This window comes from Mariniflexile jejuense (assembly GCF_042675665.1).
GTDB classification, from domain to species: Bacteria; Bacteroidota; Bacteroidia; order Flavobacteriales; family Flavobacteriaceae; genus Mariniflexile; species Mariniflexile jejuense.
This window is the reverse complement of sequence record NZ_JBHTJI010000022.1, coordinates 1-115,343: the sequence shown is the minus strand read 5'-3', so window position 1 is coordinate 115,343 and position 115,343 is coordinate 1. Positions and strand designations below refer to the sequence as shown.

At 31.7% G+C, this 115,343-nt stretch carries 100 protein-coding genes, 2 tRNA genes and 1 other RNA gene (1 of these 103 running past the window's edge); 57 read left to right on the top strand and 46 right to left on the bottom strand.

Annotated elements, in window-relative coordinates:
* The 6 genes from mnmA to ACFQ1R_RS12190 form a co-directional block, all read left to right on the top strand.
* Window positions 1-1,016 carry the 3' portion of a tRNA 2-thiouridine(34) synthase MnmA gene (mnmA, locus tag ACFQ1R_RS12215; protein WP_379926514.1) on the top strand. It extends 172 nt beyond the left edge of the window, so 1,016 of the gene's 1,188 nt are visible here — the last part of the coding sequence; its start codon lies off the left edge, out of view; the stop codon is at window positions 1,014-1,016.
* Between the two features lie 25 nt (window positions 1,017-1,041).
* A complete protein-coding gene (locus ACFQ1R_RS12210) occupies window positions 1,042-2,655 on the top strand; it encodes a S8 family serine peptidase (protein WP_379926513.1) in 1,614 nt (537 codons plus the stop codon).
* Window positions 2,656-3,597 carry an NAD(P)H-dependent flavin oxidoreductase gene (locus ACFQ1R_RS12205; protein WP_379926512.1) on the top strand — a complete coding sequence of 314 codons (942 nt, stop codon included), beginning with the start codon at window positions 2,656-2,658 and terminating at the stop codon, window positions 3,595-3,597.
* 187 nt (window positions 3,598-3,784) lie between these two features.
* The gene (locus ACFQ1R_RS12200) at window positions 3,785-5,161 is read left to right on the top strand and encodes an MATE family efflux transporter (protein WP_379926511.1); all 1,377 of its coding nucleotides are present in this window, start codon (window positions 3,785-3,787) and stop codon (window positions 5,159-5,161) included.
* 66 nt (window positions 5,162-5,227) lie between these two features.
* Window positions 5,228-5,455, top strand: a complete 228-nt coding sequence (locus ACFQ1R_RS12195; protein WP_379926510.1) for a hypothetical protein — start codon at window positions 5,228-5,230, stop codon at window positions 5,453-5,455.
* Between the two features lie 14 nt (window positions 5,456-5,469).
* A complete protein-coding gene (locus ACFQ1R_RS12190) occupies window positions 5,470-6,039 on the top strand; it encodes a phosphatase PAP2 family protein (RefSeq protein ID WP_379926509.1) in 570 nt (189 codons plus the stop codon).
* Between the two features lie 3 nt (window positions 6,040-6,042).
* On the opposite strand, the gene ACFQ1R_RS12185 is transcribed toward ACFQ1R_RS12190, so the two are convergent.
* Both ACFQ1R_RS12185 and ACFQ1R_RS12180 read right to left on the bottom strand, forming a co-directional pair.
* Window positions 6,043-6,924, bottom strand: coding sequence for a diacylglycerol/lipid kinase family protein (locus ACFQ1R_RS12185; RefSeq protein ID WP_379926508.1), 882 nt, complete (start codon window positions 6,922-6,924; stop codon window positions 6,043-6,045).
* 195 nt (window positions 6,925-7,119) lie between these two features.
* On the bottom strand, window positions 7,120-7,674 hold the full coding sequence (locus ACFQ1R_RS12180; protein ID WP_379926507.1) for a DUF2911 domain-containing protein: 555 nt from the start codon (window positions 7,672-7,674) through the stop codon (window positions 7,120-7,122).
* Between the two features lie 174 nt (window positions 7,675-7,848).
* On the opposite strand from ACFQ1R_RS12180, the gene ACFQ1R_RS12175 reads away from it, so the two are divergent.
* Genes ACFQ1R_RS12175 through ACFQ1R_RS12165 form a run of 3 tightly spaced genes read left to right on the top strand, consistent with a single transcriptional unit; the run spans window position 7,849 to window position 10,368 of the window.
* On the top strand, window positions 7,849-8,403 hold the full coding sequence (locus tag ACFQ1R_RS12175; protein ID WP_379926506.1) for an RNA polymerase sigma factor: 555 nt from the start codon (window positions 7,849-7,851) through the stop codon (window positions 8,401-8,403).
* A complete protein-coding gene (locus ACFQ1R_RS12170; protein WP_379926504.1) occupies window positions 8,387-8,947 on the top strand; it encodes a hypothetical protein in 561 nt (186 codons plus the stop codon). The genes ACFQ1R_RS12175 and ACFQ1R_RS12170 overlap by 17 nt, the downstream gene beginning before the upstream one ends.
* A 20-nt stretch (window positions 8,948-8,967) precedes the next feature.
* Window positions 8,968-10,368 carry a hypothetical protein gene (locus tag ACFQ1R_RS12165; protein ID WP_379926503.1) on the top strand — a complete coding sequence of 467 codons (1,401 nt, stop codon included), beginning with the start codon at window positions 8,968-8,970 and terminating at the stop codon, window positions 10,366-10,368.
* On the opposite strand, the gene ACFQ1R_RS12160 is transcribed toward ACFQ1R_RS12165, so the two are convergent.
* From ACFQ1R_RS12160 to ACFQ1R_RS12125, 8 genes are all read right to left on the bottom strand, one after another.
* The gene (locus ACFQ1R_RS12160) at window positions 10,369-11,163 is read right to left on the bottom strand and encodes a cation transporter (RefSeq protein ID WP_379926502.1); all 795 of its coding nucleotides are present in this window, start codon (window positions 11,161-11,163) and stop codon (window positions 10,369-10,371) included.
* A gap of 8 nt (window positions 11,164-11,171) precedes the next feature.
* Window positions 11,172-12,086, bottom strand: coding sequence for a tRNA (adenosine(37)-N6)-dimethylallyltransferase MiaA (gene miaA / locus ACFQ1R_RS12155; protein ID WP_379926500.1), 915 nt, complete (start codon window positions 12,084-12,086; stop codon window positions 11,172-11,174).
* A complete protein-coding gene (locus ACFQ1R_RS12150) occupies window positions 12,079-12,930 on the bottom strand; it encodes an ion transporter (protein ID WP_379926499.1) in 852 nt (283 codons plus the stop codon). Before ACFQ1R_RS12150 ends, miaA begins: the two co-directional genes overlap by 8 nt.
* A 23-nt stretch (window positions 12,931-12,953) precedes the next feature.
* Window positions 12,954-14,921, bottom strand: coding sequence for a transglutaminase domain-containing protein (locus ACFQ1R_RS12145; protein ID WP_379926498.1), 1,968 nt, complete (start codon window positions 14,919-14,921; stop codon window positions 12,954-12,956).
* A gap of 53 nt (window positions 14,922-14,974) precedes the next feature.
* Complete coding sequence (locus ACFQ1R_RS12140; RefSeq protein WP_379926660.1) at window positions 14,975-16,339, bottom strand: 3'-5' exonuclease family protein; 1,365 nt, start codon at window positions 16,337-16,339, stop codon at window positions 14,975-14,977.
* Between the two features lie 112 nt (window positions 16,340-16,451).
* Entirely contained in the window at window positions 16,452-17,114 is a 663-nt protein-coding gene (locus tag ACFQ1R_RS12135) for a YggS family pyridoxal phosphate-dependent enzyme (protein WP_379926497.1), read from the bottom strand.
* Between the two features lie 85 nt (window positions 17,115-17,199).
* Window positions 17,200-18,090, bottom strand: a complete 891-nt coding sequence (locus ACFQ1R_RS12130) for a 3-hydroxyacyl-CoA dehydrogenase family protein (RefSeq protein ID WP_379926496.1) — start codon at window positions 18,088-18,090, stop codon at window positions 17,200-17,202.
* A 53-nt stretch (window positions 18,091-18,143) separates the two neighbouring features.
* Entirely contained in the window at window positions 18,144-19,103 is a 960-nt protein-coding gene (locus ACFQ1R_RS12125; protein WP_379926494.1) for a Gfo/Idh/MocA family oxidoreductase, read from the bottom strand.
* Window positions 19,104-19,246: 143 nt separating this feature from the next.
* On the opposite strand from ACFQ1R_RS12125, the gene ACFQ1R_RS12120 reads away from it, so the two are divergent.
* The gene (locus tag ACFQ1R_RS12120; protein ID WP_379926493.1) at window positions 19,247-19,888 is read left to right on the top strand and encodes a protein-L-isoaspartate(D-aspartate) O-methyltransferase; all 642 of its coding nucleotides are present in this window, start codon (window positions 19,247-19,249) and stop codon (window positions 19,886-19,888) included.
* A gap of 74 nt (window positions 19,889-19,962) precedes the next feature.
* On the opposite strand, the gene ACFQ1R_RS12115 is transcribed toward ACFQ1R_RS12120, so the two are convergent.
* Together ACFQ1R_RS12115 and smpB are read right to left on the bottom strand one after the other, a co-directional pair.
* Window positions 19,963-20,505: a hypothetical protein gene (locus ACFQ1R_RS12115; RefSeq protein WP_379926492.1), complete on the bottom strand. Its 543-nt coding sequence runs from the start codon at window positions 20,503-20,505 to the stop codon at window positions 19,963-19,965.
* A 10-nt stretch (window positions 20,506-20,515) separates the two neighbouring features.
* Window positions 20,516-20,974, bottom strand: a complete 459-nt coding sequence (gene smpB, locus ACFQ1R_RS12110) for an SsrA-binding protein SmpB (protein WP_379926491.1) — start codon at window positions 20,972-20,974, stop codon at window positions 20,516-20,518.
* A gap of 135 nt (window positions 20,975-21,109) precedes the next feature.
* Between smpB and ACFQ1R_RS12105 the strand changes: the two genes are divergently transcribed.
* The 3 genes from ACFQ1R_RS12105 to ACFQ1R_RS12095 all read left to right on the top strand — a co-directional run bounded on the left by ACFQ1R_RS12105 (window position 21,110) and on the right by ACFQ1R_RS12095 (window position 25,116).
* On the top strand, window positions 21,110-22,696 hold the full coding sequence (locus ACFQ1R_RS12105; RefSeq protein WP_379926490.1) for a S41 family peptidase: 1,587 nt from the start codon (window positions 21,110-21,112) through the stop codon (window positions 22,694-22,696).
* A gap of 180 nt (window positions 22,697-22,876) precedes the next feature.
* Entirely contained in the window at window positions 22,877-24,277 is a 1,401-nt protein-coding gene (gene lpdA, locus ACFQ1R_RS12100) for a dihydrolipoyl dehydrogenase (RefSeq protein ID WP_379926489.1), read from the top strand.
* Between the two features lie 191 nt (window positions 24,278-24,468).
* Window positions 24,469-25,116 (top strand): outer membrane beta-barrel protein, encoded by a 648-nt coding sequence (locus ACFQ1R_RS12095; RefSeq protein WP_379926488.1) that lies wholly within the window; start codon window positions 24,469-24,471, stop codon window positions 25,114-25,116.
* A 74-nt stretch (window positions 25,117-25,190) separates the two neighbouring features.
* On the opposite strand, the gene ACFQ1R_RS12090 is transcribed toward ACFQ1R_RS12095, so the two are convergent.
* From ACFQ1R_RS12090 to ACFQ1R_RS12080, 3 genes are all read right to left on the bottom strand, one after another.
* Window positions 25,191-25,865: a PrsW family intramembrane metalloprotease gene (locus tag ACFQ1R_RS12090; RefSeq protein ID WP_379926487.1), complete on the bottom strand. Its 675-nt coding sequence runs from the start codon at window positions 25,863-25,865 to the stop codon at window positions 25,191-25,193.
* An 18-nt stretch (window positions 25,866-25,883) separates the two neighbouring features.
* Window positions 25,884-26,435 carry an NUDIX hydrolase gene (locus ACFQ1R_RS12085; protein WP_379926486.1) on the bottom strand — a complete coding sequence of 184 codons (552 nt, stop codon included), beginning with the start codon at window positions 26,433-26,435 and terminating at the stop codon, window positions 25,884-25,886.
* 121 nt (window positions 26,436-26,556) lie between these two features.
* Window positions 26,557-27,639, bottom strand: coding sequence for a M42 family metallopeptidase (locus ACFQ1R_RS12080; protein ID WP_379926485.1), 1,083 nt, complete (start codon window positions 27,637-27,639; stop codon window positions 26,557-26,559).
* A gap of 106 nt (window positions 27,640-27,745) precedes the next feature.
* On the opposite strand from ACFQ1R_RS12080, the gene ACFQ1R_RS12075 reads away from it, so the two are divergent.
* The 3 genes from ACFQ1R_RS12075 to ACFQ1R_RS12065 are packed head-to-tail and all read left to right on the top strand — an operon-like array spanning window position 27,746 to window position 29,553.
* Complete coding sequence (locus ACFQ1R_RS12075) at window positions 27,746-28,426, top strand: DUF4294 domain-containing protein (protein ID WP_379926484.1); 681 nt, start codon at window positions 27,746-27,748, stop codon at window positions 28,424-28,426.
* Between the two features lies 1 nt (window position 28,427).
* Window positions 28,428-29,060, top strand: a complete 633-nt coding sequence (gene trhA / locus ACFQ1R_RS12070) for a PAQR family membrane homeostasis protein TrhA (protein ID WP_379926483.1) — start codon at window positions 28,428-28,430, stop codon at window positions 29,058-29,060.
* Window position 29,061: 1 nt separating this feature from the next.
* A complete protein-coding gene (locus ACFQ1R_RS12065; RefSeq protein WP_379926482.1) occupies window positions 29,062-29,553 on the top strand; it encodes a GNAT family N-acetyltransferase in 492 nt (163 codons plus the stop codon).
* A gap of 123 nt (window positions 29,554-29,676) precedes the next feature.
* Here ACFQ1R_RS12065 and ACFQ1R_RS12060 read toward each other — a convergent pair whose 3' ends face one another.
* The 3 genes from ACFQ1R_RS12060 to ACFQ1R_RS12050 all read right to left on the bottom strand — a co-directional run bounded on the left by ACFQ1R_RS12060 (window position 29,677) and on the right by ACFQ1R_RS12050 (window position 31,607).
* Window positions 29,677-30,105, bottom strand: a complete 429-nt coding sequence (locus tag ACFQ1R_RS12060; protein WP_379926481.1) for a DUF4268 domain-containing protein — start codon at window positions 30,103-30,105, stop codon at window positions 29,677-29,679.
* 61 nt (window positions 30,106-30,166) lie between these two features.
* Window positions 30,167-30,841 (bottom strand): ZIP family metal transporter, encoded by a 675-nt coding sequence (locus tag ACFQ1R_RS12055; RefSeq protein ID WP_379926480.1) that lies wholly within the window; start codon window positions 30,839-30,841, stop codon window positions 30,167-30,169.
* A gap of 34 nt (window positions 30,842-30,875) precedes the next feature.
* Window positions 30,876-31,607: a class I SAM-dependent methyltransferase gene (locus ACFQ1R_RS12050; protein WP_379926659.1), complete on the bottom strand. Its 732-nt coding sequence runs from the start codon at window positions 31,605-31,607 to the stop codon at window positions 30,876-30,878.
* A gap of 248 nt (window positions 31,608-31,855) precedes the next feature.
* Between ACFQ1R_RS12050 and ACFQ1R_RS12045 the strand changes: the two genes are divergently transcribed.
* Window positions 31,856-33,013 (top strand): THUMP domain-containing class I SAM-dependent RNA methyltransferase, encoded by a 1,158-nt coding sequence (locus ACFQ1R_RS12045; RefSeq protein ID WP_379926479.1) that lies wholly within the window; start codon window positions 31,856-31,858, stop codon window positions 33,011-33,013.
* 156 nt (window positions 33,014-33,169) lie between these two features.
* On the opposite strand, the gene ACFQ1R_RS12040 is transcribed toward ACFQ1R_RS12045, so the two are convergent.
* The 6 genes from ACFQ1R_RS12040 to rlmD form a co-directional block, all read right to left on the bottom strand.
* Window positions 33,170-36,856, bottom strand: a complete 3,687-nt coding sequence (locus ACFQ1R_RS12040) for a YobI family P-loop NTPase (protein ID WP_379926478.1) — start codon at window positions 36,854-36,856, stop codon at window positions 33,170-33,172.
* 380 nt (window positions 36,857-37,236) lie between these two features.
* Window positions 37,237-38,274 (bottom strand): agmatine deiminase family protein, encoded by a 1,038-nt coding sequence (locus tag ACFQ1R_RS12035; protein ID WP_379926477.1) that lies wholly within the window; start codon window positions 38,272-38,274, stop codon window positions 37,237-37,239.
* Between the two features lie 150 nt (window positions 38,275-38,424).
* Complete coding sequence (locus ACFQ1R_RS12030; protein ID WP_379926476.1) at window positions 38,425-39,315, bottom strand: carbon-nitrogen hydrolase; 891 nt, start codon at window positions 39,313-39,315, stop codon at window positions 38,425-38,427.
* A gap of 47 nt (window positions 39,316-39,362) precedes the next feature.
* Window positions 39,363-40,094 carry a DUF6048 family protein gene (locus ACFQ1R_RS12025; protein WP_379926474.1) on the bottom strand — a complete coding sequence of 244 codons (732 nt, stop codon included), beginning with the start codon at window positions 40,092-40,094 and terminating at the stop codon, window positions 39,363-39,365.
* Entirely contained in the window at window positions 40,060-40,602 is a 543-nt protein-coding gene (locus tag ACFQ1R_RS12020) for a DUF6452 family protein (RefSeq protein ID WP_379926473.1), read from the bottom strand. Before ACFQ1R_RS12020 ends, ACFQ1R_RS12025 begins: the two co-directional genes overlap by 35 nt.
* 70 nt (window positions 40,603-40,672) lie before the next feature.
* Window positions 40,673-42,082: a 23S rRNA (uracil(1939)-C(5))-methyltransferase RlmD gene (gene rlmD, locus ACFQ1R_RS12015; RefSeq protein ID WP_379926472.1), complete on the bottom strand. Its 1,410-nt coding sequence runs from the start codon at window positions 42,080-42,082 to the stop codon at window positions 40,673-40,675.
* A 368-nt stretch (window positions 42,083-42,450) separates the two neighbouring features.
* Here rlmD and rocD point away from each other — a divergent pair, with 368 nt between their 5' ends.
* A complete protein-coding gene (gene rocD, locus ACFQ1R_RS12010) occupies window positions 42,451-43,695 on the top strand; it encodes an ornithine--oxo-acid transaminase (protein ID WP_379926471.1) in 1,245 nt (414 codons plus the stop codon).
* 52 nt (window positions 43,696-43,747) lie between these two features.
* Here the strand turns inward: rocD and ACFQ1R_RS12005 are convergent, their stop codons facing one another.
* Both ACFQ1R_RS12005 and ACFQ1R_RS12000 read right to left on the bottom strand, forming a co-directional pair.
* The gene (locus tag ACFQ1R_RS12005) at window positions 43,748-44,080 is read right to left on the bottom strand and encodes a CCC motif membrane protein (protein WP_379926470.1); all 333 of its coding nucleotides are present in this window, start codon (window positions 44,078-44,080) and stop codon (window positions 43,748-43,750) included.
* A gap of 10 nt (window positions 44,081-44,090) precedes the next feature.
* Window positions 44,091-44,372 (bottom strand): DUF2752 domain-containing protein, encoded by a 282-nt coding sequence (locus ACFQ1R_RS12000; protein WP_379926469.1) that lies wholly within the window; start codon window positions 44,370-44,372, stop codon window positions 44,091-44,093.
* A gap of 160 nt (window positions 44,373-44,532) precedes the next feature.
* On the opposite strand from ACFQ1R_RS12000, the gene ACFQ1R_RS11995 reads away from it, so the two are divergent.
* Both ACFQ1R_RS11995 and ACFQ1R_RS11990 read left to right on the top strand, forming a co-directional pair.
* Window positions 44,533-44,724, top strand: coding sequence for an LPXTG cell wall anchor domain-containing protein (locus ACFQ1R_RS11995; RefSeq protein WP_379926468.1), 192 nt, complete (start codon window positions 44,533-44,535; stop codon window positions 44,722-44,724).
* Window positions 44,725-44,729: 5 nt separating this feature from the next.
* Window positions 44,730-45,293, top strand: a complete 564-nt coding sequence (locus ACFQ1R_RS11990) for a Smr/MutS family protein (protein WP_379926467.1) — start codon at window positions 44,730-44,732, stop codon at window positions 45,291-45,293.
* Here ACFQ1R_RS11990 and ACFQ1R_RS11985 read toward each other — a convergent pair.
* Window positions 45,290-46,201 carry a hypothetical protein gene (locus ACFQ1R_RS11985; RefSeq protein ID WP_379926466.1) on the bottom strand — a complete coding sequence of 304 codons (912 nt, stop codon included), beginning with the start codon at window positions 46,199-46,201 and terminating at the stop codon, window positions 45,290-45,292. The two genes, ACFQ1R_RS11990 and ACFQ1R_RS11985, sit on opposite strands and share 4 nt — an antisense overlap.
* Window positions 46,202-46,303: 102 nt before the next feature.
* Between ACFQ1R_RS11985 and ACFQ1R_RS11980 the strand changes: the two genes are divergently transcribed.
* Window positions 46,304-47,446: a cysteine desulfurase family protein gene (locus ACFQ1R_RS11980; protein WP_379926465.1), complete on the top strand. Its 1,143-nt coding sequence runs from the start codon at window positions 46,304-46,306 to the stop codon at window positions 47,444-47,446.
* Here the strand turns inward: ACFQ1R_RS11980 and ACFQ1R_RS11975 are convergent, their stop codons facing one another.
* On the bottom strand, window positions 47,447-49,969 hold the full coding sequence (locus ACFQ1R_RS11975) for a TonB-dependent receptor (protein WP_379926464.1): 2,523 nt from the start codon (window positions 49,967-49,969) through the stop codon (window positions 47,447-47,449).
* A complete protein-coding gene (locus ACFQ1R_RS11970) occupies window positions 49,923-51,608 on the bottom strand; it encodes a M23 family metallopeptidase (protein WP_379926463.1) in 1,686 nt (561 codons plus the stop codon). The genes ACFQ1R_RS11975 and ACFQ1R_RS11970 overlap by 47 nt, the downstream gene beginning before the upstream one ends.
* Before the next feature lie 184 nt (window positions 51,609-51,792).
* Here ACFQ1R_RS11970 and ACFQ1R_RS11965 point away from each other — a divergent pair, with 184 nt between their 5' ends.
* The 4 genes from ACFQ1R_RS11965 to rny all read left to right on the top strand — a co-directional run bounded on the left by ACFQ1R_RS11965 (window position 51,793) and on the right by rny (window position 54,208).
* The gene (locus ACFQ1R_RS11965) at window positions 51,793-52,083 is read left to right on the top strand and encodes a hypothetical protein (RefSeq protein WP_379926462.1); all 291 of its coding nucleotides are present in this window, start codon (window positions 51,793-51,795) and stop codon (window positions 52,081-52,083) included.
* A 13-nt stretch (window positions 52,084-52,096) separates the two neighbouring features.
* The gene (locus ACFQ1R_RS11960; protein WP_379926461.1) at window positions 52,097-52,390 is read left to right on the top strand and encodes a cell division protein ZapA; all 294 of its coding nucleotides are present in this window, start codon (window positions 52,097-52,099) and stop codon (window positions 52,388-52,390) included.
* 58 nt (window positions 52,391-52,448) lie between these two features.
* Window positions 52,449-52,576: non-coding RNA, 6S RNA (ssrS, locus tag ACFQ1R_RS11955), on the top strand.
* Between the two features lie 57 nt (window positions 52,577-52,633).
* A complete protein-coding gene (rny, locus tag ACFQ1R_RS11950; RefSeq protein WP_379926459.1) occupies window positions 52,634-54,208 on the top strand; it encodes a ribonuclease Y in 1,575 nt (524 codons plus the stop codon).
* An 88-nt stretch (window positions 54,209-54,296) separates the two neighbouring features.
* Here the strand turns inward: rny and ACFQ1R_RS11945 are convergent, their stop codons facing one another.
* Window positions 54,297-55,208, bottom strand: a complete 912-nt coding sequence (locus tag ACFQ1R_RS11945; protein WP_379926458.1) for a site-specific tyrosine recombinase — start codon at window positions 55,206-55,208, stop codon at window positions 54,297-54,299.
* 58 nt (window positions 55,209-55,266) lie between these two features.
* Between ACFQ1R_RS11945 and ACFQ1R_RS11940 the strand changes: the two genes are divergently transcribed.
* Window positions 55,267-55,692 (top strand): type II 3-dehydroquinate dehydratase, encoded by a 426-nt coding sequence (locus ACFQ1R_RS11940; protein ID WP_379926457.1) that lies wholly within the window; start codon window positions 55,267-55,269, stop codon window positions 55,690-55,692.
* A 143-nt stretch (window positions 55,693-55,835) separates the two neighbouring features.
* Here the strand turns inward: ACFQ1R_RS11940 and lpdA (ACFQ1R_RS11935) are convergent, their stop codons facing one another.
* A complete protein-coding gene (gene lpdA / locus ACFQ1R_RS11935) occupies window positions 55,836-57,212 on the bottom strand; it encodes a dihydrolipoyl dehydrogenase (protein ID WP_379926456.1) in 1,377 nt (458 codons plus the stop codon).
* A gap of 115 nt (window positions 57,213-57,327) precedes the next feature.
* Between lpdA (ACFQ1R_RS11935) and ACFQ1R_RS11930 the strand changes: the two genes are divergently transcribed.
* On the top strand, window positions 57,328-58,611 hold the full coding sequence (locus ACFQ1R_RS11930) for an NAD(P)/FAD-dependent oxidoreductase (protein WP_379926454.1): 1,284 nt from the start codon (window positions 57,328-57,330) through the stop codon (window positions 58,609-58,611).
* 26 nt (window positions 58,612-58,637) lie between these two features.
* On the opposite strand, the gene ACFQ1R_RS11925 is transcribed toward ACFQ1R_RS11930, so the two are convergent.
* Together ACFQ1R_RS11925 and msrB are read right to left on the bottom strand one after the other, a co-directional pair.
* Window positions 58,638-59,189: a DUF1572 family protein gene (locus ACFQ1R_RS11925; protein ID WP_379926453.1), complete on the bottom strand. Its 552-nt coding sequence runs from the start codon at window positions 59,187-59,189 to the stop codon at window positions 58,638-58,640.
* A gap of 107 nt (window positions 59,190-59,296) precedes the next feature.
* A complete protein-coding gene (gene msrB / locus ACFQ1R_RS11920; RefSeq protein WP_379926452.1) occupies window positions 59,297-59,767 on the bottom strand; it encodes a peptide-methionine (R)-S-oxide reductase MsrB in 471 nt (156 codons plus the stop codon).
* 163 nt (window positions 59,768-59,930) lie between these two features.
* On the opposite strand from msrB, the gene ACFQ1R_RS11915 reads away from it, so the two are divergent.
* The 3 genes from ACFQ1R_RS11915 to ACFQ1R_RS11905 all read left to right on the top strand — a co-directional run bounded on the left by ACFQ1R_RS11915 (window position 59,931) and on the right by ACFQ1R_RS11905 (window position 63,098).
* Entirely contained in the window at window positions 59,931-60,746 is an 816-nt protein-coding gene (locus tag ACFQ1R_RS11915) for a M48 family metallopeptidase (RefSeq protein ID WP_379926451.1), read from the top strand.
* 88 nt (window positions 60,747-60,834) lie between these two features.
* The gene (locus ACFQ1R_RS11910) at window positions 60,835-62,139 is read left to right on the top strand and encodes an MFS transporter (protein WP_379926450.1); all 1,305 of its coding nucleotides are present in this window, start codon (window positions 60,835-60,837) and stop codon (window positions 62,137-62,139) included.
* Between the two features lie 38 nt (window positions 62,140-62,177).
* Window positions 62,178-63,098: a DUF6252 family protein gene (locus ACFQ1R_RS11905; protein ID WP_379926449.1), complete on the top strand. Its 921-nt coding sequence runs from the start codon at window positions 62,178-62,180 to the stop codon at window positions 63,096-63,098.
* Window positions 63,099-63,166: 68 nt separating this feature from the next.
* On the opposite strand, the gene ACFQ1R_RS11900 is transcribed toward ACFQ1R_RS11905, so the two are convergent.
* Entirely contained in the window at window positions 63,167-65,716 is a 2,550-nt protein-coding gene (locus ACFQ1R_RS11900; RefSeq protein ID WP_379926448.1) for an ATP-dependent Clp protease ATP-binding subunit, read from the bottom strand.
* Window positions 65,717-66,068: 352 nt separating this feature from the next.
* Between ACFQ1R_RS11900 and gyrA the strand changes: the two genes are divergently transcribed.
* On the top strand, window positions 66,069-68,630 hold the full coding sequence (gene gyrA, locus ACFQ1R_RS11895; protein ID WP_379926447.1) for a DNA gyrase subunit A: 2,562 nt from the start codon (window positions 66,069-66,071) through the stop codon (window positions 68,628-68,630).
* A gap of 17 nt (window positions 68,631-68,647) precedes the next feature.
* On the top strand, window positions 68,648-69,901 hold the full coding sequence (locus ACFQ1R_RS11890; protein ID WP_379926446.1) for a tetratricopeptide repeat protein: 1,254 nt from the start codon (window positions 68,648-68,650) through the stop codon (window positions 69,899-69,901).
* Between the two features lie 46 nt (window positions 69,902-69,947).
* On the opposite strand, the gene ACFQ1R_RS11885 is transcribed toward ACFQ1R_RS11890, so the two are convergent.
* Window positions 69,948-70,697, bottom strand: a complete 750-nt coding sequence (locus ACFQ1R_RS11885; RefSeq protein ID WP_379926445.1) for a C40 family peptidase — start codon at window positions 70,695-70,697, stop codon at window positions 69,948-69,950.
* A 127-nt stretch (window positions 70,698-70,824) separates the two neighbouring features.
* Window positions 70,825-72,000, bottom strand: coding sequence for an acetyl-CoA C-acyltransferase (locus tag ACFQ1R_RS11880; protein ID WP_379926444.1), 1,176 nt, complete (start codon window positions 71,998-72,000; stop codon window positions 70,825-70,827).
* 129 nt (window positions 72,001-72,129) lie between these two features.
* Between ACFQ1R_RS11880 and ACFQ1R_RS11875 the strand changes: the two genes are divergently transcribed.
* The 12 genes from ACFQ1R_RS11875 (at window position 72,130) to ACFQ1R_RS11820 (ending at window position 88,092) form a co-directional block, all read left to right on the top strand.
* Entirely contained in the window at window positions 72,130-74,178 is a 2,049-nt protein-coding gene (locus tag ACFQ1R_RS11875; RefSeq protein WP_379926443.1) for an HD family phosphohydrolase, read from the top strand.
* Window positions 74,179-74,273: 95 nt separating this feature from the next.
* Window positions 74,274-74,357: transfer RNA gene (locus tag ACFQ1R_RS11870), tRNA-Ser, on the top strand.
* A gap of 20 nt (window positions 74,358-74,377) precedes the next feature.
* A tRNA-Pro gene (locus ACFQ1R_RS11865) sits at window positions 74,378-74,452 on the top strand.
* A gap of 314 nt (window positions 74,453-74,766) precedes the next feature.
* Window positions 74,767-75,297, top strand: a complete 531-nt coding sequence (locus tag ACFQ1R_RS11860) for a polysaccharide lyase family 7 protein (RefSeq protein WP_379926442.1) — start codon at window positions 74,767-74,769, stop codon at window positions 75,295-75,297.
* Window positions 75,216-75,737 carry a polysaccharide lyase family 7 protein gene (locus ACFQ1R_RS11855; RefSeq protein ID WP_379926658.1) on the top strand — a complete coding sequence of 174 codons (522 nt, stop codon included), beginning with the start codon at window positions 75,216-75,218 and terminating at the stop codon, window positions 75,735-75,737. Before ACFQ1R_RS11860 ends, ACFQ1R_RS11855 begins: the two co-directional genes overlap by 82 nt.
* A gap of 2 nt (window positions 75,738-75,739) precedes the next feature.
* A complete protein-coding gene (gnd, locus tag ACFQ1R_RS11850; protein WP_379926441.1) occupies window positions 75,740-77,629 on the top strand; it encodes a decarboxylating NADP(+)-dependent phosphogluconate dehydrogenase in 1,890 nt (629 codons plus the stop codon).
* A 43-nt stretch (window positions 77,630-77,672) separates the two neighbouring features.
* Entirely contained in the window at window positions 77,673-78,947 is a 1,275-nt protein-coding gene (locus ACFQ1R_RS11845) for an Nramp family divalent metal transporter (protein WP_379926440.1), read from the top strand.
* Between the two features lie 37 nt (window positions 78,948-78,984).
* Window positions 78,985-81,342, top strand: a complete 2,358-nt coding sequence (locus tag ACFQ1R_RS11840) for a polysaccharide lyase 6 family protein (RefSeq protein ID WP_379926439.1) — start codon at window positions 78,985-78,987, stop codon at window positions 81,340-81,342.
* 451 nt (window positions 81,343-81,793) lie between these two features.
* Window positions 81,794-84,976, top strand: a complete 3,183-nt coding sequence (locus tag ACFQ1R_RS11835; RefSeq protein WP_379926438.1) for a SusC/RagA family TonB-linked outer membrane protein — start codon at window positions 81,794-81,796, stop codon at window positions 84,974-84,976.
* Window positions 84,977-84,995: 19 nt separating this feature from the next.
* Window positions 84,996-86,345, top strand: a complete 1,350-nt coding sequence (locus ACFQ1R_RS11830; RefSeq protein WP_379926437.1) for a RagB/SusD family nutrient uptake outer membrane protein — start codon at window positions 84,996-84,998, stop codon at window positions 86,343-86,345.
* A gap of 179 nt (window positions 86,346-86,524) precedes the next feature.
* Window positions 86,525-87,244, top strand: coding sequence for a FadR/GntR family transcriptional regulator (locus tag ACFQ1R_RS11825; protein ID WP_379926436.1), 720 nt, complete (start codon window positions 86,525-86,527; stop codon window positions 87,242-87,244).
* 92 nt (window positions 87,245-87,336) lie between these two features.
* Window positions 87,337-88,092 carry an SDR family NAD(P)-dependent oxidoreductase gene (locus ACFQ1R_RS11820; RefSeq protein WP_379926435.1) on the top strand — a complete coding sequence of 252 codons (756 nt, stop codon included), beginning with the start codon at window positions 87,337-87,339 and terminating at the stop codon, window positions 88,090-88,092.
* Between the two features lie 65 nt (window positions 88,093-88,157).
* Here the strand turns inward: ACFQ1R_RS11820 and ACFQ1R_RS11815 are convergent, their stop codons facing one another.
* Window positions 88,158-90,746, bottom strand: a complete 2,589-nt coding sequence (locus tag ACFQ1R_RS11815) for a chondroitinase-B domain-containing protein (RefSeq protein WP_379926434.1) — start codon at window positions 90,744-90,746, stop codon at window positions 88,158-88,160.
* Window positions 90,747-90,917: 171 nt separating this feature from the next.
* Window positions 90,918-91,994 (bottom strand): T9SS type A sorting domain-containing protein, encoded by a 1,077-nt coding sequence (locus ACFQ1R_RS11810; RefSeq protein WP_379926433.1) that lies wholly within the window; start codon window positions 91,992-91,994, stop codon window positions 90,918-90,920.
* A 249-nt stretch (window positions 91,995-92,243) separates the two neighbouring features.
* On the opposite strand from ACFQ1R_RS11810, the gene ACFQ1R_RS11805 reads away from it, so the two are divergent.
* The 13 genes from ACFQ1R_RS11805 (at window position 92,244) to ACFQ1R_RS11745 (ending at window position 110,296) form a co-directional block, all read left to right on the top strand.
* Window positions 92,244-93,296: a T9SS type A sorting domain-containing protein gene (locus tag ACFQ1R_RS11805; RefSeq protein WP_379926432.1), complete on the top strand. Its 1,053-nt coding sequence runs from the start codon at window positions 92,244-92,246 to the stop codon at window positions 93,294-93,296.
* A 131-nt stretch (window positions 93,297-93,427) separates the two neighbouring features.
* On the top strand, window positions 93,428-94,369 hold the full coding sequence (locus ACFQ1R_RS11800) for a sugar phosphate isomerase/epimerase family protein (RefSeq protein ID WP_379926431.1): 942 nt from the start codon (window positions 93,428-93,430) through the stop codon (window positions 94,367-94,369).
* 46 nt (window positions 94,370-94,415) lie between these two features.
* Window positions 94,416-96,710 carry a chondroitinase-B domain-containing protein gene (locus ACFQ1R_RS11795; protein WP_379926430.1) on the top strand — a complete coding sequence of 765 codons (2,295 nt, stop codon included), beginning with the start codon at window positions 94,416-94,418 and terminating at the stop codon, window positions 96,708-96,710.
* A gap of 252 nt (window positions 96,711-96,962) precedes the next feature.
* Complete coding sequence (locus tag ACFQ1R_RS11790) at window positions 96,963-99,260, top strand: alginate lyase family protein (RefSeq protein ID WP_379926429.1); 2,298 nt, start codon at window positions 96,963-96,965, stop codon at window positions 99,258-99,260.
* Window positions 99,261-99,266: 6 nt separating this feature from the next.
* Window positions 99,267-99,644: a cupin domain-containing protein gene (locus tag ACFQ1R_RS11785; protein ID WP_379926428.1), complete on the top strand. Its 378-nt coding sequence runs from the start codon at window positions 99,267-99,269 to the stop codon at window positions 99,642-99,644.
* Window positions 99,645-100,076: 432 nt separating this feature from the next.
* The gene (locus tag ACFQ1R_RS11780) at window positions 100,077-103,310 is read left to right on the top strand and encodes a SusC/RagA family TonB-linked outer membrane protein (protein ID WP_379926427.1); all 3,234 of its coding nucleotides are present in this window, start codon (window positions 100,077-100,079) and stop codon (window positions 103,308-103,310) included.
* An 18-nt stretch (window positions 103,311-103,328) separates the two neighbouring features.
* A complete protein-coding gene (locus ACFQ1R_RS11775) occupies window positions 103,329-104,903 on the top strand; it encodes a RagB/SusD family nutrient uptake outer membrane protein (RefSeq protein WP_379926426.1) in 1,575 nt (524 codons plus the stop codon).
* A gap of 137 nt (window positions 104,904-105,040) precedes the next feature.
* Complete coding sequence (locus ACFQ1R_RS11770; RefSeq protein WP_379926657.1) at window positions 105,041-105,871, top strand: polysaccharide lyase family 7 protein; 831 nt, start codon at window positions 105,041-105,043, stop codon at window positions 105,869-105,871.
* Between the two features lie 93 nt (window positions 105,872-105,964).
* Window positions 105,965-106,666 carry a FadR/GntR family transcriptional regulator gene (locus ACFQ1R_RS11765; RefSeq protein ID WP_379926425.1) on the top strand — a complete coding sequence of 234 codons (702 nt, stop codon included), beginning with the start codon at window positions 105,965-105,967 and terminating at the stop codon, window positions 106,664-106,666.
* A 248-nt stretch (window positions 106,667-106,914) separates the two neighbouring features.
* Complete coding sequence (locus ACFQ1R_RS11760; protein WP_379926424.1) at window positions 106,915-108,198, top strand: MFS transporter; 1,284 nt, start codon at window positions 106,915-106,917, stop codon at window positions 108,196-108,198.
* Window positions 108,199-108,234: 36 nt separating this feature from the next.
* Window positions 108,235-108,999: an SDR family NAD(P)-dependent oxidoreductase gene (locus ACFQ1R_RS11755; RefSeq protein WP_379926423.1), complete on the top strand. Its 765-nt coding sequence runs from the start codon at window positions 108,235-108,237 to the stop codon at window positions 108,997-108,999.
* Window positions 109,000-109,136: 137 nt separating this feature from the next.
* Window positions 109,137-109,433 carry a transposase gene (locus ACFQ1R_RS11750; protein WP_379926422.1) on the top strand — a complete coding sequence of 99 codons (297 nt, stop codon included), beginning with the start codon at window positions 109,137-109,139 and terminating at the stop codon, window positions 109,431-109,433.
* On the top strand, window positions 109,376-110,296 hold the full coding sequence (locus ACFQ1R_RS11745; RefSeq protein WP_379926656.1) for an IS3 family transposase: 921 nt from the start codon (window positions 109,376-109,378) through the stop codon (window positions 110,294-110,296). The genes ACFQ1R_RS11750 and ACFQ1R_RS11745 overlap by 58 nt, the downstream gene beginning before the upstream one ends.
* A 57-nt stretch (window positions 110,297-110,353) precedes the next feature.
* On the opposite strand, the gene ACFQ1R_RS11740 is transcribed toward ACFQ1R_RS11745, so the two are convergent.
* The 8 genes from ACFQ1R_RS11740 to ACFQ1R_RS11705 form a co-directional block, all read right to left on the bottom strand.
* A complete protein-coding gene (locus tag ACFQ1R_RS11740) occupies window positions 110,354-110,812 on the bottom strand; it encodes a hypothetical protein (RefSeq protein ID WP_379926421.1) in 459 nt (152 codons plus the stop codon).
* Between the two features lie 161 nt (window positions 110,813-110,973).
* Window positions 110,974-111,084, bottom strand: a complete 111-nt coding sequence (locus ACFQ1R_RS11735; protein WP_379926419.1) for a helix-turn-helix domain-containing protein — start codon at window positions 111,082-111,084, stop codon at window positions 110,974-110,976.
* Window positions 111,081-111,752, bottom strand: coding sequence for a helix-turn-helix domain-containing protein (locus ACFQ1R_RS11730; RefSeq protein WP_379926418.1), 672 nt, complete (start codon window positions 111,750-111,752; stop codon window positions 111,081-111,083). The genes ACFQ1R_RS11735 and ACFQ1R_RS11730 overlap by 4 nt, the downstream gene beginning before the upstream one ends.
* Before the next feature lie 148 nt (window positions 111,753-111,900).
* The gene (locus ACFQ1R_RS11725; RefSeq protein WP_379926417.1) at window positions 111,901-112,674 is read right to left on the bottom strand and encodes a hypothetical protein; all 774 of its coding nucleotides are present in this window, start codon (window positions 112,672-112,674) and stop codon (window positions 111,901-111,903) included.
* A gap of 15 nt (window positions 112,675-112,689) precedes the next feature.
* Entirely contained in the window at window positions 112,690-113,124 is a 435-nt protein-coding gene (locus ACFQ1R_RS11720; RefSeq protein ID WP_379926416.1) for a DUF2141 domain-containing protein, read from the bottom strand.
* A gap of 10 nt (window positions 113,125-113,134) precedes the next feature.
* The gene (locus tag ACFQ1R_RS11715; RefSeq protein WP_379926415.1) at window positions 113,135-113,971 is read right to left on the bottom strand and encodes an NmrA family NAD(P)-binding protein; all 837 of its coding nucleotides are present in this window, start codon (window positions 113,969-113,971) and stop codon (window positions 113,135-113,137) included.
* Window positions 113,955-114,116, bottom strand: coding sequence for a hypothetical protein (locus ACFQ1R_RS11710; protein WP_379926414.1), 162 nt, complete (start codon window positions 114,114-114,116; stop codon window positions 113,955-113,957). Before ACFQ1R_RS11710 ends, ACFQ1R_RS11715 begins: the two co-directional genes overlap by 17 nt.
* A gap of 413 nt (window positions 114,117-114,529) precedes the next feature.
* Entirely contained in the window at window positions 114,530-115,219 is a 690-nt protein-coding gene (locus ACFQ1R_RS11705; protein ID WP_379926413.1) for a tetratricopeptide repeat protein, read from the bottom strand.
* Window positions 115,220-115,343: the final 124 nt, after the last annotated feature.

The window sequence follows — 115,343 nt, the reverse complement described above, 5'->3', positions numbered from 1 at the left end:
TGGTTGCTGAAAAATTAGGAATTCCGTTTCAAACAGTCGATTTAAGCGAACAATATAAAGAACGCATTGTTGACTATATGTTTAATGAATACGAAAAAGGTAGAACACCAAACCCCGATGTACTTTGTAATCGCGAAATAAAATTTGATGTGTTTATGAATATTGCTTTAGAGCTTGGTGCCGATTATGTAGCAACAGGTCATTATTGCAGAAAAGGCACTATTGAAAAAGATGGCAAAGAAATATACCAATTATTGGCAGGTGTTGATGATAATAAAGACCAATCGTATTTTTTATGTCAATTATCACAAGCACAATTAGCAAAATCTTTATTTCCAATAGGCGAATTAACAAAACCACAAGTTAGAGACATAGCCATGGAATTAGATTTAGTAACTGCTGAAAAGAAAGATTCTCAAGGATTGTGTTTTATTGGAAAAGTGAAGTTGCCCGATTTTCTTCAACAGCAATTAAAACCAAAAGAAGGTGTTATAGTAGAAATTCCTAAAGAACAAGCTGTTTTTAGTGAAACAATACCAGAATTTCATTCAGAAGAAGAAAAATTAAAATACTTATCCCGAAAAATCAATTATAAAGTTGACTATGGTAAAATAGTTGGTAAACATCAAGGCGCTCATTATTTCACCAAAGGTCAGCGAAAAGGATTGGCAGTTGGTGGCACTTTAGAACCATTGTTTGTTATAGATACCAATGTTGATGATAATGTAATTTACACAGGGCAAGGTAAAGAACACCCAGGCTTGTTAAAAAAAGCATTATTTGTTTCTAATGAAGAATTGCATTGGATTCGTGAAGATTTAGCGTTGCAAGTTGATGAAACGATGCAAGTTTTAGCAAGAATTCGTTATCGTCAACCATTACAAAAAGCTATTTTGCACAAGGTAGATGCTGGCATGTATGTTGAATTTGAAGCATTTCAATCGGCCATAACCGAAGGGCAATTTGTAGCATGGTATATAAATGATGAATTACTAGGTTCCGGAGTAATTTCATAACTTGCAATAACTTAAATCATTAATAATGAAAAAACACCTACTTTTTTATGCACTATTGCAGTTATCTATAAATATGTTTGCTCAACAAGATGCTTGGGTGTATTTAGTTGATAAACAAAATGTTGCAACCTCAATTTCTAATCCTATTTCAATTTTAACTCAAAAAGCTATTGATAGAAAAAATGCTCATGGTGTTGCTATTGATGCACGTGACGTACCTGTAAATGAATCGTATATTTCACAATTAAAAAACGCTACAGGAATTACAGTAAAAGCTAAATCAAAATGGTTTAATGCAATACACGTAAGAGGTACAGAAACAGATATTAACAACCTAAAAACAACCTTTTCGTTTGTAGATTATATCGTTTTTGCAGATAAAAGCTTAAATGTTACTAAAACAATTAAGCAAAAAAAGCAAGCAAAATTAGAAAGTGCTTTAACGGTTTTTACATATGGTAATGCTTTAAACCAAATTCAAATGATTAAAGGCGATCAATTACACATAGCAAATTATACAGGAACAGGCATTACTGTTGCTGTAATAGATGCTGGTTTTCCTAGTGTGAATACAATGTCGTCTTTTCAACGTTTAAGAAATGCGGGCAATATTAAAGGTGTTTACGATTTTGTAGATAGAGATAATGATGTTTACACAAATACAACCAGTCATCATGGAACTTTAGTTTTAAGTACAATGGCGGGTTATGTTGAAAGTCAGTATGTAGGCACAGCACCAGATGCTTCTTATTATCTTTTTATAACCGAGGATGATACTTCAGAAAATCCTGTAGAGGAAAGTTATTGGGTTGAAGCTGCAGAACGCGCCGATAGTTTAGGAGTTGATGTTATAAATACATCGTTAGGTTATAAAGATTATTCACCAACTTATACAAGTTACAGTTATTCTCAATCCGATTTAGATGGTTATACAGCTTACATTACTAAAGGCGCTAATATAGCTTTTGAAAAAGGTATGTTATTAGTAAATTCTGCAGGTAATGATGGTAATGGAGGTTTAAACGCACCTGCAGATTCACCTAATGTATTTACTATTGGCGCAGTAAATTCTTCAGGAAGCTATGCATCATTCAGTTCAGTTGGTAGTGCATTTCAACCAACCCAAAAACCAGATGTAGTAGCACAAGGACAAGCAAGTGCTGTTATTAATGAAAATGATGTGATTTATACAGCCAACGGCACATCGTTCAGTTCGCCCATTATGGCAGGTGGTATTGTATGTTTATGGCAAGCCTTACCAAATAAAACAAATGCTGAAATTATGCAATTAGTTCGCGAATCTGCTTCACAATACAATACACCCGATTATTTTTTAGGCTACGGAATTCCTAATCTACAAACGGCTTTAAATTTAGCTTTATCAATGGAAGATTATAAGATATATGATGAAATTAAAGCATTTCCAAATCCAACAAAAGCGACTATTTCGTTTAATTTACCTTCATTAAACACTTCATATTCAGTAAGGGTGCATAATATTACAGGAAGGCAAGTTTTAGCTTCAACTGTAAATCAAGCTACAAATCAAATTAATCTATCTTCTTTAGTTGATGGTTTATATTTTGTTACTGTATATTCAAATGCATCAACAAAAACATTCAAAATAATAAAAAACTAAATGTCTAATCGCATCTGTCAATTATTCAATATAAAATACCCAATCATTCAAGCGGGTATGGTATGGAATAGTGGTTGGAAGTTAGCATCGGCAGCAAGTAATTCGGGTATTTTGGGTTTAATTGGCGCAGGTTCAATGTATCCAGACGTGTTACGTGAACATATTAAAAAATGCAAAAATGCAACCAATAATCCATTTGGTGTTAATGTACCAATGCTATATCCAAACATTCAAGAAATAATGGATATAATTGTTGAAGAAGACGTAAAAATTGTGTTCACATCTGCAGGAAACCCAAAAACTTGGACGTCTTGGTTAAAAGAACGAGGTATAACAGTTGTACATGTAGTAAGTAGTGTAAAGTTTGCGTTAAAAGCCCAAGAAACTGGCGTAGATGCAGTTGTAGCTGAAGGTTTTGAAGCTGGTGGGCATAATGGTAGAGATGAAACTACCACATTAACTTTAATACCAATGGTGAAGGAGCAACTACACATTCCTTTAATAGCTGCAGGTGGTATTGCTACTGGAAGTGCCATGTTAGCAACCATGGTTTTAGGTGCCGATGGTGTACAAATAGGAAGCAGATTTGTAGCTAGTGATGAAAGTTCTGCACACCAATGTTTTAAGGAAGTGGTAGTGAAAGCTAAAGAAGGTGATACACAATTAACATTGAAAGAATTAGCGCCAGTACGATTAATTAAAAACAAGTTTTTTAATGATATTCAAGAACTTTACAAACAATCGCCAACGCCCGAACAATTACAAAGCCTATTAGGTAGGGCAAGAGCAAAAAAGGGTATGTTTGAAGGTGATTTAATTGAAGGTGAACTTGAAATTGGGCAAGTATCTGGGTTAATTAATGATATAAAACCAGTTTCTAAAATAGTTGAAACTATTATTATAGAGTTTGAAGAAGCTAAAAAAAATATTTCTACTTTTTGAGCTGTGTTTTAAATACTGCTTCTGTATTAATTCAGTACAACCTATTTAAACCATCTTCACATAGGTTTAATTTGAAAGAAATATTAATGTTTTTTAACTAGTATGGAAATTAAAATACCATAATTTATATTTTTTAAAAGTAGCATGTTTTCTATGTAAAACTAAGACTAAAGCTTACTTTTGCGCCATGCAATTAAAGGATTATACTAAAGAATTCAAATACAATTGGCAATTAGCAGCACCAGTAATGTTGGGTATGTTAGGGCATACATTTGTTAGTTTTATTGATAATATTATGGTTGGGCAATTAGGTACTGCAGAACTTGCAGCAGTATCATTAGGTAATAGTTTTGTATTTATTGCCATGTCTTTAGGTATCGGGTTTTCAACAGCAATAACACCATTAATTGCAGAAGCCGATGCAGAAAACAATTTTGAAAAAGGAAAATCTATATTTAAACACGGTTTGTTTTTATGTACCGTTTTAGGTGTTTTACTTTTTTTAATGGTATTTGTTGCAAAACCACTTATGTACTTAATGAAGCAACCAGTGGAAGTAGTAGAATTAGCTATACCGTATTTAGATTTGGTAGCTATTTCATTAATTCCATTAATTATTTTTCAAGGGTTTAAACAGTTTAGCGATGGCTTATCATTAACGCGCCAACCAATGTATGCTACTATTTTAGCTAATATTTTAAATGTGGTTTTTAACTATTTGTTAATTTTTGGAAAGTTTGGTTTTCCTGAAATGGGTATTGTTGGTGCTGCTTATGGTACATTAATATCTCGAATTGTTATGGTTTGGTATTTATGGGTTTTACTTAAAGGAAAAGAAAAATCGAAAGCATTTGTTATCAACTTTAAGTTTTTTATACTTAATAAATTAATGCTTAAAAAACTACTTAATTTAGGTGCACCAAGCGCTATGCAAATGTTTTTTGAAGTTGGTATTTTTACAGCGGCTATTTGGCTAAGTGGTTTGTTAGGTAAAAATCCGCAAGCAGCAAACCAAATTGCATTAAATTTAAGTTCAATGACGTTTATGGTTGCTATGGGTTTAAGTGTTACAGCTATGATACGTGTTGGTAACCAAAAAGGTTTGCAAAACTATTTTGATTTACGCCGAATAGCATTTTCAATATTTTTATTAGGTATTATTTTAGCATCTTGTTTTGCTATTATATTTTTTGTGTTTCATAATCAATTACCAAAGTTGTATGTTGATTATGATGATGCTAAAAATTTACTTGATAACACAGAAGTGGTAGGTATAGCATCAAAATTACTATTTGCGGCAGCCATTTTTCAATTAAGTGATAGTTTGCAAGTACTAGTTTTAGGTGCATTGCGTGGTTTGCAAGATGTAAAAATTCCAACTATTATTACCTTTATTTCTTATTGGCTTATCGGGTTTCCTGTGAGTTGGTTTTTAGGAAAAGAAAATGTTTACGGCAGTTTTGGAATTTGGTTGGGTTTATTAGCAGGATTAACTACTGCAGCAATTTTATTGTATATTCGATTTAATTATTTAACTAAAAAGTTAATTTTGTCTAATAATTAAAATGTTAAGTGGGATTTCATTAAGTCGATTTTCAACAAAACAACAATTAGCTAAACAACAAAAAATATGAGTCTTCCAAAATTTATACTAGGGGATAATACCGAATTTCCAAACGCTATTTATGTAATTCATACTGAATTTCCAAGATTTATTATTAACCTTGAAGATGATGAGCTTGAATGGTTTGAAGATTTTGATGAAGAAGATGAAAAAGAATTAGTAGCAGAAACCGAAAACATGATTAAACTTGCTACAGAGTTTTATGATAACGAAATTTTAAAATACGAGGAGTAAAACCAATATAAAAAATGCTAGAAAAGCTTTTACAGTACGATACCCAACTGTTTTTATTTTTAAATAATTTAGGTACACCAACATGGGATAATTTATGGCTAGTTATAACGCATGAAGTTACTTTTGTGCCAATGTATGCTATTTTGTTATTCCTTTTGTATAAAAAGTTTGGGTTAAAAGCATTGTTAATTTTTGTAGTAGTTGTAGCTTTAATGATAACCTTTACAGACCAAATTACAAACGTGTTTAAACGTACTTTTGAAAGACCAAGACCTTGTGGTGAAGCAAGTTTAGTTGACCACATGCGATTTATAGCAGAGCGTTGTGGTAAGTATGGTTTCTTTTCTGGGCATTCTTCTAATTCTATGGCTGCAGCAGTTTTTGCTGGGTTACTATTACGCCCTTACTACAAAAATTTAATATTTATTTTACTATTATGGAGTGTTATTGTTGCTTATAGTAGAATTTATGTAGGTGTACATTATCCGTTAGATATTTTATGCGGTTTTACTTTTGGAGCACTTTCTGGATTTTTATTTTATAAAATAGCCCAATACCTTTTAAAAAAATACGCTTCAAATTAAATTTTAAGCAATAACATTTATAGCTTTTTCTAGTACTGAAATTTGTATGCTATTACCTTTTATCATTAAAAATTCGCCATCAAGTTGAATTTGGAATAACTGCTTGTTATTTTGTGTAATTTTAATCTCCTTTGTTTGATGGATTTCAACTTCTTTTAAGATATGATGTTTTTTAAAAAACATAAGAATGGTAAATAAAGCTATTTTTAAAGTATTAAGTTTTGGAGCTATAAGGATGTCTAATTTGCCATCTATTAATGATGCTTTAGGAGTTAAACTTACATTGTACCCCATTTGATTTGAATTTGAAATAAATATTAAAAAGGGTTTATGTAGAAGTGTTGTGTTGTTAAATGTAGTTTCTACTTCAGTTAAAATATCTGTTTTTTTAAGTGATTTTATGGTTGCTTTAATATAACTAGATAGAGTCCTTTTTCTTGATGCTTCGTAATGTTTTATTACTTGAGCGTCAAAACCAATACCAGAATTACTAAAAAAATAATGTTGATTTAATAATCCAACATCTATTTTTTTAATAGTATTATTTTTAATGATTTCTAAAGCACTTTCAATATTTTTAGGAATATTTAAATTGGAGGTTAAACCATTTCCTGAACCTAAAGGAATTATACCTAAAGGAATTGAAGTAGAGACTAAACAGGAAGCAACTTCGTTAATTGTACCGTCTCCGCCACAAGCTACAACTATATCGGCTTCTTCTGTAATTGAAGCTTGGGTAAGTTTAATAGCATGTTTTTTATAAAATGTGGGTTTAATAACTACGTGATAATCACTTTTATCAAAATACTTATTAATAAGCTTTAAATCTAAATTATTATTACCTTTTCCAGCAATTGAATTTAAAATGAAATGAATATGTTTCAAATATTACCCTTATTTTAATGGATTATTGAATTATGAAATTTACTTCTTGAAACATTAAAGTTAAAATAGCAACCTAATTAAATGAATAATTTTGAACTAAAACTTAAAATGCGTTATTTCAAAATTATTTTAAATAAAGCCTATGTTATATAGGATATAATTTTTTGCGCAAATGTAGAAAAATTTAGGAAAGAATTATTTAAGAGGCACAGCAATTTTTACATCATCCCAAGCCATTGTTAATGAAAGACTATCGGTTGAATTATCAAAAGCAATGGTAAATTGTTCTACGGTTGTATTTAGTTTTTTTACAGGAACTTCAATATCAATGACATCATAATTTGGATCCCACATGGGTTTCATTTCAGAGTTTACGCCCCATGAGTATTGTTTAGAGTTAAAAATTACTGTCCATGTTGTATCTCTAGGCACCGTCCAAAGCGTATATTTTCCAGCAGGCAAGGTCATATTTTCTATGTTTAAAGGCTGGTTTGTTTCAAAAGTTGTAGCTTCATTTGCACCTGTTCTCCAAACTTGATTAAAAGGTACTAATGCACCAAAAATAACACGATTTTTTTTATACGGCCTGTTATAAAACACCTTTAGTTTTAAATCATTTAATTCAAATTTAACAGTGTCTTTTGGGCTTAAACGTTTTTCAAAAATATTTTCAACAAAAATACAGTATGCAAGTAGACCTAAGGTAATTATAAAAAAGAGAATTAAAGTGCGCTTTAAAAAGGTGTTCATAAATTTTATTTATTTAAGGATATAAATATACTTTAAAAGTAATAATAACTAAAGTTCAAACGTATAATAATGTAGTTTTGTTTTAATTGGGTATAAAAAAATAATTTTTTGTAACACTGTATTTTTTTTGTCGTCTTTAATACGAACTAACTTTAAAACCAGAAGTGAATTAGCATGTTTCAGGTTGACATTATTGAACAATGTAAACAAAACAATCGGAAAGCCCAATTGCAGTTATACAACCAGTACTGCCACGGGATGTATATTGTGGCTAAACGATTTTTAAAAGATGCTAATGATGCTGAAGATGTAGTACAAGAAGCTTTCATCAAAGCTTTTTCAAAACTTAATCAATACAAAGCAGAAGTTACTTTTGGGGCTTGGTTAAAACGTATTGTTGTTAACAAAAGTATCGATTTCTTAAAATCTAAAAAACAAGAACTTGTTGAATTAGATGCGGTGCACCTAAAAGTAGTTGATACTACCGAAGACGACAAATGGTTGGTAGAAGATACAATAACATTAAACGATGTTAAAAACGCAATTAATAATTTACCCGATAAGTATAAGTATGTTGTTATGCTTTATTTAATTGATGGTTATGATCATCAAGAAATATCAGACATACTAAACATATCAGAAGTAGCATCGCGCACACAACTATCAAGAGGTAAAGCAAAATTACAAGAACTATTAACAGTTAAAACTTATTATGGCACAAGATATTAGAAATTTATTTAAGGAAACCAATGTATTAGAAGAAACCATGCCCAATAATCATGAAGCACGATTTCTTGAAAAACTTGATGCATCATTACCTGTTTCAACTGTTTTAAAACCCAAGTTTGGTTGGTTAAAAATAGCGGCTAGCGTGGTAGTACTTTTGGGGTTAAGTTTTGGAGCTTATAAGTATTTTAAACCTAAAACAATTATACCTAATACCATAGCCACAACAACTGTTGAAACAAAAACCTTGGGTGATATTTCTCCAGGTTTGAAAAAAGTTGAAGATTATTATTTGGCAAGTATCAATTTAGAATTATCAAAAATTGAATATACACCAGAAACTAAAGAACTTTTTGATGGTTACTTACTACAATTAGAAGCATTAGATAAAGAATACAAACACTTATCTGTAGAATTAACCCAATCTGGACCAAGTGAGTTAACAGTAAATGCATTAATTGATAACTTAAAATTTCGTTTAAACCTATTGTATCGTTTAAGAACACAATTAACAGAATTAAAAACTTCAAATAATACTGAAGTTTAACTCATCTAATAAATCAAAAAATGAACAGATTAATTATAAAAATATCGCTTTTTGCGTTTGTTTTTTTCAATGTAAACCTAAATGAAGCGCAACAAAAATTAACAAAAGTATCGCAATCCATTAATGTAACAAAAGATGTAACAATCAATTTAAACTCAAGTTATTCTAACATTGTTTTTGATACATGGAATAAAGATGTTGTAGAAATTGAAGCTTATATAGAAGGTGAAAAACCAAGCAAAGAAGAACTTGAAAAAGTGCTAAAAGCTTGGAATGTAGACATCGATGCAACTAAAACTACCGTAACTATTTCTACCAAAGTAACTAATTCAAATACATGGGCTTACCGTTTTAATAACGATGATGATGAAGCAGTTCATGCGGTTTTAAAAGAATTAAAATTTGAATTAGCAGATTTGCCTGAAATGTACTTTAGAATACCAGAGTTACCAGAAATACCAGAATTGCCAGAATTACCAGAATTACCAAAACTTCCTGAAGCTGTAAGCAAACTAAATTTTGATTACAAAGCTTATCAAAAAGAAGGAAAAAAGTATTTAGAAGAATACACCAAAAAAATTGAAGCAAGCTACGGAAAAGACTATACAAAACAAATGGAGGCTTGGGGCGAAAAATATGGTAAAGATATGGAAGCTTGGGGCGAACGTTTCGCAAAACAAATGGAGCAACAAGCTGAAAAGCGTTCTGAGCAACAAAAACAATTAGCTATACAAAGAGAAAAATTGGCAGAAGCTAGAAAACTTCATCATGAAGAACGCGAAAAATTAGCAACAGAAAGACGTGTTTTAATTGAAAAAATGGTTAATGACACGGATGCAAATGTAAAAAAGGTTATAAAAATTAAAATGCCAAAAGGTGCGAAATTAAAAGTTAATGTTAGACATGGTGAAATTGAGTTTGCTGGAAATGTAACTAATTTAAACGCTAATTTAGCATACACCAAACTTACAGCACAAAGCGTTAATGGGAGTTTTACTTCCATTAATGCTTCATATTCGCCCGTATATGTTACTAATTGGAATTTGGGAAAATTAAATTTAAGTTATGTAAATAACGCTACGTTAAACAACGTAAAGGAAGTAACGCTTGCTTCCAATTCATCAAATATTACCATAAACAATTTGCTTAATAGTGCAGTAATAAACGGTAATATAGCCGATTTAAAAATTTTGAAAATTGATGATACATTTACTAATTTAAATGTGGCGATTCAAAACAGTAATGCTACAATTATGCTTCCTAAGGTTCAATACCATTTACAATTTAAAGGTAATAAAACACGTTTTAGTCATCCTAAAAAGCCATCAACTACAAGTACTACTTCATTTTCTACAGGTAATTTAGTTAATGGTAAGAGTATTGTTGTAAATGCTAAATACGGTACTGTAAATTTCAAATAATTACTTTGCTATTTTTAAAATTCTTAAAGCACCTATAGTAACTAAAACAAAAACAATACTGCCAATAATTAAATCTGGTTTGTTCGAGTTTAGCCAATTTACCAAAAGTGCCGCTAAAATTACACCTAAGTTTATTATAACATCGTTTGAAGTGAAAATCATGCTGGCTTTCATATGTGCTTCTTCTTTACTTTTAGATTTTTGTAAAAGAAACAAACAAATAGCATTGGCAATGAGGGCTAACACAGAAACTATTAGCATGGTAGAAAAATTTGGTAATTTTTCAGTTTCAAAAAAACGTCTTAAAACTTCTATAAAACCCAAAAACGCAAGTATTATTTGAAAATAGCCTGCCAGTTTTGCTATTCTTTTCTTTTTAATTAGTGAACCACCAACAGCATACAAGCTAATTCCGTAAACAAAGGCGTCTGCCAGCATATCCATACTATCGGCAACCAATCCCATAGATTTAGATATAATACCACTAGTTATTTCTATTAAAAAGAAAGTAAAATTTATAATGAGAACAGACCAAAGTAGTTTGGTTTGGTTTTTTTCTTCGGTGAAGGTTGTTTTATTACTTTGTTCAGTAAAAAGTTTTTTACCACCTAGATTTAATTCTTGAATTGACTGTTCAATAACATCAATTTCTCCTGTGTGAAAAACGGTTAGTTTTCTATTTGGAATATCGAAACTAAGATTTTTTATACTAGAAATGTCACCTAATTTCATCCGAATTAAATTTTCTTCAGATGGACAATCCATTTTAGTTATTTCAAATATTGATTTTTCCATCTTTAAATTTAATTAATACTTTTTATATTATTATTTATAGAAACTATAATATGTTCAATAGCAGTCATATAATCAAACCACATGGTGTTTTCATCGCGTTTAAACCATGTAAGTTGGCGTTTTGCAAAACGTCTGGAATTCTTTTTAATTTCTGAAATGGCAAAATCAAGCGTCCATTCACCATCTAAATAATTGAATAATTCTTTGTAACCAACCGTATTTAAAGCGTTTAAATGTTTGTAGGGTAGTAGTGTTTTTACTTCATTTAGTAAACCTTCATCCATCATAATATCAACACGTTTGTTAATTCGGTTGTAAATTATTTCTCTTTCGGCAGTAAGCCCAATAGTGATTGTTTTAAAATTTCGAGTAATATTTTTTTTGTTTAAAAACGACGAATAGGGTTTGCCTGTACCTATGCAAATTTCTAAGGCGCGAATGACTCTATGTGGGTTATCAATAGCAATAGTATTGTATGAAACGGCATCTAAATGTTTTAATTGATTTTGTAAATAAGAAAGTCCTTCAGATTCTAATTTGGCATTTAAGTTTTCCCTAATGCTTGTAGCAACTTCAGGAAAATCGTCTAAACCTTTGGTAACGGCATCTACATACAACCCCGAACCGCCAACCATAATAACAATATCGTGCGTTTTAAACAATTCATTTAAAGTAGCCAAAGCATCTTTTTCAAAAGCACCAACATTGTAGACGTCTTGTATGGTTTTATGATGAATAAAATGGTGTTTTGCTGCCGCTAGTTCTTGGTTGGTTGGTGCTGCAGTACCAATTTGCATTTTTTTAAAAAACTGCCTAGAATCGGCCGAAATTATTTCAGTATTAAAATAATTTGCCAATTTTATACTTAGTGCTGTTTTTCCAATAGCTGTTGGACCTACAATTGAAATTAAAAATTTACTCATGGTTTAATTTATGCCCACAGTTATAACAAAACTCAGCATTATCTTTATGTTTTTCAGCAGAACAATTAGGGCAAGCTTGGGTGTTTAAGTCTACATCTAGTTTTTCGGGTTCTGGCACATTTTTATTTTGGTTGGTATATTCTGCGGAAACAATACCCGTAGGAACTGCTATTATACCATACCCCAAAATCATAACCAAAGATGCTATAAATTGCCCAAGTGGTGTTTGTGGTGCAATATCGCCAAAACCAACAGTAGTAAGTGTTACAATGCACCAATAAACACTTTTTGGTATGTTTGAAAAACCATTTTCTTCACCTTCAACCAAGTACATAATGGTTCCTAAAATAATAGCAACAATAATTACTACAAATAAAAATACTGAAATTTTTGCACGACTAGCTTTTAATGCTTTCACCAAATTATTGGAAGCGCCTAAATAGCGTGCCAGTTTTAAAATTCTGAAAATGCGTAGTAGGCGTAAAGCACGTAAAGCAGCAAGTGCATGTACACCACCAAAAACTAGTGATATGTATTTTGGAATGGTTGAAAGAAAATCGATAATACCGTAAAAACTAAAAATATAATGTACTGGCTTTTTTACAGTAATAACTCTTGCAATGTATTCTATAGTGAACATTATGGTTATAATCCACTCTGAAATATTAAGTAAACTATGATACTTAGCATCAATACTATTTACACTTTCAAGCATTACAAGAATTATACTTGTAATAATTGCTATTAATAAAATAATATCAAACCACTTACCAGCAGGTGTATCTGCTTCATAAATAATATTATGAAGTTTTGTTTTCCAATGTTTAGGTTGTGGTTTGTTCATTGTTCAAAATTAAAAAAAAAGATTTATTCCTTCTTTTTTAATAAGATAATAGAATTGGTTTGAATATCAACAATTTTACTAAAAAATTCTTTTAGATACGGATAGTATTCTGGTTGATATATAGCGTCTTTAAAATTCACTTTAAGTGTAATTAGTATTGAATTTCCCAGAACATTAGAAGAAAAAATGATTTGACCTTTACTATCAGGAAGGTTTAAAGCTATTTCTTTTGGAAGTTCTAAAACGTTATAAGCATCATTAAAGTTAAGTTTAAAAGTGTAGTAATAAGTATCTTTATAGCCAAAATCTATTGGATAGGTTCTTTCTTGTAACTTGAATGGGTTTTCACTAAAGAATTTAGTTAAAAATGGGTTTAGGTATATATTATCGCCACTTACAGCATTTTCATATTCAACATCATAAGTTTCTATAAAATCTTCACTTGTTTTGCCCTCGCTTAGTACTTTGTGGTTTGATATTTCTAAATAGGCATTCTTGTCATGAATTTTGTTAACGTACTCGGTTTTATTTGGGTAATAGGCTTTTCTTTTATTTAACGCATGATAGCCGGTGTTTTTTGCGTTTACATTTCCAGAAATTACTTGTTTGTCATCTAAATTTAATTCTACTTTATATTGTACAGTTGAAAGTTTACTTGGTTCAATATCAATCCAGTCACTTCCATTTTTAAAATCTAAAAGACGTCCGTAACTATTTAAGCATCTAAAAGGAATATCGCCAAAGTTTAAGTATTTATCAACGGCATCAAGTAAATAGGTTTTGTTGTTTATTGTAGCTTGAACAATTATGTAGTTAAACTCTGAAATTACTGGAAATAATTTAGTTGAAAAGCCATTATTTCGTGTAGATAATAAAATTGGTTTAACCTCTATACCTGCTTGTTGTAATAAATTATGAAGTAATATATTTATAGATGATACATTGCCAGATTTGTTTTTAATTAGGTTTTTTATTGAGGTATCTTGAAATATACGGTATTCTTCATTCCAGGTATAATTATCTTGTACATATTTATAGATATCTTGGGCTTTACTCAGCAAATTCGTATTGTTTAAAATATCTGCAGATAGAAGTGTTTCTGTATCTACAGATTTAGTAAGTTGCCTACCTATATTATCATCTTTTTTTAGTTCATCATCAACGGTTTTCCATGTTTTGGTGTAATCATCTTTAATGCCATTAAATCTTTGAAATGTTTTAAGTTCGTATTCTAACCTTGCTAAATAGTTCGATTTACTTGTCATGTAATCTTCTTCAATAAAGGCAGGCATATCTTTCATTACATATCTTGCCTCAAAGCAATTGGCACTACCACCATTTCCTCCTGTTAAACATGCATCTTTAATACTTGTTTCGTTTACTGCTAGTTGCTTTCCGCCTATTAGTTTTATATTGTAGTTCCAATTTCCGGGTATGCTAGCATTGTATTCGCTGTATAATTTTGGGATTTCAGACTGAAAATCCCAACCTCTATAGTTAAACATAAATGGGGTTACTTTTGTATAACTATAAGTAATAACCGAACCTTCTTTTACATTGGGTAATGTAAATTTTACCAAGGTGTGGTGTTCATCATATTTTTCATTAAAAATTTGATCTTTCTCTAGTTTGGTAGTGGTAACGTTATTGTCTATTAAATTGTAAGTAGTGGCTATTATATGTTCAACTTTTTCAAATGCATTACCATCTTTTATGTATAAAGGAATGGTTATGTTAGCGTGTTTAAAGCCATCTTTGTTTAAAATTTTTACTTTATGCTGTTCTTCTGTTCTTAAATTGTATGAAGTTGGGTCTACAAAACTTTTTCCGTTTTCATATAATACCAAGGCGTTAGCACTCGAGTCTTTTGGATAGGTTGTTAATTCAAGATCGTTAAGCGATACTCTAAAAACAGATTCATTATCAGAATTTTGTGAGAATGTAACCAGCGAATAGGTTAAAAACAGGAATAAGTAATAGTATTTTGCCATGGTTTAGTTGGTAATTTATCTTAAAAAATATGTCTTAAATTTCTTAAAATAAATTAATCAAACAAAATTATTTTTACTCTTTTATTCTTGTGGATATAATTTTGAATAATATGTTGGGTATCTCTATTATTTTGCATTGGCGTAATGATAGATTCTAAAACATCAATATTGGTTATTTGATAATTTAAATTGAAAAATCCTAAGCCTTTAAAAATACCGTTTTCAATAAAAATAGCACTGCGTTCATCAATATCGCGACCACTATCAATAATTACCATGTTTTTGTTTCTAAAACTGTATTTATTAATAAGTGCTTCTACACGTTTGTTGTATGCTTCGGTTGGTTCTTTTTCTACACATGCACCATAACATGTTTTTATATCATAATTAAAACAACTTGTTTTGGTTTTGTATAAGCCTGCTAATTTTTGGCATAATTTATAGTCTTCAACAGCCTTGTTTACAAAACTTTTACCACTTTCTCGGTTTGTAAAGGTTGTTATTGGGTTTTTACGTAAATCGGCAACATCAATTTTCAGGTTAATATACCCGTTATCATCAACAAAACTATATAAGGCGTGTGTAAAAATAGTGCGACGTAATGCTCTGTTAAATATTGGTTTAACACGTTTTATTTCTTCGCTTTCTTTTAAAAGCGCAACCAATTCACTACCTGTTGTTTCGTAGGTTACTGCTGTTACTAAAGCTTGTATTTTTTTTGATTTTTGGTTGGAATTAGTAAAATGCTGGTTAACCCGTTTTTTTATATTGTTGCTTTTGCCAATATAGATAATATCTCCATCAGATTTATGAATGTAGTAAACACCTGTTGTAGTTGGTAATTCTTCTAAAATATCTAAATGTCTGGGTTCTAATTGAAACTTTGGGTTTAAGCGTATGGATTGCTGAATGATGCTTTTTGTTGTGTCTTTATCCAACAGCATTTGAAACAATTTTACCGTAGCTAAAGCATCACCAGAGGCGCGATGCCTATCGGTTACAGGAATACCAAGTGAACGTACTAACTTTCCTAAACTGTATGAATCTTGACCAGGAATTAAATCTTTCGATAATTCAACTGTACAAAGTGATGGACGGATAAACTCAAAGCCTAAACGTCTAAATTCAGTACTTAAAATACGATAATCAAATTGAGCGTTGTGAGCAACTAAAATGCAATCTTCAGTAATTTCAACAATACGTTTGGCAACTTCATAAAACTTTGGCGCGTTGCGTAGCATGTTGTTATTAATGCCAGTTAAATTTACTACAAATGGTTGTATATCGCGTTCCGGATTAATTAGACTTATAAATTGATCGACTACTTTATGACCATCAAATTTATAGATAGCAATTTCTGTAATACCTTCTTCATTATACTTTCCGCCAGTGGTTTCTATGTCTAGTATTGCGTAAATAAGTTTGTTAAGTTAAAAAGTTAAAAGTTAAAAGTTAAAAGTTAAAAGTATTTTTGCCTAATGCCTAATGCCTAATGCCTAATGCCTAATGCCTAATGCCTAATGCCTAATGCTAATTCCGTTCACCAAATATACGGCTTCCTACACGAATCATGGTACTACCACAATTAATTGCTAATTGGTAATCGCCACTCATTCCCATACTAATAGTTTCAGGTTTAAAGTTAAATGTTTCTACCGATTTTAAACTATCAAAAATTGTTTTTAACAAGGTGAATTCTTTTTTAATTTGATTTTCATCTTCAGTAAAAGTTGCCATACCCATAACACCAATTATTTTGATGTTTTTTAATTCTGAAAAGGCTTCCGATTTTATAATTTCAGAAGCTTCCGATGCAGTCATTCCAAATTTTGAATCTTCCGAAGCTATTTTTATTTGAAACAAACAATTAATAACCCGACGGTATCTTTTAGCTTGCCTGTTAATTTCTATAAGTAATTTAAAATTATCAACGCCATGTATTAAACTCACAAAACCAGCCATGTATTTTACTTTATTTCTTTGTACATGCCCTATCATGTGCCATTCTATATTTTTTGGCATGGTTTGATATTTCTCAACCATTTCTTGAATTTTGTTTTCACCAAAAATGTGTTGGCCTGCGTTGTAAGCTTCCATTAAATCGTTTACAGGTTTGGTTTTTGAAACGGCTACTAAAGTAACATGGTTTGGTAGGGTAGATTTTATATGTTGAAGATTCTCTTGTATGTGCATAATATTTGTTGAGTTGCTTGTTGTGAAGTTGTATGTTGTTAAGCTGTTTTTTTTCGACTTAACAACATAAAACTAAACGAATAACTTATTTAAGGAATTGCGAAGAAACATGCTCTGCCTTTCTACTTTCAGAATAATTATAAAAACCTTCACCCGATTTTACACCAAATTTACCAGCTCGAACCATATTTACTAATAGTGGGCAAGGTGCATATTTAGGGTTTTTAAAGCCATCGTACATTACGTTTAGAATTGATAAACAGACATCTAAACCTATAAAATCTGCTAATTGTAATGGACCCATAGGGTGTGCCATGCCTAACTTCATAACTGTATCAATTTCATGTACACCTGCAACACCATTATACAACGTTTCAATAGATTCATTAATCATAGGCATTAAAATACGGTTTGCTACAAACCCAGGGTAATCATTAACTTCTACAGGTGTTTTACCTAAAGTTTTAGAAAGTTCCATGATGGTTTTTGTAACGGCATCACTGGTATTATAGCCTCTAATAATTTCAACCAGTTGCATAATAGGAACAGGATTCATAAAATGCATACCAATAACGTGTTCTGGTCTTGAGGTTACACTGGCTATTTGTGTTATTGAAATAGACGATGTATTGGTAGCTAAAATGGTGTTTTCACTACAAGTTTCATCAAGTTGTTTGAAAATTTTTAGCTTTAAATCACAATTTTCAGTTGCAGCTTCAACTACTAAATCTGCATTTTTTACGCCATCAATTATAGTTGTAAATGTTGATATGTTTTTAAGTGTATCTTCTTTTTTAGCTTCTGTTATAGTTTCTTTAGCAACCATTCTATCAAGGTTTTTAGTAATAGTTACTAAACCTTTGGTAAGCGAAGCTTCACTAATATCAATAAGGTTAACTTTAAAACCATTTTGGGCAAAGGTATGTGCAATGCCATTTCCCATAGTACCTGCGCCAATAATTGCAATGTTTTTCATCTAAAAAGTTAAAAAGTTAGAAGGTTAAAAAAGTTGGATAACTTCAGTATTTTTTAAAAACAATTAATAATTTGCGTAGCAACGCGCAACGCTTCTGTACCATCATGCAATGTAACTATAGGTGCTTCATTGTTGTTTATGGCAACTGCAAACGCATTCAATTCATCTAAAATAGAATTGTTGTTTTCTACATGTGGATTGTCAAAATAAATTTGTTTTTTAACACCTTCGGCATTTTGTAAAACCATATCAAAATCGCCAATGGTTTCAGGTGCATCTTTCATTTTTACCACTTCGCATTTTTTATCAAGAAAATCTACAGAAATGTAGGCGTCTTTTTGAAAAAAACGTGCTTTACGCATTTTTTTAAGTGAAATTCTACTAGCTGTTAGGTTTGCTACACAACCGTTTTCAAACTCAATTCGGGCATTTGCAATATCGGGCGAATTGCTAATTACCGCAACACCACTAGCGCTTATATGTTTTACTTTCGATTTTACAACGCTTAGTATAATATCAATATCATGAATCATTAAATCCAACACAACAGGCACATCGGTACCACGAGGATTGAATTCTGCCAATCGGTGCGATTCTATAAACATTGGCGATTTAATATCGTCTTTCACAGCTAAAAATGCAGGGTTAAATCGCTCAACATGACCAACTTGACCGCGCAAATTGTGTTCTGCAAGCAATTCTCTTATGTGTTCTGCTTCTTCAACTGTGTTGGTTATTGGCTTTTCAATAAAAATATGTTTTCCTTTAGAAATGGCTTTTATAGCACAATCGTAATGCGATAAGGTTGGTGTTACAATATCTACCACATCAACAGCATCAATAAGTGCATCAATAGAATTGAAAAATTTATAGCCAAATTCAGCTTCTACTTTCCTACCATTTGTTTCATCAGCATCATAAAAACCAACAAGGTCATAATTATCAGATTGTTTAAGAAGTCTTAAATGAATTTTTCCAAGGTGGCCAGCACCAAGTACACCAGCTTTTAGCATAATAGTATAAGGTTTTCAACAAAAATAAGATTTTAGTTTTAGATAAGAGATATTAGAAAATAGAAATTAGATTAAAACTTTAAACTATATACTTTGTACTTCATTTTGTTTGATTTATTTTAGCCTTGCAAACTTCACCAACATTGAAAGATACGTTTAAACACAAAGGATTACGACAACAGTTAGTTAATGTATTAATAGCTAAAGGAATAACTAATGAAGCTGTTTTAAAAGCCATTGGTAATATACCAAGACATTTGTTTATGGATTCTGGTTTTTTAGACCATGCCTATCAAGATAAGGCGTTTCCTATTGCGGCAGACCAAACTATTTCGCAACCTTATACTGTAGCGTTTCAAACAGAATTACTACAAGTAAAAAAAGACCATAAAATTCTTGAAATTGGTACAGGTAGTGGTTACCAGACTGCTGTTTTATGTGAATTAGGTGCAAAAGTGTACAGTATTGAACGCCAACAAGAATTGTTTAAAAAAACCAGCTTATTTTTACCAAAATTAGGTTATCGTGCTAAAAAACTCATTTTTGGCGATGGCTATAAAGGTTTAAAAGATGAAGCACCTTTTGATAGTATTATTGTAACTGCTGGTGCACCTTTTGTACCCAAACCTTTGTTAAGCCAGTTAAAAATAGGAGGTAGGTTGGTAATTCCTGTGGGTGATGATGTACAAATTATGACGCTTTTTATTAGGAAAGATACCAAAGAATTTGAACAACATGAATTTGGCGAGTTCAGGTTTGTGCCTTTGTTGGAGGATAGGAATTAGTTGTTAGTTGTTGGAATGAAAGAAACTAATTAATTTTACCATAAACCATAAACCATAAACCATAAACCATAAACCTATTTAGGTAAATAATTATTAGGTATTGGATTCCATCTGGTTTCATTATCCCAAAACACATTCATAATCCACCAGCGTGTGCCATCATTTAAAAGTTGAATACTGTTTATACCTCGCATAAATGGTTTTTCATCGTTTTTACTATAAAACGATTCAAATGTGCTAAAAACATGCGAAATATTGCCATAAGCATCAACCGTTCTGTGTAATTCTTTTTCAATAAAACCATTGTCAGTCATCCATTTCCCTGAACTTTTAATATAATCATCTGGTTTCATGTAGCGAATTTGAAATTTTCGTTCATCATTTTTTCCTGATGTAATTAATTTAGCGTCAGGGTGAAATAAAAATTTAAAAAGTGCCCAATCTCTTTTTTGTCCTTTTTCACCAGAAATTACTTTGTATAACGAATTTATGGTACTATCAATAGTTAAAACATTTTCAGAATAGTCTTTGGCAACATCCTTACTTTTAGTTTTGTCTTGTGCTTGTGTAAATGTGAATGCTAAAAATAGTAACCCAATTAATAGAACTTTTTTCATTAGTAATTTTTTATTTGAAGCTTTTTTTAATGCGGTCTAAATCGCGTTTATTATCGCGGTCTTTCATTGTTTCACGTTTATCGTATAACTTTTTACCTTTAGCCAGTGCTATTTCTAGTTTAGCAAAGCCTTTTTCGTTAATATATAATCGCAACGGAATAATAGTTAAACCTGTACTTTGTACTTCTTTATGTAATTTTTTTAATTCTTTTCGGTTTAGTAGCAATTTTCGTTCCGCTTTTGGGCGGTGGTTGTAATAATTACCAAACGCATACTCTTCAATAGTTGCGTTAATTACAAAAAGTTCGCCTTTAGCATTAAATTCACAAAAGCTTTCGGCAATAGATGCTTTACTACTGCGTATCGATTTTATTTCTGTGCCTGTTAGCACAATACCGGCGGTGTACTTATCTAAAATCTCGTATAGAAAGCGCGCCTTTTTGTTTTGTATGTTTATGTTTTTTTGCATGCCGTACAAAATTACATAAATTTATTTTTAATGATTGATTTGATTTTACTGAAAAGTTAAATAAAAACTAATACCGTTTTTTAAACCATAATTACAAGTAAATTAGCGTTTGTTTAGATTGATTTTATTTTTTGAATGAAGAAATTTTTAGGATTTTTACTGGCTTTAATACTAATAACATCGTGTAGTAGTGTTAAAAAATACAACCAACAAATAAGCATGCAACATACGGTTGAAGCATTGCGAAGCGATGTTGATAATTTGTATTTTCAGTTAAAAAAAAACCATCCTAAACTGTATCAATATACGCCAAAAGAACAGTTAGATTTTAAGTTCGATAGCTTAAAAAAATCAATAAATTCACCATTAACATCGCGCGAGTTTTATAAAAAGTTAGCACCTGTTGTAGCAAACGTAAAGCAAGGACATATTGCTGTTGGTTCGGTTATTAAGCGGTTTACAAAAAAAGAACGTAAAGAATTACGAAAATTTAAACAGGAGTTTTTCGATTTAGATTTCGAGTTTTTAGATGAAAAACTATGGGTAACCAACACACGAGGTGAAGATTCTACATTAGTTGGAAGCGAAGTAGTTAAGATTGACAATGAACATGTTTCACATTTAATAAGCACCTACAAAACACGTTTTGCTTCAGACGGGTTTAACAAAACGTTATACAACAGGTATGTAGGAAAGGTTTTTAGTAGATTACACGTTAAAGAACACGGTTATTTTGATAGTTTACAAGTAGCCTTTAAGCAACACGATTCACTAATTACCAAAACGTTTAAACAAATAGAAAAAAATAAAAAGAAAGACTCTATTTCTACAAACGATACTTTAAAAATTGCAAAACCGAAACTTACAAAAACTGAGAAAAAAGCAAATAGAATAGCAAACCAAAACAAACGAAAATACAACAAGAAGCATGGCTTAATAAAAGGCGATGCATATACCCGAAATTTCAATTTTTTAGAAGCAGATAGTACGGTTGCGTACATGAAAATTGAATCGTTTTCAAACGGTAATTATAAAAAGTTTTACAAAGAAAGTTTTGCTACGTTAGATTCGGCAAAAACAAAAAACCTCATACTCGATTTGCGTGATAATGGTGGTGGCAGAATTGCTGAAATATCCTATTTATATTCCTTTTTAACTAACGATAATTATAAACTTGTTGAAGAAAGTGAAGTAAAAAACAGATTGCCATATTTCAATTTTTTAATGAGTAATAGTTCACCAACATCATTAAAAATAGTTTCCGCATTAGTATCACCCATCATTGTGGCGCATAATTTAATTAAAACCAAAAAACGTGATGGAAGTATTTACTACAAGCTAAGATTTTCAAAAGAAGCAAAGCCAAATCCATTAAACTACAAGGGCAATATGTATGTGTTAATTAATGGTAATTCATTTTCAGCATCATCCTTAATTTCAACACATTTAAAAGCGACCAATCGTGCTGTTTTTGTAGGTGAAGAAACTGGTGGTGCATACAACGGTTGTGTTGCAGGTATTTATAAAATTTATCAATTACCCAACACAAAGTTAAAAATACGAATGGGTTTAATGCAAATTGAAACACCTTACAAACAAATGCCCGATGGATTTGGCATTAAGCCCGATGTTGAAATAACACATACTATTGAAGACGTAAAAACTAAAACCGATCCAGAAATTGAATGGATTTTGAAACATATTAACCAAAACAAGAATTAAGAAAATTAATTAGAATCACTGTTTCGTCAATATTATCGCATTTTAACAAAAATAAAATCACATTATTATTAAAATTACAAATTCGCTTTATAAAGCCTTGTTTTTTATTGGCTTCCAAATAAAACATTTGTATTTTTGACTTTCAATTATTTTTTAACAAACGAACATCAAAAATATATTATGAATTCATACGATGTAGCCGTTATTGGCTCGGGTCCTGGAGGATATGTAGCAGCAATTCGTTGCGCACAATTAGGCATGAAAACTGCCATTATTGAAAAGTACAACACACTTGGCGGTACGTGTTTAAACGTTGGTTGCATACCAAGTAAAGCACTTTTAGATTCGTCGCATCATTATGAAGATGCTGTTAAACATTTTGAAGAACACGGTATCGAAATTCCTGGAGATATTAAAGTTAATCTTGAAAAAATGATTGCTCGTAAACAATCGGTAGTCGATCAAACTACAGGCGGTATCGATTTCTTAATGAAGAAAAATAATATTGATGTGTATCAAGGTTTAGGAAGCTTTAAAGACGCTACTCACATTACAATTTCAGGTGAAGAAACAATTGAAATTGAAGCTAAAAACACTATTATAGCAACAGGTAGTAAACCTTCAAATTTGCCATTTATCAACATTGATAAAGAGCGTATTATCACATCAACCGAAGCTTTAAAACTAAAAGAAATTCCAAAGCATTTAATCGTTATTGGTGGTGGTGTTATTGGTTTAGAGTTAGGTCAGGTTTACAAACGTTTGGGTGCTGAAGTTTCTGTGGTTGAGTTCATGGATCGCATTATTCCAACAATGGATGGCGGACTTTCAAAAGAGCTTAATAAAGTATTGAAGAAACAAAAATTCAACATAAATACGTCTCATAAAGTAAAATCTGTTGAGCGTGTAGGCAATGAAGTTATTGTGAAGGCTGATGATAAAAAAGGCAATGAAATCGAGTTTAAGGGCGATTATTGTTTAGTTTCTGTTGGTCGTCGTCCATATACAGATGGTTTAAATGCCGAAGCTGCAGGCGTAAAAGTAACCGATAGAGGTCAAATTGAAGTAAACGACCATTTACAAACCAGTGCTAAAAATATTTATGCTATTGGTGATGTTGTAAAAGGTGCGATGTTAGCCCACAAAGCTGAAGAAGAAGGTGTGTTTGTTGCCGAAACATTGGCTGGACAAAAACCGCATATCGACTATAACTTAATTCCAGGTGTGGTTTATACATGGCCAGAAGTGGCTGCTGTTGGTAAAACCGAAGAGCAACTTAAAGAAGCTGGTGTGGAATACAAAACAGGATCGTTTCCTATGCGTGCATTAGGTAGAAGTAGAGCAAGTATGGATTTAGATGGTTTTGTTAAAATTTTAGCTGATAAGAAAACTGATGAAATTTTAGGCGTACACATGATTGGTGCACGTGCTGCCGATATGATTGCAGAAGCGGTTGTTGCTATGGAATTTAGAGCAAGTGCTGAAGATGTTTCAAGAATGTCTCATGCACATCCAACATTTACGGAAGCTATTAAAGAAGCGGCATTAGCAGCTACTGAAGATAGAGCGTTACATATTTAACTTAATTCCAGCGAAAGCAGGAATCTCAATAAAGTAAAAAAGCGAACCAAATGGTTCGCTTTTTTTATGTAAAAATATCTGTTATAGATATATAATAATTTATTTACAATTAGTTTAAGATAAGTTAATGTCAATATTTAACTATTGGTGCAATATTTGGCAAACATAAATCTAATCTTAAAACCATATTTATGAAAACACATTTAATTATTGCATTAGTATTAGTGAGTACATTTACTTTTGCTCAAAACTCAGAAGAAAGCTTTAAAATTTCAAAAAATCAATGGATTGTTGGTGGAGTAGTTAGTTTTAATTCGCAACAATTTGAAGATGATTACGAGTTATATAGTTCAAATATCAAAAGAAATTCATTTTCAATAAAACCAGATTTAGGATACGTTATAAATGATAATTTGATAATAGGTGTGATGCCTGGTTTTAATATTTATAATAGTAAAACTATCAATCCTTCTAATTCTAATGAATTTAAAAGTTTAGGTTATAGTATTACACCTTATGTTAGAAAGTATGTGTCTATTGGTAAAAATTTTGCTTTTAATCTACAAGGTGAAGTGTCTTACGCTTTCTTGAATGAAGACCAATATGCAGATAATAGTAGTAATGCAACAAAAGGTAGTGAAAAATCATTTTTTATTGGATTACGTCCAGGTTTAACTTATGGTTTGTCTCAAAAAGTTTTAATAAATACCAATATTGGTGCAATTGGATATTCTCATCTAAAAAGAGATTATGAAATAGGTTCTGATTCAAAAGGTAATACATTTAATGTTGGTTTAGGAACCTCCAATTTATATTTTGGGGTTTTATTGATTTTATAGTCTTTAGAGATAATAATAAAAAAGCGAATCCAATCAAATTATTTGGATTCGCTTTTGAATTCTATATACAACTTTTAAGTTCTAAAATGAGAATCTAACTGATGTTTTTTTATAGCTCTTCTAGATAGTATGAGTGCTACAATTAACGATATAAAAGCACCAACCCAAATACCTGGAATAAAGTCTATAAACAAGAAAAAGTCGTAGGCACCATGAAAAATTATGGCAAATAATAAGCCTGTTAAATTGTATAAAACCTTGTTGTTTGAAAACTTAGCTTTACCCATGTAGTATCCCATTAAAATACCAAACGACGCATGTGCTGGTATGGCTGTAAACGCTCTTGAAAGTGCTGTTGCATAACCGCCTTCTAAAACATAAAAAATATTTTCGGTAGCTGCAAAACCCATTGATACCACAACGGCATACACTATGCCGTCAAACGGTTCGTTAAATTCTTTATGCGTTTGCGAATAATACCTAACAATAAGGTATTTGCTAAACTCTTCAGAAAAACCGACTACAAAAAAAGCTTTTATAAATTGTTGTAGTACGCTGGTAGTATTGGTTAATGGTAATATGATGTTGAAAATATAATATAAAATCGTAGTAATTAGGATACTAACAAAACCACCAAGAAGAAAATTATAAAGTAATAATTCTTTAGGTTCTTTTTCGTAGCGGTCTTTAAAATAGATATAAAGAATAACAATTATTATAGGCGTTATGGAAAAGAGTAATAAATCCATCAAAAAAGAAAGTTAGTTTTAATTTATGGCTTGTACAATGGTTTTAAAAACAAATTCGTAATAGGTTTTGTTTGAAGGCACAAAATGGTTGCCTTCACCAATGTTGTTTATAAGGTTTTTTAAAGTGGTAATTGAAACCAATTTTAAAGCTTCAACTTCTTCTTTTTGAGGCGTTAATTTTGTTAATGGCACTTTAAGTTCGGCTATAAATGTATTATGAAATTCATTATCAATAATACCAGAATCATACAACTGAAAGCATTCAAAAACACCAATGCTTTGTAAATCGGTTTCAGAAATTTCTAAACCAATTTCTTCTCTAGTTTCTCTTACGGTAGCTTGTTTTGCAGTTTCACCAGCATCAATATGGCCAGCAACTGACACATCCCACATAAGCGGACAAATACTTTTTTTTGCCGAACGTTGCGATAGTAAAACATGCCCATCTTTTGTGTAAAACCAAACATGTGCTGTGTGATGATAATACCCTTTTTGGTGTATAACCGATTTTAACTCCGATTTACCAAGTGGTTTACCGGTTTTATCTACAATGTCTATGTATTCGTCCATTAAAATCAAAATAAACTAAATATGACCGTTCGAGCGCAGTCGAGAACTACAAATAGGTTATTAAAAGTAGGTTTCGACTTCGCTCAACCAGACAATCTATTATAATTTTTAGTTAGAAATTTTATTTAAAATAACTAAAAGTTTCGCCATCTTTTATGTTAAGCAAACTTTCATAAATAAGTTTTATTACATTCTCAACATCATCTTTATGTACCATTTCAACCGTTGTATGCATGTAGCGTAGCGGAAGTGAAATTAAAGCAGATGCTACACCACCATTGCTATATGCAAACGCATCGGTATCGGTTCCAGTGGCACGCGATAAGGCATTGCGTTGATATGGTATTTTTTTAGCCTCGGCAGTATCGGTTATTAAATCGCGTAATTTTTGTTGTACCGCAGGTGCATAGGCAATTACCGGACCATTGCCAATTTGTAAATCGCCTTGAATTTTCTTTTCAATCATTGGTGTTGTAGTATCGTGTGTTACATCGGTTACAATAGCTACGTTTGGTTTGATAGTTTGCGTTATCATTTCGGCACCACGCAAGCCAATTTCTTCTTGTACTGCATTTACAACATACAACCCAAATGGTAAGGTTTTTTTGTTTTCTTTTAGCAAACGCGCCACTTCAGCAATCATAAAACCGCCCATACGGTTATCTAAAGCTCTACAAACAAATTTATCGCCATTTAAAATATGAAATTCATCAGGATAGGTAATAACGCAACCTACATGAACGCCTAATTTTTCAACTGCATCTTTGGTTTTACAACCACAATCAATAAAAATATTTTCTGGTTTTGGTGGTTCTTCAGCGCCTGTTTTACGTGTATGTATTGCTGGCCATCCAAAAACACCTTTTACAATGCCATTTTTTGTGTGAATATTTACCACTTTACTTGGTGCTATTTGGTGGTCGCTACCGCCATTTCTAATCACGTAAATTAGACCGTCATCCGAAATATAATTTACATACCACGAAATTTCATCGGCATGTCCTTCAATAACAACTTTATACGCTGCTTTTGGGTTAATAACACCCACCGCTGTACCGTAAGTGTCTGTAATAAATTCATCTACATAAGGTTTTAAATAATCCATCCACAGTTTTTGTCCTGTCCATTCATAACCCGTAGGTGCTGCATTATTTAAATATTTCTCTAAAAAGTCCATCGACTTTTTGTTTAAAATGCTCTTCATCGTTTTGTGTTAAAGTTTTGCACTAAATTAATAATATAAATACAAAAAAAATGTTTTAGAAGCTGTAATTTATTAATTTTGAAAGAATATTGCTCTGTATATTTTTATGAAGAATTTTGTTATATATCTGTTTTTGCTATTGCCCATTTTTTTATTTGCTCAAATAAAGGATGAGGAAGAAGATGATACAGAATTTGAATATATGATTATTGAAGGCGATTCTGTAGCGCAAACGGTGGTAAATTTAAATCCTATTTACATTCTTGCAGATATGAAATTTGCCAGTAAAGAAGATAGAATTAGGTATTTAATTTTACGCCGCAAAACCTTAAAAGTATATCCTTACGCAAAACTTGCTGCCGAACGCTTAGATTCTTTAAACGCGCGTTTAGAATCTATGAAAAAGCAAAGTGACAAGAACCGTTATACAAAAATGATTCAAAAATATATTGAAGGTGAGTTTTCAGATGAATTAAAAAAATTAACACGCACTGAAGGTCAAATTTTGGTAAAATTAATACACCGCCAAACAGGGAAAACTACGTTTGGTTTGGTTAAAGAATTGCGTAGTGGTTGGCGTGCATTTTGGTACAACACCACGGCAAGTATGTTTGATATTTCGTTAAAGAAACCATTTGACCCAAAAAATGTTTACGAAGATTATTTAATTGAAGATATTTTACAGCGAAGCTTTAGAAACGGATTGTTAGTAAGACAAAAAGCTGCTGAAGAGTATAATTTTATGGATTTAACCGATATTTGGTTGGATAAGCAGAAAAATAAATAAGTTGTTAGTTTACAAACAAACACCACTACAAGAACGATTAAACGCCATAACCCATGCTATAGGTGCAATTTTTGGTGTATTGGGCTTAATATCACTCATTATTTTTAATGGTAATAAAACCAATTGGAGCTTATTTAGTGTTATTGTTTATGGGTTATCTTTAATTATTCTATTTACAGCATCAACCCTGTATCATTCTGTAAAAGATACTGTTAAAAAGCATTATTTCCGTATTGTAGACCATATTAGTATTTACCTTTTAATAGCTGGTACCTATACACCTGTTTTACTCATTACATTGCATGATAGTTTAGGCTGGACACTATTTTATGTGGTTTGGGGTATTGCTGCTTTTGGTGTTATTTTAAAACTATTTTTCACAGGAAAATTCGAAATATTTTCAACCCTATTATATTTAGTTATGGGTTGGCTTATTGTATTCGATTTTACAAATCTTTCTAAATTGATGCATAGCAATGGTGTATTGTTGTTATTTGCTGGAGGTTTAGCTTATACTGTTGGCATCCTATTTTACGCCATTAAAAAAATTCCATACAACCATGTTATTTGGCATGTGTTTGTGCTTGCTGGTGCTGTATTTCATTTTTTTATGATTTTCTTTTATGTGATTTAGTATGATAGAAATTATTTCAGCCACAACACAACATCAAATTAATCAAATAGCCATTTTAGCCGATGAAATTTGGCGCGAGTATTATATTCCTATGGTTGGAAAACCACAAATTGATTATATGCTTGAAAAGTTTCAATCTGCTGAAGCTATCAAAAATCAAGTTGATACTGGTTTTGAATATTTTATAATTACGTTTGATGCTATTCCTGTAAGTTACATTGCTATTAAAAAGGAAGAGGAAGCACTTTTTTTGAGCAAGATATATGTTTTAAAAAGCTATCGAGGTAAAAAAATAGCGAAAACCGCGTTACAATTTATAGAACAAAAAGCTAAAGATTATAACTTAAAAACCATCAGATTAACCGTTAATATTAACAACGTTACCGCCATTAAAGCATACAATGCATTAGGTTTTAAAAATGCAGATTCTATAAAACTTGATATTGGAAATGGATTTTTTATGGATGATTTTTTAATGAAGAAGGAGTTATGAGTTAATTAACAATTAACAATTAATAATTTTGCCTAAAGCCTAAAGCCTAAAGCCTAAAGCCTAAAGCCTAAAGCCTAAAGCCTAAAGCCTAAAGCCTAAAGCCTAAAGCCTAAAGGCTAAAGCTTAATGCTCAATCACATCCTTGTAGTCTTCAAAAAAAGCTTCGAACAAACTCATTTTTTCATTAAAGAATTCCATCACAATTCGCCATGTGTTTTTGTTGTGTATGGATACTTTCTCATCTAATGGAATGTAAATTCTTGAAATTTCTTTTTCATTTTCAAGCAGATATTCTTCTTCAAATATAGCTTCAGGTAAAAAATCATCAATCAAAATCGATTTTAATGCAACTAATTTTTCCCAATATTTAATTCTGAATTCTAAATCATCTTCCAAATCTAAAGCAACCAGCGCACTTTTAGTATCAAAATGAAATTTAAAGCTAAAACCTTTCAATTTGGTATCATACAAAATCCATTTCCGTGGAAACGATTTCCCGAAACTCGTCCAAAATTCTTGTCGTAATAATCTAGATTCTTCTTTTGAAAACACGGTTTAAGTTTAAATGTATAACAGTTAAAAGTTAGAAAGTTTTTTCATTTTGCTTAAAGGCTCAAATTAAATACGCAATGCCAACGCCAACTACAATAGATATGAATTTTGATAAATTAAACTTGTGTCCTTCGGCACTTTCAAATAAAATGGTGGTAGAAATATGAAAAAAGATACCAATAACAATGGCATTTATTATTTGCGAATACGCTGTAACAGCTTCCCAAGTATTACCAATAAAAGTTCCTAAAGGCGTCATAAATGCAAAAACCAATAAAAACCCAGCAATTTGTGTTTTACTATAGTGCGATTGCATTAAAAACATGGTAATTAATGTTGCAATTGGTACTTTATGTACTAAAATACCATATACCATATCGTTATGGTCGTGTATAGAAAACCCTTCTAAAAAACTATGAATACATAAACTTATAAACAACGACCACGGAAACGCCGTTTCATGTTTATGAATGTGTACATGCCCATGTTCTGCACCTTTCGAGAATAATTCTAAAACCAATTGAAGCATAATGCCACACATAATTATTAAGCCAGCAAGTTTAGTGTCTAGGTGTTCATAAACTTCGGGTAATAATTCAAAAAGTGTTAAAGCTAATAAAAACGAACCACTAAAAGAGAGTAGGAGTTTTATGTTAAATGATTTTTGATTTTTGGTAATGGTAGCCAAAATAAAGCCGATAATAACAGCAAGTATTGGGAAAATAAACTTATACATTTAAAAAAATAACACTTAAATTTAATTAATTATTCTACTTAAAAATCATTACCAAACGTTCAGATGATTTTGCATTAAACTTACGCAATTTATAGTCACCAAACACATCTAATAAATAAACATCTGCTTTTTCAAAAAGCATCTCAAAATCTGTTAAAGTAAAGGCTTTAACACGTTCTTGAAAGTTGTAATTCTCGCCATTGGCAGTAAAGCTAATATCTTTCACAATATAACCATCTTCCACATAACGCTTCAAATTAAAGGCAATGCCATCAACGGTTTTAACTTCTTCGGGCACTAAATTGGCAATAACAAATTCACTATTCATAAAATCAATAACACCAAAACCAGCATCGTTTAAGTCGGTTTTAATAGCTTTAATAGTGTTTAAATTATCTTCATCCTTATCAAAATACCCAAAACTGGTAAACAAGTTAAAAACAGCATCAAACGGTTTATTAAACGGTTTACACATGTCATGCACCTCAAAACGCAAGGTGTCATTTTCAAACTGTTTGGCAAATTTTATGCTATTTTCACTCAAATCGGCACCAGTAACATCAAACCCTAATTCGTTTAAATAAATGGCATGTCGTCCTTTGCCACAAGCTAAATCTAATATTTTACCACCTTCAGGAATATTTAAATAATTGGTAAGCGTATCCATAAAATGCTGCGCTTCCGTTTCATCTCTATCTTTATATAAAATATGGTAAAATGGCGTGTCAAACCAAGAAGTAAACCAAGTTGTAGTGTCTTTATTCATATCAACTTCCTGCGTAGGCAAGAATCTTTTTTTTATTTTTAGGGTTATCCCGAAAAAAATCGAGGTCAAGCTTTCTGCTATATCTTTTTTTCGTGCTTCAAAAAAAGGATGTCGCTTTAAATGCAAAGCATTCACGAATTCATTAGTTTAAAATATAAACAAATGCGTAATCGTTAACCCATTATAAGCAATAGCTAGTTAATTTACCGCAAAATTACGTTATTTTTGCAATCTATTCGAGATAAAAAATGGAAGAAAATTTTAATATGGTAGCCAAAACCCTATTTGGTTTTGAAGATTTATTAGCAAAAGAATTGACACAGCTAGGTGCACAAGACGTAAAAACAGGCGTTCGTAGTGTGTCTTTTTCGGGCGATAAAGGGTTTATGTACAAAGCAAATTTAGGCTTGCGTACAGCTATTAAAATATTAAAACCAATACATACATTCATTGTAAATAATGAACACGATTTGTATAATAACATATACAAAATGCCTTGGGAACAGTATGTAAAACCAACAGGAACTATAGCTGTTGATGCCACAATACATTCTGAGTTGTTTACAAACTCGCTATACATAGCACAAAAAACCAAAGATGCTGTTGTAGATAAATTTAGAGATACCACAGGCGAACGACCTAATGTAGATTTAAAATTTCCTGACGTAAAAATAAATGTGCATATAGATAGGCATCAATGCACTATTTCATTAGATTCATCGGGCGATTCTTTACATAAGCGTGGTTATAAAATAGCCACCAACATTGCACCTATAAACGAAGTATTGGCAGCAGGTTTAATTATGCTATCGGGTTGGGATGGACAAACCGATTTTATGGACCCTATGTGTGGCTCGGGTACCATGCTTATTGAAGCTGCTATGATAGCTTGTAACATACCACCAAACCTGATGCGAAAAGAATTTGCATTTGAACGTTGGAACGATTGGGATGTCGATTTATTTGAAAAAATTGAAGAATCGTTGCTTAATAAAACCCGCGATTTTCATTATAAAATAATAGGATACGATAAAGCACCAAGTGCCGTAACCAAAGCCATTGAAAATGTGAAAAATGCCCAGTTAGACGATTTTATAGCCGTAAAACACGAAGATTTTTTTAAAACCCAAAAAGGAGGCGACGAAAAACTACATATGGTGTTTAACCCACCATATGGCGAGCGTTTAAATATAGACATGCAGGAGTTTTATAAAAATATTGGCGATACCTTAAAACAAAGTTACCCAAATACTGATGCGTGGTTTATAACCAGTAACCTAGATGCTTTAAAACATGTAGGTTTACGCCCTTCTAGAAAAATACAGTTGTTTAACGCAAAACTAGAAGCACGTTTGGTTAAATATGAAATGTATGCTGGTAGTAAAAAGGGTAAGTATATGAAGTAGTAGGGGATTGGGGTTGCGATTATCGTGTTTGTATATGAAAAGTAGCGGATTTTCACGCACTAACTTTTCGGTTAAACACAGACCTTTTTTATATTTATTCACTTTCGCTTAAGCAATTAAAACGCTATTATTTTTATCTGTTGTTAGGCAATGTTATTATTTCCTTTTATGATTTACTCTCAATCCAAATAATCCATCTGAAAAACTTGAAATGTAACCTTTTCGTTTCAAATTAGTTAATAATTCTCTGTTATCGTGTGTGTCTTGAATTTTTGTCCTTTTATCTTTGTTTGTAATTTTTGCATAACTACTATCTAAATTGATTAAGAATTTCTCTATATAAGACTCATCAATGCTAAAAAGATTCTTGTTAAATAATTTAATTCTATTTATAATTGATACACTTTTGTCTAAAATTAAATCTTTTAAAAGCAACTCATTTATACGAAATGAACTATCATTTAATATAAGTTGACTTATTAATTTCAAATTTTCTGAGTTTAATGCAACAGTGTCATTTGAACAAGTGTCCAAAAATTTGAGTTTTTCTAAGTTGTTAAGTATTTCTGATTTTAAGATTAGCTCTAAATCATTTTCATCTAAAACAAGTTCATCAATTAGTTTTATAAACTCGGCCTTATGTTTCTCTAATAACTCAACGCTTAACTTTTTGTAGTTTTCCTTTAAGTTTTCAAAACTTTCAATTGTTGGTCTAATTACTCTGTTCTTTATTAATGAGTGAACTTTTTCCTCATCAAGATTAGCAATGTCTAAGTCGCTATACCAAAAAGGAATTGAATTTGTAATTAAATCAAATGATTCATTATTAATGTTGTTTGATTGCATTAAGATTTTGCATAATACACCATAAATATTTTCGTCATTAACTTTAGTAGGCATTTTTACTTCTGCTAATTTGTTAGCATTTTCAATAATATTAATGAAGCCAATAGTTGAGTCCAATATTTTATCTTCGGATTTTTTGAAAAAGAACAATAAGTTTTCCCATTTAGGCTCTATTTTATTATTTTCAATAATATATGACAGCAAACTATCATTTTCAACAAGTGAAATGTCAGAGATTTTTGTAGCTACTTTTTTTATAACTTCTTTTTTAAGTTTTAAACTTAAATCGGAATGATTTAATAAACCCAAATATGTTTTTTCTTCCTCATTAATATTTGTATCAAGCTTTAAGTAAATATTCTTTATATAGTCATTTATGTAAGCTTCTATGTAATTAATAAGACCATCAGATTTTGAGTTTTTAATTGAAGAATAATTAGAATTATCAAAGCTTACTTGTTCAAATTCACCATATTTTTTTATAAACTTACTAACCATTTTTTCGTTAATTTCATAATGATTATTCTTGTAAATAAACTCTAAAATACTTTCTGGGGAATTCTCAAAGTCTAAATCAATAAATTTTAGTTCTAAATCAGAGATAATATTTACTAGTTTATCATTGTTAGAAGTGATGTTTAAAATTTCAGGATTTTTTGTTAGATAACTTTTGAGATTAGATTGTTTATCTATTTTAATAATAGATTCAATATCTGCATATTCTATGATGTATTTTAACATTTTATTTAATTGTTCAGACAAATAAGTAACATCATTTACATAATATCCCCAAATACCAACCCAATATTCACTTAGAGTTTTAATAAATAGATTTAAATTTTCTGTTATTTCAATAAAACCATTTATAAATAGAATAGAAGTAGAGGATTCATCTTTTAATTTGGTGAAAACATATTCTAAAGGAACCTTATTAGTTCTATGATTTTTAAGTAAAAAATCTAATAAATCATAATTCAAGATAAATTCGGAGTCAAAATCAATTGGATTTATTTTTGGAATTATTTTATCAATTTTTGAAAGTTTATAGTCAAACTCTAATTTTTGTTTGTTCCTTACATTGATAATAAATTTATGGTCATTTCTTGTTATACTACCTTCGTGAAACAAAGAAATGTAATCAATATAATCTTCTGAGATATATCCATTTCTAATTATAGTTGTGATGAAATCTGCATTTAAGTTTTCATTTATATTTAGATCAATTTCTCTGTTTGATTGTAATAATTCAGAAATTTTTAGATTTCTAGTTATAATTTTTTGTTTCTCAAGCTCTTGTATTTCTTTTCTTAAAGAGTTAGACTTATTTGATTGAATATCAATAATTTCTTGTTCATTTAAATCATATGATTTAACGGGGTTTACTAATTTTTCAACTTCAGAAAAAGAAGAGGTAACTTTTTTTTCTTGATAATTAAGGCTGTTGCTATAATAATTATTAACGGGAGTTTGAAAGTAAATTTTATTCTCTTTTAAATATTCAAAATTTTCATCTTTTAATAAATCATCAATCGTGATAATTTTGTTATTAATGATAAATGAATTAAAATTACCTAACGTTTCGATTACTCTAATTATATATAATAGACGAAGTTCTTTTATGCTTTTGATATTTACCGATTCGAGGTTTTTAATCTCTTCTTTCAAAATAGATATTTTCTTTTCAATTCGATTGACTTCTTGACTTACATATTTTGATTTAGCGTTTAGAATATCATATAAGTAACCTTCATTTTTACTTAAAGAGACAAAATCGTTTGGATAGATGTTTTTATAAGTAATTATAGCGAATAATTTATCTTGATTTAATGGAGTTTCTCCTTGTTTTATTTTATACAAATAAAATTCATTAGTTATATTATGAAGTAAACGCATGTCGTCAATAAAAAAGGATATATCGTCAATAAAAGTTTCAGTTAAATTGTAACTATATTTTTTCTTTTTGTGTAGTAAAATTTCACTAGAATTTGATGAATTAATTACTGGAATAACGGGAATTATGAAATCAAAAAACTTAATCCTTTCATTGTCTGAAAACATATCGTCTCTTACGGCATATATGAATGTGATATTTTTCTTTTTGGTTTTTTCGGAGTTGTTTAATAGAAGGTTAATTTCCCTAAGCTTTGTGAAGATTTCAGTTTCTTCAAAACGGTCAAGGTCTTCTATGATTACAACATTGTAAGGTCTTATTGTAAAGAAATAAAGGATTTCATCTAAATGATGGTTTAATATAGATTTATTTATACTTTCTCCAATTCCTATTTCAGCATTTTGAAATTTAAGTTTATTAATTGTTATAGAGCTAATAATTCTAATAGATTTATATGTGATAAAGAAAATACCAATTAAAATTATTGATATGCTACTGTAATGTAATGTGTCACAAGTAAAAACACTTAAAGGATTATCTTTAAAAATACTTTGAATAAGATAAGGGTTAAAATAATTTAATAAAGCTATTATGAATAGTAAAATCCCAAGCGAGGTTAACAGTAATTTTTTAGCACCATAGCTTTTAATTTTTTTAAATCTTGAATCAGGGATATTTTTGTCATCTTCGTGATAAAAAATTTGTTGTAATATACTTGTTTCTATAAGCCTTAAAAGTTCTTCTTTATCTTTTTCAATAAGATTACCTTCTTCATCAAATTTTGGTTTTTTCTCTTTAAATGTTGCTAAAGAAATATTTAGAAATTTTAATTCAGTTCCCTTGTAGTTTTTTTGAAAAGTTTTCAGAATTGTACTTTTACCTGAGCCATAAGGTCCAGTGAGTGCAATGTTTTTGATATCCTCATCTTCACGATTTTCAAGAGCCCATTGTAGAGCTTTTGAGTAATGGCCTTCTTTATCACCGTTAGCAATCGGAGAAAGAGATGAATAATCTAACTTTTCTGCTTTTTTTTCGGAAAATTTGAAATGTAATTTTTCAAGTGTTTTTGAAGCAATTAATAAGAAATTAAGTAGCTTTTTTTTCATAGATGTTTTTTCATCATAATTGTGCCTAACGATATGATATAAAATAGTTTCAATGATTTATATCCACACGATAAGCGAAGTTAGATTTTTCTTACCAAAAAAGCAATACGTAGTTATACGTATTTATTAATAATGCCCGTCATTGCGAGGCACGAAGCAATCTCTCAAATTAAACCTTTACAGTTTTTAAAGCGTAATATATTATTGCTTTTTGTTAATAAATAGGGAGATTGCTTCATTTCATTCGCAATGACGTTCCATAGCGTCATTACGAGGGAAGCATGACCGAAATAATCTGTCTATTTTAAACTATAAACAAAAAAGGTAGCTATTGAAAAGTATCATGAGATTGCTTCACTGTGCTCGCAATGATGAGTATTTTACTGAGGTATTTGCTGGCTCAAGCAATGTAGTGTACCAAAGCCCCAAATAAAATCGGTGGCTGCAATACCAATAATGGCTCTATCAGGAAAACAATCTGCAATAATGTTAAGTGCAACACGGTCGTTAGCATCATTAAAGGTTGGTACTAAAACCGTTTTGTTTAGTATTAAAAAGTTGGCATAACTAGCAGGAATACGAATGCCATCAAACTCTAACGCTTTAGGCATTGGCAAGGTAACAATATTGGGTTGTTTACCGTTTTCTAAAGTGGCAGATTGCAAGCGTTTTAAATTATCTTGTAGTGGCTTGTAATTGGCATCAGTTTTATCGGTTTCAACAACGGTAACAATGGTATCGTCATTCACAAAACGCGCTAAATCGTCTATATGCCCATGTGTATCATCGCCTACAATACCATCGCCTAACCAAATAACGTTGGTTACACCTAAATACTGTTTAAAGGCAGCTTCGTAGTCTTTTTTAGTTAAGCCTGCATTTCGTACTTGGATGCTTGGGTGGAGTAGGCATTCCTCTGAAGTTAATAACGAGCCTTTTCCATTCACATCAATAGCACCACCTTCTAAAATGAAAGGTTTTCCGTTGTATATGGCTTGTTCCAATGGGATATTTAAAAAATTTGCAACTTTAGCAGGAACGTGCTTGTCTAAAGTATAGTTAGTATATTTTGCCCAACCATTAAAGTTGAAGTTTATGGCTTTTCGTTTATTTCCTTGTTTTACAATAATAGGTCCAGAATCGCGCATCCAACTGCGGTTGGTTTTATGAATGATAAACGACACATTTTTTAACTGTACGTGTGCCAATTCTAGCATGCCCGTAACTTTGGTTTTTAGTTTTTCGTTGGCAACAACTAGTATAACTTCTTCAACAGAAGCTACTTTTTTAATAAATTCAACAAACGCCCATTGTACTGCTTCGTATTTCCCAGGCCAATCGTTACCATTATGCGGAAAGCACAATAAAATACCTTGTTGTTTTTCCCATTCAGCAGGAAATATCCAGTTATCGTTCATTTTTGTTTTTTGTAATTAATACTATCTGAATTGTCACCTCGAGCGCAGTCGAGAGGTTATTTAACTTAATAACTTGAAAATTAGGTCTTGACTGCGCTCTACCTGACCATGTATTGTGTGTAAATTAATGCTTCAGCTATTATAAAACGACTATTTATCGATAACACGTTTGGTAATATCGCCGTAGTTTTCGATACGTCTATCACGTAAAAACGGCCAGTTTTGACGCACATTTTCTTGTAAACTTAAATCGACTTCGGCTATTAAAATTTCTTCTTTATCAACCGATGCTTGTGCTAAAATTTCACCCTGTGGACCAGCAATAAATGATGAACCCCAAAATTCGATACCGTTGGTTTCTGGTAAATATTTTTCTAAACCAATGCGGTTTGCTGCTGCCACATAAATACCGTTGGCTACGGCATGACCACGCATAACGTTCATCCAAGCACCTTGTTGGTTTTCGCCATATTGCGCTTTTTCTTGTGGATGCCAACCAATAGCAGTTGGGTAAAATAATACATCGGCACCTTGTAATGCTGTTAATCTGGCAGCTTCAGGATACCATTGATCCCAACAAATTAAGGTACCAATAGTTCCTTTTTTAGTAGGGAAGGCCTTAAAGCCAATATCACCAGGTGTGAAATAGAATTTTTCGTAAAAATGCGGATCGTCTGGAATGTGCATTTTTCTATACAAACCAGCTTCTGTACCATCGGTATCAATAATGTAAGCACTATTGTGGTACACACCAGCCATACGCTTTTCAAAAAACGGTACAATAATAACAACACCAAGTTCTTTGGCTAGTTCACTAAAAGCAATAAAAGATGTGCTATATAAAGGTTCTGCAAGCGAAAAATTTTCAACATCTTCACTTTGGCAGAAATAATGACTGCTATATAATTCGGGTAACGATATAACTTCTGCACCCTGTTTAGCAGCATCTTTAACCCATTGAATGCATTTTTTTAAATTGTTTTCTGGCGTATTATTCAAGTTTAATTGAATTACGGCTATTTTGTATGTGTTTTTAGGCATTACGTAAAATTGAAAATTTATACAAATATATAATTTTTAAAAAAGAACTATTTATCCTTCTTATAAAGCGGAATTCGGTATGCTAAACTATAACTAAAACCAGTACCAATACCGCTACTATCGTAGGTTTTATTAAACCCAGGAATGTAGAGGTTTTCAAAATTATTGGGTTCGGTTTCACTAGCCAACACTTTAAGTTGTACGTTTAAACCAAGATATAGGTTTGTTAATAATTCTGCTTTGATGCCAAGTATAATTTCTCCCCAAAAAGCGGTTAAACCGTTGTATTCTTTTAAATCGGTTGAACTAAATTGTGGCGACCAATATTGGTTTGTATTGTATATGGTATAGCTATTTAAGTTATGACTAAATGTACTGGCACCAACACGAAAACCTGCATAAATCATGTTATCCATATCTAACCAATTTTGATACATGTTATAGTCAATACCTGCTTTTAAATAGCTTCCGTTGGTTGTTACATTTAAATAATCGGTTGTGGTTTGTTTTTCTTCAATGCCTATTTCACCAGCTATATATAAACGCTTTTTTAGACGAAAATCTGCCGAAACTTCAAAGCCTGTATAATCATCATCAACAAAAGAGCGTATTAGTTTGCCAATATCGCCACCAACACGAAGTCCGTATTTTTCTTTAATTTTGATAGAATCTTTAGCTGTTTTTGAAATACTATCGTTTTGAGCGTTTATAGACACAGAAAACAAAAGCATACACGTTAGGCTACTAATGATATATGTTAAAATGTGTTTCTGTTTCATCTTCTACAGATTGGTTATCGTTTAAAGGTTGTCTTGATTTTATCCAGTTATTGCCATCAGGTTCAATAACAAATGTTACGTTTTTAAATATGGTTTTGTAGCCACAAGCGCGCGATACATAAACTTCTTCTCGGGTGTAATTTATTGTAATGGTATCTTTATTACCATCATAAAAATCGTCGCTGGTATCATCAGGCGTACCGTTGGTATTTATAAAAGCATCTTTAATAAGTATATATTGCGTTGTATTAGCATCGGTTTTTAAAGGCAGTTCAATTTTTGATGCCGATATAATACCATTTGTAAGTATAAAATCATTTCCAACACCACCAATTACTAATTTGGTAATTGCCTTTATGTTTTCAGGATTGTTAACATCGTAGGCTTCAATTATTAAATTAGGCGTTGTTGAGGTACTTGCAGAGCAAATATCGTCTGGTTCGCAACTTAACGTAATGCCAATGCCTACACAGGTTATTAGTATTAAAAGGAAACTTATTTTTTTCATTAATTTCTTTATTGTTTGTTGTTAAGTTGTTAGGATTTAAAAACAGCTAACCAGCTCTACGACTAACAACTTATCGTTTTTCCAAAAGCACTACATTTTCCACATGAAATGTTTGCGGAAACATATCAACAGCTTGGGTTTTTGTTACTTTGTACATCGCATCCATTAACTCTAAATCTCTAGCTTGTGTAGCACTATTACAGCTTACATAAACTATTTTTTTAGGAGCAATATTTAGTATTTGTTGTACCACATCTTTATGCATACCATCACGAGGCGGATCGGTAATAATAACGTCTGGTTGCCCATGTGCGGTTATAAATTCACTATTAAAAACATGTTTCATATCGCCTACAAAGAATTCAACGTTGTTTATGTTATTTAATTGTGCATTTTCTTTAGCAGCAGTAATGGCATCTGGTACAGCTTCAACACCAATTACTTTTTTAGCTTGTTTTGCAACAAACTGTGCAATGGTTCCTGTTCCTGTATATAAATCGTATACCAATTCGTCGCCTTTTAAACCTGCAAAATCTCTTGTTATTTTATACAATTCAAATGCTTGATTTGAGTTTGTTTGGTAAAACGATTTCGCATTTATTTTGAATTTCAAACCTTCCATTTCTTCAAAAATGTGGTCTTCACCTTTATAGCAAATAACGTCTTGGTCGTAAATAGTATCGTTTGCTTTTCCGTTGATGATGTATTGTAACGAGGTTATCTGAGGAAAGGTTTCAGCAAGAAAATCTAATAACAAAATACGTTTAGCTTTATCTTCTTTAAAAAATTGAATAACTACCATCACATCGCCAGTACTAGAAGTTCTAATCATCATAGTACGAAGAAAACCTGTTTGATTTCTGGTGTTGAAAAATTCAAACTTATTATCAAGTCCAAATTGCTTTACTGCATTTCTAATAGCGTTTGAAGGATCGGCTTGTAAATGGCATTTTTTTATGTCTAAAATTTTGTCCCACATACCAGGAATATGGAAACCTAAAGCGTTTCTATCACCCAAATCGGCATCCGATTGTACTTCCTCTAGCGTTAACCAACGACTATCACTAAACGAAAATTCCATTTTATTTCTATAGAAATATTGGTTAGCTGAACCTAAAATGGGTGTTATTTCAGGTAGTTCAATATGTCCAATGCGGGTTAAATTATTGGTAACTTCCTTTTGTTTGTAAAACAATTGGTGTTCATAACCCATATCTTGCCACTTGCAACCACCACAAACACCAAAATGTTCGCAAACTGGAGTTGTTCTTTTATTAGATAATTTATGAAACGTGGTAGCTTTAGCTTCATAATAGGCTTTTCTAGCTTTAAATGTTTGTACATCTACCACATCGCCAGGTACCGTATTTGACAGAAAAATAACTTTACCATCGGGTGCTTTAGCTATAGTTTTGCCTTTAGCACCAGCATCTAAAACTTCAATATTGGTGAAGGCTTGTTTTTTTGTTCTTTTTGACATGCTGCAAAAGTAATGAAACCTGTAAAGATTAACGATTTTTGATTAACGATTTTTGAATGCTTAGTTACAAAGTTTTAAAGTATTAAAGTTGAAAATAGGTTAATTGATAAAGCATTATATCAAACATTTGATAATCAGTATCTTTTAAATTTTACCACCTTGCTACTTTAAAACTTCAAATAATATTTATTAACTTGCATGTCTATCCGGGGATGATTTCTCTCCCACGCTGCTTTTTCGAATACTTCGAGAAAATAAAGGTACAGAAGGAATGGTTATTTTACTCGCTAAGCGAGATTTAATTAGATTTTTTTATGTTTTTTAATACGTAAAACAGTCTTTTAAAGCATTAACTTTAAATTAAAAAAATGGCTATTTTAGAACAATTAACTTCGCAACAGGCGATTGATTTAGAAAAAAATTACGGATCAAACACGTATCATCCATTACCAGTAGTTTTGAGTAAAGGCGATGGTGTATTTGTTTGGGATGTGAATGGAAAAAAGTATTATGATTTTTTATCGGCATATTCTGCTGTAAACCAAGGACATTGCCATCCAAAAATTGTAAATGCATTAATTAAACAAGCACAAACCTTAACGCTAACTTCTAGAGCATTTTATAATGATATGCTTGGAAAGTACGAAAAATTTGCGTGCGAGTATTTTGGTTTTGATAAGTTATTACCCATGAATTCTGGTGCCGAGGCTGTAGAAGCTGCGATAAAAGTATGTAGAAAATGGGCTTACGAAGTAAAAGGTGTTAATGAAAATAATGCTAAAATTATTGTTTGCAACAAAAATTTTCATGGGCGTACAACAACAATCGTATCATTTTCAAGTGATGATACAGCAAACAAAAATTTTGGTCCGTACTCAAACGGGTTTATAAACATCGATTTTGATGATTTAAACGCACTTGAAACTGTATTAAAAAACAATACGAATATTGCAGGTTTTTTAGTTGAACCCATACAAGGTGAAGCTGGCGTATATGTACCACAAGAAGGTTATTTGAAAAAAGCAAATGCCTTATGTAAACAATACAATGTATTATTTATTGCAGATGAAATACAAACGGGTATTGCCAGAACAGGTAAACTGTTGGCGGTAGACCATGAAAATGTAAAACCAGATATTTTAATATTAGGAAAAGCATTAAGTGGTGGTGTGTATCCGGTTAGTGCTGTTTTAGCAAATAATAATGTTATGAATGTTTTAACTCCAGGAACTCATGGAAGTACCTTTGGTGGAAATCCGTTAGCTGCAGCTGTTGCTATTGCCGCTTTACAAGTAATTAAAGATGAAAATTTAGCTAAAAATGCGGATGAATTAGGAAAACTATTTAGAAGTGAGTTAAACAAGTATATTGAAACGAGCTCCATAGTAAATTTAGTAAGAGGAAAAGGTTTGCTTAATGCTATTGTAATTAACGATACTGAAGATAGCAAAACCGCTTGGAATATTTGTTTAGCATTACGCGATAATGGTTTACTGGCAAAACCAACACACGGAAACATTATTAGGTTTGCGCCACCATTGGTAATGACTGAAGAGCAATTGCTAGACTGTGTTGCTATCATTATTAAAACACTTAAGCAGTTTGAAAATTAAAAACAAAAAGGCTCACAAATTTGTGAGCCTTTTTATTAGATATAATTTTTTATTATTGACCGCTTACACCTTTTTGGTAACCTTCCATAAAGCCTTTTATAACTTCCTGTCTTTTTTCCCAACCGCCAGTTGATAAATCATAAATATTATATAGTAATGTTACTGCACATATAATAGTAATTACTAAAGCTACTGTTTTTGCAGTATTCATTGCATTTATATCACCTTCGTAATCATCAGGATTTAATTGCGCATCTTTTACTTTGTTTGATGCCATAAAATAAGCTGGACCAGCTAAAAATACGCCAAGGCCACCTAAGCAACAACATAGTAAACCAAATATTGATAATACGTAAATTAGAGTCGTGTTAAGATTTTTTTTCATGGATTTGTTTTTAGATTTTCTTGATTATAAAACTTGTTATAATTATAAAAACAGTAGCTATAGCGAGTGCGTTTATAATTTTATTCGAATTTTTAAATTTAAATAAAAAATTTATACCTATAATCACAAATAAAGGAATTAGTGTATAAATAGCAGGATACATATAAAATGCACCAATAAAATCACCATGAAGTATTAAGCTTACCGAGCGTTGCATGCCACAACCCATACACTCAAAACCAAAAAGTTTTTTGTTTAAGCAAGGCAACATGTAATCTTCTAAGGAGGACATTTTATAATTTTGAATTTTTCAAATTTAAAAAAATACTACATACCATGCATAATTGTTTTATTAATTTTGAATTGTAAATATTTAGAAATATTATCATTTTCAAAGAGACTTAACTCTAATTTTAATGTATTTTTATACCTAATTAATCGAAATTTTAACAATGAAATATTTAAATTATATAATTATAATTCTCGGTGCTATTGTAGCTATTTATGCTAAAACGGGCACAGAGCAAAACCAGTATATTTTAATAGGTGGTATTATGTTGCTTATGATAGGCGTTTACAGAATTTCGAAAACAATACCAAGTAGGCAAGATGAAGATGCTAATTTAGACGAAAACGAAAACTAAAAATTATGATTTTTAAAGTAGGTGATAGCGTTTTAGTTTTAGATGAAGCTATGACGGGTATTATTAAAAAAATAGTTGGAAATACTATTTCAATTGAAACAAACGATGGGTTTTTGCTTGATTTTGAAAGTAACGAGCTAGTTAAAAGAACCCCAGAAGTTAGTTTAAAGAAAAACGTTTTTTCGCATGCAAATCCTAATACAGCTATAAAGGAAAAGGAATTATCAGTAAAAAGAAAGCAAGTTAAAACCAAGCCAAAAGAGCGTTTTGTACCTACAATGGAAGTGGATTTACATATTCATCAATTGGTTAAATCATCAATAGGAATGACTAATCACGATATGCTAACACTTCAGCTAGATACAGCAAAACGCCAATTAGATTATGCCATATCAAAACGCATTCAAAAAATGGTTTTTATTCATGGTGTTGGTGAAGGCGTGCTTAAAGTTGAATTAGAATATTTGTTTGGCAGATATAGTAATATCAAATTTTACGATGCCAATTACCAAAAATATGGTGTTGGCGCTACTGAAGTTTATATTTACCAGAATACGGTTAACGACTAATTAAACGTTGCTACTTTTGTTCTAGAGCTAGATAATTTTCCGTTTTCTAAAACACCAAAATCAAACACATCCAACGAAATTATTTCTAAATTAAAGTTTGAAACCGTTAGTGTTACAACATACGTTTCATAAATTGTGTGTACTCTAAAAGCAGTTGCTGGTACTCTTGTTGCAACGGCTGGGTTTAAATAGTCGGGTAGCAGTATGCTAATGTCGTTTGCAGGATTTTGGTCTTGTGACTGGTTTTCTTCATCACGTGTTAAAACACCATCGCCATCATCATCAGTATCTAAATAATCAGGAATGCCATCTTTATCGGTATCTTGAGCATCACTTAAATCGTTATCGCCATTTGGGTTTGGTTTTTCATCTTTTGTAAGCACGTTATCGCCATCATCATCTACATCTAAATAGTTAGGAATGCCGTCTTTATCAGTATCATCATCTTCTAAATTACCGTTTCCATTAATATCTTCTAAAGCGGCAGGAATGCCATCATTATCATCCTCTGTCAAAACAGTTTTTATATGTACTTTTCCGCTAGTACTAACCAAATCTTTTTTAATTTTTATTTCAGAAAGTGGTATGTCATTACAAAACAAATTATTTGGCAAGGTTGTATTGCTATATGTTCTGTAATTAAAAACATTTGTGGCACTTAATTGAAAATCGGCTTCATAAATATTATCATCTTCAACTTCTAAAATATCTTCAATTGTTAACCCAGAAATTTTTATTGATAAAGATTCTGAAGGATCGTTTCTTGTTTTATAAAACACTAAACCATCGGTTCCGCAAGCTTGAAAGGTGTTATCAAAATCAAATTCAACATTAATAATATCGCCATCACTACAAGTATAAAAGCTTAAAACGGTAATGGATAGAATAACAAAAAATAACTTACGCATCAGGTTTGGGTTTTCTTCACAAAAATAAACGAATTGTTAATTATAACGTAGCTTATTAATAATAATTTTATTCTAAGTATTTTTGGGGTCTAAAAAAGTAATATGCAACAGGTTTATTTTGACAATGCAGCAACTACGCAACTACGTAGTGAAGTGATAACAGCTATGGTTGAAGTTATGAATAATAACTATGGTAATGCTTCATCTTCACACAGTTTTGGTAGATCGTCTAAGTCATTAATCGAAAAAACAAGAAAAGCTGTTGCAAGTTATTTAAACGTATCGGCAGGTGAAATAATTTTCACGTCTGGTGGTACAGAAGCTGATAATTTAATATTACAAAGTGCTGTTCGCGATTTGAAAGTTACACACATTATAACATCAAAAATTGAACACCATGCAGTTTTGCATACCATAGAACAACTAGTAAAAGACTATAAACTAGTTGTGAGTTATGTAGATTTGAAACCAAATGGAAAAATTGATTATTTGCATTTAGAAACTTTATTGAAACGTGAAGCGAAAACCTTAGTGAGTTTGATGCATATTAATAATGAAATTGGTAACATACTAAATATTAAAAAAGTAGCCGATTTATGCAAAGCGAATGATGCTTTATTTCATACAGATGCAGTACAGTCGGTTGGGCATTATAATTTAGATTTACAAGATGTTAAAGTAGATTTTTTAGCTGCTGCAGCGCATAAGTTTCATGGCCCAAAAGGTGTTGGTTTTGCGTTTATTAGAAGAAATTCTGCTTTAAAACCATCTATTTTAGGTGGAGAACAAGAGCGTGGACTTAGAGCAGGCACCGAAAGTGTGCATAACATTGTTGGTATGGAAATGGCTTTAAAATGTGCTTATCAAAACCTAGAAAAAGAAACGGAATATATAAAAAACTTAAAGCAATACTTTATTTCATCAATTGAGAAAAATATTCCCAATGCTACCTTCAACGGAAAGTCTGGTAACTTAGAAAAAAGCACATACACGCTAGTAAATGTGTGTTTACCAATACCACCTAAAAAAGCTGCAATGTTACTTTTTCAGTTAGATTTAAAAGGCATTGCATGTTCTAAAGGTAGTGCTTGCCAAAGTGGAAGCAATCAAAACTCGCATGTGTTAACTGAAATTTTAAGTGAAAATGATTTGCAAAAGCCATCTATTCGTTTCTCATTTAGTATTTACAATACCAAAGAAGAGATAGATTATGTGGTTGGTGTTTTAAAAGCGTTTGTTGAATAACTAAAACTTCATAGTTGTTCTAATATTAAAAACGCGCGGTGTTAAATAATTAGGAATAGCATATTGACGTTTTGTATAAACATCGCGAACCCAAGTGTTTGTTATAGAGTTTTGAACATCAAACATGTTGTAAATTTCAAATCCAAACGATAATTCTTTAAATGGTTTTTTCCAACCGCTATCAAATTGTTTTTTATCATCAACCAAAACAAATTGTAAGCCTAAATCGGCACGTTTATAATCGGGTAAACGGTTTTGGTAATCGTATGGATTAGCATAACTTGGTGAACCTCCTGGTAATCCTGTATTGTAAACTAAGTTTAAATACATTTTCATATTAGGTACATTTGGCACATAATCTTGAAAAAGGGCTGCAAACTTTAAACGTTGGTCTGTTGGTCGTGCTATATAACCTTGGTTATTTATGTTTTCTTCAGTTTTTAAATACCCAAAACTAAACCACGACTCGGTTCCTGGAACAAATTCACCATTTAATCGCATGTCTAAACCATAGGCATACGCTTCAGCATTGTTATTTGCTGAATAACGAATACGAACATTTTCTAGGGTATACGGATTTACATCCGTTAGTTTTTTATAATACGCTTCAGAAGTTAATTTAAATGGTCTATCCCACATTTTGAAGCTGTAATCGTTTCCTAATACTAAATGAAACGATTGTTGCGCTTTTACATTAGGTTGAACAACACCGTTTGCATCACGCAGTTCTCGGTAAAATGGTGGTTGGTAGTATAAACCAGCAGCAATTCTAAAAAGCATGTCTTTTTCCCAATACGGTTTTATAGCAAATTGTACTCTAGGGCTAAATACAGTTTGGTTTGATGAAGCCGAATTATCATCGTTAACCGACCAATTATGTACACGCACACCAGCATTGTACCAAACATCGCTTGTGCCTAAAGTAGCACGTTTACTCCATTGTGCATAGGCTTGAATTCTATTTATTTGTGTGTAATTGGTAGCTCTTACATTTTGAAAAGCTTCTAATGGTCCACTATAAGGTGTGTAAGGTTGCTCGTTTGTAGGTAGTGTTTTTGGTGGTCTGATAGAAAACCCAGCTGAATCGATAACTTCCCATTCTATAAGTCTATCACGAATATCTTCATTGGTATATTTTAATGACCATTCAATGCGGTTATCATTAATATTAAAATCGCCTTTATGTTCTATATTGGTTATTAAAGCATCTAAATCGTTTCGCCCGTGGTTAAGTTGACTGCCAACACCTCGGCTAAACTCAACCTCTCCTAAACCTTCTTCACCTATATTTGTGTTAACTTCTCCAAGTCTGTATTGTGCTAAAATATCAAAATATTCCTCTTCTGTGGTGTGGTATCTAGATGCTATTAGTTTTAAAGTTAAATCGTTATTTGCAAAATAAGTTCCTTTAAAAGCACCAAAATAAGTTTGGTAACGGTCTTTTTCTTGACCTTCATAGTATACTAAAAGCGCAATAGGATCGGTTAATGTTCCAAAATTGGTTTGACGTGTTTGTGGTTGGTAATTGTATTTGTTTATAGAGGCATTTCCTAAAAAATTCAAATGAAATTTACTAGAGAATTTATAAGTGAAATATGCTTGAGCATCTGCAAACGATGGTTTAAAATTGGTTTCAGTTTCTTTAGCATTTACAAATAAACTGTTATCGCGGTAACGTAAACCAACAATGCCCGAAAATTTTGAATCTTTACTAATGTTTTCAATAGAAAGGCTTCCACCAAGTAAACTAAAATCGGCATTAACTTCAAATTGATACGGGTTTTTATAGGTAATATCTAAAACAGATGATAATTTATCGCCATATTTTGCTTGAAAACCACCTGCCGAAAAATCGACGTTTTGCACCATATCTGTATTTACAAAACTTAAACCTTCTTGCTGTCCAGAGCGTACTAAAAACGGACGATATACTTCAATATCATTTACATACACCAAATTTTCGTCGTAATTACCACCGCGTACAGCGTATTGTGTACTTAATTCGTTATTGTTACTAACACCAGGAAGCGATAATAATAGATTTTCAACACCAGCATTGGCGCTTGGTATTTTACGTATTGTTTCAGGTTTTAAAGTTATGATGCCTTCCACATCGCGTTGGCGTTTATTGGTTACTACTACGGCAGCAATTTGTTCAATTGATGTGCTCATAACTGGGTTAAATTCATAATCTTCACCATTTTTTAAATTAAAAGTGCTGATTACTTTTTTGTGTGAAATATGTGTAAATTCAACCAAAACATCTTGGTTTGCAGGTATTTCTAAAATATAAAAACCATTAGCGTTTGTAGTTGTGCCTTTGGTTGTTGTTTTAATGTTTACGTTGGCTATTGGAACGTTAAATTCATCTAAAATAACACCTTTTATAGTTGCGGTTTGCGAATTACTTAACCCAATGACTGAGAAAAAGAATAAGGTAAAAACTAGAAATTTTGTTTTCAAATTTTGTTGTAATTTATTTTCTGTAAAAAACTGCTTCAAAAGTAGCACTATTTCCAACATTATCGGTTACAATTACTTTTAAATTATTCTTACCTTCGCTAATAGCATTATCATTAAAATCGTGTGTAAGTGTGTCGGTTTTATAATCGTATTCCATTAATATCCATTTACCATTTACAGTAGCACGGTAGTTAGAAATTCCAGAAAGTGCATCGTCTATTTTAATTTTTAAAAACCTGTAATTGCTTAACCATTGTCCGTCTTTAAAGTTAATTGCGGTAATAGTTGGGCTTACAGTATCGGTAGCTAGGGCATAAGTACCAAGTGTTTTTGTACTGGTAGATAGTATGTTGCCATTTCGTTTGGTAGAAGAATACAAAGGGTATTTTTTATAGCCAACCAAACGCGCAATGTATAGTTTGTTTTTATCAACATCTCTATAACTGCTAATATCGTAGTTTATAGTGAAATTTTTTCGAGTAGGTACAATATCTTCATGTAAAGTTAAAGTGTCATTTTTTACATCAAAATCAATATAAAAATTCTCATAAAAGGTATCAGGATAAAAATCAACCGATACATTTCCAGATTTCAAATTGGTACTTTGGCTAGCTGTTATATAATAAGGAGTAATTTTAGGTTTTACAGGGTTTGTAACCAAAGTTTTTTTGCCTTTTATATTTATGTAAACAAATGATTCATTGTTTTTAAAATCGGACACACGTATTTTGTAAATTGAGGAAACACTGTCATTAATGGATATAATACCATCATTTAAAGTTGGTTTTAAAATACTTAGAGGATTATTTTTTTTGAACAATTTTTGAATGCGTTCTCTTTTAGTTGTATAATGTTCATAATCGATATATTGATTAATGCAACCAGATTCATCAAATGAAAACACACTAAAATCAACTTCAAAATTTTGATTTCCGTTAAGGTATGTTTGAATATTAAACACACCATTTGAGTTTGCAGCTAAATCTTGTCTATCAGTTGTTTCAATACCAAAACCAATATTGCCAAAAGCTTCAATGCTTTCGGTGGTATAATCGCCACTTTTTAGCGGAATTAGTCTTAATTTTTGTTTAGAATTTAATTTGTTTACTGAAGCATTTTCATCTAAAGGAAATGCATAAATGGTACTAACAATAGGTTTTGAAGAATCTTTAATATCCAATCCAAACAGCATAGGATTCATGGGTCGTTCATCTTTATCACGAATTTCGTAATGCAAATGCGGTCCGCCAGAACCACCAGTATTACCGCTATAAGCAACTAAACTTCCTTTTGTAACAGGCAACGTTTCAGCGTTTGGAAACAATTCAATCTCAAAAGTTTCTTTCTCATATTGTTGCTTTTTAATATAAGCTTCAATTTCTGGTGAAAATTGTTGTAAATGCCCATAAACCGTTGTATAGCCGTTAGGATGCATAATATATAATGCTTTTCCAAAGCCAAAATGACTCAATTTTATACGACTCACAAAACCATCGGCGGCAGCAATAACATTTAAACCTTCGCGTTGTTGCGTTTTAATATCTAAACCCGAATGAAAATGATTGGAGCGTAATTCACCAAAGTTTCCAGCAAGTATTAAAGGAATTTCAAGTGGCGAACCAAAATAGTATTGCGGATAATTATTTTGAGAATACGTAATTATTGAGGAAACTAAAAAAAGATATAGGATTAATCGCATATAAAAGGAGTTCGTGCTAAAATATTAATAAGTTGTGAATGTGCAAAAGAATAAAACAAAAAACAAAAATCAAGCCATAGTATTGATTTTGAGGAATAACGAAATTTTTAAAATTTTATTGAAAAACAATTGTAATTTATAAACAGGTATGTTAACTTTGTGAGATAAGTATTGAAATTTGTAAATGAGTAATATTGAAGATATTGTAGATTCGTTAGAAAACAAAATTAGTAAAGTATTACATAAATTAGAACTTTTGAAGCTTGCAAACTTGAAATTGAATGAAGAATTAGAAATTTCAAAGCAAGAAATTCTTAGCCAAAAAAAACAAATTGTAAATTGGGAAGAAAAATATGAAGCTCTAAAAATGGCAAATACAATGCTTGGTAGTGACGATAATAAAAGAGAAACTAAGCTTAAAATAAACGCATTAATTAGAGATATTGATCATTGTATTGCTCAATTATCTGAATAAGCAACTAAAATCAATGTCAGAAAAGCTTAAAATAAAGCTATCTATAGCTAATCGAGTATATCCTTTAACCATTGATGCAAGTCAAGAGGAAGGTTTACGTAAAGCAGCTAAAAACATTGATGCCATGATAAAGCAATTTGAGCAAAGTTATTCTGTTAGAGATAAACAAGATGTATTGGCAATGTGCGCATTACAATTTGCATCTCAAGTAGAACAGAAGTCTATTGATAGAGAGAGTGTTAGCGAGCATGTAGAAGAAAAACTAAATGCTTTAAACAGTTTATTGCAATCTCATTTAGTCTCTTAAACGTTCTTTAAAAGAAACTAAAAAAGTTACTGCCTACATTAGATATTTTTTTTGATAAACTCAACGTTAATTCTTTAAAAAGGGTGAGTTTAAGTTGTAAAAGCATGCTGCATCTACTGAATTTATTTCAGTACCTAGCAGATCCTTGATCAGCTTGTTAACCCTAAACTTGTTTTTAAGGAGTTTATACAAAACTTTAAACTGGTGTAGGCTTTTTTATATATACTAATTAACTAAACACAAATGGATAACTCAATTATATTGATAGCTGTAGGCATACTAGTTGGCCTAATTTTAGGCTTTATTATTGCTAAAGTATTGGAGAAAAACAATGCATCAAAACTTGTTAAGGAAGCAAAAAAGAGTGCTACTTTAATTTTAAAAGAAGCCAATAGCGAAGGCGAATCAATAAAAAAAGATAAAATTCTTCAAGCGAAAGAAAAGTTTATCGAATTAAAATCTGAACACGAAAAAGTAATCTTCGCCCGCGATAAAAAAATGGACGAAGCTGAAAAACGTACGCGTGATAAAGAATCTCAAGTATCAAATGAACTAGCTAAAACTAAAAAACTAAACGAAAGTTTGGAAAGTAAGGAGAAAGACTACGCTCATAGATTAGATGTTTTAGAAAAGAAACAAGAAGAAGTTGATAAACTACATAAAAGTCAAGTACAACAATTGGAAATAATTTCTAGTCTTTCTGCTGAAGATGCAAAAAATCAATTAGTAGAATCTTTAAAAGGTGAAGCTAAAAATGATGCCATGGCATTTATTCAAAGTGCAATGGAAGAAGCTAAATTAACTGCCGAACAAGACGCTAAAAAGATTATTATTAACACTATTCAACGTATTGGAACCGAAGAAGCAGTTGATAACTGTGTGTCTGTTTTCAATATAGAATCTGATGATGTTAAAGGACGTATTATTGGTAGAGAAGGTAGAAATATTCGTGCTATTGAAGCTGCAACAGGTGTAGAAATTATTGTAGATGATACGCCTGAAGCTATTATATTATCATGTTTTGATTCTGTTAGACGTGAAATAGCGCGTTTATCATTACATAAATTAGTAACCGATGGCAGAATTCACCCAGCAAGAATTGAAGAAGTTGTTGAAAAAACAACCAAACAGATAGAGCAAGAAATTATTGAAGTAGGTAAACGTACCGTTATAGATTTAGGAATTCATAATTTACATCCTGAACTTATTAAAATGGTAGGTAGAATGAAATACCGTTCATCTTACGGACAAAACCTATTACAACATTCACGCGAAGTTGCTAAACTTTGTGGTGTTATGGCAGCAGAATTAGGATTGAATCCAAAATTAGCTAAACGTGCTGGTTTATTACACGATATAGGTAAAGTGCCAGATGCTGAAACAGATATGGAAACACCACATGCTATTTTAGGTATGCAATGGGCTGAGAAATTTGGTGAAAAAGATGAAGTTTGTAACGCTATTGGAGCGCATCATGATGAGATAGAAATGAAATCATTGTTAGCACCAATTGTACAAGTTTGTGATGCTATTTCAGGTGCACGTCCAGGTGCACGTCGTCAAGTTTTAGATAGTTATATTCAACGTTTAAAAGATTTAGAAGATATTGCTTTTGGTTTTAATGGTGTTAAAAAAGCATACGCTATTCAAGCAGGTAGAGAATTACGTGTTATTGTGGAAAGTGAAAAGGTTGACGACCAAAAAGCAGCCGATTTATCATTCAGTATTTCTCAAAAAGTACAAACCGATATGACGTATCCTGGTCAAGTTAAAGTAACTGTTATAAGAGAAACAAGAGCGGTTAATATTGCCAAGTAATACTTTCTGCAAAAACAGGAATCTTAGTTATAATAAATTAAAAATCCAGCATTATGCTGGATTTTTAATTTTGCATAAAGCATAAAGTTTACTTCCTAGGATGATATTTTTCAACAACCTTTGTTAAATGGCTCTTATCTAAGTGCACATAAATTTCGGTAGTAGTAATGCTTTCATGCCCAAGCATTAATTGTATGGAACGTAAATCGGCATTATTTTCTAATAAATGAGTAGCGAATGAATGCCGAAATGTATGTGGAGAAATACTTTTTTTAAGTCCTATTTTTTCAGCCAGTTGTTTTATAATAGTAAAAACCATAGCTCTAGTTAGCTGTTTTCCTGTATGATTTAAAAACAGAGTATCTTCAAAACCAGCTTTTACTTTTATATGTGTTCTAACTTCATTTTTATAAATATTAATATATTTTTGGGTGTCGGCAACAATAGGAACAAAACGTTGTTTGTCGCCTTTGCCGGTTACTTTTATAAAGCCTTCATCAAAAAACAAATCAGATATTTTTAGGTTTGTTAATTCACTAACACGTAAACCACATCCATATAAAGTTTCTAAAATAGCTTTGTTGCGCTGCCCAATATATATACCATTATATATTTGCGATAAATCTATCGCATTAATTAAACTGTCAATTTCATTTATGCTCAAAGTATCGGGTAATTTTCTTCCAATTTTTGGAGATTCAATTAGTTCAAGTGGATTTATAGTTATATAATCTTCAAAAACCAAATAGTTAAAAAAACTTCGTAACCCTGAAATTAAGCGCGATTGCGAGCGTGTATTAACAACTTTTGCAGTTTCATAAATAAATTGTTGAATTATTTCAGTTGAAATTGAAATAGGAGAAACATTAATGTTATTAACTTCTAAATAAGCAATTAGCTTATTAACATCAAGACTATAATTTTCTATAGAATTTTTTGATAAACCACGTTCTATTTTTAAATATAACCGATAATCTTTTAATGCATTTTGCCATTTCATGGATGTAAAAATATGAATAATTAAATCTAATAGTTTTAATTTTTAATATATTTACTGCATGAAAAAACTAATAATCATTAATGGTCCAAACTTAAATCTTTTGGGTAAACGTGAACCAGCAATTTACGGTAGTTTAACGTTTACAGAGTTTTTTGAAGAAGTAAAAAGTAAATACCCAACAGTTCAATTAGACTATTTTCAATCGAATATTGAAGGTGTTATTATTGATAAACTACACGAAGTTGGTTTTAGTTTTGATGGCATTATTTTAAATGCAGGTGCTTATACACATACGTCTATAGGTATTGGAGATGCCATAAAAGGTATTGAAACTCTTGTAGTTGAAGTACATATTTCTAACACATTTGGTAGAGAGGAATTTAGGCATCAATCATATATTTCGCCTAATGCAAAAGGTGTTATTCTTGGTTTTGGTTTGCAGAGTTACGAGTTGGCTATTCAAAGCTTTTTAAGCCCAACCTAGCCTCACCAAAGGGGGAGGAACCTTGCTCGAATGAAGAAAAAAATGCGATTCTTGAATTAAAGAATCGCATTTTTTATAATTATATTTTGTTTTTATTACCAGCAGAGTGGAAATTCCTCCCCTTTGGGAGGCTAGGTGGGGCATTACAAATGAATTACTTCATCATAAGCAGCAGCAACAGCTTCCATAACCGCTTCACTCATGGTAGGGTGTGGATGTACTGCTTTTAATACTTCGTGTCCTGTAGTTTCAAGTTTTCTACCTAAAACAGCTTCGGCAATCATATCGGTTACGCCAGCACCAATCATGTGGCAACCTAACCATTCGCCATATTTAGCATCAAAAATAACTTTTACAAAACCATCTTTATTACCACCAGCACTTGCTTTTCCTGAAGCAGAAAATGGGAATTTACCAACTTTAATATCGATTCCTTTTTCTTTTGCTTGTTTTTCAGTTAAACCAACGCTTGCAATTTCTGGAGTACAGTAAGTACAACCTGGTATGTTTCCATAGTCTAAAGCTTCTACATGCATTCCTGCAATTTTTTCAACACATAAAATACCTTCAGCTGAAGCTACGTGTGCTAATGCTTGACCAGGTGTTACATCGCCAATTGCATAATATCCAGGAATATTTGTTTGGTAGAAATTATTTACTAAAATTTTATCTCTGTCAACAACAATGCCAACATCTTCTAAACCAATGTTTTCAATGTTAGTTTTAATACCTACAGCACTTAGAATAATATCAGCCTCTAAAACTTGCTCACCATCTTTTGTTTTAACGGTAGCTTTTACACCATCGCCAGAAGTATCAACTTTTGTAACTTCAGCAGAAGTCATAATGTTTATACCACTTTTCTTAAACGATTTTTCCAATTGTTTTGATACATCTTCATCTTCAACTGGTACAACATTAGGTAAATACTCTACAATAGTAACTTCTGTACCCATAGAGTTGTAGAAGTAAGCAAACTCAACACCAATAGCACCAGAACCTACAACAATCATCTTTTTTGGTTGGTTTGATAAACTCATTGCTTCTCTATAACCAATTACTTTTTTACCATCTTGAGGTAAACTTGGTAATTCACGAGAGCGCGCACCAGTTGCAATAATGATGTGGTCTGCGCTGTATTCAACGCCATCAACATCAATTTTTTTGCTAGGTTTTAGTTTTCCATAGCCTTTAATAACGTCAATTTTGTTTTTTTTCATTAAAAATTCTATGCCTTTACTCATTCCATCGGCAACACCTCGGCTACGACTTACAACAGCATTAAAATCTTTGTCATAATCTTTAACCGATAAACCGTAATCACCTGCATGTTTCAGATATTCAAATACTTGAGCAGATTTTAACAAGGCTTTTGTTGGAATACATCCCCAATTTAAACATACACCACCTAGGTTTTCTTTTTCAACAATAGCAGTTTTAAAACCTAATTGCGACGCTCTAATAGCTGTAACATAGCCTCCAGGTCCGCTTCCAAGAACAATAATATCGTATTTACTCATGAGATTTTTTTAATCGTTAATTACAGGCTACGAATTTACGAAACGTATTTTTAATAATGAATTTAGAACGCTTTAAATTTATATCTTTTGTTACCTTTGTTATAATTAGTAGTTTATGAACATACCAAAAACAAGTTATCCGCGCGTTGTTATTATAGGCGGCGGTTTTGCAGGCATTTCGTTAGCAAAAAAATTATCGAAACAAGAAGTACAAGTTGTACTGTTGGATAAGAATAACTATCACACGTTTCAACCCTTATTATATCAAGTTTCTACAGGAGGTTTAGAACCCGATTCTATTGCGTATCCTATTCGAAAAATACTTAAAGATTTTCCTAATTTTCATTTCAGATTAGCAAATGTTGAAGAAATAAACACAGTTGAAAATAAGGTTTTAACTGATATTGGCGAGCTTAAATTTGAATATTTAGTAGTTGCTTCTGGTGCTGAAACAAATTATTTTGGAAATTCAGAAATTGAAAAAAACAGTATGGCAATGAAAACCATACCTGAATCTTTAAATTTAAGAAGCTTAATACTTGAAAATTTTGAAGAAGCCTTATTAACTTCCGATTTGAACGAAAGAAATGCTTTAATGAATTTTGTAATTGTAGGTGGCGGACCAACAGGTGTAGAACTTGCTGGTGCTTTAGCAGAAATTAAAAATGGCATTTTACCAAAAGATTATCCTGATTTGGATACACGTTTGGCACAAATACACATTATTCAATCTAGTGACTGTATTTTGAAAGGGATGAGTGATAAGGCATCTGAAAAAGCCGAAGATTTTTTGGAAAAACTAGGGGTGAACGTTTGGAAAAATGTACGCGTTACCAATTACGATGGTAAAACAGTGACTACCAATACCGATTTAACTTTTGAAACCGCCACTTTAGTTTGGGCAGCAGGTGTAAAAGGCGCTGCCATTAAAGGTTTAAGTGCAGGCGATTTTGTTGCTAAAGGTGATAGATTATTAGTTGATGAATTTAATCTAGTTAAAGGATTTAAAAATATTTTTGCAGTTGGTGATGTTGCTTGTATGACTACTAGTGAATTTCCAAATGGATTACCAATGATGGCTCAACCTGCCATTCAACAAGGCAAACAATTGGGAGAAAATTTGGTTCGCTTAATTGAAAATAAACCCTTAAAACCTTTTGAATATCATGATAAAGGTTCTATGGCAACCATAGGCAGAAATAAAGCAGTTGTAGATTTGCCAAGGTTCAAATTTCAAGGTGTGTTTGCGTGGTACGTTTGGATGTTTGTACACTTGTTTTTCTTAATAGGTTTTAGAAACCGTATGGTAGTTTTTATTAATTGGGTTTATAATTATGTGCGTTTTGATAGAGAAGCACGTTTAATTATTAGACCTTTTAAGAAAGCACTAAAGCGTTAGGTTTAATAACTTTTTTGAAATAAAAATTAAACATCATCGGTAAAGTGACGAATGCCTTTTTCTTTTTTAAATTTAGCATCGTTATATTTTTGCGAATCTCCTTTTGGTATGGAAAGTGATTGCCATTGGTCATTTTTTAAAAGCTTTCCTAAAAAAACTATTTGCCCAATATGGTAGGGGTAATGTGCTAATTGTCTGTTTATAGCTTCTGTTACAGTATGGCCTTCGTTTCTAATGTAAATAATTCGTTCTAAATCTTCAGTTTTTAAAGATTTCAAAGTGTTAAGTAAACAAAACCAACCTGTTTCCCAAGCAGCTAATAAATCTTCTTTTGATGTATAAGTATCTTTAAATTCATCATCTCTATTTCGCCATGGTTTTTCGCCATCTTCAGTTAAAAAATTAGTCCACCTACTTAACATATTACCAATAATATGTTTTGCTATTATTGAAATAGAGTTAGAATCTTCACTACTTTGCCATTGAATTTCATCGAAAGTTAATTGATTAAACGTTTTGTCGCCTAAACTTTTATAATATTCAAATTGTTTAATAATACTTACTAAATAGCTTTCCATTTTATTCAAATTTCAAAATCTAAATTACAAAAAACAAGTTACTAAAACTGCTTTTTTAGATGGAATTAAGTTGGGTTTTGAGATTTGCTTTTTGGAATTTTTAGAGTTTATTTTTCAGGAATAAACTTTAATGCAGCACCATTAATGCAATGTCTTTTTCCAGTAGTTTTTGGACCATCATTAAAAACATGTCCTAAATGACCACCACACGTTGCGCAATGCTCTTCATCACGAGTATAGCCTAAATTGGTATCTGTTCCAAAAGCAACATTGCCTTTAATTTCTCTATCAAAACTAGGCCAACCACTACCAGAATCATATTTGTATTCACTTTTAAATAAAGGCGTGCTACAAGCAGCACACAAATAAACACCTTTTTTATAATTTTTATTTAATGCACTTGAAAAGGCGCGTTCTGTTCCTGCTTTTCTAAGAACATAATATTGCATGTCGGTTAACTCAGCTTTCCATTCAGCATCGGTTTTGGAAACTTTGTACACTTTTTTGTTTTCTTTTTGAGCATTTCCATTACAATTGAATAATATCAAAGTAATTACAAGAAACAGTAATTTTTTCATTTGTAGTTTTTTGAGGTTTAACATGCTGTTTTGGTCGAATATATTTGTGATACATAACAAACAATAAAATTAAATTTAATTTAAGTGACGAATAAATTATTTTTGAGTCTAAAATAATAAGGTACAATTTTTGTATTTTTATTGAATATTTAAAACAATAAAAATGAAACTGAAGAATGCAACTATAATATTAGGTACAATTGGGTTAATTACTGCATGTGCTACAAACCCATTTACCGGAAAAAAAACAATGGCTTTGGTGCCAAATTCGCAATTGTTTCCAACAGCGTTTGCTCAATACGACCAGTTTTTATCTGAAAACAAAGTGGTAAAAGGTACTTCAGATGCTGCTATGGTGACTAGAGTTGGACAAAAAATTGCAGTTGCAGCAGAACGTTGGTTAAATGCTAACGGACATGTAGGTTACTTAAATGACTATAAATGGGAGTATAATTTAGTGAATGATGAAACCGTAAACGCATGGTGTATGCCAGGAGGAAAAATTGTTGTTTACACAGGAATTTTACCAATAGCAAAAGGTGAAACGGGTTTAGCAGCAATTATGGGGCATGAAGTAGCGCATGCATTAGCAAACCATGGGCAACAACGTATGAGTGCTGCTTATGTGCAACAAGGTGTTGCTATTGCTGGAAACATAGCTATAAAAGATGAACAATCTAGAAACGCATTTAACCAATATTACGGTATTGGGTCGCAAGTAGGTGTTATGTTGCCATTTAGTAGAGCGCATGAAACTGAAGCCGATAAAATTGGTTTGTATTTAATGGCGATAGCTGGTTATAATCCAGATGAAGCTGCCGAACTTTGGAAACGTATGAGTGCAGGAAGTAGTGGACAAGCACCACCAGAATTATTAAGCACACATCCATCAAACGAATCAAGAATTGCAAATCTTACAGCTTTAGCACCTACAGCAAAACAAGAAGCTGCAAAATTTGGAGTAACTTCTTTTAAATAAACATTTATTAAAATAGAATTAAAAATATTTACTTACTTTGAAGCTGCTTTAAAAAGGCAGCTTTTTTTATTTACATATACTTGTTTCTATGAATCAACTTGAAAAAGGAAGTAAAAAACTATTAAATGCTTGGGCGTTTTACGATTGGGCAAACTCAGTTTACACCTTAACCATTGCATCGTCAATATTTCCAATTTTTTACTCAGCGTTATTTTTAAGCGAGATAAAAGTGGTTCATGCCTTTGGATATGATTTTAAAAGTACCGCATTAATAACCTTTGTTACAGCGTTTACGTTTTTGGTGGTAGCAGTTACATCTCCAATATTATCTGGTATTGCAGATTATGTTGGTAATAAAAAGAACTTTTTAAAATTCTTTTGTTATGTTGGTAGTGCAGGTTGTATTGGGTTGTATTGGTTTGATATTACACCAGATAAAATTCATATCAGTTTACTATTTTACTTTATGGGCTTAATAGGGTATTGGGGAAGTTTGGTATTTTATAATTCGTATTTGCCAGATATAGCTTTTGAAGAACAACAAGATAGCGTTAGTGCTAAAGGGTTTTCACTTGGTTATGTAGGAAGTGTTATTTTACTGATAATCAATTTGATAATGGTTATGAGTCAAGAAGATGGTGCTTCAAAAATGCAAATGATGCGTTACTCATTTATAACCGTTGGTTTGTGGTGGGCATTGTTTAGTCAATATTCATTTTATTGGTTGCCAAAAGGAACTTCGTCTGGGCATAAAGTTACAACTGCTGTCATTTTTAATGGATTGAAAGAATTACGTTTGGTTTGGAAACAATTGAAGCAAAATTTACGATTGAAACGTTATTTGTATGCTTTTTTTGTATTTAGTATGGCGGTTCAAACCATTATGTTAGTCGCGGTTTATTTTGGTGAAGAAGAAATAGCTTGGGGTGATGATGGTGAAAAAACTACAGGACTTATCGTTAGTATTTTAATAATACAGTTGGTAGCCATTGTAGGTGCTATTTTAACATCGAAAGCATCAGCTAAATTTGGGAATATTAAAACACTAATAGTTGTTAATTTTATTTGGATGAGTTTGTGTTTTTATGCCTATTTCATGGAATCACCATTGCAGTTTTACATAGCAGCATCTTTAGTTGGTATGGTAATGGGTGGTATTCAAGCACTAGCGAGATCTACCTATTCTAAATTTTTACCTGAAACAGATGATACCACTTCATATTTTAGTTTTTACGATGTAGCTGAAAAAATAGGCATTGTAATTGGTATGATAATTTTTGCATCTATAGACCAAATTACAGGCAGTATGCGAAATGGTATTTTGTTTTTGTTTATTTTCTTTTTAGCGGGTATTATTTTATTATTTAGAGTACCTAGAATGTATGAAAATTAATATTAAATACTTATTTTTGTAAAAAAATATTATTATATATGAAGTTTCAAAAAAGTATTGTGTTGGCTGTTGTTTTAGCATTTACATGTTTAATTACATCTTGTAATATTGAGCCTTTTAATGATGATTATCAATCTATTGAAAATAATAATAAAGGGTTGTTAAAGGTTGATTTTGATGGCAAAACTTTCACTTCAGATGCTACCTCTGCTACGGTATTAAATGATGTAATCAATATTTCAGGATTTAGAGGTGTTAATCAAGAAGCAATAATCTTAACCATTTTTGCTAGTAAAATAGGTACTTATCAAATTGGAGTTACTGCAAATCAAGTTGAAACAAATGCTGCAGCATATAGTACAAATACAAAAACAGGTAATGGTAATGTTTGGATTGGTGCTACTGATTTTATTACTTCACAAGGAGAAGTTAAAATTACAGAAATTGACACTAAAAATAAAACGATATCTGGTACTTTTTTCTTCACTGGACAAAATCAAAATCTAGGAACTAAAGAATTTACAAATGGTGTATTCAGCAAAATTTCTTATACCACAGAAGCATTGCCACCAAGTGGTAAAAATACTTTTTTTGCAAAAGTTGATGGTGTAGAGTTTGTTGAAGATGCGGTGCAAGGTGTTGCTACTAGTTTGCCAGGTTTTTCGACTATTGGGATAAGTGCAACTAAAAATAATTTGCAAACTATTGGTTTAACTTTAAATTCCGATATCGTAGAAGGAGATTATACTTTTTCAAGTTTTACACCGCCATTAGGACAATATAATTTATCTTTAACTAATAGTAATGTATCTCAAAATGCGGGTAGTAAATTAACAATTACGCTACATGATAAAGCTAAAAAAAGAATTGTTGGAATGTTTAATTTTATGGCAAGTCCAGTTTTAGGTGGTCAAAGTTATGAAATTACCGAGGGTAGTTTTGATGTTACCTATTTTTAAATTGTTATAATAAAAAACCCCTATATTTTAAAATGTAGGGGTTCTTTTAAGTAACATTAAATTTATTTTTATGACTCAGTAGGCTTTTCAGCTTTTTGAATACTAATACTTAATTCTTGAGTGCTTTCATCCAAATCAATACTTATTTGGTCGCCTTCTTCAACATGAGACGTAATAATTTCTTCTGCCAAAGCATCTTCTACATATTTTTGAATAGCACGTTTTAAAGGTCTAGCGCCATATTGTTTGTCAAAACCTTTATCGGCAATAAAATCTTTAGCTTTATCGCTAAGTTTTAGTATGTATCCCAAATCTTTAATTCTTAGCAGAAGTTTGGTAAGTTCAATATCAATAATTTTATTAATATCTTCTTTTTCTAAAGCATTAAACATAACCACATCGTCAATTCTGTTTAAGAATTCTGGGGCAAACGATTTTTTAAGTGCATTTTCAATAACACTTTTTGCGTTTGCATCTTCTTGCGATTTTTGTGATGATGTACCAAAACCAATACCTGTTCCAAAATCTTTCAGTTTTCTAGCACCAATATTAGAAGTCATTATGATAATAGTGTTTCTAAAATCAATTTTTCGTCCTAAACTATCGGTTAAGTAGCCATCATCTAATACTTGAAGTAGCATGTTGAAAACATCTGGATGTGCTTTTTCAATTTCATCCAAAAGAATAACTGCGTATGGTTTACGTCTTACTTTTTCAGTTAATTGACCACCTTCTTCGTAACCAACGTATCCTGGAGGCGCACCAATTAATCTAGAAATAGCAAATTTTTCCATGTATTCACTCATGTCTATTCTAACAAGCGAATCTTCACTGTCAAATAATTCGCGTGATAGTACTTTTGCTAATTGTGTTTTACCAACACCTGTTTGCCCTAAAAATATAAACGAACCAATAGGTTTGTTAGGATCTTTAAGTCCTGCTCGGTTACGCTGTATGGCTTTTACAACCTTAGCAACAGCATCGTCTTGACCAATAACTTTACCTTTAATTAAGTTTGGTAATTCGGCTAATTTGTTTATTTCAGTCTGTGCTATTCTATTTACAGGAATGCCAGTCATCATAGAAACAACATCTGCAACGTTATCTTCTGTAACAATTTCACGGTGTTGTTTAGTGTCTTCTTCCCATTTTTCTTGAGCAATAGCTAATTCTTTTTCAAGGCGTTTTTCATCATCTCTTAATTTAGCAGCTTCCTCATATTTTTGCTTTTTAACAACCGAATTTTTAGTTTCTTTTACCGTTTCAAGTTGTTTTTCAAGCTCAATAATTTGTTTAGGTACTTCAATATTGGTGATGTGTACACGCGAACCAGCTTCATCTAAAGCATCAATAGCTTTGTCTGGTAAAAAACGCTCGGTCATATACCTGCTTGTTAATTTTACGCAAGCTTCAATAGCTTCAGGTGTATAATCAACATTGTGATGATCTTCATATTTAGCCTTAATATTGTTAAGAATTTCAATAGTTTCTTCAACAGTAGTAGGTTCTACAATTACTTTTTGAAAACGACGCTCTAAAGCACCATCTTTTTCAATATATTGGCGGTATTCATCTAAAGTAGTAGCACCGATGCATTGTATTTCACCACGTGCCAAAGCTGGTTTAAACATGTTTGAAGCATCTAAACTTCCTGTTGCGCCACCAGCACCAACTATAGTGTGAATTTCGTCTATAAACAAAATAACATCATCATTTTTTTCAAGCTCGTTCATTACGGCTTTCATACGTTCTTCAAATTGTCCGCGGTATTTAGTTCCTGCAACTAAACTTGCCAAATCTAAAGTTACTACACGTTTATTGAAAAGAATACGTGATACTTTTCGTTTTATAATTCGAAGTGCTAAACCTTCAGCAATGGCCGATTTACCAACACCTGGTTCACCAATTAAAAGCGGATTGTTTTTCTTTCTTCTACTTAAAATTTGAGAAACGCGTTCAATTTCTTTTTCTCTACCAACAACAGGGTCTAATTTACCTTCTTCAGCTAAAGCAGTTAAATCGCGTCCAAAATTATCTAAAACAGGTGTTTTAGATTTTTTATTAGCTTTTCCTGCTGGCGAGTTAAAAATATTGTCTTTTGAACCATCGTCTTCTGTATGCGAGTCATCATCTTGAAATGATTCTGCTTTTGGTTCTATATAATCACTGTCGTTTGTTATCATAAATTTGAATTGTTCTTTAACATTATCGTAGTCAACTTTAAGCTTATTTAAAAGCTTGGTAGTAGGGTCGTTTTCATTTCTTAAGATACAAAGTAGTAAATGTGCTGTATTTATAGAGGTACTTTGAAATAGTTTTGCTTCTAAAAAAGTTGTTTTTAAAGCACGTTCTGCTTGCCTTGTAAGGTGTAAATTCTTTTTTTGGTTCGCTGCAACTGTTATATTTGGATTAGCAGGACTTAATATTTCAACTTTACGTCTTAAATGGTTTAAATCGACTTCTAAGGCGTTTAAAATAGTAATAGCCTTACCATCACCATCACGCAAAAGACCAAGCATTAAGTGTTCTGTTCCTATAAAATCGTGACCTAAACGCAATGCTTCTTCTTTGCTATAAGCAATTACGTCTTTTACTCTTGGGGAAAAATTGTCGTCCATAATTAAGTTCCTTTCTGCATTAAAAATACTAAAACATTTTACTAATGGCAAAAACTATACCTTAAAATGTGTGAAATCGCCATTAGTAAGAAGTTTTTTGCAAAAAACATCACTAAAATAAAGCGATACCATATGGCTTTAATAAAATAATTAATAATTGCATATGAAAGTTGCTAATTGACGAAAAAATCTTTATAAAATCAAAATTTTAGCCGTCATATTTATTAACGAAAAAAACATATATAATTGTTAATAAAAAACATGAAAAAATGACTTATATCAATCTCTGTAACTATTGAAATATGTATATTAGCATGTTTTGAAAAACTCATAAAACTTAATTAAATTATTTATGGCAGAAGGAGAAAAATTGATCCCTATTAATATTGAAGATGAGATGAAAACCGCTTACATTGACTATTCAATGTCGGTTATTGTGTCACGTGCATTACCAGATGTAAGAGATGGATTAAAACCAGTACATAGACGCGTGCTTTATGGTATGCATGAGCTAGGAGTAAGAGCAACTGGAGCACACAAAAAATCAGCAAGAATAGTTGGAGAAGTTTTAGGAAAATACCATCCACATGGCGATACATCGGTTTACGATGCTATGGTACGTATGGCTCAAGAATGGAGTTTGCGTTACATGTTGGTAGATGGACAAGGTAATTTTGGTTCTATTGATGGTGACAGTCCTGCAGCAATGCGTTATACAGAAGCACGTATGCGTAAAATATCTGAAGACATGTTGGCAGATATTGAAAAAGAAACTGTAGACCACAAATTAAATTTTGACGATACTTTACAAGAACCAACCGTATTACCAACACGTATTCCAGGGCTTTTGGTTAATGGCGCATCGGGTATTGCAGTAGGTATGGCAACAAATATGCCACCTCACAATTTAACCGAAGTTGTTAATGGCACTATTGCCTATATTGAAAATAACGATATTGAAATAGACGAGTTAATAAAGCACATTAAAGCACCCGATTTCCCAACAGGAGGAATTATTTATGGGTATGATGGTGTAAAAGAAGCTTTTCATACAGGTCGTGGACGTATTGTAATGCGTGGAAAAGCCAATATTGAAGAAGTTCAAGGACGTGAGTGCATTATTGTAACCGAAATTCCTTACCAAATTAATAAAGCAGAAATGATTAAAAAAACTGCTGATTTGGTAAATGAAAAGAAACTTGAAGGTATAGCAACCATTCGTGATGAATCAGATAGAAATGGTATGCGTATTGTTTATGTGTTAAAACGTGATGCAATACCAAACATCGTTCTTAATAAATTATACAAATATACGGCGTTACAATCATCTTTTAGTGTTAATAATATAGCACTTGTAAATGGTCGTCCACAGTTATTAAACTTAAAAGAATTAATCCATTATTTTGTTGAACACAGACATGAAGTTGTAGTAAGACGTACAACTTATGAATTACGTAAAGCAGAAGAACGTGCTCATATTTTAGAAGGATTAATTATAGCTTCAGATAATATTGATGAAGTTATTAAAATTATTAGAGCATCTTCAAATGCTGATGAAGCTCGTGAAAATTTAATCGAACGTTTTAAACTTTCAGAAATTCAAGCAAGAGCCATAGTAGAGATGCGTTTGCGTCAACTTACTGGTTTAGAGCAAGATAAATTGCGCTCTGAATATGAAGAAATAATGAAATTAATCATCGACCTGAAAGACATCTTAGATAAAAAAGAGCGTCGAATGGAGATTATTAAAGAAGAACTAATAGTAGTAAAAGAAAAATATGGTGATGAACGTCGTTCGGTAATTGAATACGCAGGTGGCGATTTAAGTATTGAAGATATGATTCCTGATGAGCAAGTAGTTATTACTATCTCGCATGCAGGTTACATAAAACGTACTTCATTATCAGAATACAAAACCCAAAATAGAGGCGGTGTTGGACAAAAAGCTTCAACCACCAGAAATGAAGATTTCTTAGAGCATTTATTTGTTGGTACCAATCACCAATACATGCTGTTCTTCACCCAAAAAGGAAAATGTTTCTGGATGCGTGTTTATGAAATTCCAGAAGGTAGTAAAACCTCTAAAGGTCGTGCCATTCAAAACTTAATAAATATTGAGCAAGATGATGCTGTTAAAGCCTTTATTTGCACACAAGACCTTAAAGATGAGGATTATATAAACAGTCATTACGTAATTATGGCTACTAAACAAGGTCAGGTTAAAAAAACGTCTTTAGAGCAATACTCACGTCCAAGAACAAACGGTATCAATGCTATTACTATTAAAGAAGACGATATTTTACTTGAAGCGCGTTTAACAACCGGTGAAAGTCAAGTAATGCTTGCACTAAAATCTGGTAAAGCCATTCGCTTTGAAGAAGCAAAAACACGTCCGATGGGTAGAAGTGCTTCAGGTGTAAGAGGTATAACCCTTGCTGATAAAAATGATGAAGTAATTGGAATGGTAACTATTGAAAACCCACAAGAAGAATCGGTTTTAGTAGTTTCAGAAAACGGTTATGGAAAACGCACATATATTGATGATCCTGAAGATGGTGAACCAGTTTACCGTATAACAAATCGTGGTGGTAAGGGTGTTAAAACCATTTCTATCACTGAAAAAACTGGCAAATTAGTAGCAATAAAAAGTGTGACCGATAATGATGATTTAATGATTATCAATAAATCTGGAATTGCTATAAGATTAGGTGTTAAAGATCTTCGAGTTATGGGTAGAGCAACTCAAGGTGTTAAACTAATAAACCTTAAAAACAACGATTCTATCGCTGCGGTTGCAAAGGTAATGCATGAAGAAGATGAAGAAGAAACGTTGGAAGGTGTTGAAAATAGGGATGATTTAGATGCTGGCACAACTCTTGATACTAACATAGACGAAAATAACACAGAAAATTAAAATTAAATATTATTAAAATGAAAAAACAGATTACCATAGCTTTAGCCATTACTTTAGGCACATTTTCATTTGCTCAAAAAAAGGAATTGAAAGAAGCAGATAAAGCTATAAAAGGAAGCAATTATGCAGAAGCTAAATCAGCTTTAAAACAAGTAGAGCCATTAATGTCATCTATGGATGATAAATTAAAGGATCAATATTACTTATTACATGCCCAAGCATTATATGCAGGTGGTGCAGGTACTATTAATGATGTTGATGCTGCTTTAGAAAGTTTAAAAAGTGTAAGTGGATCTTCATCTGAAGTTACAGAATTAAAACAAACAATGGTTAATGGTATTTTAACTAAAGGAAATAAATTCTACGAAACTAAAGATTATTCTACAGCTTCAAAATATTTTGAAAAAGCTTATAAATTAAGCACAAAAGACACCTTGTTTTTATATTACGCAGCAGCAACAGCTGTAAATGTTCAAGAGTTTGATAGAGCATTATCTATTTATGAAGAGCTTAAACAGTTAGGTTATACAGGTATTGAAAAACAGTATTTTGCAACCAATGTAGAAACAGGTGAAGAAGAAGTTCTAGATAAAAATACACGCGATCTTTATGTAAAAGCTAAAAGTCATAAAAACCCAGGTGAGCGTACTACAGAATCAAAAAAACCTGAGATTGTTAAAAATGTAGCACTTATATACGTAAATAAAGGTGATAATGAAAAAGCAATTGCAGCTATGAAAGAAGCAAGAGCTGAAAGTCCTAATGATGTAAACCTAATTTTAAATGAAGCTAATATCCATTACAAAATGGGTAATACAGAAGAATTTAAAAGTTTATTAGAACAAGCAACTCAAATGGAACCTAACAATCCGGAGTTACAATACAATTTAGGGGTTATTGCTGCAGAATCTGGGCAACCTGATAAAGCAAAGGCTTACTATGAAAAAACAATAGAGTTAAGTCCAGATTACATTAATGCATATATAAATTTAGCAGCTTTAATTTTATCAAAAGAAGAAGGGCTTATTAAAGAAATGAATGGATTAGGTAGTTCTAAAAAAGATGATTTACGCTATGATCAATTAAGAGCAGAACGTCAAGAATTATACAAAGGTGCAGTACCATATTTAGTGAAAGCATTAGAAATTGATGGCAAAAATATTAGTGCAGCTAAAACGTTAATGAATATTTATAGCATTCTTGGGGAAACTGCAAAGCACAAAGAAATGAAGGCTAAAGTTGATGCTCTTGAGGCAGCTGGAGGAAACTAAAATTAGTTTAAATACATAAAAAAAATGCCGCAATTTGCGGCATTTTTTATATCACTTTTTTAATAACACGAAGTTTGTGTGTATGTATCTTTCTATCTACATTATATATTCCCGAATGGTCTAATCGGTCAATTCTAACTTTACCATTTGCATGTATAATGTAATTGTCGCTCATGATGATGCCTACATGGGTAATAATACCTTCATTATTATCAAAAAAAGCCAAATCTCCTGGTTCACTTTCTTCAATAAAACTTAAAGGTTCACCTTGTGTTGCTTGTTGTGATGCGTCGCGTAATAGTTTGTAACCATTAAGTTTATATACCATTTGAGTAAAACCCGAACAATCAATGCCAAAAGGCGTTTTTCCACCCCATAAATAAGGAGCGTTTAAATATAAGAATGCCGATTTTACAATGTTTTCTTTAGCCTTTTTACCTTCAACTATTGAGCCATCGTGTTTGTGGTTTAATAAGTCCAATCCATTTAATGAAGAACCTAATAGAATAGGGTGTAACTGTTGGGTATTATCTTCAATAAATTCTACCAAATCAATTGAAAGTTTTGGTGTTTCTTTATGTAGTTGGTTGTATTGGTCTTCTGTTATTTCAATAAGTTGTTTTGTGTCTATCCAACCTTCATACTTATCAAAAGCAAGTCTAATTTTACTCCAGTTTTTGCGTTGTTCTAAAATTTTAAAAACATCGCCATATAGTACTTGCGATACTAGTTCGCTCGCATCAGCAGGTTCAATTCTTAAAGGTACAATGCTTAAGTTACAAATTCCGTATTGCATATAATTATTGTCTATTTTTTATTGATAATTATATATTGAAAGGGACAAAACATAAGACTTTATAAAATGAAAATAGTAAGTGTTGTAATCCATATTAATAAATAATCAATAAAAAATAATAAATATTTTAGCGTTCAATAATAATTGCCGATGCGCCACCACCACCATTACAAATAGCAGCTGCACCAATTTTTGCATTGTTTTGTTCCAATACATTTAGTAGTGTAATGATGATTCTAACACCCGAACAGCCAAGTGGATGCCCAAGCGAAACGGCACCACCATTAACATTTACGTTAGTATCGGTAAGTCCTAAAAGCTTCATGTTAGCTAAACCAACAACAGAGAAAGCTTCATTAAATTCAAAAAAATCAACCTCTTTTATACTAATACCAGCTTTATTTAAAGCTTTTGGTAAAGCTTTTGCAGGCGCTGTAGTAAACCAATCTGGTTCGTGCGCTGCATCAGCATAACTTTTTATGGTTGCAAGTGGTTTTAAACCCAATTCTATCGCTTTTTCTTTACTCATTAAAACCATTGCTCCAGCACCATCATTTATAGTTGAAGCATTGGCAGCAGTAACAGTTCCATCTTTTGAAAACGCTGGTCGTAATTGCGGAATTTTATCTAAAATTACATTGGTAAATTCTTCATCTTTACTAACTATTAAAGGTTCACCACGTCGTTGCGGCACTTCAACAGAAACAATTTCATTATCAAATTTACCAGTTTCCCATGCAGTTGCCGAACGTTTGTATGATTGTATGGCAAAAGCATCTTGTTCTTCTCGGGAAAAATTATATTTAGTAGCACAAGCATCGGCGCAAACTCCCATTGCATTTTGGTTGTAAGCATCAACTAAACCATCTTTCTGCATTCCATCAACCAAGGTTGTTGGTCCAAATTTTGTACCTGTTCTAGCATGTAAATAATGTGGAATTAAACTCATGTTTTCCATACCACCAGCAACAATTATATTAGCATCGCCAAGTGCAATACTTTGTGCTGCTTGCATAACGGCTTTCATACCCGAAGCACAAACTTTATTTACAGTTGTGCAAGGTACGGTGTTAGGTATGCCTGCATAAATAGCTGCTTGTCTAGCAGGTGCTTGACCTGTTCCAGCTTGTACTACATTGCCCATTAAAACTTCATCAACCAACTCTGGTTTTAAGTTTATTTTACTTAGCGCACCTTTTATGGCAACAGCACCAAGTTGAGGCGCAGAAATGGATGAAAGCGCACCCATAAAACTACCAATTGGTGTTCTTGCTGCCGATACAATTACTACGTCTTTATGCATTATTCAATTTTTAAGCTTAATACATGCGAAAATAATCATTTTTTAGTAGAAATTTGAATGATTAGCTTATTATAAAAAATGGTATTAGATTATAATTTTACTACTTTTGGTTTTTCCTTAATTTTTTAAATGGAAGACTTTATAAATAAATTATATAGAAACCATTCCTTAATTTATAAAGGACTGTTATTTTTATGCACCACTTTTTTAATTGTGTATTTATTTCCAAAAAGCGGAAAATTTAAATACAATTTTGAAAAAGGAAAACCTTGGCAATCGGAAGTTTTATTAGCACCTTTTAATTTTGCTATTCAGAAATCGGATGAGGAAATTGCACTTGAGAAAAAGACAATAGAAGATAATTCAATTTTATATTTTGTTTTAGATAATACTGTTGAAACTGAGGTAAAAAAACAATACAAACAACAATTTAAAACAGCTTTTCCTGATTCATTACTTAAAAGAACATCCACTAATTTATACAAAGTAGGTGAAGAAATACTATCTGAGTTTTATGCTTTTGGTGTTTTAAGTGAAAGTTATGATTTTAATGAAGGAAGAGCCATAGCAATTCTAGATAATAGAGTTAAAAAACAAGATGGCTTTTTTTCAGATTTAGTTAAGCAAGACGAAGTCACTTCTATCATTAATACCATTTTACAAAAACAAGGTTTAACACAGTATAAAACAAATTTTGCATCGTTATTTTTCGATGTTGTAAAGCCTAATTTAGTATATGATAAATCGTTTACCGAAAAAGGATTTCAAGAAGAATTAAATAAAATAGCTTACGCTAGAGGCAATGTTGAAAAAGGTACTTTAATAATTTCTAAAGGCGAAGTGGTTGATAATGAGCAATATCAAATTTTAAAATCGTTACAATCTGAATACGAATCGCAAGTTTGGAGTAAATCCAATTATAATTGGATACTGTTTGCCTATACATTACTAGTATCATTAGCATTGTTAATGTTATTGTTATTTTTAAGGAAGTATAGAGATGAAGTTTTTGAAAACAACACGAAAGTTACATTTATTTTCTTCAATGTATTTTTAATGATTTTTATAACAACCTTAATTGTTAATTACAATTCTAAGTTTGTATATGTTGTTCCTATTTGTATTTTACCTTTAATATTTAAAGCGTTTTTTGATGCACGATTGGGGTTGTTTGCTCATGTAATTACGGTACTGCTTTTAGGGTTTATTGTACCTAATAGTTATGAGTATATGTTTTTGCAAATTATTGCGGGTATAGTAACTATTTTAACGGTTTCAGAATTATATAAACGCGCCAATTTATTTATTTCTGTTGGGCAAATTACTTCAATTTATATTATTGCATATTTTGCCTTTTTTATAATACATGAAGGTAGTATAGACACCATTAATTGGGAAATGTTTATATGGTTTGTGTTAAGTGGACTTGCCACATTGTTTGTTCAACCATTAATTTACGCCTATGAAAAGATTTTTGGTTTAGTGTCCGATGTGTCACTTTTAGAATTGTCCGATACAAACTCAAAGTTGCTTAAAGAACTGTCTAACAAAGCACCAGGCACATTTCACCACTCTTTAAACGTTGCGAATCTTGCAGAAGCTTCAGCTAATGAAATAGGCGCAAACGCCATGTTGGCTAGGGTAGGAGCTTTATACCATGACATAGGTAAAATGAAAAACCCAACGTATTTTATAGAAAATCAATCAACCGCTATTAATCCGCATGACGAATTATCATCAAAAGAAAGTGCCAGAATAATAACAGGACATGTAATTGATGGTATAGAAATAGCAAAAAGAAATAATTTACCAGACCGTGTTATAGATTTTATAAGAACACACCACGGTACTAGCGTTGTTTATTATTTTTATATGAAAGAAAAAAATGATTTTGACGATGTTGACAAAACAGATTTTAGTTATCCTGGACCAAAACCATTTAGTAAAGAAACAGCAATTTTAATGATGTGCGATAGTGTAGAAGCAGCATCAAAAAGTTTGAAAGATCCAACATCAACAAAAATTGATGCTTTTGTTGAAAATATTATAGATAAACAAATAGAAGGCGGTCAATTTTTAAATGCTAATATCACTTTCAAAGAGATTCAATCCATTAAAAAAGTGCTAAAACACAAGCTAGCAAACATTTACCATTTACGAATTGAATATCCAGAATAAATTATAAAAAAAACAGAAAAAATAGTTGCGTTCTTATTAAGTATAGATTACATTTGCAACCGCAATTTTATTGCACAAGTTCATAATAAGACTTAGGAGAGGTGCCAGAGTGGTAATGGAGCAGATTGCTAATCTGTCGACGGGTAACTGTCGCCAGGGTTCGAGTCCCTGTCTCTCCGCAAATTAAAGATAACCAAATCGGGGTGTAGCGTAGCCCGGTTATCGCGCCTGCTTTGGGAGCAGGAGGTCGCAGGTTCGAATCCTGCCACCCCGACATATTACAATTCTAAAAAACACTGTTAGTTTTATATTAACGGTGTTTTTTTTTGCTTTATATTTTCCTAATCATAAATTAAATTTTACTTCAAGTTTATAATAGGTATTTTATAATTATCTTTTTTATGACATATAATTTATTGGTTTATAAAAATTTTTCATATATTTGGTTAACCAAATTGGTGTACCAATTTGGTTTAAACTAAATATTAAACAATTAAAATGATCACCATAACCCATAAATTACAATGCATTTATGTTTTAATTATTAGTGTTTTGTTCTTATTTACCAATTGTTTACAGTATGGTAAAATGTCCAAAGCTGATAAAAGTGAAGTGCCAAAATATCCAAGTGACTTCATTCCGTTTATGGACGAGTTTACTATTTTATGCGGCGATGGTAAAAGCATTAAAGATTTAGTAAATGTGGAGCATAAAGATTTTTTTTATGTTTCAAATGATGGAAAAACGGATTGGGTTGTTTATAAAACACCTAATTCGGGTATAACTTCAAAAAACTCGAGCAATACACGTACAGAGTTAGGACAGAAAAAACATTGGAAAACTGAAGAAGGTGGAAAATTAACAGGCACATTAAAAGTAATGCATGTTTCAACTTCTGGTGATGCTCGTGTTGCCGCTTCATATGCTGTTGTAGTAGGGCAAATTCATGGTACCGAAGGTCATGAAAATGAACCTTTAAAGATTTTCTATAAAAAATTCCAGGTCATAAAAAAGGTTCTGTTTATTGGAATTATGAAATTAATACAGAAGGCGATAATTCCAAACGTTGGGATTATTCAACCGCTGTTTGGGGAAATGACATGTCTGTTGTTGGGTTAAGTCCAAATTCATACCCAGAAGAACCAAAAGAAGGTATCGAATTGGGGGAAGAATTCAGTTATCAAATAAATGTTTATGAAGGTGTAATGCACCTCACTTTTATAAGCAAAGGTCATGAAACAAAAAGGTTCACTAAAAGCTTAACGAAATCTGAATTTTCAAAATATTCAAATATTCCTCAGCAAATAAAAACATTATATGCTGCAATAGGTCGAGACGGTGTAGAACGGGCAAATGCCTATGCTGGCGAGTTGCAGAATTTTAAGCAAGGTGCTTATAACCAAACAAACGGAAAAGATCCTGAAGAAAATATTGTTTGGCATACAGGCTCTGAAACTTATAATGGCGATATAGCAAAACAATACGCCAATGGCTGTTATGCAGAAGTTTGGTTTAAAGAAGCAACTGTTGGATCTGGTACCATGCCAAATAAATATTGAAAATGAATAATAATTTAAACCAAGTCATCTTTATAATGGGCGTTTCAGGTTGTGGAAAGAGCACCATTGGAAAGTTGTTATCTGAAAAACTTAATATTCCTTTTTTTGATGGTGATGATTTTCATCCGCAATCGAATATAGATAAAATGCGTAATGGCAAAGCACTTAATGATGATGACCGATATGGTTGGCTGGTTACGCTTAATAAATTAGCTAAAGAGCAATTACAAAAAAACAGCTGCATCATTGTTTGTTCTGCTTTAAAAAAATCTTACAGAGATATTTTAAATACGGATATACGTAATAACGTAAAATGGGTGCATTTATCAGGAAGTTTTAATCAAATTTTAGAACGAATAAACAAAAGAGAACATCACTTTATGTCATCAAGTTTATTACAATCTCAGTTTGATACTTTAGAGCAACCAGATGATGCTTTTCAAGTAAAGATTGGTTTAAAACCAGAAGAAATTGTTGAAAAAATTACAAAGGAAATGCAAATGAAATCGGAATTCGGGTTATTTGGATTAGGGGTTATGGGGAAGAGTTTAAGTAGAAACTTGGCTCAAAAAGGCTTTAAAATTTCCATGTTCAACAGAGAGGAAAAAGGCACCGAGGAAGATGTGGCTATTAATTTCAAAAAAGCCCATAAAGAATTGGAGTCGGCTCAAGCATTTTCAAATATCGAGGCTTTTGTAAATTCATTACAAACCCCAAGAAAAATCATGCTCATGGTAAATGCTGGAAAAATTACCGACATGGTGATTGAAGATTTAATCCCTTTTTTATCGGCAGGCGATGTTTTAATAGATGGAGGAAATTCAAATTATTTACAAACAAAACAGCGTTACGATTATTTAAATACAAAAAACATTCATTTTATAGGCGTAGGCGTTTCAGGAGGTGAGCAAGGGGCATTAAAAGGTCCTTCCATCATGCCAGGTGGAAATAAAGAAACCTATAATTTAATAAAACCGTATTTGGAAAGTATTGCTGCCAAAGACGCTAACAATTTACCATGTTGCACCTATGTAGGTGAAGAAGGCAGTGGGCATTTTGTAAAAATGGTGCATAATGGTATTGAGTATGTTGAAATGCAATTGTTGGCAGAAGTTTACACCATTCTGAAAAACATGGGGAAAAACCCAAATGATATTGCCACTATTTTAGAGTCTTGGAAGCCAAAAGCGGATAGTTACTTGTTAGGAATTACCATCGATGTTTTAAGAAAAAAAGATGGTGATGATTGGCTCGTTAATAAGATAGTAGATAAGGCAGGTAATAAAGGTACAGGAAATTGGACAACCATTGCTACCGCAGAACTAGGTGCCCCAAGTACTTTAATAGCTTCGGCGTTGTTTGCACGTTACACCTCATTTTATAAAGAAGAACGACTGCAAGCAAGTAACAACTTTAATATAAAACCTTCATCGTTTAGTTTAGATATTGATGATGTTTTAAAAGCATATCAGTTTGCTCGTATTATGAATCATTATCAGGGTATTAAATTAATTTCCGAAGCAGGAAAAGCCTATAAATGGACTTTAAATTTAAGCGAAATTGCAAGAATATGGACCAATGGTTGCATCATTAAATCTGATTTTATGTTAGAATTAATTCCTGTTTTAAAACATGATGATAATATTTTAAAGAACGCAGAACTTATTAATCAAGTAAAATTATTAAAGCCATCAATAAACAAAGTAGTATCACAATGTGTCTTAAATGAATTGGCAATTCCGTGTTTAAGTGAATCTGTTAATTTTTTAAATGGATATACAACTGCAAATTCATCTGCAAACATCATTCAAGCCCAACGCGATTATTTTGGAGCGCATACTTACCAACGAACCGATGATGCTACTGGAAAATTTCACCACACCAACTGGTAGCTAAAAATTGTCAAAAACAACAACTAACTAAATAAAACCAAACATGTCAGAACTAAAAGTGAATAATTCAATATTAAAAAAAATTATAGCAATAGTATTGGGTTTTGGACCAGGTATTTTTGCTATTGGATATACTATTGGAACTGGTAGTGTAACATCCATGATTGTTGCAGGAAGCACTTATGGTATGCAATTATTATGGGTGCTTTTATTAAGTTGTTTGTTTTCTGGTGTTCTTATGTTTGCCTACGGAAATTATGCATTAATAACTGGTGAAACCGCGCTTTATGGTTTTAAAAAACATATTAAAGGAGGTAAACTGTTAGCTATTTTGATTATTATCGGGATTTCTTTCGGTCAATGGAATTCTTTAATGGGTATTTTAGGAATTTCTGCTAACATGCTTTATGAAATTTTCGCAATGAATTTTCAAGGTTTAGTAAACTATAAATACGAAACGGTGCTTGTAATAGCCATTGTTATTCTTGTTGTTTTTTATGGTGTATTGCTAGTTGGAAAGTATACTTTTTTTGAAAAAATATTAGTCATTTTTGTAACCTTTATGGCACTTTCATTTTTTGTGTCATTATTTTTTGTTAGCCCGTTACCGTCCGACGTGGTTATGGGTTTAATACCTTCAATTCCAGATGTTCCAGGAGGAAAAATGATGGTTGCAGCATTTGTTGGAACAACAATGGCAGCTGCAACATTTTTATCACGACCGCTTTTTGTTAAAGGCAAAGGTTGGAATATAAAGCATTTACAACAACAAAAAAAAGATGCCATTACAGCGGCTATATTGGTGTTTGTAATTAGTGCAGTTATTATGGCTGTAGCATGTGGTGCATTATATCATCAAGGTAATCCAGTAACACAAGTGCTTGACATGGCAAATACCTTAGAGCCTGTAGCAGGTAGTTTAGCAGTTGGTATTTTCTTCTTTGGTACGTTAAGCGCAGGTTTGTCATCAATATTTCCTTGTTTATTAATTGCTCCATTATTGATTGCGGATTACCAATCGGGAGTGTTAGATACTAACTCAAAACAATTCAGAATAATAACTTTCATTGCTTGTTTAGTTGCTTTAATTGTTCCTGTTTTTGGAGCAAACCCTATTGAAATGCAGATTTTGTCGCAAGTATTCAACGTTTTTGTTTTGCCCATAGTAATTCTAGGAATCATTTTAATGGTAAACAATAAAAAAGTTATGAAAGGTTATAAAACAAGTGTTTTCGTTAATGTTGGTTTGTTTGCGTCGCTTCTTTTTGCTTGTATTATATCTTACAATGGCGTAATTGCGTTGTTCGAATATTTTTAATAGCCAATTTGGTACAGTAATATTTTAAAATTTAATCATGAAAAAAACACTTATTCACTTCATAATTTTTTTATTAACATCAATAGTTTTAACATCTTGTAGCAATAAAAAAAATGATACAAAAAATATAGTTTCAAACATTACAGAATTCAATGATGCCGTTTCAAACGCAAAACCAGGCGATGTTATAGCCTTAAAAAATGGTGTTTGGAAAGACGCCGAATTGGTTTTTGAAGGTAAAGGCACAAAAGAAAAACCTATAAAATTAACTGTTGAAGAAAAAGGTAAAGTAACTTTAGAGGGGAATTCAAATCTTCAAATGGCAGGCAATTATTTAATTGTTGAAGGCTTGGTTTTTAAAAACGGCTTTACACCAACAAATGCTGTTATTTCTTTTAGAAAGAGTAGAGAAGAACTAGCAAACAATAGCCGATTAACCGAATGTGTTATTGATAATTATAACAACCCAGAGCGACAGTATCAAGATTATTGGGTAACTATTTATGGAAAAAATAATAGAATAGATCACAACCATATAGTTGGTAAAAAGAATTTAGGCGTTACCATGATTGTTGGATTAGATACTAAAGAAAGTATTGAAAACCATCATAAAATAGACCATAATTATTTTGGACCACGACCTACTTACGGGAATAACGGTGGAGAAACTTTAAGAATTGGCACTAGCCATAATGCTCTAGAAAACTCAAATACCTTGGTAGAATCTAATTATTTTGATAGAACCAATGGCGAACATGAAATTATTTCAAACAAATCATGTCAAAACACCTTTAAATACAACACTTTTTTTGAGTGTACAGGTACGTTAACCATGCGGCATGGGAACGAAACATTGGTTGATGGCAACGTGTTTATTGGAAATGGAAAACCAAGTACAGGTGGTGTTCGTGTTATTAATGAAACACAAACCGTAATTAACAATTATCATGTAGGTTTAACTGGTTATCGTTTTAGAGGTGCTTTTGTTATGATGAATGGTGTGCCAAATTCGCCACCAAATCGTTATGTACCAGTTATAAATTCAAAAGTAAGTAACAATACATTTGTTAATTGCGACCACATTCAATTATGTGCGGGAAGCGATGCAGAAAGAAGTCAAGCGCCTAAAACTTCAGAAATTTCAGGAAATATTTTTTATAATAATCATAAGAAAAACATCTTTACAGTGTATGATGATATTAGTGGTATTACTTTTAAAGATAACATTCTAGGAAATAATATGGAATCTGGCATATCAAGTGGATTTGAAAATGCAGACATTCAATTAGTTAAAAATGAACAAGGGTTTTTAATTCCGAAGTCTGATAAAATAAAAACTAAAATAACAATAAGTCCAAATATTGCTACAAAGGAAAATACAGGTGTTTCATGGTATTCAAAAGCAGATAATTATGTTGCTTTAGATTCAGGAAAAACCATTAAAGTAGAAGCAGGCATTAACACCTTGTTTGATGCTGCTAAAAACTCAAATCCTGGAGATATTTTAGAATTAACATCTGGTGGAATATATATTTTAACAAAAGCAGTAATTGTTAATCATCCACTTACTTTTAAGGCTTCAGGAGCCGAAAAACCAACCATTTTATTTGAACGCATGTTGGCTTTCGAAATTCAAAATGGCGGCAGTTTGTCACTTGAAAATATAAAATTTGACGGTGAAAAATCGCCAGATTACGCTGGAAATTCGGTAATAAGCACCAGTAAAAATTCAATGACAGAAAACTATAAATTATTTATTAATCATTGCGATTTCGAAAATTTCATTGTAAATCATTCTTTTGATGTATTGCGAGTTGCTAAAGGCACATTTGCAGATACTATCAGTATTCAAAATTCAAAATTCAAAAATATTACAGGTCACATTGCAGCATTAGATACAGAAACTGATGATATTGGAGCTTATAATGTAGAATATTTTATCATGAAAAATAATAGTATTAAAGATGTACAAGGCACTGCTTTAAGATTGTATAGAGGCGGAAAAGACGAAAGTACTTTTGGTCCTTTTTTAGAAATGGAACATAATGTTTTAGATAATGTTGGTTTTGGAAGTAAAAACAAATATGAAGCTGCTTTGTCGCTATATGGCGTTCAAGTTATTGATATTAAAAACAACATTTTAAATAATACAAAAGGTGTAAAAATGAATCTAGTAGTAGGAGAACCTGTTGTAAATATTCTGAATAATAATTTCTATGAAACTGATAAACTTGATGTAACTGGTGATGAAAATTATAACGTGCAAAACCTTTGGACTTTTAACCCTGGTTTTGATGGCGAATCATATAATTTATTAGTTAATTCTCCATTAATAGGAAAAGGTACTGACAATTTAGATTTAGGACTTTTAAAAAACACGAAGCATCTTAAATAAAAGAGTATCCAATAAACTTTTGACAGATTTTGGTGGAACATTTTCAGTTTGAATATATTACTCAAGGTTTTTCTTAAACTAGTTTATTAAAAATATTTTGTTATAACATTTTTTTAACATATATTTGGTGTACCAAATTGGATAACCAAATTGGATAACCAAAAAAATCAATAAAACTAACTAAAACATTAAGCGATTATCTTATGAAACTAAAACCTATTTAAATAAAAAAGGATAAGTGTTTACCTATCCTTTTACAGTATTACTTCTTTTGGACCCGAAGTAAAAACTAAGCATGTTAACTTACATATACTCATAACAAAGATACTAAAACCTTTGTAGTTTCAATTTAATTGTTGTGATAATGTGAGTAATGAATGAGATTCTGTTCTCTAAAATCGATACAATCAGGTATTGAATTCTTAATTATTAAACTAAAACAAGTTCACAAATGAATTTAAAAACTAAACTAATTTTAATGCTAGTATTGATATTTAACGTATCATTATTTGCACAAAATGGATATCAATTATCAGGAACAGTGAAAGATGGAGCAGGTATGCCTATACCAGGTGTTAATGTTATTGTAGCTAATACTACAAAAGGTACTGCAACAGATTTCGATGGAAAATTTGAGTTAAACGTTAAAAAAGGCGATGTACTTAATTTTTCATACCTAGGTTATATTAAACAATCTATTACAATCACTAATCAAACTACTTTAAACATTGTTATGGCAGAAGATGCTAGCAAACTTGATGAGGTTGTGGTAGTAGGTTATGGTACTCGTAAAAAATCACATTTAACAGGAGCTATTGCTAAAATAGGTGGTGAAGATGTTGCTGCAGTTCAGGCTGCACGTGTGGATGATGCATTGGCGGGTAAGTTGCCAGGTGTTAGAATCCAAAATCAAAGTGGTGAACCAGGTTCTGATCCTAAAATCCAAATTAGAGCAGCTTCATCAATTTCAGGTGATTCTGGGCCACTAATTGTTGTTGATGGTTATCCAATTTCTGGAAACTTAGCAACCGTGAACCCAAATGATATTGAAAGCTTAGAGGTTTTAAAAGATGCTGCTTCATCTGCTATTTACGGGTCTAGAGGTGCTAATGGTGTTATTTTGGTAACAACAAAAAAAGGTAAAGCAGGTAAACTTAGTTTTAGTTATAATGCATATACTAGTACATCGGCTAAGTATGTTAAAGATATAGAAATGCTTAAAACTGCTGGTGAATGGGCTGTTGATTTACAAACAGATGCTTACGATCTTTCATTAACAGATCCTCGTTTATTACAATATAGATTAGATGCATACACAAACGCACCAGATGTTGTGAGTGTAGAAGATTGGCTTTTTAGAAGTGGTAATTCAACAAGTCACGATTTTAGTGTAAGTGGCGGTTCTGAAAATTTAAAAGCTTTCGCATCTATTGGATATTTAAATACTGAAGGTATTGTAAAAGGTCAAGGTTTTGAAAAAGTAACAGGACGTATGAATATCGATGCTAATTTAAACGATAAGTTTAAAGCAGGAATGAGTTTAAGCGGATTCTATGGTAATCAAGACATTGTGCCATGGGAAATGAGAGACCTTTTAAGAGCATATAGTATAAGTCCTATTTATCACACTGCTGCGTCAATTGCCTTTGTTCAAGAATTAGATCAAAAGAGACAAGCATTATTCAATTCAGGATTTACATCAAATAATTTTGGACGATCTTTTGATCAAGATTATAGAGGTATCGGTCTTGATACCAGAAGTATTTACAATTTAGTACCAGGCGATGTAGTTCACGATTGGCAATATGGTAGAAACCAAAATGGTATTGGTGGAACAGGTGATGCTGGTGTTGCTGCTAAGTTTGATAATTCACGTCGTTGGGCAAAAAATTATTTTGGTAATTTGAGTACTTATTTACAATTCAATATCATGGATGGTTTGGATTTAAAAACCGTTTTTGGAGCAGATTTAAATAATAATGTTTCTTACTTTTATGAAGGACAATTGTCTGATGGTCAACAACGTTCTAATCAAACAGATTTAGATATTTCAGACATTAAAAAATCTACAGTTTTAAGTGAAACAACTTTAAGTTATTCAAAAGTATTTGCAGATAAACATGATGTTGCTGCTGTTGTTGGGCTAGAGTATCAAAACACTTACTTCAAAGGTATGGTTTCTACAGGTACGAATGTGCCTTTCGGATTACCAATAAATTATTCATTTTTCAATCCTGCAGATGTGGTTACACGAGAAGTAGACGAAACTAGATCTAGACGTAGTGTATTTGGTAGAGTTAACTATGCTTACGACGATAAATATTTAGTGTCAGTTTCTTTAAGAAGAGACGGTGATTCTCGTTTTGGAGCTAATAAAAAGTTTGCAACATTCCCTGCAGCATCTATTGGATGGAATATGCATAAAGAAGCTTTCCTAGAAGATAGTGATATAATTAGTTTATTAAAACCAAGATTCAGTACAGGTTCTTTAGGAACTGAGTCATTTTTAAGCTCTTATTCTGCTTTAAGTATTTTAAGTACAGCTCCAACAGCTTTTGGATCTGCATTTTTAATACCACAAAATGTTGCTAATGCAGATTTAACTTGGCAAACAAACAAAGAAACTAACTATGGTATAGATACTGGGTTCTTAAATAATCGCTTCAGATTAAGTGTAGATTATTATACATCTGATGTAAACGATATGTTAATCAATCAAAGTGTTTCTGAAGTTTTAGGTACGCCTTCAATTGTACTTAACCGTGGCGATGTTACAAGTGCAGGTTGGGAATTTGAAGTAAATGCAAATTTAATACAAAAAGACAATTTCTCTTGGAGTGTAAATGCCAACTTATCTACCGTTAATACTGAAATTACAAGTTTAGGAGATTTAACCGAGTTACCAAGACAAATTTATGGAGGACCATCTGGTAGAGGACCTGAGTTTAGAAATTATGTTGGTGGAGAAGTAGGTGAAATGTGGGGTTATCAAGTAACTGGAGAGGTTGAAACCAAATATATTGCAGATCCATCAAGAAATATTGGATTCGGGAGTTCTGAGTGGTATGTTGTAGATCAAAACGATGATGGTAAAATCACTTATGAAGATGATTATGTTAAGTTAGGTTCTGCTACACCAGACTTTTACTGGGGGTTATCAAGTAATATGAACTATAAGAATTTTGATTTATCATTTCAATTTCAAGGATCGCAAGGAGCAGAAGTTTATAACATCGACCCAATATACTGGAAATCACAATTTGGAGGTAGATTACGTTCTGATTTTGATGCTAATGGTGATAGAATTGCCGATGTAAGTGGTAAACATTATGTTGAAACTAGAAATGCACATGGGTCAGGAATTCAAGATGCTTCTTACATAGCTTTAAGAAACCTAACTTTAGGTTATACTATTAAACCAGATTTTATAAGTAAAGTAGGTGTGAACTCTATGAGAGTGTATGTTGCAGCTTCCAATTTATTATACATCATGGGAGATAATTATACCTCATTTAACCCAGAAGGTATTGAAACTGAAAATTCAGGTTATGCAGGTCCAACAACCTACGGATACCAAGAAGGCGCGAGCCCTGTTGTAAGAAGTTTTACCTTTGGTGTAAACGTTAATTTTTAATTAAGAAAAAATGAAAAAAATGAAAATTATATATGTAGTATTAGCGTCAATGCTGTTAGTAACAGCATGTGACAATGATTTGGATCAAACACCGCCAAAAGAGCTTGAGTCAAGCGCTTTAACAAACTACACCCCTGTTTTGTATGCCGCATATCACTATCAAACAGGAGCTGCAACACCATTGGTGGTAATGGGCGATTTTAGAGCAGATAATATGTTGATGCGTGAAGAACCTTATCCTGCATTTGATAGATACAATAGAGATTTAGCAGGAGGTGATTTGGTTGAACAATTTTTCCGTCCCTTGTATAGTAATTTGTATAAAGCAATTTTAAGTGCTAACAACGTTATAGATAATTCAACTAAACCTACAGAGGTAGCTGAAGCAAAATTTTTAAGAGCTTTGTCGTACTTTAAATTAGTTATGGTTTTTGGAGATGTTCCTGTAAACTTATCTCCAACACCAAATGTATCAGATTTGTCTATTTTAGCTAGAAAATCTAAAGCAGAAATTTATGATAATATCATCATTCCAGACTTTATTGCTGCAAGAGATGGTTTAGATAATTCACTAAAAGCAAGTGGGCGTGCATCAAGAATAGCTGCACAGGCTTTTCTTGGCAAAGTGTATATGCACCGTGGTAATTATCCCTTAGCTGTAACAGAACTTGGAGCTGTTGTAAGTGGAGCTGCAACTGCTGGCGTTACTTTAGAAACTAGTTTTGCTAATGTAGTAAAAGATGCAAGTAAAGAAATACTATTTGCAACAAAGTTCTCATCATCAATTTCTGATGTATATGGATTTACAGAATTTGAAGCTTGGTTTAGAGGTGCTGATACAAAATCTCCAACACCATTAGATCCACGCTTAACAGCTGCGTTTGATGCGAATGCTTCTAGTGCTATTATTTCTGGTGGAGTAGATTTGAGAAAAGCTTTAACTATTGATGTAGTAAATAAAAAAGGCATTAAATTCGGTACTTCTTTAAATCTTGAACAAGACTTTATAGAGTTAAGATTGTCTGACGTTATTTTAATGAATGCAGAAGCCTTGAATGAAACTAGCAATGCAAATGGAACTCAATCTGCAACTATTCTAGCTGGATTAAACGCAATTAGAACCAGAGCTGGATTAACCAGTTTAGTGGGTACTGCAACAACTCAAGCAGCTGTTAGAACTGCAATAGCAAAAGAAAGACGTGTGGAGTTGGCTTTAGAAGGACATAGATGGTTTGATTTGGTAAGAACTAGTACTGTTGATGCTGAAATGGGATTAACAGTTAATAGCAATTACCATATTTTTCCAATCCCAAACTCAGAAATTACTGCTACTAATGGTGTAATTACTCAAAATCCTGGATACGAATAAAGTGCAGTTTTTAATTTGAGTTAGTTTAGTTTTTTATAGGTTAACCAACTTATTTTTAATTATAGTTGGTTAACCTTAAAAAGAGATTACATAAAACAGGAGCATTTTTATAATACAATAAATTTAATAAATTTACCGAACCAATCTGGTACACCAATTTAATTATAAATTTATCTATTATGAATTTAGATGTCCTTTCAAAAAATGAAAATCAAGAAATTACTACTCGAGTTAAAAAATTAATTTCACAAATAAGCGATTTAATAAGTCAAAAACATTTACAACCAGGTGATAAATTACCGGCTGAACGAATTTTAGCTGAAAAGTTTAATGTAAGTAGAAGAAGCATACGTGTAGCAATACTTAAGCTAGAATCGTACGGTATATTAATATCAATGCCTCAAAGCGGAACATTTATTGCAAATATAGGCTCTATTGCCATGAATGGAATGATTGACGATATTTTAAGTCTTGGGTTGCCTAATTTCAAATCCTTGGTCGAAACCAGAGTTCTGTTAGAGTTAAAGGCAGTAAGATTGGCAGCAAAAAGGCGTAGTGAAGCCGATTTGCAAAGAATTAAACAAGCATTAGAAGCACATGAAGCCAAATTATTATCTGGCGAAGATGCTGTTCAAGAAGACTTGTTATTTCATTTGGCTATAGCAAAAGCAAGTGGCAATGTTACCATGAATCAAATTATGATTGGTATTACGCCACAAATAATTGTAGAGTTTAAAAAATATCATACAGATTATGATTCTTTAGATGAATTAAGAGTAATTGAACATAAAGAAATATACGAAGCAATTAAAGCGCAAAACAGTCAAATAGCCAAAAGAAAAATGAAAAAGCATTTCAAAATGTTATATCAATATTGTGAAAATATTAAAGAAGAATAGAATAATTAGCTTAACATTTACACTAAAGTTAAATTATTTTATGAGGTTTAATTTATAAAGAACAAGCAAGTTCAAAAAAATAATTTAATAAAATGGGAAAATTAAAAGGAAAAGTTGCAGTTGTAACTGGAGGTGGTCGCGATATCGGGCGTGCGGTATGCGTAAAGCTAGCAAAAGAAGGTGCTAAAATTGTTGTAAACTATTTTGATAGTGATAAAGATAAAGATGATACGATGTCAGCTATTAAAGCCGTTGGTGGCGAAGCCATTGCTGTTTATGGCGATGTAAATAAACTATCAGACATAAATAATATGGTAGCCAAAACCAAAGAAGCCTTTGGAGATAAAGTTGATATTTTGGTAAATGTAGCAGGAGGTTTGTTTGCAAGAAAAACGGTTGAAGAATTAGATGAAAAATTCTATAATTTAGTTATGGATGTAAATTTTAAAGGAACTGTATTTGTAACACAAGCTTTTAAACCCCTAATGGGTAAAGGTGCTTCAATTGTAAATTTTGCATCACAAGCAGCTAGAGATGGTGGAGGAGCAGGATCGGTAATTTATGCAGCTTCAAAAGGAGCAGTTATGACTCTTACAAGAAACTGGGCTAAAGAATTAGGACCTCAAGGTATTAGAATTAATGCAGTTTGCCCTGGGATGATTGCTACTAAATTTCATGACGATTTCACTAAAGATGATATAAGAGAAAAAGTAGCAGCTTCAACACCACTTAGAAGAGAAGGTCGTGCCGATGAAGTGGCAGATTTAGTGGCTTATTTGGCTAGTGATGAATCTTCATTCTTAACAGGAAATAATGTTGATATTAACGGAGGTTTAGCCTTTAGTTAATCGTTTCAAACAGTATATAAAAAACCTGTTCAAATGCATATTTGAACAGGTTTTTTTATTTTATTTTAATGAGCCACAACAAACATTTTAGAGTATTTTGTAGCATCATTAGCAATTAAGTTAATAATGTAAGAACCGTTGTTTAATGAAGATATATCAACATTTATATAACCAGTAACAGAGTTTAATTGTTTTTCTATAACCTTTCTTCCATCTAAAGTAAAAACTTGAATGGTGTTTACTCTATTATTTGTTAAGCTTAATGTTAATACGTCTTTTACAGGGTTAGGATATATTTTTACTTGATTGTTTAAAAATCTATTATCAACAGAAAGTGATGCATTACCGTAAAATTCTACTTCATGTAAAGTTGTAAATCTACTAGTGTTACCTACTTGCCCATTACCTATAATTTTAACATATTTTGTGCCTGTAGCAGTTGTAGGAAGCACAAAAGCTTTAAAACTAGCATCGGTATTACTAACAAGGTCTCCAGCTGGAAAAGGATTGTAAAAATCACCATCGGCAATACCAGTTGATGATACTAAAATTTGTAAATAATAGGTTTTTCCATTAGTTGTGGCTATATCAACTAAATCTAAATCAAAAGATCCTTTTAAATCGTATATAATAATGGCATTATTACTACCACTTGGGTCAAGTGCACCATTACCCGCCCATTGGGTGTTAAAATCTTTATCAAGACTATTGATAGCATAATTAAATTTAGTAGTACCATTTACTTCTTCGTTTGATACATAGCTTATTGCTGCATCAGAAGCAGTTTTGTTAATAAGGTTTAACCCTATTCGTGGGTTTGCAGCATCTTGAGTAACGCTAATGGTTCTTGTTAATGCACCACCTACAACTGTAACTACGCCGCTTCTAGATGTGAAGGTTGTGTTTTGTGAAACTATAATATTGAAACTTCCATTATTTGTGCCAGATGAAGGTGATACAGAAATCCAATCGGCATCATCACTAACATTCCAATTAACATTTGAAGTAACTGTAACTGATTGAGAACTGCCAGATGCAGCATAATTACTTATTGATGATAAATACATATTTTCAGAAGTATCATCTAGTTCATAAGCATTTGGTCCAACGGTGCTTGGAGTCATTGGCATGTAACGAACAGATTCTAAACTATAGTGATCTGAACCTGGGTTACTTATTGTTGATCTAGTTTGCCCTTCAATATCTTCATTTATGGTTTCGGTTGTTACTGCATTATTGTAAAGAGGCGATGTGCCGGTTGTTCGCCATACACCTATAGTTGCATCAAAAGATAAATTAGGGTTTTCATTTACAACCATACTTGTGTTAAAAGATGTTGTTGTTGCGCCAGAAATGGTAGTTGCACTGCCTGTTGGATATATTAAATTGTTAGTCCATGTAATATTAGCACCTTGGTCGTTTCCGTCTTTAATAGCTACTAACGCATTTTGTGAACCAGTAATTAGGTTATTCATAAGCTTTATGTTGCTTAAAGTTTTATTATAAGCACCGTTGTTGCTAAAACCAATTTCTATTCCATTAGTATTATTAACCAAAGTGTTGTAAGCTATCGTAACATTTTCAGCTCTGAAATGAGAACTTAGGCTTGTACTAGTACTTGTAACATCACCTTGTGTAAGGGTAATGGGCGCATCCCATTTGGTGCCGTTTAAACCTTCCATGTAATTGTTTATAATAACATGATCTGAGCCATAAACTCGAATACCGCCTGTGTATAAGGTTGCACCATCTGGTGATGTACCAATAGCTTTATTTCCACCAAAAAAATAGTTACCTTCTATTCTGTTTCTATCGCCATGGCGTAGTGATAATGTTCCGTAGCTTCTTAAAAACGTATTGTGTCTTACTACATTGTCACACGATTTAACAGAAACAATTTCTGGGTCGCCATCACAATCTTCAAATAGGTTATATTCCACTGTTGTATAGCCGCTTGATTTTGACATATTGCTCCAACCAATTCTAATAGATTCTTGTTCGTTTACGGCACGCGGGCTATTGTTTTTAAAGTAGTTGTGGTCTATTCTGTCATTTTGAGATTGTATAACTTCATTAGTACCATCAATAGTTATGTAATGACCAGGCATTGTTTTATTTTGAAAAACATTATGATCTATGCGATTATTATGACTTAAATATTGGTATGGTTCAACAGTGTCATCATAAACGCCACCAATATATACCCATTTAGAAGAGCTTGTTTGTGCTGTTTCAAATACATTTCTAGTTACTCTAATGTTATTGCAACCTTCTAACTTTACCATAGTACTATTCCCAGTACAGTTAAAAGTAAATCCTTCTAATATGGCATGATAAGCTTTATTGAATGTGAATCTTGAAGTACCTGTTAGAATAACACCTCCTATTGTTTCAGCTTTGATAGTTATAGGGTTTCCTGCAGAACCATAAGGTCTTAATGTAGCACTAAAGTTGGAATAAGTGCCATTTCTTACTATTATAACATCGCCCGGGGATGCAGCAGTAACGGCGGTTTGTAATGCGCTAGAAGTAGTAACATAAGTTTGAGAAAACATGTTACAAGAGCAAGTAATAATAGCAATAAAACACCAAGCTTTAAATGATTTAATTGGTGTAAATAGCACCTTAAATTTCTGTAAAGTAGTTTTTTTCATTTTATAATAGTTTTAGTTTGTTTGGAAAACCAAATTGGTTTACCAATTTGGTTTTCCAAATATATTATTATTTTAAAACTTTACAACTTATTTTATGTTAATAATATGTGTTGATATTGAGTGTGTTACTTTATTAATGGACTTGTGTACAGAAACTTGAAACATACGTTATTATAATACAACTAGTTTTTTAGAGCTTACGTTAATACCATTTTTTTTAAATACTATAAGGTAAATTCCAGACTTAAGATTAGTTGTATCTATTGTAGTATTGTTTGAAATTAAAGTGTTTACTAATTTCCCTAAATTATTGTATATGTAAATTGAATCGAAACTATTTGGAGAAGCTTGAATAGTTACTTTTGAAGTATCTGCGGGGTTAGGGTATATTTTAAAGGATGTTTGTTTTGGTGAGATGGCAGATAATGAACCTATTTCTTCTATGCTAAAATTAGCAAATAATACTTCTTCGTCTCGTAAGTCGGAAGGCGTGTTTAAACTTCTATATATTCCCCATTTTGGTCTTACAAAATCAGCGCCTGTTTGCCAATTTACTATATTACTACTAGAATAATTAAATAATTCTGTATTGTCTGAAACTCTTTTTATAAGAATACTATAGCTTCCGTTTGTACCATATGTTATAGTTTCAGTAACATCAACCCAAGTTCCTTTAAAAGGTGTTAAATCTGTTTTTTTTAAAGTAGATTGTGATGATGTTTGAGCATACCTTAATTCTAATTGGTCTGGTGTTCCTTTTCGTGTTGTTAAAGTGTACATTGGTGTAGCCTCATATAAACCTCCAACCGATTTTAATTGATGTATATGCGTAAAACTAGATGAAGATTGAAAACCTGTAGGCAATTTAAATTTCCATTTATAAACAACAATTTCTCCTTCAACCGCTTTTAAATTACTTGGCGATTTATCATATACTTTTATCTCGTTTCGTTGCCTATCTGTAGCCGTAGTACAACGGTCGTTATCAGGTGTTAAATGAATATAAAACCTAAAAACATTCGTGTTAAGATTGGTGTCAAAAAACTCATCAATATGCCTTCCAAATGATGTATGAATGCAATCTGGTGTTTCTGTTACATCATATCCAGGAGCTAAAACCGAATTAATTAATTCATAAGTATCACCTGGTCCGTTTGCATTAAGTTCTACTTGAGCAAAAATAGTTTGACTTGCTAATAACAAAAAGCAACAAAAATTAAATCTAAAATTAAATCTAAAATTATTCATAAACAATAAATTGGTTAACCAAATTGGAAAACCAAATATATAGAATATATTTTAAAACAACAATGAAATGTAACTCACTGATTATGTTAATTTTTCAAAAAAAGTTTCAATAGGATTATGATAATAAATTTTTTTTGCTATTTTTGGAGAACCAAAGTGGTAAACCAAATTGGATAACCAAAAAAAACTCAAAATAATCTGCATTAAAACAGATTATAAATTTTAATAACAACTATAAACTATTACATTATGAAAAAAATTTTACTTTTTAATTTGTTTTTAACAACGGCTTTGTCGTTTGGGCAAGTTACTTTACCTTATTATGAAGGTTTTAATTATACTGTAACTGCAGATCCTAATCCGCTTACTACACTTGTAAGTGTTGGAGGTAATTTGGGTCCTTGGTTAAGTACATACACAACCAATACTAATGGAGATCCATTTATGGTTGCATCGCCATTTTGGTCTGGTTTACCAAATCAGTTAGCTTTTTCTCAAACAGGTGAAGCTATACAATTTCAAGGTGGTTCAGATGATCCTGTAATTCCAATTCCAGATCAAGGTTCGTCAGGTATAATATATTCTTCTTTTATATTTAAAGTTACAGATCAATCTTTAGTAACTGATCTTGCTGGCGGTTTTATTTATTCATTTGGAAAAGTTAACAGTAATTCGAATGGTTACAATTATTGTTCAGCTGTATATCTTAGAAAAGTGAGTGAAACTACTTTTAATGTTGGTGTTTCTGAAACTAATAGTACATCTGCAGCTGCTTGGTCTCCAACAGTTTTTAATACTGGCGATGATGTGTTTGTTGTAATTGCTTATGATATTGCAAATCAACTATCTAAAATATGGATTAACCCAAATATATCTGGTTTAGAACCAGCACCAACTGTTGATACTTCTGCTGATTCTTCAACAGGATCAAGAAATAATATAGTAGTTGTTAGATTAAGTTTAGAATCGAATGCGAGAACTCCAACCACAATTTTAGATGAAATTAGAATAGGTAATACTTGGCAATCTGTTACTGGTCAAGCACCACTTAGTGTTTCTGAAAATGAATTGGCTAGTAAATTAAAAATATACCCAAACCCAGCAAAAGATGTTATCTCAATCGAGGCTAATAATGTAAAAATATCTTCTGTTGAATTATACACTTTATTAGGTCAAAAAGTAAAATCACAATCATCTTTAAAAGATAATCAACTTTCAGTTTCTGATTTATCTAAAGGCATTTATCTATTAAAAATTAATGCAGAAGGTAGCAGCACAACTAAAAAAATAATTATTGAATAATAAATAGTTTGGTATTGAATTTTTGTTTTTTATTCAAAAAGCCTTTAGTAATTAAAGGCTTTTTGTGTATAAAGTATAATGGTTTAATTAATAGTATCTTTATCATAGTCATAAATTAAAAAGAGTATAATATGGTTGTTTCTAGAAGAGAATTTATTGCTAAAAGTGCCTGTGCAGCTAGTTTGTTGCAGTTTTCTGCATTTTCATTTCCAGATTTTTCAGAGTCAAATGATAAGCTAGATATTAGTATTTTTTCTAAGCATCTGCAATTTTTAGATTATAAAACTACTGGTGAAATGGCTGCTGAAATGGGATTTTCGGGGGTAGATTTAACAGTGCGTCCTAATGGGCATGTGTTACCCGAATTGGTAAAAACCGAACTACCTAAAGCAGTAAAGGCTATTAAGGCTAGCGGCGTAAATTGTAAAATGATTACAACTAGTATTGAGAGTACAAACAATGCTTTAGATGTCGCTATTTTAGAAGCAGCATCAAAAGAACAAATTTCATATTATAGAACAAATTGGTTTAAGTACAAAGAAGGTGTTTCTATGGAAAATAGCCTTCAAATTTATCAAGAAGAGATTAAAAACTTAGGACATTTGAACGAAAAACTAGCTTTAATTGGTTGTTATCAAAACCATGCTGGTACAAGTGTTGGTGCTTCATATTGGGAAGTTAAAAAAATCCTTGAAACTGTTAATAAACAACATTTTGGAACACAATACGATATAAGACATGCAATGGTTGAAGGTGGTTATTCCTGGGAAAATGGACTTCAATTACTATATCCAAATATAAAAGTAATGGTTATAAAAGATTTTAAATGGGGTATTGTAAATGGTAAGTGGGAGGCATTAAATGTACCAATAGGTGAAGGTATGGTAGATTTTACAAAGTATTTTAAACTTCTAAAACAATATAAAATAAAACCACCTGTATCTTTACATTTAGAGTACGATTTAGGTGGCGCAGAAAAAGGAAATCAAGAAATTACAGTTGATAAAAAAGTTATTTTTGATGCCATGAAACGCGATTTAAATAGTGTTCAAAAGCTATGGCTTGAAGCTTAAATTTTAAAATAAAAAAAACTAAAACTAAAATAAGATTAATTAAATAATGAAGGTATTTGTATTTATTTCAAGTCTATTTGTCTTTTTTGTGTCATTCAAACCTTTAGCTCAAACAAATACAGTTAAGGTAAACAATGAGATAGAACTTAAATCAGCCATAAAAAATAGTCAAGCAGGAACTAAAATTGTGCTTGCCAATGGTATTTGGAAGGATGTTGAAATTAAGTTTTATGGAAAAGGAACTAAAGAAAACCCTATAATTCTAACAGCTGAAGAAAAAGGAAAGGTAACTATTGAAGGCGTTTCAAACTTACAACTAGGAGGTAGTTATTTGGAAGTTAATGGATTGTATTTTAAAAATGGTTATACGCCTTCAAAAAATGTTATTCAATTTAAAATTGATAATGATACTATTGCAAACCATTGTAAAATAACCCAATGTGTAATTGAAGCATTTACTCAACCTGATAGGGATGTAAGCGACCATTGGATTGAGTTTTGGGGTAGGCATAACGAGGTAAGCTATTGCTACATTACAGGAAAATATAATTTTGGGCCAACTATAATGATAAAGTTAGAAGGCAACGAAAATATTTATAATTATCACCAAATAATTAATAATTATTTTGGACCACGTCCACGAAAAGGTGGACCACATGGAGAAACCATTCAGTTGGGTGATAGTGGTACTTCCATGACGCCATCGCATACACTAGTAGCCAATAATTTATTTGATAGATGTAATGGCGAAATAGAAATAATTTCAAGCAAATCCAATTTTAATGAATTTAGAAACAATGTTTTTTTTGAAAGTGAAGGTTCTTTGGTGTTAAGACATGGTAATTACGCCAAAATTGATGGCAACATATTTATTGGTAACGAAAACTCAAAATTTATGGGTGGTATTCGAGTTATTAATACAGGACATTGGATTACCAATAACTATTTCTATAAAATTAAAGGTGAAGCTTTTAGAAGTGCTTTAGCTGTTATGAATGGCATTCCAAAATCGCCATTAAATCGTTACAACCAAGTAACCGATGCTGTTATAGCATATAATTCGTTTATCGATTGCAAATCGCCTTGGCAATTTAGTGTAGGTTCAAATGTAAGTCAGAAAGAGGTATTGCCACCATCCGAAATTCGTTCGGAACGACCAGAGCGTGTTATTGTAGCAAACAATCTAATATATAATGAAATACCTGATGAAAATCCTATTGTAAATTATGATAAAGTAGATGGTGTAAAATTTAAAAACAACGTTATTAACCATGATTACAATAGTGAAGTAAAACCTAATGGTTTGAAAATGGAATCAATTTTATTGGAAAAGAAATCAACCAACTTGTTTGTGCTTAATGAAAATATAAGCAATACGTATGAGGGTTTTGATTTTGAAACCATAACCAACGATTTATTTGGAACCAATAGAACAGCTAGTGGCAATAGTATAGGTGCTATTGTGTATCCTGTAAAAAACAATATTTTAATCGATAAAACTAAGTACGGTACAAATTGGTTTTCAGTTGAAAATGAAATACTAGAGCCAAAAACTTATAAAATTTCTTCGGTTTCATCACTTATAAAAGTTATCAAAAAAGCCAAATCTGGTGATGTGGTAATACTTAAAAAAGGTGTTTATCATATAAGTTCAAGTATAATAATCAACAAAACAATTTCTATCGTTTCAGATGAAACTAATAAAGCATCACTAGTTTTTTCTTCGCCCAAAACAGCTTTCGAAATACATCCTAAAGGTAATTTAACACTTAAAAATGTGCTTTTAAAAGGAAATTCAAATCAAAACGCGTTTACAACGCTTGATAAATACATGAGTAAAACTTATAACTTAAATATTGAAAATACCGAGATTTCAAATTTTAAAAGTGTTTTAGAAGTTTCAAAAGGCTCGTTTGCTGATAGTATAACGGTTTCAAATACAGTAATTAAAGATTGTGAAAACGGATTTATGCTTAATAAAGAAACCAATGATGGAGGCGATTATAATGCTGAGTTTTTAACCATAACCAATTCAAAATTTGATAACATACAAGGTGTTGTTTTAGATTATTATCGTGGAGGTTATGATGAATCAACTATAGGAGGAAACTTAAATCTTAATGGTAATATTTTTTCAAATTCAGGAAAATTAGACGGTATTCTAATAAAAAATAGAGGTATTGTAAATGTAGACATTTCTAATAATACATTTCAAAATAATCCAGTTAAAACCATCGCTGTTTTATGGGGAGAAAAGGGTCAAAAACCTGTAAATAATACTATTAATAACTCAGGAAGTATTGAAATTGTGCAAAACCTAGCACTTAAACTTATGTATTAAAGTTTATGTATTGCATTTAGTTTTTGCTTCAATAACTCATACAATTTCATTCAAAAAACGTTAAAATACTTTTTATGTTTTGACACCTAAAAAATTAAACCTATATTTGGTAAACCAAATTGGTAAACCAATTATTTGTAACGGTTAAATTTTTAAAATTTAATCATAGTTTTAAGTAGTACAAAAAGGTTGTTCAATATAGTTGTAAATAAATGTAGGCTTTTGTTGGCTTCATCATAAAAAAGAATACGCATGTTTTTAAAAAACAAGGTTCAAATTGCTTTTATAGTTTTAGTAATATTTAGTGCATCGTGTAAAGCGCAAACTAAAGGAGATACTAATGCAAAAAAAATAAAAAAACAAGAACACCCAAGTTTAATTTTAACTAAATCTGGTGTAGAAAGTATAAAAGCTCAATTAGGCAATGTGCCACTTTTTGATGAAACATTAGCAAAAGTTAAAGCGGAAGTAGATGCTGAAATTTTAGCAGGTATCGAAGTGCCTATACCTAAAGATTTTTCGGGAGGTTATACACACGAACGACATAAAAAGAACTTTTTAATATTACAAAAAGCAGGGGTTTTATATCAAATATTAGATGATGAACTCTATGCAAATTATGTAAAGGATATGTTAATGGCGTATGCTAAGTTATATCCAACTTTACCCGTACACCCGCAAACACGTTCGTATGCACGTGGTAAATTATTTTGGCAATGTTTAAATGATTCTAATTGGTTGGTTTATGTAGCACAAGCTTATGATTGTGTTTATAATTATTTAACCGAAAAAGAACGTAATCATTTAGAAAAAAACCTATTTAAACCATTTGCAGATTTTATTTCAATTAACAATCCGCAGTTTTTTAACCGAGTTCATAACCACAGTACTTGGGGTAATGTTGCTGTAGGCATGATTGCTTTGGTTATGGATGACGCTAAGTTATTAGACCGTGCTTTGCATGGTTTAAAAACCGATAATATTGATCCTGATGCTAAAGATAACGATGGTGGTTTTATTAAAAAACCAGGACAAAAAGTAGGATTTCTAGCTAATTTAGAAGAACCTTTTTCACCTGATGGTTATTATACCGAAGGACCTTATTATCAGCGATATGCTATGTATCCTTTTTTAGTATTCGCCGAAGCGTTACAAAATGTAAAACCAGAGCTTAAAATTTTTGAATATAAAGATGGTGTTTTGCTAAAATCGATAAATACACTGTTAAATTTAACTGATGCCGATGGTAATTTTTTTCCTTTAAATGATGGACAAAAAGGTATGTCATATTATTCTCGAGAGTTGGTTTCAGCTGTAAATATTGGTTACTTTTTTGGTGGGAATAACACCAATTTACTGTCAATAGCTAAACAACAAGGCGAAGTGCAGTTAGACGATTCTGGATTGGCTGTAGCCATAGGCGTTCGTAATGGTTTAGAAACACCGTTTGTAAAAAAATCTATAAATCTTAGCGATGGGAAAAATGGAGATGAAGGTGGTGTTGCTATTTTAAGATTTCCAGGATCAAAAGGGGAACTTTCATTGGTTATGAAATATTCCGCACAAGGTTTAAGTCATGGTCATTACGATAAACTGTCATTTTCTTATTATGAAGGAGGTTGTGAAGTGATACAAGATTATGGAATGGCTCGTTTTGTAAACATACAACAAAAGGGTGGTGGTAATTATTTAAAAGAAAACACTACTTGGGCTAAACAAACCATAACTCATAATACCATTGTTCAAAACGAAACTTCACATTTTAATGGAGATTTTGAAACAGGTAGTTTGCACCATTCAGAAATTTATTTGTTTGATGCTTCAAACCCTAAAGTACAATTAATTAGCGCAAAGGAAACCAATGCGTATCCAGGAACTGAAATTCACAGAACCATGGCGCTTATTAAAAATGATAATTTTGAAAATTCGTTTCTTTTAGATATAGTAAAAGTAACTTCTGAAAATGAAAATCAATACGATTTACCTTATTACTATATGGGGCAATTAATGTCTACTAATTTTGATTATGAAACGGCAGAATCTTTAAAACCATTGGGTAATAAAAATGGTTATCAACATCTTTGGAAAGAGGCTAGTGGTAAAACATTAACAGAAAATGCACAAGTATCATGGTTTAATGCACAACGTTTTTATACACTTACAACAATTACTTCAAAAACCGATGAATTAATTTTCGCAAGAATTGGTGCAAACGATCCAAATTTTAATTTACGTAAAGAACCTAGTTTCATTATTAGAAAACCCAATAGTAAAGACACCTATTTTGTGTCTTTATTAGAATCTCATGGGCATTACAATCCTGTTGATGAAATAGCTACAAATGCTTTTAGTAGTGTAAAAAATCTAAAAGTGGTTTACAGTGATCATTTATATATGGCTATTGAAATAGAAACTAAATCTAATAAAAATTACCTGTTTTTATTTTCATTAAATGATCAATCAAAAACAAGCAACCATCAAATAAAAATAGATGATATAACCTATGAATGGATAGGTGTTTATAAATTAACAGAAATACTTAAAAATTAAAATAATATGAAACGATTTAGTGAAAAGTACATCATTACAAAAGATATAGACTGGGAAGAGCTTGGTGGAGGTGTATCTAGAAAATTCTTAGGGTATGATAATCAAATTATGATGGTAAAAGTAAAATTTGAAAAAGGTGCGTTAGGTGCACCACATCAACATTTTCATACTCAAGCTACTTATTGCGTGTCAGGTAAATTTGAATTTGTAATTGATGGTAACAAGAAAATTGTAGAAGCTGGTGATGGTGTTTATATAGAGCCAAATTTATTGCATAGTGCAGTTTGTTTGGAAGCAGGAATATTAATAGACACTTTCAGTCCCGTAAGAGAAGATTTCTTAAGTGGTAACAAAGTATCATATTTTGGTGATAAAAAAATATAAAAAACCTTATTGATGCTTTTGTAGTATTATTTTACTACAAAATAAATGTCTTTATAATAATTATTTTAAACTAAGCATTGCTATTATAATAATTTTATTTATATTTGGATAACCAGATTGGTTTACCAATTTGGTTATCCAATAAAACTAATAATCAATACTCAGAAATGGCATTAACAATAAAATAAAAATTAAAAAAAAAGGACAGGTGCACGCCTATCCTTTTTAAAATGGTTTACTTCTTTTAGGAGGGAAGTAAAACTTATTACACGCTATTACTTAAATAAAAAACATGTATAGCAAATTTATATAAATTTCTGCGAATTATTATGTTTTTATAAAGTGAAACCAAATTAGAATTTTTCTAAAAAACCAAATTTAGTATTAAACAAACTAAAAAACTTTACATTTTAAAACATAAAAAAACTAATTATGAATTTAAAAACTAAGCTAATTTTAATTATAATATTAGTGTTCAATATGAGTTTGTTCGCACAGAAAGCTGTATTGAAGGGACAGGTAATATCTGCTACAGATAATATGCCAATACCTGGAGTGAATGTTATTGTTAAAAACACATCAAAAGGAACTACCACCGATTTTGATGGTAATTATCAAATAGAAGTAAAAAATGGCGATATTTTACAATTTTCTTATATTGGATTTGTAACCCAAGTTCAAATTTTTAAAGACCAAAAAACAGTAAATATAACACTTGCAGAAGATGTTGCAAAACTTGATGAGGTTGTTGTAGTTGGTTATGGTTCTCTAAAAAAATCAAATATAACCAGTTCTATTTCTACCTATAAAAATGAAAACATGGATCAATTGCCTGTTTCTAGAGTAGATCAAGCACTTCAAGGAAAAGTTGCAGGTGTACAAATTCAAAATACTTCTTCAGCCGCCGGCGAATCGCCAGTGATTAGAATTAGAGGGCAAGCTTCAATTAATGCTAGTCCAGATCCTTTAGTTGTTGTTGATGGTCAGCCTATTGATGACGGTTTAGCATCTATAAACATGGCCGATGTTCAAGATATATCTGTGTTGAAAGATGCTTCATCAGCAGCTATTTATGGTTCAAGAGGTGCAAATGGTGTTATTTTGGTAACCACTAAAAGTGGTAGTGATAAAAAAACTACATACAGCTTTAATCACTCAGTTGGTTTTAAAAGTGCTTATAAATTATATGATGTTCAATCAGCTTCAGATTATGTTAGGCAATTGTATGCAGAGCGTGAGCTAAGATTAAACGATCCTTTATGGACAGGTACGGTTCCTACGGTATCTATTGGGTTTCAAAAGCAATACATTTTCGAGCAAAATTTTCTTGATGGAAAAGGTACTGAATATCAGGATGAATTTATGAGAACAGGAGTATTTAGAAACATAGGTTTAAGTGCGTCTGGTGGTTCAAAATCAATAAGATATAGAATTTCAGGTGCTTACAATGGTGATGAAAGTATGATGCAAAAAAGTAACTATGAAAAATACCAATTCAGATTAAAGTTAGACGCCGATTTAAATGATAAATTATCGGTTGGTGTAAATATTGCGCCTACTTACAGTGAAACGCAAAGACCAGCCAATGATTATAGGGATTATTTCAGGTTTCCAACATTTATTCCTGTAAAACATACTGCAGAAACTTTAGCATTTATTCAATCAGGTGGAGCATATTCAGATGTGCAGGTTGGAGATTATGCTAACCCACAACACTTTTATAGTTTGGTGTTTCCAAATTATTTAATGCCAGACGGTACTACATATACAAGTACAAACCTTTCTAATCCATGGACAACAAGTAGTATTAATCCATTTAAGGTTTTAAATTTACAAGATGATGATCAAGAGGAGTTTAGAATTCAATCAAGTTTCGATTTAACTTATAAAATCACTAAAGATTTAACATTTAAAACTTCAGCTAATGCCTACTACAAATACTCCGATAGGTTACAGTGGGTTGGAACAAATGCAAATTCTGAAACAAATCAAAATTATGCTGTTTATATAAGAAATAATTATAAAGATTTATTATCTGAGAATACTTTAAATTATATAAAAGATTTCAATAAACACTCATTTAATGTTTTAGCTGGTTTTTCTGCACAAAGAACAGATTATTATTATTCAAGCTTTACAGGTCAAAATTATCCAAATGAAAATATTAGAACCTTTAACAATGCAGGTACTATAGTAAAGGCAAATTTGAACTCTTCATCAGACCCAGGAGGTGAAATTAAAAATGCTACCGCTTTATTATCATACTATGGAAGGTTAGTATATTCTTATGATGGGTTATTTAACATAACTGGTACCATAAGAACGGATGGTGCATCACAATTTGGTCCAGGAAATAAATGGGGAACATTCCCTTCAGTTTCAGGAGGTGTTAACTTAGCAAGATTAGATTTTATAAAATCATCAGATGTTATTAGCAGATTAAATTTTAGAGCTGCTTATGGAGAAACAGGAAATAACCGTACCGATAAATTAGGTGGTAGTAATGCTTACAATCCTTATTTAAATGTTTTGGAAGGTGCTAACTATGTTTCTGGTTCTGGTAATGGTACAGTTGCAAATGGGCAAGTTACACCAAATGCAGTTGGAGCAAATGCAGACATTACTTGGGAAACAACAGTTTCAACCAATTTAGGTTTCGATTTAGGTTTGTTTAGAAACAGGGTTAATTTATCGGCAGAGTTTTATGAGTCTAATACCGATAAGTTACTTTTACAAACAAACAACCAATTATTCTCTGGTACAGCATTATCATGGAATAACGTTGGTAGTCTTCGTAATCGTGGTCATGAAATTGAATTATCAACAACTAATATTTCTACCGAAAATTTTAAATGGTCAACTACAGCAAATTATGCATCAAACAGACTTAAATTAACCGATTTTGGAGGTAATGCTGAAACGCCACAAACAGGTGAAAGAGGTGAACAATATATTTCACAAGTTGGTAGTCCATTAGTACAATTTTATGGCTATAAAACCGATGGTGTTTGGTTATCACAACAAGAAATTGATGATTCTGGATTTACAACCTCAAACGTTTCAATTGGAACATTAACTCCTGGTGCTTTAAAACTTGTAGATTTTAATGAGGATGGTTTTATTAATGCCGATGATAGAACTGTAATAGGCGATCCGTATGCCGATTTTACTTGGGGAATAACTAATACCTTCGAATACAAAGGTTTTGATTTGTCATTCTCGTTTCAAGGTGTTCAAGGTATTGAAATGTACCAAGGAGATACTGGTTATAATGAAGCAAGAAGACAGGTTACAAATTATACTAAAAACCGTTGGGTAAGTCCATCAAATCCAGGTGATGGTAAAACACCATACGAAACAAATGGTGGTATACATTGGGTTTTAACCGATTATGGTATTGACGATGCATCATATGTTGCTTTAAGAGACTTAACATTTGGTTATACCTTAGATGATAAATGGGTTAAACAAATTGGTTTAAAACAACTTAGAATGTATTTTACAGGGCAAAACTTACTATACATAACAGCTAAAGATTTTAGAGGATTAAACCCAGAAAGCAGACGCTCTGGTGGTACATATTCAAATACTCTGGTTACTGGCTATGATAGAGGTGGTTATCCAATACCAAGAACATTGGTTTTAGGTTTTGATGTTAAATTTTAATTATAAAAAATATTTCGTATGAAAATAGTATATAAATTTTTAATTGGCGTATTACTTTTAAGTGTTACCAGTTGTGGTGAAGATTTTATCACTATCGATCCGCAATCGTATATTACAGAAGAAATTTATTTTTCTAATACAGCCGAATTGAACACTGCACTAAACGCTTGTTATGCAGGTATGAGGTTACCAGCAGCCGAAGAATGGAAATTTACAGAATTACGTTCTGATAATGCGGTAATGAATCAAATAGCAACTACTTCTCCAGATAATATCCTTTTTCTATCGTATGATTGTTTCTTTATAGATACTAACGATACTAATTTGAAAAACTTTTGGTACTACTCTTATGTTAACATCAAAAACACTAATATTTTGTTAGATAAAATGAATGTTAATTATAGTAATGGTTCTATTGTATATGGTAATAATTCTATTGATGCTTCTGCTGCAGATATTAAAGACGTAGCTTCACAAGCTAGTTTTTTAAGAGCGTATCATTACTTCAACTTAGTGCGTCTTTTTGGAGATGTGTTTCTGGTACACGAGCCTGTATCATCTGTTGATGCTTCTGTTATTAATAGAGTTGATAAAAATTTAGTCTATAATTTAATTATTGCCGATTTGCAAAACGCTATAGCCAATGGAAATACTGCTAAATACACAAGCATTACTGCTGCAAATGCAGGAAAAGCAAATGCGTGGTCTGCAAAAGCTTTACTAGCTAAAGTGTATTTAACATTAGGTCGTAAATCTGAAGCGTTGCCTTTATTAACAGATGTCATTGCAGCCAGTGGTTATGGTTTAGAAAGTAGTTATGCAAATGTTTTTTCAACTACAAATGAATTAAACAAGGAAATATTATTTACAATCCGTTATAAATCAGGTCAAGGTAATTTAGGCTCAACATTCACCACTAGTTTTGCTCCAGCAGCACATTCTAGAGATGCCAATGGTAATGTTGTTTTTGTAGTTTCAAATCAAGGCGACAATGCTCCAGGACAAGAACTGTATGATTCTTTTAATACATCCGATGTTCGTAGAGGGTTTATTCGTGCTTCATCAGATGCTAGTGTACCTCAAAAATTATTTTATACAAAATTTTGGTATCAGCTATTAGTAAGAGATGACTCAGAATTTGATTTCCCAATTATACGTTATGCAGATGTGTTGTTAATGTATGCAGAAGCAGCAGGAAGTGCAGATGCTAATTCGTTAAGATACATTAATCTGGTTAGAGCAAGAGCAGGATTAACCACACCTTTAACTACCACTGATATAAATACACCTGCCAAGTTTGACCTTGTTGTTGCAAATGAAAGACGTTGGGAATTTATTGCTGAAAACCAACGATGGTACGATATATTGCGCTATGGTACTACGCTACCAACACTTAATGCTGTAGGGATAATGGAAAATCATTTCACAACAATTCATCCAATGTTATATTCTTTTTATACTCAAAATACAGAAGATGTTACATTACCTATTTTGTTAGAAAGAGTAGATGCAAATAGCTTGTTATTACCAATCCCTCAAATTGAGTTAGATACAAATAACAAAATCACAATACCACAAAATCCGGGGTATTAATAAAGTTTATAAAAACCAATTTCTTTATTCAGTTAAATACTGAAATTGGTTTTTAAGTTTTTCAATATGATTAATTATAATAAAACAAAAAAATGAAAAGAAATGTTACCTATTTAAAAAATTTTGTGCTGATAGTAATGGTAGCTTTTCTGTCAATTAGTGCCAACTCTCAAGACAAAAAGAAAAAAAGATACAAGTTACCTAATATAGATCTAAGCCATTGGAGTGTTACTACACCGCAATTAAATGAAAAAGGTAGCGCTACAAATGTTGAGCCGCCACAAATATTAAATTATGCTACAGATGAACGATTAATACCTTATATGTATAATGATTCTACCAGTGGCGCATTAGTATTTTATGCATATCCAAGTGAAGCCACTACAGCTAACACCAAGTATTCTCGTTCCGAATTACGTGAACAAATGGTGCCTGGAGACAATAACGTGAATTGGACTTTTGCACAAGGTGGAACAATTAAGGGAAAATTGGCCATGGAATCGGTTTCAAAAGATGCAGATGGTAAGTATCACAAGGTTATAATTATGCAAATTCATGGACGCTTAACCAATGAACAACGCGATTTGATAGGACAAAAAGATAACAACGCACCACCTATTTTAAAAATTTATTGGGAAAATGGGAAAATTCGAGTAAAAACTAAAGAAGTAAAAAACATTAGTTTATCAGGCGATGCGCTATTACACGAAGAAGCTTGGGATGATGATAAAGGTTTTAATTTTGAACAAGAAGTAGGTTTTGGAAAATTTACACTAGAAGTAAAAGTTTCCGATGGAAAGATGGTAGTGGTTTTAAATAACAGCGAATATAAAGTTTATGAAAATATTCACATGAAAAAATGGGGAATTTTTGAAAACTATTTCAAGGCAGGAAATTATTTTCAATCAAGAGATGAAGGAGCTTTTGCAAAGGTTAAATATTACGAACTAGAAGTGTCTCATAAATAATATAATTTTCCTTTTAGGAAAAACAAGATAGATTCCGTATTTTTTTATAATTTTATCGACAATATCTGGTTAACCAATTCATAAAGATTTAAAATGAAATTAGAGACGTTAGTAGTAAGTGAGAATCAAGAGGTTCAAAATTCAATAATCAGCAAGATTAGAGAATTAATAAATTATAAAAATTTAGAACCTGGCGACAAATTACCTTCAGAGCGTATGCTTTCAGACAAGTTTGAAGTAAGCAGAAGCAATGTTCGTGATGCTATTCAAAAATTAGAATATTACGGTTTACTAAAATCAATTCCACAAAGTGGCACATTTGTAGCCAATATTGGTGTAATAGCTATGAATGGAATGATTGATGACATTTTACGTTTGGAAGAACCAGATTTTAAATCGCTTGTAGAAACACGAATCTTATTAGAATTAAAAACAGTTAAACTTGCATCTTTAAGAAGAACAGACGACGATTTAAAAGATATGGAAGATGCATTAAGTGCCTATTCAAAAAAGGTGTTAAACAATCAAGATGCTGTACAAGAAGATTTATTATTTCACTTGGCAATAGCACGAGCTAGTAAAAATAGTACCATGAATACGTTTATGTTAACTATAACACCAGAGATTATAACAAACTTCGCAAAATATCATGTTTGTGATGAAAATCAAGCTTTTGTAGGAATACAAGAACATACAGATATTTATGAAGCTATTAAAGATAGAAATCCGCAGTTAGCCAGAGAAAAAATGAAAATACATTTTAAGGCACTGTATCAATATTGTTACAATATATAAATATGAATAAACACTTGATTAAGTTGAAATTGCACGCCTTCTCCTTAATCTAAAAAAAAATAAAATAAACAAATAGGAGGGAACACTAAACTTATTATAGCAATTACTTAAACATTCTTCAGTTTTATTTCAAAAGAAGTATATCTAATCGCTACTAAGTTTATTAAAGTGTATGGCTTTTAAATAAGCATAGTATTTTATTGCTATGTTTTTAAAAAGTTTCTTGGTCTATTATTAAACTTAAAAACATGAAAATTAAAGGATTACGTTGGTTAATTATTGGATTAATATTTCTAGCTACGGTAATAAATTACATTGATAGAAGTGCGCTTTCCATTATGTGGGGTAATGAAAATGTAGAAGGTTCAATTTCCAAATCTTTAGGATTAACAAAAAACGATTACAGTTTAATACTTAATATTTTCATGGTTGCCTATGCGCTTGGGCAATTGTTTTCAGGAAAATTATTTGATAAAGTAGGCACTCGAATAGGTTATGTAATAAGTATTGGTGTTTGGGGCTTGTCGTCATTTTTACATTCTACTGTACGCGGCTTATTTTCAATAGCATTTTTTAGAAGTACTTTAGGACTATCTGAAGCTGGCAACTGGCCAGGTGGCGTAAAAAGTAATGCAGAATGGTTTCCTATAAAAGAACGCGCTATAGCACAAGGCTTGTTTAATGCTGGTGCATCCATTGGTTCTGTAATTGCACCACCATTTATTGCAATGTTATTCGTAGCTTTTGGATGGAGAATAACCTTTATGGTTGTAGGTTCTTTTGGTATTTTATGGATTATTCCTTGGTTATTAATCAATAAAGCAGGACCAAAAAAGCATCCTTGGATAACAGAAGAAGAACAAAAATATATCATAGAAGGACAAAGTAAAGCCGATCAAAATGCCACAGAAAGCACTAAAGGTCTAAGTTTAAAAGAAATTCTTTCACACAAAGAATCATGGGCTATAGTAGTTGGTCGTTTTTTTCTAGAACCTATTTGGTGGCTTTTTGTAGGTTGGATGCCTATTTATCTTTTTGATGTTTACGGATTTAATGTAAAAGAAGTGGGCATGTTTGCATGGGTACCTTATGTTGGTGCTGCACTTGGTAGCATTGCAGGAGGTTATGTTTCAGGAAAAATAATTTCTAACACAAATTCTATTAATAAAGGCAGAAAAACAACCATTTTAATTGGTGGTATTATTATGGTATTAGGTTTAGTGGCTACAGTTTTATTTGCTTCTACGCCAGAGCGCTTTGTTTCAATAGTATTTATTGTACTATTTGGTTTTCAATTTGCAATTGGAAATGTTCAAACGCTACCAAGTGATTTATTTAGCGGAAAATCAGTAGGATCATTAGCAGGTTTAGGCGGAATGGTTGGTGTGTTTTCGGTTATCATCATGAATTTTTTAGTTCCCATAATAGCAGAAGTTTCATATACACCCATTTTTATAGCCATAGCCATTTTTGTGCCTTTAGGTGTTGGTGCTATATATTATTTCGCAAAAAACATAGAGTCAATAGAGTAATTTAATATAAACGATAATAAATCAAAATTTATAAATATGAGTAATTTTAAAGGAAAAGTAGCTGTAATTACAGGAGCTACAGGAGGCATTGGTTTTGAAGTAGCAAAAAGATTAGGAAACGATGGATACACTATAGTATTGAATGGTATTGAAGATGAAGCAGGTGCAAAACGAGTAGAAGAGCTAACAGCATTAGGAATTAAATCTGAATATTATGGATTTGATGTTACTAAAGAAGAAGAAGTAACAGCAAATATTAATACAATTGGTGAAAAATACGGAAAAATAGATGTTTTAGTAAATAATGCAGGCGGACTAGGAGGAAGATCTAGGTTTGAAGGTATGACTACTGAATTTTATAGATTTGTAATGGCTTTAAATTTAGATTCAACTTTCTTTGCTTCAAGAGCAGCTATTCCGTTTCTTAAAAAAGGTGATAATCCATCAATTATAAATTATACATCTATTGCAGGTTGGAATGCTGGTGGTCCAGGTGCAGGAGTTTATGGAACTTCAAAAGCCGCAGTTCATACTTTAACCAGAGCTTTAGCTAAAGATTTGGCAGAATATGGAATTAGAGTAAATGCCGTTTCACCAGGAACTATCGATACACCTTTCCACAAAGAAATTAAATCTTCAAACCCAGATGTATTTGCTTCTTGGAAAAATAACATCGTTCTAGGCAGATTAGGACAACCAGAAGAAGTCGCTTCTGTTATTTCCTTTTTAGTAAGTAATGATGCCTCTTTTTTAACAGCAGAAACCATTCAAGTTGGAGGTGGTCAAGGTTTAGGAATTTGAAGTTATTTTTAAATTAATATTAACCTATTTTTCAGTTTAAGTGATTTAAAACTGCACCGGTATCTGGCGTGGATTTGCTAACTTTCCTCGGACATAAAATTTAAGACTGTTTGTTACAAAACAAATATCTTAGAAACATGAAAAAACGATATTACAGCCCTGAATTAAAGGAGCAAGCAGTTCGGTTAAGTTACCAACGAGAGAATATAAAAGAATTAGCAGACGAGTTGGGTTTAGAAGTCCAAAGGATTTATAAATGGCGTAAGGCAGCTAAAACAACAATATCTCCTAAGCCAGAAAAAGCAATACCTGATGACACATTAGAAGTTAAAAGATTGCGTAAAGCTCTTAGAGAAAAGGAACTTGAACTTGAGATATTAAAAAAGGCCGTGCACATCTTCTCCAAGAACGATGGCAAATCTATGGATTTATAGCCAGCTATAGGCATTTATACCCCATCGAGAAGATGTGCAAAGTTTTTAAAGTAAGTAGGAGCAGTTTTTATAGATGGTACACATCAGGACCATCAAAACGAACATTTGAAAATAGCTTGTTTACAGATTTAATAAAAAAGGAATTTGACCTGAGTAAACAGCGTTATGGCTCCACAAGAATAGCAGAACAACTAAAACGCAAAGGGTACTGTATATCCAGATGCAGAGTGGCTAAAATTATGAGGATGAACAATTGGGCAAGCAAACACAAAAGGAGGTTTAAGGCAACTACAGATTCCAACCACGGTTATCCTGTTTGCAGAAATCTGCTGAACAGGAACTTTAACCCAAGTAGGTTGAATGAAGCTTGGGTCAGCGATATCACTTACATCCAGACCAATCAAGGTTGGCTGTACCTAACCACGATTATTGATTTGTTTGATAGGCAGGTAATAGGTTGGTCATTAAGCACAAGTTTACATACCAATCAAACTATTATTCCTGCATGGAAAATGGCTGTAAACAAGCGTACTATAAACATGGGGTTAATATTTCACTCAGATCGAGGGATACAATACGCCTTAAAAACATTTAGAACTTTTATTAAATCCAACCCTTTGGTAACCCAATCTATGAGTAGAAAGGGTAATTGTTGGGATAATGCCGTTGCTGAATCCTTCTTTAAAACATTAAAGGTTGAACTTATTTATGATGATGATTTTAAAACTATTGAGCAGGCTAAAACAGCTGTTTTTGAGTACATCGAAATATGGTACAATAGGAAACCTTTACACTCCTTTTTAGGGTATAAAACTCCTTATGAAGTAGAACAAGAATTTTATCAATTTAAAAATGTAGCATAGGTCTTAGAAAAAATGTCCGACTTTTTATTGCAAGTCCAAAATGAATTATAGCCAATGTTAGGTGCTGGTCTTTTTCCGTTCGTATTGTTTAATTTTTGTAAATGCTTTATGTCTGAATTTCTGACTATACATTTTATGTTCAATCAAATAATTCAATGTCTTTTTCAAGTCCGAGCTGATTTCAGATTCATTCAACCATTCAATTCCTAATTCCGCCCAGTAAGTCGAAATTCCAAAACTCAAGTGCATTATTTTAGTTGCTAATTCCGATAATTTAGAATCAGGTTTTAAATCCGAACTCCTGATTTTTTCATTCAGGTATGAGTCAAATTCGTCTCTGGTCATTTTGAGTATCGGTAGAATTCCAATTCCACCGCCTTCATCGAGGGATTTTAGTCCTTCGGCTGTATCGGCGAACCAATTTCCGTCATTATCCACTCCAGCAAAATATCCGCTATTTTTTATGTCGAAAATCGGTGTCCATTCAATAAATTTTCCGCTCTTTGTTTTTTTCATATCGGTTTTTTCGACTTGCACCTAACGGTTGGCCGCTTGGCGAGGTTGCGAACTTCGTAACCTTAAATTTTTCGTTAAAGATAAAAGTTCTTGCGAAACGTAAACGTGATTTTACCACAAAATTCGCAATCTTGCCAAACGGCGGTTAGCTGTAGTGGTTTTTAGTTGAAAGATTGTCTAAATTCCAAAGGTGAGAAGTTTGTTTTTTTCTTAAATAAGCTTCCAAATGTCTGCGGATATTCAAAACCTAATTGATATGCGATTTCACTCATTGACAAGTTGGTAGTAGACAATTTTCTTTTGCTTTTTCTATTAATTTGTCGTGAATGTGCTCTTGTGTGCTTTTGCTAGTCAAAATTTTGAGCAAGCCACTCAAATAATTTGGCGATACTGCTAGTTTTTCGGCAATAAATTGCACAGTCGGTATTCCTTTTGTTAGCAGCAAATCATCATTGTTGAAATAGTCAATAAGAATGGCTTCTAAACGATTTAAAATTTGATGATTAACCTTTTTTCGGATAAGAAATTGGCGATTATAAAAACGGTCAGCGTAGGTTAAAAGGGTTTCGATTTGTGTAATTATGATTGTTTCGCTGAATTTATCAATGTTACTACGATATTCTTGTTGAATATTTTGAATTAGGTTTTCAATAATGGTTTCTTCATTTTCGGAAAGATGCAATGCTTCATTTACAGAATATTTAAAATACTCATACTTTGTAATATTTTTGGCTAAAACGGTATTCCATAAAAAATCAGGATGGATAAGTAACATCCAGCCTGTACTAGTATAATCATCATCGGCATAAAACGAGAACACTTGATTCGGAGCAATAAAAAATAAAATACCCGCATCAAAGTCGTACGGTTGTTGCCCATATAAATAGTTGATATTTCCTGTGAAATTACGTTTTAATGAAACCATGTAGAAATCGAACACAACGCTGATTTTGGTATTGCTTGCAACAGGCTTGAAATTTTCTAAACTTATTAGGCTAATTAACGGGTGTTGTGGTTTAGAAACACCTAAAATGTTGTGTTATTCACTAATTGTTTTAATTCTGAACGGTGTACTATTTTCCATAGTTTTATTTAATGAATGGCCTCCCTTGCCAAGCCTGAATCAATGTAAATGTAACAAAAACAAAATACAGAAAAGCTATAAGGTAAACATCTCTTTTAGTACTTGCCAAAACAAATGTAAGAATTGGAATGATTTGTAAAGCGTGCATTCCAAAAAAATGTGCCACTCTCAAATCACCATAATTTTTACTCCAATTAAAAGCAGGTATCCCTTTGGTAACATCTTCTGAACCAATGGTATGCTTAGAAAGGCTTATCATTACATAGCCTTCCAACATAAATATAACCATAATTATTAAACTTAATTTTATAGCCAAAATCATTTCGTCACTAACACTAAATTGTTTTTGAATAAAAAACAAAAATGTAATATAAATGGTATGAATTAATATTACAGTTATAGACAAACCCATTAACGCAAAAATAACTCTATCCAATGGTGTATCTATATTATAATGTGATTTTCTGCCACGTGCCGCTTGTACAGCAATCATTAACAACTCAATAGATAAAAAAATCATAAAACTCCAACAATAAATAGTTACTTGTTTTTGATTGTCTAAATAGTCTAAATATAAAGCCATAGAGAATGCAAAAATACTTATGGAAATAAAAAAGTTAAAAGGCTTTGCCCAAGCACTAACACCTGAAACCTGAAGATTGCTGTATTTACTCAAAAGTAGACAAATCAATCCTCCAAAAAAGCAAAGCAATGCGTAAAGAAGCAGAGGCTTGTTTTTATCTTTAAAAAACTCAAGAAAGCTATCTAATATATCCATTTTTTTAAGGTCATATTAATAATAGTTCAACTTTATAATAGCATGCAATGGCTGTCCATTGAACATAAAAGCAGCATCTTCAAATTTAGGTCGTTTGAAAGTAATTATACGATTATTCGATACACCAAATCCCTCCTTCGGCTTGCCAAAAAAATTATCATCCATTTGGTTATTGCTATTTTCATCGTGTAGTACGGTTATGGAATATACACCTGTAGTATCTAAAGTTATCGTAGCAACACATCTTTTATCCACGATAGGGAAGTAGATTTCTTTGATCTGATTCTTATTCGGAAAACCGTCTTTTTTGTCGTGAACGTATACGAGGCACTTGCCATCGTTGTTTTTAAAGCCTACAACATCTAAAGTAACAGTATTTGCTTGAGCAATTGTCATTTGTGTTTTTAATAAAACAAATGCACAAATAAGTATTGATTTTTTGAATTTCATGGTTTGATATTTATTGTTGATGGTATTTATCTGCAAATTCTTTGGTAAATTCTTTCCATTTTACAGTACCCAACTTTGGTACGTTTTTGTAATAGTCTTCAAATAGTAATCCGCTACGCATACTTGCATTCATTTCGGTAATGTCTTGAGCTAAACTGTCTGGCATTTTAAACTGTTTTAAAGCACTAAACATTTGTTTATCACTGATAGTTTCCCATTTCAAATAGGGTTTTCCAATGGCATTTCCCAAAATTGTTGCTATTTCTTGACAGGTTAAATCCTCACTTGCCAGGTACCTCACTTTTCTGTAATTGCTTACAGTAATTATTTCATCTGCAATGGCAGTAGCAATATCAATTGGCGAAACCCAAGGCATTTTGTCTTTGGTACCATAATTAGACATAATTAGTCCTTTTTTTCCTTGGAGAAAGCCCTTTAAACCATAATATTTAATGGTTAATATCTTTCCGATAAAACTATCAAGAAAACCATTTCCTTTAATAGACTCTACAAAATCGTACACGTTGTAGTAAAAGCCAACAGGTCTCATTGTAGTAACAACCACATCATGCGGTAATTCTTTGAAAACTTTTTCTGCCATAAAATGAAAGGCAAGAAGACCGTTGCCAAATTCCAGATGAGCACCGATACTGCTTAAATGAATTACCCGTTTTATACCAGCCTGTTCAATTGCTTTGGTATAATTTTGAGCAAGTCTAAAAGCTTCGGCTCTTGCGTCAAGGTTAGGATTTTCTTTAAATTTGAAAGGAGGTAACATGCAATATACAACGTCAGCACCTTTGAACGTTTTGGTTAAAAATGTTACGTCTTCAATAGATCGATCCAATGGCAGGAATTGCTCCCAAATCTTTAATTTCTTTTTGTTTTGAAAGGTTACTGCTAATAACTGTAACCGAATGCCCTTTTTGTACCAATTCAATAGCAAGAGATTTGCTGATGTTTCCGAGTGAACCTGTAATTACGATTTTCATTTTTTCTGTTTTTAAATGTTGGTACAAATTTCGCCAAACATTTAAGAAGCGTCCTTAATAAAATCTACTATTGTTTTATGAAAATATAACGTCAGGTTTTTTGATTTATAATTACATTAGATTCTTGATTCTGCGCTACCATTACAGCTAACGTTTTGGCTATGGTTTCGTTGCGTGAAAATCCGAGAGGATTTTCCGCCGTAAACCGAAGATAGCAAATTTGCGAGGACTTTCCGAGAGGAAAGTCAGAAGCAATGAATTATAGCCGGTGTTGTAAGTAGTGCTTTTTTATTCATTTTCGTTTATCCAATAAGTTTTCTTTTCTCTTTTTTGTCTATAGTATGCCACAAAAATCAGAGAAAGTGGAAAGAAAAGGATAATCAAAATCCATTTTATAATATTTAGAAATAGTTTCATTTTTCACTTTCCATTTTTTCTAATAGTTCCTTTGCGTCTATTAGTCCGTATTTTGCTGCTTGAGTCAAAAATTTTTTTGCATTTAATGTGTCTTTCATTTCATAGTATGCTTGTCCAGTCCAACTCAATGCGTCTGGCAATTCATAATTGTATTTAATTGCTTTTTCCAAATCTTGAATTCCACTCTCATATTTTTTTGCATAGACATATGAAATTCCACGTTCATATTCGATTTCGTGTTTTCTAACGTAATAATCAGAATCTTTGTCCCATTCATTTAGAAAGTTAATTTCCAAGTAAATGCTATCGGATTTAATTGCCCCTTTAGTTTCTAAAGCTTTTGTGTAAAATTTAATCGATTTTTCATATTGTTTGAGCCTTTTATAATTATTCCCAATGTTCATTAAAACCATAGTGTTTTTTGGGTCAAATTCAATGATTTTTTGGTAGTCTTCAATAGCTCCAATATAATCTCCAATTACTGATTTGTCAGCACCTCGATTTATAAGCGCAGGTCGAAAATTAGGTCTTTTTTCGATTGCTTTATCCAAAAACGGAATAGCTTTTTCATATTCTCCTTTTTCCTCTAAATCAAATGCTATATTGTAATAGTCATCTGCTGTTTTTAAGTCACAAGAGATTATGAAAATTGATATTATTGATATGTAGATTAAGTTTTTCAGCATGTCTTGTCCTGAAATATGGCTACAGGTTAAAATTGATTTTACGCTGATAATTTGTATACCATATTCGGTGTTCTAAAGTCTAAAGATAAGTGTAATCTTATTTCGTTGTATAAATTAATTGCAT

What these genes read in the sequence shown, in the direction of transcription:
- lpdA (WP_379926489.1), top strand. Translation starts at nt 22,877, where the DNA reads ATGAATTCATACGATGTAGCCGTTATTGGCTCGGGTCCTGGAGGATAT.
- ACFQ1R_RS11825 (WP_379926436.1), top strand. Translation starts at nt 86,525, where the DNA reads ATGAATTTAGATGTCCTTTCAAAAAATGAAAATCAAGAAATTACTACT.
- ACFQ1R_RS11840 (WP_379926439.1), top strand. Translation starts at nt 78,985, where the DNA reads ATGAAAAAAACACTTATTCACTTCATAATTTTTTTATTAACATCAATA.
- ACFQ1R_RS12145 (WP_379926498.1), bottom strand. Translation starts at nt 14,921, where the DNA reads ATGGCAAAATACTATTACTTATTCCTGTTTTTAACCTATTCGCTGGTT.
- ACFQ1R_RS11835 (WP_379926438.1), top strand. Translation starts at nt 81,794, where the DNA reads ATGAATTTAAAAACTAAACTAATTTTAATGCTAGTATTGATATTTAAC.
- ACFQ1R_RS11805 (WP_379926432.1), top strand. Translation starts at nt 92,244, where the DNA reads ATGAAAAAAATTTTACTTTTTAATTTGTTTTTAACAACGGCTTTGTCG.
- ACFQ1R_RS12175 (WP_379926506.1), top strand. Translation starts at nt 7,849, where the DNA reads ATGTTTCAGGTTGACATTATTGAACAATGTAAACAAAACAATCGGAAA.
- ACFQ1R_RS12035 (WP_379926477.1), bottom strand. Translation starts at nt 38,274, where the DNA reads ATGAACGATAACTGGATATTTCCTGCTGAATGGGAAAAACAACAAGGT.
- ACFQ1R_RS12195 (WP_379926510.1), top strand. Translation starts at nt 5,228, where the DNA reads ATGAGTCTTCCAAAATTTATACTAGGGGATAATACCGAATTTCCAAAC.
- ACFQ1R_RS12090 (WP_379926487.1), bottom strand. Translation starts at nt 25,865, where the DNA reads ATGGATTTATTACTCTTTTCCATAACGCCTATAATAATTGTTATTCTT.
- miaA (WP_379926500.1), bottom strand. Translation starts at nt 12,086, where the DNA reads ATGAGTAAATTTTTAATTTCAATTGTAGGTCCAACAGCTATTGGAAAA.
- ACFQ1R_RS11710 (WP_379926414.1), bottom strand. Translation starts at nt 114,116, where the DNA reads ATGAAAATCGTAATTACAGGTTCACTCGGAAACATCAGCAAATCTCTT.
- rny (WP_379926459.1), top strand. Translation starts at nt 52,634, where the DNA reads ATGGATAACTCAATTATATTGATAGCTGTAGGCATACTAGTTGGCCTA.
- gyrA (WP_379926447.1), top strand. Translation starts at nt 66,069, where the DNA reads ATGGCAGAAGGAGAAAAATTGATCCCTATTAATATTGAAGATGAGATG.
- ACFQ1R_RS11915 (WP_379926451.1), top strand. Translation starts at nt 59,931, where the DNA reads ATGAAACTGAAGAATGCAACTATAATATTAGGTACAATTGGGTTAATT.
- ACFQ1R_RS11755 (WP_379926423.1), top strand. Translation starts at nt 108,235, where the DNA reads ATGAGTAATTTTAAAGGAAAAGTAGCTGTAATTACAGGAGCTACAGGA.
- ACFQ1R_RS11735 (WP_379926419.1), bottom strand. Translation starts at nt 111,084, where the DNA reads ATGAGTGAAATCGCATATCAATTAGGTTTTGAATATCCGCAGACATTT.
- ACFQ1R_RS12095 (WP_379926488.1), top strand. Translation starts at nt 24,469, where the DNA reads ATGAAAACACATTTAATTATTGCATTAGTATTAGTGAGTACATTTACT.
- ACFQ1R_RS12055 (WP_379926480.1), bottom strand. Translation starts at nt 30,841, where the DNA reads ATGTATAAGTTTATTTTCCCAATACTTGCTGTTATTATCGGCTTTATT.
- ACFQ1R_RS11760 (WP_379926424.1), top strand. Translation starts at nt 106,915, where the DNA reads ATGAAAATTAAAGGATTACGTTGGTTAATTATTGGATTAATATTTCTA.
- ACFQ1R_RS12105 (WP_379926490.1), top strand. Translation starts at nt 21,110, where the DNA reads ATGAAGAAATTTTTAGGATTTTTACTGGCTTTAATACTAATAACATCG.
- ACFQ1R_RS12075 (WP_379926484.1), top strand. Translation starts at nt 27,746, where the DNA reads ATGAAGAATTTTGTTATATATCTGTTTTTGCTATTGCCCATTTTTTTA.
- ACFQ1R_RS11910 (WP_379926450.1), top strand. Translation starts at nt 60,835, where the DNA reads ATGAATCAACTTGAAAAAGGAAGTAAAAAACTATTAAATGCTTGGGCG.
- lpdA (WP_379926456.1), bottom strand. Translation starts at nt 57,212, where the DNA reads ATGAGTAAATACGATATTATTGTTCTTGGAAGCGGACCTGGAGGCTAT.
- ACFQ1R_RS11720 (WP_379926416.1), bottom strand. Translation starts at nt 113,124, where the DNA reads ATGAAATTCAAAAAATCAATACTTATTTGTGCATTTGTTTTATTAAAA.
- ACFQ1R_RS11980 (WP_379926465.1), top strand. Translation starts at nt 46,304, where the DNA reads ATGCAACAGGTTTATTTTGACAATGCAGCAACTACGCAACTACGTAGT.
- ACFQ1R_RS11880 (WP_379926444.1), bottom strand. Translation starts at nt 72,000, where the DNA reads ATGCATAAAGACGTAGTAATTGTATCGGCAGCAAGAACACCAATTGGT.
- ACFQ1R_RS12135 (WP_379926497.1), bottom strand. Translation starts at nt 17,114, where the DNA reads ATGCACATACAAGAGAATCTTCAACATATAAAATCTACCCTACCAAAC.
- ACFQ1R_RS11770 (WP_379926657.1), top strand. Translation starts at nt 105,041, where the DNA reads ATGGTAGCTTTTCTGTCAATTAGTGCCAACTCTCAAGACAAAAAGAAA.
- ACFQ1R_RS11990 (WP_379926467.1), top strand. Translation starts at nt 44,730, where the DNA reads ATGATTTTTAAAGTAGGTGATAGCGTTTTAGTTTTAGATGAAGCTATG.
- ACFQ1R_RS12160 (WP_379926502.1), bottom strand. Translation starts at nt 11,163, where the DNA reads ATGGAAAAATCAATATTTGAAATAACTAAAATGGATTGTCCATCTGAA.
- ACFQ1R_RS12020 (WP_379926473.1), bottom strand. Translation starts at nt 40,602, where the DNA reads ATGAAAAAAATAAGTTTCCTTTTAATACTAATAACCTGTGTAGGCATT.
- ACFQ1R_RS12065 (WP_379926482.1), top strand. Translation starts at nt 29,062, where the DNA reads ATGATAGAAATTATTTCAGCCACAACACAACATCAAATTAATCAAATA.
- ACFQ1R_RS11705 (WP_379926413.1), bottom strand. Translation starts at nt 115,219, where the DNA reads ATGCTGAAAAACTTAATCTACATATCAATAATATCAATTTTCATAATC.
- ACFQ1R_RS11875 (WP_379926443.1), top strand. Translation starts at nt 72,130, where the DNA reads ATGGAAGACTTTATAAATAAATTATATAGAAACCATTCCTTAATTTAT.
- ACFQ1R_RS11790 (WP_379926429.1), top strand. Translation starts at nt 96,963, where the DNA reads ATGTTTTTAAAAAACAAGGTTCAAATTGCTTTTATAGTTTTAGTAATA.
- ACFQ1R_RS11930 (WP_379926454.1), top strand. Translation starts at nt 57,328, where the DNA reads ATGAACATACCAAAAACAAGTTATCCGCGCGTTGTTATTATAGGCGGC.
- ACFQ1R_RS11985 (WP_379926466.1), bottom strand. Translation starts at nt 46,201, where the DNA reads ATGCGTAAGTTATTTTTTGTTATTCTATCCATTACCGTTTTAAGCTTT.
- ACFQ1R_RS11960 (WP_379926461.1), top strand. Translation starts at nt 52,097, where the DNA reads ATGTCAGAAAAGCTTAAAATAAAGCTATCTATAGCTAATCGAGTATAT.
- msrB (WP_379926452.1), bottom strand. Translation starts at nt 59,767, where the DNA reads ATGAAAAAATTACTGTTTCTTGTAATTACTTTGATATTATTCAATTGT.
- ACFQ1R_RS12165 (WP_379926503.1), top strand. Translation starts at nt 8,968, where the DNA reads ATGAACAGATTAATTATAAAAATATCGCTTTTTGCGTTTGTTTTTTTC.
- ACFQ1R_RS11740 (WP_379926421.1), bottom strand. Translation starts at nt 110,812, where the DNA reads ATGAAAAAAACAAAGAGCGGAAAATTTATTGAATGGACACCGATTTTC.
- ACFQ1R_RS12170 (WP_379926504.1), top strand. Translation starts at nt 8,387, where the DNA reads ATGGCACAAGATATTAGAAATTTATTTAAGGAAACCAATGTATTAGAA.
- ACFQ1R_RS11765 (WP_379926425.1), top strand. Translation starts at nt 105,965, where the DNA reads ATGAAATTAGAGACGTTAGTAGTAAGTGAGAATCAAGAGGTTCAAAAT.
- ACFQ1R_RS11820 (WP_379926435.1), top strand. Translation starts at nt 87,337, where the DNA reads ATGGGAAAATTAAAAGGAAAAGTTGCAGTTGTAACTGGAGGTGGTCGC.
- ACFQ1R_RS11970 (WP_379926463.1), bottom strand. Translation starts at nt 51,608, where the DNA reads ATGCGATTAATCCTATATCTTTTTTTAGTTTCCTCAATAATTACGTAT.
- gnd (WP_379926441.1), top strand. Translation starts at nt 75,740, where the DNA reads ATGAATAATAATTTAAACCAAGTCATCTTTATAATGGGCGTTTCAGGT.
- ACFQ1R_RS12115 (WP_379926492.1), bottom strand. Translation starts at nt 20,505, where the DNA reads ATGAAAAAAGTTCTATTAATTGGGTTACTATTTTTAGCATTCACATTT.
- ACFQ1R_RS11900 (WP_379926448.1), bottom strand. Translation starts at nt 65,716, where the DNA reads ATGGACGACAATTTTTCCCCAAGAGTAAAAGACGTAATTGCTTATAGC.
- ACFQ1R_RS12080 (WP_379926485.1), bottom strand. Translation starts at nt 27,639, where the DNA reads ATGAAGAGCATTTTAAACAAAAAGTCGATGGACTTTTTAGAGAAATAT.
- ACFQ1R_RS11725 (WP_379926417.1), bottom strand. Translation starts at nt 112,674, where the DNA reads ATGGATATATTAGATAGCTTTCTTGAGTTTTTTAAAGATAAAAACAAG.
- ACFQ1R_RS11995 (WP_379926468.1), top strand. Translation starts at nt 44,533, where the DNA reads ATGAAATATTTAAATTATATAATTATAATTCTCGGTGCTATTGTAGCT.
- ACFQ1R_RS12150 (WP_379926499.1), bottom strand. Translation starts at nt 12,930, where the DNA reads ATGAACAAACCACAACCTAAACATTGGAAAACAAAACTTCATAATATT.
- ACFQ1R_RS11775 (WP_379926426.1), top strand. Translation starts at nt 103,329, where the DNA reads ATGAAAATAGTATATAAATTTTTAATTGGCGTATTACTTTTAAGTGTT.
- ACFQ1R_RS11800 (WP_379926431.1), top strand. Translation starts at nt 93,428, where the DNA reads ATGGTTGTTTCTAGAAGAGAATTTATTGCTAAAAGTGCCTGTGCAGCT.
- ACFQ1R_RS11750 (WP_379926422.1), top strand. Translation starts at nt 109,137, where the DNA reads ATGAAAAAACGATATTACAGCCCTGAATTAAAGGAGCAAGCAGTTCGG.
- ACFQ1R_RS11860 (WP_379926442.1), top strand. Translation starts at nt 74,767, where the DNA reads ATGTCCAAAGCTGATAAAAGTGAAGTGCCAAAATATCCAAGTGACTTC.
- ACFQ1R_RS12085 (WP_379926486.1), bottom strand. Translation starts at nt 26,435, where the DNA reads ATGGACGAATACATAGACATTGTAGATAAAACCGGTAAACCACTTGGT.
- ACFQ1R_RS12045 (WP_379926479.1), top strand. Translation starts at nt 31,856, where the DNA reads ATGGAAGAAAATTTTAATATGGTAGCCAAAACCCTATTTGGTTTTGAA.
- ACFQ1R_RS11830 (WP_379926437.1), top strand. Translation starts at nt 84,996, where the DNA reads ATGAAAATTATATATGTAGTATTAGCGTCAATGCTGTTAGTAACAGCA.
- ACFQ1R_RS11780 (WP_379926427.1), top strand. Translation starts at nt 100,077, where the DNA reads ATGAATTTAAAAACTAAGCTAATTTTAATTATAATATTAGTGTTCAAT.
- ACFQ1R_RS12025 (WP_379926474.1), bottom strand. Translation starts at nt 40,094, where the DNA reads ATGAAACAGAAACACATTTTAACATATATCATTAGTAGCCTAACGTGT.
- ACFQ1R_RS11975 (WP_379926464.1), bottom strand. Translation starts at nt 49,969, where the DNA reads ATGTTGGAAATAGTGCTACTTTTGAAGCAGTTTTTTACAGAAAATAAA.
- ACFQ1R_RS12200 (WP_379926511.1), top strand. Translation starts at nt 3,785, where the DNA reads ATGCAATTAAAGGATTATACTAAAGAATTCAAATACAATTGGCAATTA.
- ACFQ1R_RS12190 (WP_379926509.1), top strand. Translation starts at nt 5,470, where the DNA reads ATGCTAGAAAAGCTTTTACAGTACGATACCCAACTGTTTTTATTTTTA.
- rocD (WP_379926471.1), top strand. Translation starts at nt 42,451, where the DNA reads ATGGCTATTTTAGAACAATTAACTTCGCAACAGGCGATTGATTTAGAA.
- ACFQ1R_RS12000 (WP_379926469.1), bottom strand. Translation starts at nt 44,372, where the DNA reads ATGTCCTCCTTAGAAGATTACATGTTGCCTTGCTTAAACAAAAAACTT.
- ACFQ1R_RS11965 (WP_379926462.1), top strand. Translation starts at nt 51,793, where the DNA reads ATGAGTAATATTGAAGATATTGTAGATTCGTTAGAAAACAAAATTAGT.
- ACFQ1R_RS11925 (WP_379926453.1), bottom strand. Translation starts at nt 59,189, where the DNA reads ATGGAAAGCTATTTAGTAAGTATTATTAAACAATTTGAATATTATAAA.
- ACFQ1R_RS12210 (WP_379926513.1), top strand. Translation starts at nt 1,042, where the DNA reads ATGAAAAAACACCTACTTTTTTATGCACTATTGCAGTTATCTATAAAT.
- ACFQ1R_RS11815 (WP_379926434.1), bottom strand. Translation starts at nt 90,746, where the DNA reads ATGAAAAAAACTACTTTACAGAAATTTAAGGTGCTATTTACACCAATT.
- ACFQ1R_RS11940 (WP_379926457.1), top strand. Translation starts at nt 55,267, where the DNA reads ATGAAAAAACTAATAATCATTAATGGTCCAAACTTAAATCTTTTGGGT.
- rlmD (WP_379926472.1), bottom strand. Translation starts at nt 42,082, where the DNA reads ATGTCAAAAAGAACAAAAAAACAAGCCTTCACCAATATTGAAGTTTTA.
- ACFQ1R_RS11905 (WP_379926449.1), top strand. Translation starts at nt 62,178, where the DNA reads ATGAAGTTTCAAAAAAGTATTGTGTTGGCTGTTGTTTTAGCATTTACA.
- smpB (WP_379926491.1), bottom strand. Translation starts at nt 20,974, where the DNA reads ATGCAAAAAAACATAAACATACAAAACAAAAAGGCGCGCTTTCTATAC.
- ACFQ1R_RS11785 (WP_379926428.1), top strand. Translation starts at nt 99,267, where the DNA reads ATGAAACGATTTAGTGAAAAGTACATCATTACAAAAGATATAGACTGG.
- ACFQ1R_RS11890 (WP_379926446.1), top strand. Translation starts at nt 68,648, where the DNA reads ATGAAAAAACAGATTACCATAGCTTTAGCCATTACTTTAGGCACATTT.
- ACFQ1R_RS12180 (WP_379926507.1), bottom strand. Translation starts at nt 7,674, where the DNA reads ATGAACACCTTTTTAAAGCGCACTTTAATTCTCTTTTTTATAATTACC.
- ACFQ1R_RS12005 (WP_379926470.1), bottom strand. Translation starts at nt 44,080, where the DNA reads ATGAAAAAAAATCTTAACACGACTCTAATTTACGTATTATCAATATTT.
- ACFQ1R_RS11795 (WP_379926430.1), top strand. Translation starts at nt 94,416, where the DNA reads ATGAAGGTATTTGTATTTATTTCAAGTCTATTTGTCTTTTTTGTGTCA.
- ACFQ1R_RS12040 (WP_379926478.1), bottom strand. Translation starts at nt 36,856, where the DNA reads ATGAAAAAAAAGCTACTTAATTTCTTATTAATTGCTTCAAAAACACTT.
- ACFQ1R_RS12030 (WP_379926476.1), bottom strand. Translation starts at nt 39,315, where the DNA reads ATGCCTAAAAACACATACAAAATAGCCGTAATTCAATTAAACTTGAAT.
- ACFQ1R_RS11810 (WP_379926433.1), bottom strand. Translation starts at nt 91,994, where the DNA reads ATGAATAATTTTAGATTTAATTTTAGATTTAATTTTTGTTGCTTTTTG.
- ACFQ1R_RS12125 (WP_379926494.1), bottom strand. Translation starts at nt 19,103, where the DNA reads ATGCTAAAAGCTGGTGTACTTGGTGCTGGCCACCTTGGAAAAATTCAT.
- ACFQ1R_RS12050 (WP_379926659.1), bottom strand. Translation starts at nt 31,607, where the DNA reads ATGAATAAAGACACTACAACTTGGTTTACTTCTTGGTTTGACACGCCA.
- ACFQ1R_RS12130 (WP_379926496.1), bottom strand. Translation starts at nt 18,090, where the DNA reads ATGAAAAACATTGCAATTATTGGCGCAGGTACTATGGGAAATGGCATT.
- ACFQ1R_RS11945 (WP_379926458.1), bottom strand. Translation starts at nt 55,208, where the DNA reads ATGAAATGGCAAAATGCATTAAAAGATTATCGGTTATATTTAAAAATA.
- ACFQ1R_RS11885 (WP_379926445.1), bottom strand. Translation starts at nt 70,697, where the DNA reads ATGCAATACGGAATTTGTAACTTAAGCATTGTACCTTTAAGAATTGAA.
- ACFQ1R_RS11845 (WP_379926440.1), top strand. Translation starts at nt 77,673, where the DNA reads ATGTCAGAACTAAAAGTGAATAATTCAATATTAAAAAAAATTATAGCA.
- ACFQ1R_RS12205 (WP_379926512.1), top strand. Translation starts at nt 2,656, where the DNA reads ATGTCTAATCGCATCTGTCAATTATTCAATATAAAATACCCAATCATT.